Source organism: Saccharothrix ecbatanensis, assembly GCF_014205015.1.
Lineage (GTDB): Bacteria > Actinomycetota > Actinomycetes > Mycobacteriales > Pseudonocardiaceae > Actinosynnema > Actinosynnema ecbatanense.
Map to the genome: position 1 here is coordinate 6,199,063 of NZ_JACHMO010000001.1, position 115,343 is coordinate 6,314,405.

General features: G+C 70.2%; 85 protein-coding genes, 1 tRNA gene and 3 pseudogenes (2 of these 89 only partly in view). 22 read left to right on the forward strand and 67 right to left on the reverse strand.

All coding sequences use genetic code 11. The annotated features are described in order from the left end of the window. The 3 genes from F4560_RS26450 to F4560_RS26460 all read right to left on the reverse strand — a co-directional run. A protein-coding gene (locus tag F4560_RS26450; protein WP_184924239.1) for a glycosyltransferase family 4 protein crosses the window boundary here: on the reverse strand, window positions 1-679 show its 5' portion. It extends 482 nt beyond the left edge of the window; 679 of the gene's 1,161 nt are visible here — the first part of the coding sequence; the start codon lies at window positions 677-679; its stop codon lies off the left edge, out of view. Between the two features lie 124 nt (window positions 680-803). Continuing rightward, a complete protein-coding gene (locus F4560_RS26455; RefSeq protein ID WP_184924241.1) occupies window positions 804-1,454 on the reverse strand; it encodes an L-threonylcarbamoyladenylate synthase in 651 nt (216 codons plus the stop codon). 55 nt (window positions 1,455-1,509) lie between these two features. Next, the gene (locus F4560_RS26460; protein WP_184924243.1) at window positions 1,510-2,163 is read right to left on the reverse strand and encodes a hypothetical protein; all 654 of its coding nucleotides are present in this window, start codon (window positions 2,161-2,163) and stop codon (window positions 1,510-1,512) included. A 74-nt stretch (window positions 2,164-2,237) separates the two neighbouring features. On the opposite strand from F4560_RS26460, the gene F4560_RS26465 reads away from it, so the two are divergent. Next, on the forward strand, window positions 2,238-2,912 hold the full coding sequence (locus tag F4560_RS26465; protein ID WP_184924245.1) for a hypothetical protein: 675 nt from the start codon (window positions 2,238-2,240) through the stop codon (window positions 2,910-2,912). 55 nt (window positions 2,913-2,967) lie between these two features. Here the strand turns inward: F4560_RS26465 and F4560_RS26470 are convergent. From F4560_RS26470 to rpmE, 8 genes and pseudogenes are all read right to left on the reverse strand, one after another. Beyond that, a pseudogene (locus tag F4560_RS26470) lies at window positions 2,968-3,165 on the reverse strand (peptide chain release factor N(5)-glutamine methyltransferase); the annotation flags it as partial. 6 nt (window positions 3,166-3,171) lie between these two features. Continuing rightward, on the reverse strand, window positions 3,172-3,597 hold the full coding sequence (locus tag F4560_RS26475) for a type II toxin-antitoxin system VapC family toxin (RefSeq protein WP_184924247.1): 426 nt from the start codon (window positions 3,595-3,597) through the stop codon (window positions 3,172-3,174). Next, window positions 3,594-3,854, reverse strand: a complete 261-nt coding sequence (locus F4560_RS26480) for a ribbon-helix-helix domain-containing protein (protein ID WP_184924250.1) — start codon at window positions 3,852-3,854, stop codon at window positions 3,594-3,596. The genes F4560_RS26475 and F4560_RS26480 overlap by 4 nt, the downstream gene beginning before the upstream one ends. Before the next feature lie 89 nt (window positions 3,855-3,943). Further along, the gene (prmC, locus tag F4560_RS26485; RefSeq protein WP_184924252.1) at window positions 3,944-4,807 is read right to left on the reverse strand and encodes a peptide chain release factor N(5)-glutamine methyltransferase; all 864 of its coding nucleotides are present in this window, start codon (window positions 4,805-4,807) and stop codon (window positions 3,944-3,946) included. Window positions 4,808-4,827: 20 nt separating this feature from the next. Beyond that, complete coding sequence (gene lpdA, locus F4560_RS26490; protein WP_184924254.1) at window positions 4,828-6,213, reverse strand: dihydrolipoyl dehydrogenase; 1,386 nt, start codon at window positions 6,211-6,213, stop codon at window positions 4,828-4,830. A 10-nt stretch (window positions 6,214-6,223) separates the two neighbouring features. Further along, a complete protein-coding gene (locus F4560_RS26495; RefSeq protein ID WP_184924256.1) occupies window positions 6,224-7,432 on the reverse strand; it encodes an acyl-CoA thioesterase/bile acid-CoA:amino acid N-acyltransferase family protein in 1,209 nt (402 codons plus the stop codon). A 20-nt stretch (window positions 7,433-7,452) separates the two neighbouring features. Further along, window positions 7,453-8,508 carry a peptide chain release factor 1 gene (prfA, locus tag F4560_RS26500; RefSeq protein WP_184929406.1) on the reverse strand — a complete coding sequence of 352 codons (1,056 nt, stop codon included), beginning with the start codon at window positions 8,506-8,508 and terminating at the stop codon, window positions 7,453-7,455. A gap of 127 nt (window positions 8,509-8,635) precedes the next feature. Beyond that, window positions 8,636-8,851 carry a 50S ribosomal protein L31 gene (gene rpmE, locus F4560_RS26505; protein ID WP_184924258.1) on the reverse strand — a complete coding sequence of 72 codons (216 nt, stop codon included), beginning with the start codon at window positions 8,849-8,851 and terminating at the stop codon, window positions 8,636-8,638. A 246-nt stretch (window positions 8,852-9,097) separates the two neighbouring features. On the opposite strand from rpmE, the gene F4560_RS26510 reads away from it, so the two are divergent. Continuing rightward, a complete protein-coding gene (locus tag F4560_RS26510; protein ID WP_184924260.1) occupies window positions 9,098-9,505 on the forward strand; it encodes a hypothetical protein in 408 nt (135 codons plus the stop codon). Window positions 9,506-9,764: 259 nt separating this feature from the next. On the opposite strand, the gene rho is transcribed toward F4560_RS26510, so the two are convergent. The 6 genes from rho to argS form a co-directional block, all read right to left on the reverse strand. Next, window positions 9,765-11,951, reverse strand: a complete 2,187-nt coding sequence (rho, locus tag F4560_RS26515; protein WP_184924262.1) for a transcription termination factor Rho — start codon at window positions 11,949-11,951, stop codon at window positions 9,765-9,767. Window positions 11,952-12,294: 343 nt separating this feature from the next. Next, window positions 12,295-13,170 carry a homoserine kinase gene (gene thrB, locus F4560_RS26520; RefSeq protein ID WP_312869489.1) on the reverse strand — a complete coding sequence of 292 codons (876 nt, stop codon included), beginning with the start codon at window positions 13,168-13,170 and terminating at the stop codon, window positions 12,295-12,297. Then, window positions 13,167-14,273 (reverse strand): threonine synthase, encoded by a 1,107-nt coding sequence (thrC, locus tag F4560_RS26525; protein ID WP_246477885.1) that lies wholly within the window; start codon window positions 14,271-14,273, stop codon window positions 13,167-13,169. Before thrC ends, thrB begins: the two co-directional genes overlap by 4 nt. Then, window positions 14,270-15,604, reverse strand: a complete 1,335-nt coding sequence (locus tag F4560_RS26530) for a homoserine dehydrogenase (RefSeq protein WP_184924264.1) — start codon at window positions 15,602-15,604, stop codon at window positions 14,270-14,272. Before F4560_RS26530 ends, thrC begins: the two co-directional genes overlap by 4 nt. Then, window positions 15,605-17,029 (reverse strand): diaminopimelate decarboxylase, encoded by a 1,425-nt coding sequence (lysA, locus tag F4560_RS26535; RefSeq protein WP_184924266.1) that lies wholly within the window; start codon window positions 17,027-17,029, stop codon window positions 15,605-15,607. After that, on the reverse strand, window positions 17,029-18,672 hold the full coding sequence (gene argS / locus F4560_RS26540; RefSeq protein ID WP_184924268.1) for an arginine--tRNA ligase: 1,644 nt from the start codon (window positions 18,670-18,672) through the stop codon (window positions 17,029-17,031). The genes lysA and argS overlap by 1 nt, the downstream gene beginning before the upstream one ends. 170 nt (window positions 18,673-18,842) lie before the next feature. Between argS and F4560_RS26545 the strand changes: the two genes are divergently transcribed. The 3 genes and pseudogenes from F4560_RS26545 (at window position 18,843) to F4560_RS26555 (ending at window position 21,241) form a co-directional block, all read left to right on the forward strand. Beyond that, a complete protein-coding gene (locus F4560_RS26545) occupies window positions 18,843-19,649 on the forward strand; it encodes a thioredoxin-like domain-containing protein (protein ID WP_184924270.1) in 807 nt (268 codons plus the stop codon). 5 nt (window positions 19,650-19,654) lie between these two features. Then, on the forward strand, window positions 19,655-20,344 hold the full coding sequence (locus tag F4560_RS26550; protein ID WP_184924272.1) for a DUF305 domain-containing protein: 690 nt from the start codon (window positions 19,655-19,657) through the stop codon (window positions 20,342-20,344). A gap of 67 nt (window positions 20,345-20,411) precedes the next feature. Beyond that, window positions 20,412-21,241 (forward strand): annotated as a pseudogene (locus F4560_RS26555) (IS5 family transposase). A 9-nt stretch (window positions 21,242-21,250) separates the two neighbouring features. On the opposite strand, the gene F4560_RS26560 reads toward F4560_RS26555, so the two are convergent. Then, window positions 21,251-21,616, reverse strand: a complete 366-nt coding sequence (locus F4560_RS26560) for a hypothetical protein (protein WP_184924276.1) — start codon at window positions 21,614-21,616, stop codon at window positions 21,251-21,253. A 415-nt stretch (window positions 21,617-22,031) separates the two neighbouring features. Between F4560_RS26560 and F4560_RS26565 the strand changes: the two genes are divergently transcribed. The 3 genes from F4560_RS26565 (at window position 22,032) to F4560_RS26575 (ending at window position 29,087) form a co-directional block, all read left to right on the forward strand. Next, window positions 22,032-22,400, forward strand: a complete 369-nt coding sequence (locus F4560_RS26565; RefSeq protein WP_184924278.1) for a hypothetical protein — start codon at window positions 22,032-22,034, stop codon at window positions 22,398-22,400. A 138-nt stretch (window positions 22,401-22,538) separates the two neighbouring features. Beyond that, a complete protein-coding gene (locus tag F4560_RS26570) occupies window positions 22,539-24,428 on the forward strand; it encodes an acyl-CoA dehydrogenase family protein (RefSeq protein WP_184924279.1) in 1,890 nt (629 codons plus the stop codon). Between the two features lie 399 nt (window positions 24,429-24,827). After that, window positions 24,828-29,087, forward strand: coding sequence for a GH92 family glycosyl hydrolase (locus F4560_RS26575; protein WP_184924282.1), 4,260 nt, complete (start codon window positions 24,828-24,830; stop codon window positions 29,085-29,087). Between the two features lie 8 nt (window positions 29,088-29,095). Here F4560_RS26575 and F4560_RS26580 read toward each other — a convergent pair whose 3' ends face one another. Beyond that, entirely contained in the window at window positions 29,096-30,016 is a 921-nt protein-coding gene (locus F4560_RS26580; protein WP_184924284.1) for a cation diffusion facilitator family transporter, read from the reverse strand. 65 nt (window positions 30,017-30,081) lie between these two features. Continuing rightward, complete coding sequence (locus tag F4560_RS26585; protein WP_184924286.1) at window positions 30,082-31,674, reverse strand: SDR family oxidoreductase; 1,593 nt, start codon at window positions 31,672-31,674, stop codon at window positions 30,082-30,084. Window positions 31,675-31,733: 59 nt separating this feature from the next. Here F4560_RS26585 and F4560_RS26590 point away from each other — a divergent pair. Next, window positions 31,734-31,808 (forward strand) — tRNA-Arg (locus tag F4560_RS26590). 78 nt (window positions 31,809-31,886) lie between these two features. On the opposite strand, the gene F4560_RS26595 is transcribed toward F4560_RS26590, so the two are convergent. The 11 genes from F4560_RS26595 to F4560_RS26645 form a co-directional block, all read right to left on the reverse strand. Further along, window positions 31,887-32,504, reverse strand: a complete 618-nt coding sequence (locus F4560_RS26595) for a hypothetical protein (protein ID WP_184924288.1) — start codon at window positions 32,502-32,504, stop codon at window positions 31,887-31,889. A gap of 17 nt (window positions 32,505-32,521) precedes the next feature. Next, window positions 32,522-34,513, reverse strand: a complete 1,992-nt coding sequence (locus F4560_RS26600) for a hypothetical protein (protein ID WP_184924290.1) — start codon at window positions 34,511-34,513, stop codon at window positions 32,522-32,524. Further along, window positions 34,510-35,373: a 5'-methylthioadenosine/S-adenosylhomocysteine nucleosidase gene (locus F4560_RS26605; protein WP_221483653.1), complete on the reverse strand. Its 864-nt coding sequence runs from the start codon at window positions 35,371-35,373 to the stop codon at window positions 34,510-34,512. Before F4560_RS26605 ends, F4560_RS26600 begins: the two co-directional genes overlap by 4 nt. Before the next feature lie 201 nt (window positions 35,374-35,574). Further along, entirely contained in the window at window positions 35,575-36,273 is a 699-nt protein-coding gene (locus tag F4560_RS26610) for an NUDIX hydrolase (RefSeq protein WP_184924294.1), read from the reverse strand. A gap of 77 nt (window positions 36,274-36,350) precedes the next feature. Further along, a complete protein-coding gene (locus tag F4560_RS26615; protein WP_184924296.1) occupies window positions 36,351-37,349 on the reverse strand; it encodes an ABC transporter ATP-binding protein in 999 nt (332 codons plus the stop codon). Continuing rightward, window positions 37,346-38,320: an ABC transporter ATP-binding protein gene (locus tag F4560_RS26620; protein WP_184924298.1), complete on the reverse strand. Its 975-nt coding sequence runs from the start codon at window positions 38,318-38,320 to the stop codon at window positions 37,346-37,348. Before F4560_RS26620 ends, F4560_RS26615 begins: the two co-directional genes overlap by 4 nt. Next, on the reverse strand, window positions 38,317-39,192 hold the full coding sequence (locus F4560_RS26625) for an ABC transporter permease (protein ID WP_184924300.1): 876 nt from the start codon (window positions 39,190-39,192) through the stop codon (window positions 38,317-38,319). Before F4560_RS26625 ends, F4560_RS26620 begins: the two co-directional genes overlap by 4 nt. Continuing rightward, the gene (locus tag F4560_RS26630; protein WP_184924302.1) at window positions 39,189-40,121 is read right to left on the reverse strand and encodes an ABC transporter permease; all 933 of its coding nucleotides are present in this window, start codon (window positions 40,119-40,121) and stop codon (window positions 39,189-39,191) included. The genes F4560_RS26625 and F4560_RS26630 overlap by 4 nt, the downstream gene beginning before the upstream one ends. 5 nt (window positions 40,122-40,126) lie before the next feature. After that, the gene (locus tag F4560_RS26635; RefSeq protein ID WP_184924304.1) at window positions 40,127-41,653 is read right to left on the reverse strand and encodes an ABC transporter substrate-binding protein; all 1,527 of its coding nucleotides are present in this window, start codon (window positions 41,651-41,653) and stop codon (window positions 40,127-40,129) included. Between the two features lie 250 nt (window positions 41,654-41,903). Further along, window positions 41,904-42,794 carry a 3-hydroxybutyryl-CoA dehydrogenase gene (locus tag F4560_RS26640; RefSeq protein WP_281391958.1) on the reverse strand — a complete coding sequence of 297 codons (891 nt, stop codon included), beginning with the start codon at window positions 42,792-42,794 and terminating at the stop codon, window positions 41,904-41,906. A 35-nt stretch (window positions 42,795-42,829) separates the two neighbouring features. Next, complete coding sequence (locus F4560_RS26645) at window positions 42,830-43,816, reverse strand: 3-oxoacyl-ACP synthase III family protein (protein WP_184924306.1); 987 nt, start codon at window positions 43,814-43,816, stop codon at window positions 42,830-42,832. 709 nt (window positions 43,817-44,525) lie between these two features. On the opposite strand from F4560_RS26645, the gene F4560_RS26650 reads away from it, so the two are divergent. Then, the gene (locus tag F4560_RS26650; protein ID WP_221483654.1) at window positions 44,526-45,623 is read left to right on the forward strand and encodes an NAD(P)-dependent alcohol dehydrogenase; all 1,098 of its coding nucleotides are present in this window, start codon (window positions 44,526-44,528) and stop codon (window positions 45,621-45,623) included. 160 nt (window positions 45,624-45,783) lie between these two features. Then, window positions 45,784-47,013, forward strand: a complete 1,230-nt coding sequence (gene ccrA / locus F4560_RS26655; protein WP_184924308.1) for a crotonyl-CoA carboxylase/reductase — start codon at window positions 45,784-45,786, stop codon at window positions 47,011-47,013. Between the two features lie 109 nt (window positions 47,014-47,122). Here the strand turns inward: ccrA and F4560_RS26660 are convergent, their stop codons facing one another. From F4560_RS26660 to F4560_RS26805, 23 genes and pseudogenes are all read right to left on the reverse strand, one after another. Beyond that, window positions 47,123-48,679, reverse strand: coding sequence for an aspartate aminotransferase family protein (locus tag F4560_RS26660; RefSeq protein WP_184924310.1), 1,557 nt, complete (start codon window positions 48,677-48,679; stop codon window positions 47,123-47,125). Window positions 48,680-48,726: 47 nt separating this feature from the next. Beyond that, window positions 48,727-49,764 (reverse strand): methyltransferase, encoded by a 1,038-nt coding sequence (locus F4560_RS26665; RefSeq protein ID WP_184924312.1) that lies wholly within the window; start codon window positions 49,762-49,764, stop codon window positions 48,727-48,729. Between the two features lie 127 nt (window positions 49,765-49,891). Then, entirely contained in the window at window positions 49,892-50,542 is a 651-nt protein-coding gene (locus F4560_RS26670) for a DUF2867 domain-containing protein (RefSeq protein ID WP_221483655.1), read from the reverse strand. A 63-nt stretch (window positions 50,543-50,605) separates the two neighbouring features. Next, window positions 50,606-51,823 carry a cytochrome P450 family protein gene (locus F4560_RS26675; protein ID WP_312869490.1) on the reverse strand — a complete coding sequence of 406 codons (1,218 nt, stop codon included), beginning with the start codon at window positions 51,821-51,823 and terminating at the stop codon, window positions 50,606-50,608. Window positions 51,824-51,889: 66 nt separating this feature from the next. Continuing rightward, entirely contained in the window at window positions 51,890-52,540 is a 651-nt protein-coding gene (locus tag F4560_RS26680; RefSeq protein ID WP_221483656.1) for a DUF2867 domain-containing protein, read from the reverse strand. A gap of 36 nt (window positions 52,541-52,576) precedes the next feature. Further along, on the reverse strand, window positions 52,577-53,800 hold the full coding sequence (locus tag F4560_RS46290; RefSeq protein WP_312869491.1) for a cytochrome P450 family protein: 1,224 nt from the start codon (window positions 53,798-53,800) through the stop codon (window positions 52,577-52,579). A gap of 35 nt (window positions 53,801-53,835) precedes the next feature. Continuing rightward, window positions 53,836-54,438 carry a carboxymuconolactone decarboxylase family protein gene (locus F4560_RS26690; RefSeq protein WP_184924313.1) on the reverse strand — a complete coding sequence of 201 codons (603 nt, stop codon included), beginning with the start codon at window positions 54,436-54,438 and terminating at the stop codon, window positions 53,836-53,838. Further along, on the reverse strand, window positions 54,435-55,379 hold the full coding sequence (locus tag F4560_RS26695) for an MBL fold metallo-hydrolase (RefSeq protein WP_184924315.1): 945 nt from the start codon (window positions 55,377-55,379) through the stop codon (window positions 54,435-54,437). The genes F4560_RS26690 and F4560_RS26695 overlap by 4 nt, the downstream gene beginning before the upstream one ends. A gap of 32 nt (window positions 55,380-55,411) precedes the next feature. Further along, on the reverse strand, window positions 55,412-56,845 hold the full coding sequence (locus F4560_RS26700) for a cytochrome P450 (RefSeq protein ID WP_184924317.1): 1,434 nt from the start codon (window positions 56,843-56,845) through the stop codon (window positions 55,412-55,414). Beyond that, a complete protein-coding gene (locus F4560_RS43765; RefSeq protein ID WP_221483657.1) occupies window positions 56,842-65,916 on the reverse strand; it encodes a type I polyketide synthase in 9,075 nt (3,024 codons plus the stop codon). The genes F4560_RS26700 and F4560_RS43765 overlap by 4 nt, the downstream gene beginning before the upstream one ends. A gap of 53 nt (window positions 65,917-65,969) precedes the next feature. Beyond that, window positions 65,970-71,354: pseudogene (locus tag F4560_RS26745) on the reverse strand (type I polyketide synthase); the annotation flags it as partial. Between the two features lie 860 nt (window positions 71,355-72,214). Then, complete coding sequence (locus F4560_RS26750) at window positions 72,215-73,012, reverse strand: phosphate ABC transporter ATP-binding protein (protein WP_184924321.1); 798 nt, start codon at window positions 73,010-73,012, stop codon at window positions 72,215-72,217. Between the two features lie 16 nt (window positions 73,013-73,028). Further along, window positions 73,029-73,994: a sortase gene (locus tag F4560_RS26755; protein ID WP_312869492.1), complete on the reverse strand. Its 966-nt coding sequence runs from the start codon at window positions 73,992-73,994 to the stop codon at window positions 73,029-73,031. After that, on the reverse strand, window positions 73,991-75,523 hold the full coding sequence (locus F4560_RS26760; RefSeq protein ID WP_184924323.1) for a hypothetical protein: 1,533 nt from the start codon (window positions 75,521-75,523) through the stop codon (window positions 73,991-73,993). Before F4560_RS26760 ends, F4560_RS26755 begins: the two co-directional genes overlap by 4 nt. A gap of 61 nt (window positions 75,524-75,584) precedes the next feature. Further along, on the reverse strand, window positions 75,585-76,274 hold the full coding sequence (locus F4560_RS26765) for a hypothetical protein (RefSeq protein WP_184924325.1): 690 nt from the start codon (window positions 76,272-76,274) through the stop codon (window positions 75,585-75,587). A 7-nt stretch (window positions 76,275-76,281) separates the two neighbouring features. Next, window positions 76,282-77,289 carry a WxL protein peptidoglycan domain-containing protein gene (locus tag F4560_RS26770; protein ID WP_184924327.1) on the reverse strand — a complete coding sequence of 336 codons (1,008 nt, stop codon included), beginning with the start codon at window positions 77,287-77,289 and terminating at the stop codon, window positions 76,282-76,284. Window positions 77,290-77,346: 57 nt separating this feature from the next. Continuing rightward, entirely contained in the window at window positions 77,347-78,921 is a 1,575-nt protein-coding gene (locus F4560_RS26775; RefSeq protein WP_312869493.1) for an Ig-like domain repeat protein, read from the reverse strand. 38 nt (window positions 78,922-78,959) lie between these two features. Further along, window positions 78,960-79,940 carry a hypothetical protein gene (locus tag F4560_RS26780; RefSeq protein WP_312869494.1) on the reverse strand — a complete coding sequence of 327 codons (981 nt, stop codon included), beginning with the start codon at window positions 79,938-79,940 and terminating at the stop codon, window positions 78,960-78,962. Window positions 79,941-80,148: 208 nt separating this feature from the next. Then, a complete protein-coding gene (locus F4560_RS26785) occupies window positions 80,149-82,533 on the reverse strand; it encodes a hypothetical protein (RefSeq protein WP_184924329.1) in 2,385 nt (794 codons plus the stop codon). Next, window positions 82,530-84,086, reverse strand: a complete 1,557-nt coding sequence (pstS, locus tag F4560_RS26790; protein ID WP_184924339.1) for a phosphate ABC transporter substrate-binding protein PstS — start codon at window positions 84,084-84,086, stop codon at window positions 82,530-82,532. Before pstS ends, F4560_RS26785 begins: the two co-directional genes overlap by 4 nt. Window positions 84,087-84,094: 8 nt before the next feature. Next, complete coding sequence (pstA, locus tag F4560_RS26795; protein WP_184924341.1) at window positions 84,095-85,153, reverse strand: phosphate ABC transporter permease PstA; 1,059 nt, start codon at window positions 85,151-85,153, stop codon at window positions 84,095-84,097. 1 nt (window position 85,154) lies between these two features. After that, window positions 85,155-86,165 carry a phosphate ABC transporter permease subunit PstC gene (gene pstC, locus F4560_RS26800; RefSeq protein WP_184924343.1) on the reverse strand — a complete coding sequence of 337 codons (1,011 nt, stop codon included), beginning with the start codon at window positions 86,163-86,165 and terminating at the stop codon, window positions 85,155-85,157. 184 nt (window positions 86,166-86,349) lie between these two features. Further along, window positions 86,350-86,697 (reverse strand): YegP family protein, encoded by a 348-nt coding sequence (locus F4560_RS26805; RefSeq protein ID WP_184924345.1) that lies wholly within the window; start codon window positions 86,695-86,697, stop codon window positions 86,350-86,352. Window positions 86,698-86,973: 276 nt separating this feature from the next. Between F4560_RS26805 and F4560_RS26810 the strand changes: the two genes are divergently transcribed. The 3 genes from F4560_RS26810 (at window position 86,974) to F4560_RS26820 (ending at window position 89,497) form a co-directional block, all read left to right on the forward strand. Continuing rightward, entirely contained in the window at window positions 86,974-88,107 is a 1,134-nt protein-coding gene (locus tag F4560_RS26810) for a sensor histidine kinase (protein ID WP_184924347.1), read from the forward strand. Further along, window positions 88,104-88,763 (forward strand): response regulator transcription factor, encoded by a 660-nt coding sequence (locus tag F4560_RS26815; protein WP_184924349.1) that lies wholly within the window; start codon window positions 88,104-88,106, stop codon window positions 88,761-88,763. The genes F4560_RS26810 and F4560_RS26815 overlap by 4 nt, the downstream gene beginning before the upstream one ends. Window positions 88,764-88,870: 107 nt before the next feature. Beyond that, a complete protein-coding gene (locus F4560_RS26820) occupies window positions 88,871-89,497 on the forward strand; it encodes a DUF2306 domain-containing protein (RefSeq protein ID WP_184924352.1) in 627 nt (208 codons plus the stop codon). 118 nt (window positions 89,498-89,615) lie between these two features. Here F4560_RS26820 and F4560_RS26825 read toward each other — a convergent pair whose 3' ends face one another. Beyond that, window positions 89,616-90,647 (reverse strand): flavin-containing monooxygenase, encoded by a 1,032-nt coding sequence (locus F4560_RS26825; protein WP_221484710.1) that lies wholly within the window; start codon window positions 90,645-90,647, stop codon window positions 89,616-89,618. 61 nt (window positions 90,648-90,708) lie between these two features. Between F4560_RS26825 and F4560_RS26830 the strand changes: the two genes are divergently transcribed. Continuing rightward, on the forward strand, window positions 90,709-91,008 hold the full coding sequence (locus F4560_RS26830) for an ArsR/SmtB family transcription factor (protein ID WP_184924357.1): 300 nt from the start codon (window positions 90,709-90,711) through the stop codon (window positions 91,006-91,008). Window positions 91,009-91,059: 51 nt separating this feature from the next. Here F4560_RS26830 and rhaS read toward each other — a convergent pair whose 3' ends face one another. The 5 genes from rhaS to F4560_RS26855 form a co-directional block, all read right to left on the reverse strand. Continuing rightward, window positions 91,060-92,127: a rhamnose ABC transporter substrate-binding protein gene (gene rhaS, locus F4560_RS26835; protein ID WP_184924359.1), complete on the reverse strand. Its 1,068-nt coding sequence runs from the start codon at window positions 92,125-92,127 to the stop codon at window positions 91,060-91,062. A gap of 29 nt (window positions 92,128-92,156) precedes the next feature. Beyond that, the gene (locus F4560_RS26840; RefSeq protein WP_184924361.1) at window positions 92,157-93,140 is read right to left on the reverse strand and encodes an ABC transporter permease; all 984 of its coding nucleotides are present in this window, start codon (window positions 93,138-93,140) and stop codon (window positions 92,157-92,159) included. Continuing rightward, entirely contained in the window at window positions 93,130-94,140 is a 1,011-nt protein-coding gene (locus tag F4560_RS26845) for an ABC transporter permease (protein WP_184924364.1), read from the reverse strand. Before F4560_RS26845 ends, F4560_RS26840 begins: the two co-directional genes overlap by 11 nt. After that, the gene (locus F4560_RS26850) at window positions 94,137-95,645 is read right to left on the reverse strand and encodes a sugar ABC transporter ATP-binding protein (RefSeq protein WP_184924366.1); all 1,509 of its coding nucleotides are present in this window, start codon (window positions 95,643-95,645) and stop codon (window positions 94,137-94,139) included. Before F4560_RS26850 ends, F4560_RS26845 begins: the two co-directional genes overlap by 4 nt. Window positions 95,646-95,805: 160 nt before the next feature. After that, window positions 95,806-96,816 (reverse strand): LacI family DNA-binding transcriptional regulator, encoded by a 1,011-nt coding sequence (locus tag F4560_RS26855; RefSeq protein WP_184929419.1) that lies wholly within the window; start codon window positions 96,814-96,816, stop codon window positions 95,806-95,808. A 211-nt stretch (window positions 96,817-97,027) separates the two neighbouring features. On the opposite strand from F4560_RS26855, the gene rhaI reads away from it, so the two are divergent. From rhaI to F4560_RS26870, 3 genes are read left to right on the forward strand one after another with little or no spacing between them, the layout of a single operon-like run. After that, complete coding sequence (rhaI, locus tag F4560_RS26860; protein ID WP_184924368.1) at window positions 97,028-98,188, forward strand: L-rhamnose isomerase; 1,161 nt, start codon at window positions 97,028-97,030, stop codon at window positions 98,186-98,188. Window positions 98,189-98,228: 40 nt separating this feature from the next. Continuing rightward, window positions 98,229-100,268, forward strand: a complete 2,040-nt coding sequence (locus tag F4560_RS26865; RefSeq protein ID WP_184924370.1) for a bifunctional aldolase/short-chain dehydrogenase — start codon at window positions 98,229-98,231, stop codon at window positions 100,266-100,268. Then, the gene (locus tag F4560_RS26870; RefSeq protein WP_184924373.1) at window positions 100,268-101,713 is read left to right on the forward strand and encodes a rhamnulokinase; all 1,446 of its coding nucleotides are present in this window, start codon (window positions 100,268-100,270) and stop codon (window positions 101,711-101,713) included. The genes F4560_RS26865 and F4560_RS26870 overlap by 1 nt, the downstream gene beginning before the upstream one ends. Before the next feature lie 51 nt (window positions 101,714-101,764). Here the strand turns inward: F4560_RS26870 and F4560_RS26875 are convergent, their stop codons facing one another. From F4560_RS26875 to F4560_RS26900, 6 genes are all read right to left on the reverse strand, one after another. Next, window positions 101,765-104,935 carry a glycoside hydrolase gene (locus F4560_RS26875; protein WP_184924375.1) on the reverse strand — a complete coding sequence of 1,057 codons (3,171 nt, stop codon included), beginning with the start codon at window positions 104,933-104,935 and terminating at the stop codon, window positions 101,765-101,767. 103 nt (window positions 104,936-105,038) lie between these two features. After that, window positions 105,039-105,710 (reverse strand): YesL family protein, encoded by a 672-nt coding sequence (locus F4560_RS26880; protein ID WP_184924377.1) that lies wholly within the window; start codon window positions 105,708-105,710, stop codon window positions 105,039-105,041. 5 nt (window positions 105,711-105,715) lie between these two features. Next, complete coding sequence (locus F4560_RS26885) at window positions 105,716-106,612, reverse strand: carbohydrate ABC transporter permease (protein WP_184924380.1); 897 nt, start codon at window positions 106,610-106,612, stop codon at window positions 105,716-105,718. Continuing rightward, window positions 106,612-107,535, reverse strand: coding sequence for a carbohydrate ABC transporter permease (locus tag F4560_RS26890; protein WP_184929420.1), 924 nt, complete (start codon window positions 107,533-107,535; stop codon window positions 106,612-106,614). The genes F4560_RS26885 and F4560_RS26890 overlap by 1 nt, the downstream gene beginning before the upstream one ends. Window positions 107,536-107,592: 57 nt before the next feature. Beyond that, window positions 107,593-108,879, reverse strand: a complete 1,287-nt coding sequence (locus F4560_RS26895; RefSeq protein ID WP_246477887.1) for an ABC transporter substrate-binding protein — start codon at window positions 108,877-108,879, stop codon at window positions 107,593-107,595. Between the two features lie 65 nt (window positions 108,880-108,944). Continuing rightward, the gene (locus tag F4560_RS26900; protein ID WP_312869496.1) at window positions 108,945-109,964 is read right to left on the reverse strand and encodes a hydroxyacid dehydrogenase; all 1,020 of its coding nucleotides are present in this window, start codon (window positions 109,962-109,964) and stop codon (window positions 108,945-108,947) included. A gap of 130 nt (window positions 109,965-110,094) precedes the next feature. On the opposite strand from F4560_RS26900, the gene F4560_RS26905 reads away from it, so the two are divergent. The 3 genes from F4560_RS26905 to F4560_RS26915 are packed head-to-tail and all read left to right on the forward strand — an operon-like array spanning window position 110,095 to window position 113,434. Beyond that, window positions 110,095-112,002: a heparinase II/III domain-containing protein gene (locus tag F4560_RS26905; protein ID WP_184924382.1), complete on the forward strand. Its 1,908-nt coding sequence runs from the start codon at window positions 110,095-110,097 to the stop codon at window positions 112,000-112,002. Further along, complete coding sequence (locus F4560_RS26910; RefSeq protein ID WP_246477888.1) at window positions 111,999-113,156, forward strand: substrate-binding domain-containing protein; 1,158 nt, start codon at window positions 111,999-112,001, stop codon at window positions 113,154-113,156. Before F4560_RS26905 ends, F4560_RS26910 begins: the two co-directional genes overlap by 4 nt. A 17-nt stretch (window positions 113,157-113,173) precedes the next feature. Continuing rightward, complete coding sequence (locus F4560_RS26915) at window positions 113,174-113,434, forward strand: hypothetical protein (protein ID WP_184924384.1); 261 nt, start codon at window positions 113,174-113,176, stop codon at window positions 113,432-113,434. Between the two features lie 203 nt (window positions 113,435-113,637). Here the strand turns inward: F4560_RS26915 and F4560_RS26920 are convergent, their stop codons facing one another. Then, entirely contained in the window at window positions 113,638-114,096 is a 459-nt protein-coding gene (locus F4560_RS26920) for an SRPBCC family protein (RefSeq protein WP_184924386.1), read from the reverse strand. Window positions 114,097-114,767: 671 nt separating this feature from the next. On the opposite strand from F4560_RS26920, the gene F4560_RS26925 reads away from it, so the two are divergent. Continuing rightward, a protein-coding gene (locus F4560_RS26925) for a TetR/AcrR family transcriptional regulator (RefSeq protein ID WP_184924388.1) crosses the window boundary here: on the forward strand, window positions 114,768-115,343 show its 5' portion. It continues 60 nt past the right edge of the window; the window shows 576 of its 636 coding nt (coding positions 1-576); its start codon is at window positions 114,768-114,770; its stop codon lies off the right edge, out of view.

Genomic DNA, 115,343 nt, shown 5'->3' on the forward strand with positions numbered 1-115,343 from the left:
CGGCCAGCGTGGCGGCGATCAGCGCGGGCGGGTACGCGCCAACGTCACCGCCGTTGTTGGACAGCAGGCCGATGGAGAACACGCAGGTGGCGGTGGCGGCGATGAGGCCGATGCCCGCGGCGAGGCCGTCCAGTCCGTCCACGAAGTTCATCGCGTTGATCATGGTCACGGCCAGCAGCACGCTCAGGATCGCGCCCTGGTTCTGGTCGAGCACCAGCAGCGAGCCGGTGCCCGCGCCGTCGTCACCCCACGGCACCCAGAAGTACAGCCACTGCAAGCCGAACAGCACCAGGATGCCCGCCGCGGTGACCTGGCCGGCGAGTTTCGTCAGGGAGTCCAGCTCGAACCGGTCGTCCAGCACGCCCACCAGGACGATCACGCCACCGCCCACGATCACCGCGTACGGGTCGTAGGAGAAGTCGAACGCCGAGCGCAGCACCGGGAGCTGGTGCGCGAGCAACATGCCGCCCAGCACGCCGCCGTACATGGCGAGCCCGCCCATCCGGGGCATCGGCTTGACGTGCACGTCGCGTTGACGCGGGTACGCGACCGCGCCGATGCGGAACGCCAGCTTGCGCACCAGACCGACGAGCAGGAACGTCACGACCGCGGCGGTCAGCGCGACGAGCAGGTACTCCCGGACGGGGAGGACGTTGGACACGGCAGGCAACTGGCCCACGGAGGCTAGCCCCTCGGAGATGGGGTGTCGGGTGGGTCTTGCTGGACGGGATCGCGCTGTAGTGGATCCCGTCGGGGTGGTTCGGGCGACGGGACCACCACGCTACTCCGATCGGCAAGATCCACTAGCGCGCGACCTCGACTTCGACGCCCAACGCCTTGGACACCTCGGCGAGCGGCACCGCGCCCTCGCGCAGCACCACCGGGTCGGGGCCGGTCAGGTCGACGATGGTGGAGGCGATGTTCTCCGCCGCCGAGCCGCCGTCCAGGTAGACGCCGACCTCCTCGCCCAGTTGGTCCCACGCTTCCTGCGCGGTGCCCGCGGGCGGGAAACCGGACTTGTTGGCGCTGGACACGGCCATCGGGCCGACGTCGCGGAGCAGTTCGAGGGCGACCGGGTGCAGCGGCATCCGGAGCATCACCGTGCCGCGGGTGTGACCGAGGTCCCACGCCAGCGACGGCGCGTGCGGCAGGACGAGGGACAGCCCGCCGGGCCAGAACGCCTCGATCAGCGCGCGGGCCTGCCTGGGGACGCTGAGGACCAGACCGTCGATGGTGGTCCACGAGCCGACCAGCACCGGTACCGGCATGTCCGGACCGCGACCCTTGGCTTCCAGCAGGCCGCGGACGGCGGACGCGTCGAACGCGTCGCAGCCGATGCCGTAGACCGTGTCGGTGGGGAGGACCACGAGGCGCCCGGAGCGCACCGCGCTCGCGGCGGCGGAGAGGCCTGCCGCCCGGTCAGCCTGGACGCTGCAATCGTAGACCGTGCTCACCTTGCTGATCCAAGCACAGCGCGGTGGGGCGCAGCGGCGGAGGGCGCGGTGTAGGTCACGAACCGGGGCGGCGGAAGGCGGTTCCCGCGGCTGACCGCTCGTCCACGGCCCATTGCCGCTTGCGGTGCGCCATCACGAAGCCGAACACCAGTCCCCCGCCGACCAGCACGCCACCGGCGGTGACGGCCGCGCTGCCCACCACGCTGCCGACGAACGGCAGGACGAGGACCGCGAGGCCCACGATCGCGGCCGTCCACACGTCCGGTTCGACCCAGCGCCACCGTTGCGCGCGGTCCAGTCGGTGGTGCAGGTCGGTGGCGAACGCGATCAGCTGCGGGTCCGGGCTCAGTGCGAGTATCTCGGTGGCGAGGGCGCGGCATTCGGCTGCTTGACGGCGGTTCGTCACGGCGAGGGCGCCGTCCGGCGTGATGTCGCGGATCTCGGTGGTGCGGGCGGCGAGTGCGATGGCGAGGTGGGTGCGCAGGAGGTCGTCGGCTCGCGGGCTGCCGCCGTGGTCGAGTTCGCCGCGCACCACTCCGGCGGCGATGTGCGCTCCGTGGCCGTCGGAGAGGGCCGCGCTGATCGCGGCGAGTGAGCGGGTGAGGCGGCCGCGGTCGAGTTCGGCGAAACCGGCGAGCTCCACCGGTGCGATGCGGGTGGCGAGCCACTCGCGGTGGTCGGCCCACTCGTTCGGCCCATTGACACGCATTGCCGACTCTCCGATTTACTCATCGGGCTGGAAATCGCCTCCAGGTTATCCCGTCACCCGGGGGAAAGGACGAGATGGCGAATCCGCGGAAACCCGGCCGAAGGCAGGTCGCGGCCCTTCCCCTGGCGTTGTCGATCACCGCGGTCTACCTGGTGGTCGGCGGCGCGGCGGGCACGCTGGCGCTGCAGGCGAAGTCCTCCGCACCCGTGCCGATCCCGTCCACCTCGTCGTCCCCGCTCCCTCGGATCACCACCACCACGCCCCCGGCCCCACCTGCCGCCGTGCCCACGTCCAGCACGCCCCCGGCGCTACCGGCGGGATTTCGCCTGGTAGAGGCTCCAGGAGGGCTGACGACCGCAGTGCCCGAGGGCTGGACGATCAACACCGGCACCGTGGCCACGACCCTCGTGGCGACCGATCCGACGAACCCCCGCCGTGAGATCCGCCTGGGCGGCGCGCCCGTCACCGACCCGTCGACGACCCTGCTCGCCCGCATCACGGCGGCGGCCGTCGAACGCGAACAGGAGCCCGGCCACACCAGGCTGGCGCTGGCGGAGACCCGGATCCGCGAATTCCCCGCCGTGCGATGGGATTTCGAGGAGATCGTGGACGGCGTCGCCGAACGGGTGGCCGTCGCGTACTGGGAAACGGGCGGAATCGAGTACGTGGTCTACGCCGCCCGACCGGCCGAAGAGTGGCCGAAAACCCAATCCGACCTGAAAGTGCTCACCGACAACGCCCGCCCCTGATCGGGTCTCACGTACGGCGGGCGGTGGCGAAGCGTGGTCGGCCGGCCAGGTCCTGATGGTCGGCCACCTCCGGCGGGACCTCGGTCGCGTCCGGCACGTACGGCGGGTTGCACAGCACCAGGTCCACCCGACCGTCCAGATCGGACAGCACGTCCGGCGCGGTCACGTCACCGGAGTGCAGCGTGATCGGAGTGTCGCCGGCGGCGCTGCGGGCTTCGGCGTTGCGACGCGCCCACGCCAGCGCCACCGGGTCGCGGGCTCAGAGCGGGTTGACCCACTTCAGTTTGGGGAATCTCGCGAAATCCGTGTCGTTGGAGTGCATCTCACCGTCGTGCTCGATGGCGTACGCGGCCAACTGGACGTCGGTGGTGAGGTTTCCGGCGGTGCCGATGTCCAAGAGGAGCCCGAGTGCGATGTCGAGGTGATCAGTGCCCGGAGTCAGGAGGTCGACGTTGGGCTGGGCGAGCCAGTCGTGCACGTAGTCGATGGCGGCGTCGACCGGCAGGGGTGAATCGAAGAGTCGTGCGTTGGTGGAAATCCGCAGGAAGCCGAACAGCGCGGGTGGGGCCAAGCCCACCCGCACGTCGCTGTTGATAGTCCGTTCCCACCACGCGTGGGCGCGGCCGTGCTGTGGGAAGCCTGAGATCACCGCGTAGAGCAGCAAGTTGACGTCGGGAATGATCACTGGGTGCGCTGCGCCTTGCCGATGACCGCTTCGTCCTCCAACTCGTCGGCCAGCCGGTTGAAGCCGGCGGGGTCGAATCCCGGCCGCACGGCGGATTGATGCGGCACAAGGCGGTATGACTCGTGCCGTGTGACGCGTGGTGCCAGAGCCTGGCGCAGGGCGTCATTGACGACCTGCTTCATCGGGCGGCGCTCGCGGTGGACGGCCTCGTCCAGCAAACGTGCGACGTCATCGTCGAGTGTCAAAGTCGTCCGCATGAAGACATCATGATGCTTCACAATGAAGGCGTCAAGATGCCTAACGGGTGCGACTGGCCCGACCTCGCCGGTGTTCGACGGGAGCCCGATCACGTACGGCGGGCGGTGGCGAAGCGTGGTCGGCCGGCCAGGTCCTGGTGGTCGGCCACGTCGGTCAGGACGCGGCGGGAGGCCAGCAGGGCGGGGACCGACTCGCCCTGGGTGTCGTCGTGCTCGATCGCCACATGGCCACCCGGCTTGAGCAGGCGCGCGGCCAGGGTCACCACGTGCCGGATCACGTCCAGGCCGTCCGGGCCGCCGAAGACCGCCTGACGGGGGTCGTGGTCGGCCACCTCCGGCGGGACCTCGGTCGCGTCCGGCACGTACGGCGGGTTGCACAGCACCAGGTCCACCCGACCGTCCAGATCGGACAGCACGTCCGGCGCGGTCACGTCACCGGAGTGCAGCGTGATCGGGGTGTCGCCGGCGGCGCTGCGGGCTTCGGCGTTGCGACGCGCCCACGCCAGCGCCGCCGGGTCGCGTTCGACCGCGTGCACGGTCGCGCGGGGCAGTCGATGTGCCGCGGCGAGTGCCAAGGCGCCGGAACCCGTGCAGAGGTCCACGACAGACAAATCGGCCTTGTTGTCCACTGTGGACAGTGCCCATTCGAGCATCAGCTCGGTCTCCGGGCGTGGGATGAACACGCCCGGACCGACTTCGAGGTCCACTCCGCCCAGGTGCGACGTGCCGGTGATGTGCTGCAACGGGATGCGGCTAGTGCGCTGCAACACGACCTTGTGCAGCGCCTCCACCACCGGCGGGTCGACCAACGGGATCAGCGGCAGGCGCGAGCGCTCGACGCCGAGCACGTGAGCCGCCAGGAACTCGGCGTCCACCCGCGGACTGTCCACACCCGCCGCGGCCAGCATGCGTTCCGCTTCGAGAATGGCCAGCCGCAGCGGGTGTCGGGTCATGGGCAGAGGATAGACACAGCTCAGAAGTTGATCATGTGCCCGGCCAGGCCGTGCACCGCTTCCTTGACCGCCTCGCCCAACGTCGGGTGCGCGTGGACGTTCCGCGCCACCTCGTGCACGGTCAGGTCCCACTGCTGCGCCAACGTCAGCTCCGGCAGCAGCTCGGTCACGTCCGGCCCGATCAGGTGACCGCCGAGCAGCTCGCCGTACTTCGCGTCGCTGATCAGCTTCACGAAGCCGGCCGAGTCGCCGATGCCGTGCGCCTTGCCGTTCGCGGTGAACGGGAACTTCGCCACCTTGACGTCGAAGCCCTTCTCACGGGCCTGCGCCTCGGTCCACCCGAACGACGCGATCTGCGGCTGGCAGTACGTCGCCCGCGGGATCATCACGTAGTCCAGCTCCATGGTCTCCGCGTCCGCGATGGTCTCGGCGGCGATGACGCCCATGGACTCGGCGGCGTGCGCGAGCATCAGCTTCGCGGTCACGTCGCCGATGGCGAAGATGTTCGGCACGTTCGTGCGGCAGCGGCCGTCGACGGCGATCGCACCGCGTTCCGTGAGCTGCACGCCGGTGTTCTCCAGCCCGTAGCCCTCGACCCGCGGCTGGAAGCCGATGGCCTGCATGACCTTGTCCGCCTCCAGCACCTCCTGCGCGCCGTCCTTGGACACCGTGACGCGCACGCGGGGGCCGGAGTCGTCGATGGACTCGACCCGCGTGGACGTCCGCACGTCGATCCCGAGGCGCTTGTACCGCTTGGCCAGCTCGGCCGACACCTCGGCGTCCTCCAGCGGCACCACCCGGTCCAGGAACTCGACCATGGTGACCTTGACGCCGTAGTTGTGCAGCACGTACGCGAACTCGACGCCGATGGCGCCCGCACCCGCGATGACGATGCTCTCCGGCAGGTCCTCCGACATGATCTGCTCTTCGTACGTCACCACCCGGTCGGACAGCTTCGTCCCGGGGAGGAGTCGCGTCGTCGCGCCGGCCGCGATGATCGCGGAACCGAACGTGATGGTCTCGTCACCCACCTGGAGGGTGTTGGCGTCGACGAACGACCCCCGGCCGTTGTACTCCGTGATGCCGTTCTTCTTCATCAGGAAGTGCACGCCCTTGACGCGCCCGTCCGCGACCTTCCGGCTGCGCTGGAACGCGACGCCGTAGTCGAACTTCACCGTGCCGTCGACCTGGATGCCGTAGGTCTTCTGCTCGTGCGTGAAGAGGTGCGCAAGCTCCGCGTTGCGCAGGAGCGCCTTCGACGGGATGCAGCCCACGTTCAGGCAGACCCCGCCCCAGTAACGCTCCTCGATGATCGCCGTCTTCAGGCCCAGCTGGGCCGAGCGGATCGCGGCGACGTACCCGCCTGGCCCCGCACCGAGGACCACGACGTCAAAGTGTGCGCTCATAAGCGACACATTAGGTGCCCAGTTGGTCCGACAAGAACTCAACGGTGCGACGCCACGCGTCGGCCCTCGCGGCGGCCGTGGCGGCAGGCGTGCCGCCCATCGAGAACCGCACGCCGGGACCCGGGAGGACCACGTCCGTGGTCGGCCGGTGCGGCGGGCCCGCGATCAGGTGTCCTGCCTCGGGGTACACGACGTGCTCGTGCCGGTGCGGGTGCCCGTGCTCCTTCAGCCGGCGGAACGCGACCTCGCTCAGCTCCGCGCACGGCCACGACTCGTCCTGGCCGGATGAGAGCAGCAACACACCCCCGTTGATCCGCTCGACCGGGATCTCGGTGTCCTCGGGGATGCCGTCGGTGAGGTCGAACGCCAGCCGCAGCGGCACCGGGTCGCCGTCCACGACCCGGCGGCGCAGCTCGTGCGGGATCGAGTACGGCAGGTACGGCAGCGGCCTGCCCTCCCAGGTCCACGACGCGGCCTCGTGCTCCAGCTTCTGCAACAGCCGGCCGCCCGGTCCGATGCACTGCGTCACCACGCCGCTGCCGACCACGCTCACCACGGCCTTGACCTGGGGGAACGTCGCGCCGACCAGCAGCGCCAGCTCACCGCCGCGCGACCCGCCCGTGACGCCGAGCTGCCCGGCCCGCGCGCCGAGCCAGTCCAGCGCGGTCCCGAGGTACTCCAGCGGGATCTCGATCAGGTCGTCGGGCACGCCGGGAGCGCCGAAGTGGGCGAGCGTGAGCGCGGTGAAGCCGTGGCCGGCGAGCAGTGCGGCGTCGAGCTCGTGCACACCGCCCTCGGAGCCGCTGAGCACCATGACGCCGGGATGGATCTCGTCGTCGTCCGGCTCGAACAGCACGCCTACCAGGCCGTTCTCGGTGACCTCGGTCCGCCGGACGCCTTCGGGCACGGTGCGGCGGTCCACTTCGACCCGACCGACGCCGACCGCCTCGACGACCGTGTGCGGATGCGGCTTGCCCGGCGTCCGGTGCATCGACCAGAACAACCCCATCGGGTCAACGCCCGTGTAGGTGCCCTCGATCGGGGCGTGTCGCGTCAGGTCCACGACGCCACGCTCGTCCGCCAGGAACACCACCCACGAGCCGTGGTCACCGGTCGACGCGCGCAACCCCACCCGCTGCCCCGGTGGCAGGTCGACCACCCGGACGTCCAGGGCGCTGTCGAGCGGGGCACTGCGCGGTGTCACCAGGATTTCGGCCATCGCGCGCCCCTCTCGTCGACTTACCCCTCGGCGAGCCGATCCGCGCGGTCCGCCGCCGCCAACGCGTCGAGCACCGCGTCCAGATCGCCGTCGAGCACTTGATCCAGGTTATGCGCTTTGTACCCGACACGGTGATCGGAGATGCGTGACTCGGGGAAGTTGTACGTGCGTACCCGCTCGGACCGGTCGACCGTGCGGATCTGGACGCGCCGGGCGTCCGACGCCTCCTGCTGCTGCTTCTCGTCGGCCAACGCGGTCAGCCGGGCCTTGAGCACCTGCATCGCGCGCGCCTTGTTCTGGAGCTGGCTGCGCTCGTTCTGGCAGGACACCACGATGTTGGTGGGCAGGTGCGTGATGCGGACCGCCGAGTCGGTCGTGTTGACGCTCTGGCCGCCCTTGCCGGACGAGCGGAACACGTCCACGCGCAGGTCGTTCTCGTCGATCTCGACCTCGACGTCCTCGGTCTCCGGGAACACCAGGACGCCGGCGGCGGACGTGTGGATGCGGCCCTGCGACTCCGTCACGGGGACGCGCTGCACGCGGTGCACGCCGCCCTCGTACTTCAGCCGGGACCACACGCCGTCCGGGGTGTCGACGCGGCTCTTGATGGCCACCGTGACGTCCTTGTAACCGCCCAGGTCGGAATCCGTGCCGTCGAGGACTTCGGCCTTCCAGCCGTGGCGTTCGGCGTACCGCAGGTACATGCGCAGCAGGTCGCCCGCGAACAGGGCGGACTCCTCGCCGCCCTCACCGGACTTGATCTCCAGCACGACGTCCGCGTGGTCGTGCGGGTCGCGCGGGAGGAGGAGTTCGGTGAGCTTGGACTCCAGCGCCGGGACCGTCTTGGCCAGCTGCTCGGCCTCTTCGGCGAACACCGCGTCCTCGGCGGCCAGCTCACGGGCCGTCTCCAGGTCGGACTTCGCCTGCTCCAGCTCACGCGCCGTCTTCACGATCGGGGTCAGCTCGGCGTAGCGCTTGCCGAGTTTCCGCGCGCCCGCCTGGTCGGCGTGCACCGAGGGGTCGGCGAGCTTGGCTTCCAGCTCGGCGTGCTCGGCCAGCAGGGCGTCCAACGTCACGGTCTTGCTCCGGTCCTGGGTCCTGGGTCTGCGGTCGCTTCGGTCGCTGCGGTCGCTGCGGTCGTAGAGGAGTGCGGAGACGACAACGGCGTCCACCCGCGAATCGGGGTGGACGCCGTTCTGGCAGCTACTTGGCGGCGCGCTTGCCGTAGCGGGCCTCGAAGCGCGCGACCCGACCACCGGTGTCGAGGATCTTCTGCTTGCCCGTGTAGAACGGGTGGCAGTTGGCGCAGATCTCGACGTGGATCGAGCCCGAAGTCTTGGTGCTGCGGGTGGCGAAGGTGTTGCCACAACCGCAGGTGACCTCGGTCGTCACGTACTCGGGGTGAATGCCGGTCTTCAACGTCTCGTCCCTTTCCTCGTTGGCCGCCGGGTCCTCGTTGCTGTTCTTCGAGGTGAACCGGAGCCGGACTCGACCCGACAGTGTGCCAGATCGGCTGTCTACCCCTGCAACGCGAGGTCACGGATCGTTGTTCCCCGTGGCCGGTGTCACAACCACTCACCGATCGTGGTCGACCATTTGGCGCTCCAGGTAACCGCTGGGCTACGGAGAGCAGTACCGGCGTTGCTTGGACGCCACACTTGGCGCGTGTTGTGCGCTGTCGGACGCCCGCTCCGGTTGACCGCGTGGCTGGCTGTGCCGTTCTTGTTCAGCAGTGCCGTGCTCGGTCTGACCGGGTTGGGCGGGTTGCTGCTGGGGGTTCCGGGGTCCATGGCCCTGTCGGGCCCCGTCTTCGGCGCGGGTGTCGCCGTGGGCATCGCGTTGTCGAACACGGTCGTGTGGACCGCCCGTTGGCAGCGCGTGTGGCTCCGGTGGCCTTACTTGGCGTCCGTGTTCGTGGGCGGTTTGCTGCTGGACGGCGTGCGTGTGCCCGTGGTGGCCGTCGTGTGCCTGGGCGTGCCGGTCACCGCCCTGCTGATCGCCGAGTACTTCCTGGAGCGCCGCCGCACCGCCGCCCTCTCCAAAGCCGGCCTAACCCCCACCTCCCACTGCTGACCCCCCGCGGTCACCCCCCGCGTGTCGAACACTCAGACCCCGTGAGTCCTACGTTCGCGACCCGTGAGTCCTACGTTCGCGTACCCCGAATTCAACGCTCAGAACAAGATCGTTTGTTCTGAGCGTTGAATTCGGGGGTCCTGAACGTAGGACACGGTGGTCCTGAAGGTACGACTCGCGCGTTCTGAACGTAGGACTCACGGGATGGGGAAGGCCCGCCCGGCGGTGCCGGACGGGCCTTCGAGTGGTGCTGAGCGGGTCAGTCGTTGTCGCCGCTCGGGGTGTTCTTCGCGACCTGCATCAGGAACTCGATGTTCGTCCGGCTCTTGCGGAGCCGGTCGAGCAGCAGGTCGATCGCCTGCTGGCTGTCCAGGGCGTGCAGCACCCTGCGCAGCTTGTGCATGACGGCCAGCTCGTCCGGAGACAGCAGCAGGTCTTCCTTGCGGGTGCCGGACGCGTCAACGTCCACCGCCGGGAAGGTCCGCTTGTCCGCGATCTTCCGGTCCAGCTTGAGCTCGGCGTTACCCGTGCCCTTGAACTCCTCGAAGATCACGCTGTCGCCCGCGGACCCGGTCTCGACCAGGGCCGTCGCGATGACGGTCAACGAGCCGCCGCCCTCGATGTTCCGGGCCGCACCCAGGAACCTCTTCGGCGGGTACAGCGCGGTCGAGTCGACACCACCGGACAGGATCCGGCCGCTCGCGGGGGCCGCGAGGTTGTAGGCACGACCCAGCCGGGTGATCGAGTCCAGCAGCACGACCACGTCGTGACCCATCTCGACCAGGCGCTTCGCCCGCTCGATGGCCAGTTCCGAGATCGTGGTGTGGTCCGACGGCGGACGGTCGAAGGTGGAGGCGATGACCTCGCCCTTCACCGACCGCTGCATGTCGGTGACCTCTTCAGGCCGCTCGTCCACCAGCACCACCATCAGGTGGCACTCGGGGTTGTTCTTGGTGATCGCGTTCGCGATCGCCTGGAGCACCGAGGTCTTGCCCGCCTTCGGCGGCGACACGACGAGGGCTCGCTGGCCCTTGCCGATCGGCATCACCAGGTCGATGACGCGCGTGGTGAGGATGTGCGGTTCCGTCTCGAGCCGCAGGCGCTCGTTCGGGTACAGCGGCGTCAGCTTGGTGAAGTCCGGCCGGTTGCGGGACTCCTCCGGGTCGAGGCCGTTGATCTTGTCCACCCGCACCAGGGGGTTGAACTTCTGGCGCTGCTGCTCGCCGTCACGCGGCTGCCGCACGGCGCCGATGAGGGCGTCACCGCGACGGAGGCCGTACTTGCGGACGAGCGACAGCGACACGTACACGTCGTTCGGCCCGGCCAGGTAGCCCGAGGTGCGGACGAACGCGTAGTTCTCCAGCACGTCGAGGATGCCCGCCACGGGCAGCAGGACGTCGTCGTCGCGCACCTCGGTGTCGGTGGCGGGACCGGCTTCGTCGCCACGGCCACCACGGCGGCGGCGGTCGCGGAAGCGGCGACCACGACGGCCACCGTCCTCGTCGCCGTCGTCACTCGGGCCGCTCTGCTGGCGGTTGCGGCTCTGATCGCGGTCACGGTCGCGGTCGCGGTCACGGCCGCCACGGTCGCCGCGGTCGTCACGACCACCACGGTCTCCACGGTCGCCGCGGTCGCCCCGCTCCTGCCGGTCGCCGCGGTTGCCGCGGTCGCCCCGGTCCTGGCGCTGTTCGCGCTGTTCGGAGCGGTCCTGACGGTCGCCGCGGTCGGGCCGCTCGGCGCGCTCGCCCTGCTGACGGTCGGACTGGGTCCGGTCGCCCTGCTGGCGGTCGGCCTGCTGGCGATCACCCTGGGCGCGGTCGGACTGGACCCGGTCGGTCTGGGCGCGGTCGGACGGCGCCCGGTCGGCCTGGGGCCGCTCGGCCTGGCGCTCCGCCTGGGCGGGACGCTCGACCTGCGGCTGGGCCTGCTGGGCCTCCGCGGCCGGAGCCTCGGGGCTGCCCGCGGGGCGGTTGGCGGAACGACGGCGACGGTTGCCGCGACGTCCACCCTCCTCCTCGGCGGGTCGGTCGGTCACGTCCAGCTGCTGCTGGGTCGGCTTCTCCACCGGGGCCTGGGCCTCGGCGGCCCGCTCCTTCACGGGCGCCTTGACGGCGGCCGCCTTGGGCGCGTCGGCCTTCTTCTCGGCCTTGGGCGGCTCGGTCTTGGACGGCGTCGCGGCACTGCCCCGACCGGAGGTGCCGCCCTGCCGCTCCTTGATGGCCGCGATCAGGTCGCCCTTGCGAAGGCCGGCCGTGCCGGTGATGCCCAGCTGACCTGCGAGTTCACGGAGTTCGGCCAGCACCATTCCAGAGAGGCCCGCGCGCTTGCGGGGCGTGGCGCTGCCGTTCGAAGGGGTGGTCAGAACGTTCTCCTCGGCTCCGGAACTGCTGGCAGCGGGATTGGGAGCAGCAGGAGCTTGGCTGCTCAGTACATCGGTGTTGGTCACACATGTCCTTCCTGACCGGATCGCGCCTCCTACGCGAGCCAGCGGACCTGCCGTCCGACGGAATGCGGTGCGGCAGTTTCGTCCCGGTTCAGGCGGACCTCGGACGGCGCGGAACGCGCACGAAAGCGGAGTCCTCCGGTACGGGACTTCGGTCACACGGCGAGCGGGTGCCTTCCAGCGTCGGCCCCGTCCATACGGCACAGAGCCAGATCACTGGAGGAATGCGACCCGGAACGAACGTCCGGGCACTACACCGGCGCCCGTGCGCGCGGTGACTGATGGCCCCGAGGGTAGACGCCGGTACGGTCCGGTGCAACAACCGGGGTGCGGCGCGTCGTTTCACTCAGTCGAGTGGCGCAACGCGGACCCCGCCCAGGTCGACCGGCACGCGACGGGCGGCGAACCCGGTCAGGTCCACCCCCGGCGGCAGGTCGCCGTCCACGGGCAGGGCCAGGACCGTCGGTCCCGCCCCCGACACCGCAGCCGCCACGCCGGCCTCCCGCAACGCCCGCACCAGGCGGGTCGTCGCAGGCCAGGCCGGTTCCCGGTACGGCTCGTGCAGCCGATCGTCCAGCGCGGCGAGGAGCAACGCCGGCTCCGCCGTGAGAGCGCGTACAGCGAGCGCCGCCCGCCCCACGGCGAACGCCGCGTCCTCGTGCGGCACCTTCGACGGGAGCAGGCCGCGGGTCGTCTTGGTGGACGATTCCGCTTCGGGCACCAGCACGACCGGAGTCAGCCGGGGATCCGGGTCCACACGCACGGCGTGGTAGTGGTCACCCTGCGTCCACGCGATCACGACGCCGCCGAACATGCTGGCCGCGGCGTTGTCCGCGTGGCCCTCGAACTCCGCGGCGAGTTGCAACGCGCTTGTGTCCAACTCGCGACCGGCCAGGGCGTATCCGGCCGCCACACCGGCCACGATCGCCGCCGCCGAGGACCCGAGACCGCGCGAGTGCGGAATCGTGTTGCGGCACGTCAGCCGCAGCCCCGGCACGTCCGCGCCGACCAGGTCGCACGCCGCCCGGAACGCCCGGACGACCAGGTGACCCTCGTCGGTCGGCACGTCCGAGGCGCCCTCACCCGAGACCTGGACGACCAGCCCGGCGGGCACGACCTCGAACTCCAGCTCGTCGTGCACGCCCAACGCCATGCCGAGCGCGTCGAACCCCGAGCCGAGGTTCGCCGTGGAACCCGGCACGGTCACGCGGACGCCCGTCACGCCAGCTCCAGCGCCGTGGCGACGGCGGCCGGGTCCACCGGCACCGGCTCGACCTCGGCCATGCCCAGCAGCGCGGTGTCCGGGTCCTTCAGGCCGTGGCCGGTGACCGTGCAGACGACCGTGGAGCCCTTCGGCAGCCGTCCGTCGGCGACGGTGGCCAGCAGGCCCGCCACGCTGGTCGCGGACGCGGGCTCGACGAAGATGCCCTCGGTCGAGGACAGCAGCCGGTAGGCCTCCAGGATCTTCTCGTCCGTCACGGCCTCGAACAGCCCGCCGGACTCCTCCTTGGCGGTCACCGCGCCGGTCCACGACGCCGGGCTGCCCACCCGGATGGCGGTCGCGATGGTCTCCGGGTTCGCCACCGGCACGCCCAGCACCAGCGGCGCGGACCCCGCGGCCTGGAAGCCGAACATGCGTGGCGTCGCGGTGATCACGCCGTCGTTGTAGTAGTCCGAGTACCCGCGCCAGTACGCGGTGATGTTGCCCGCGTTGCCCACCGGCAGGCAGTGGATGTCGGGCGCGCGGCCGAGCACGTCGCAGATCTCCCACGCGGCGGTCTTCTGGCCGATCAGCCGCACCGGGTTGACCGAGTTGACCAGCGTGATCGGGTACTCGATCGACGTCTTGGAGGCCAGCTCCAGGCAGTCGTCGAAGTTGCCGTCGATCTGGAGGATCTTGGCGCCGTGCGCGACGGCCTGGGCCAGCTTGCCCAGCGCGATCTTGCCCCGCGGCACGAGCACCGCGGCGGCCATCCCGGCCTTGGCCGCGTACGCCGCCGCGCTCGCCGACGTGTTGCCGGTCGACGCGCAGATCACCCCGCGGACGCCGCTGGCCAGGGCGTGCGTCATGGCCACGGTCATGCCGCGGTCCTTGAACGAGCCGGTCGGGTTGGCGCCCTCGACCTTGATGTAGACCTGGCAGCCGGTCAGCTCCGACAGGTGCTCGGCGAACACCAGCGGCGTGCCGCCCTCATGCAGGGTGATGACCCTGGCGCCCTCGGGGAGCGGGATCCGGTCCGCGTAGGCGCGGATGATGCCCGGCCACCCCGGCCGCGCGGCAACCGGATTGCCGGCTCCGCCCATGGTCGCCTGTGCCGTCGTCATAGCTCTTCGCCTTCCACCCGCATCACGCTGACCACTTCACGAACCACGGGCAGCCCGCCGATTTTGTCCACGGTCGACCGCAATGCCGCATCGGTCGCGGCGTGGGTGACGATCACCAGGCTGGCGTCGTCGACCCGGCCCTCCTGCCGGACCGCCGCGATGCTCACGTCGTGCTCCGCGAACACCGCCGCGACCTGCGACAACACGCCCGCCCGGTCGGCGACGTCGAGGCTGATGTGATAGCGCGTGGGCGTCTGGCCCATCGGCCGCACGGGCAGTGCCGCGTACGCCGACTCGCGCGGGCCGCGACCGCTGTGCACCCGGTTGCGGGCCACCGCCACGAGGTCGCCGAGCACCGCGCTGGCGGTCGGGGCGCCACCCGCGCCCTGGCCGTAGAACATCATCTCGCCCGCCGCGTCGGCCTCCACGAACACCGCGTTGAACGCGCCGTTGACGCCCGCCAGCGGGTGGGACTTGGGGATCATCGCCGGGTGCACGCGCACCGAGATGCTCTCGGTGATCGGGGTGCCGTCCGCGGCCGTCTGGTCGTCGTCCCCGCCGACGGAAACCCGCTCGCAGATCGCGAGGAGCTTCACCGTGCGGCCCAGGGCCTTGGCGGCGGCGATGTCGGCGGCGCTGACCGACGCGATGCCCTCTCGGTACACGTCGGCGGCCGTCACCCGGCTGTGGAAGGCGAGTGACGCCAGGATCGCGGCCTTCGACGCGGCGTCGAAGCCGTCCACGTCGGCGGTCGGGTCCGCTTCCGCGTACCCGAGCCGGGTCGCCTCGTCCAGGGTCTCGCCGTAGCTCGCCCCGGTGGAGTCCATGCCCGAGAGGATGAAGTTCGTGGTGCCGTTGACGATCCCCATCACGCGCGTGATGCGGTCACCCGCCAGCGACTCGCGCAGCGGGCGCAGCAACGGGATCGCGCCCGCCACCGCCGCCTCGAAGTACAGGTCCGCGCCGGACGCGTCGGACGCCTCGAACAGGTCCGCCGAGTGCTCGGCGAGCAGCGCCTTGTTCGCGGTCACCACCGACTTGCCCGACCGCAACGCGGCGAGCAGCAGCGAACGGGCGGGCTCGATGCCGCCGATGACCTCGACGATGACGTCGACGTCCGACGCGATGAGCGCCTCGGCGTCCGTCGTCAGCAGTTCCGCGGGCACGTCACGGTGCTTGTGGGGCCTGCGCACGGCGATACCGGTCAGCACGACCGGCGCGCCGACGCGAGCGGTGAGGTCGGCCGCCTGGTCGGTGAGCAGCCGGACCACCTCGGTGCCGACCGTGCCGCAGCCGAGCAACGCGACCTTGATCGGTTTGTGGCTAGACACTCATACCTCCAGGCGGAACAGGTCTTCCTCGGTCTCCCGGCGCAAGAGCAACCGGGCCTGGCCGTCCACGACCGCGGCGAGCGCGGGCCGGGGAAGTCGGTTGTAGCCGCTGGCCATCGAGTAGCAGTACGCGCCGGTCGCGGCCACCGCGATCAGGTCGCCGGGAGCGAGGTCGTCGGGCAGCCAGCAGTCGCGCACGACCACGTCACCGGACTCGCAGTGCTTGCCGACGACGCGGCACAGCACGGGGTTCGCGCCCTCCGACGCGGCACGCGACACCAGCTTGCAGTCGTACACGGCGTCGTAGAGCGCGGTGCGGATGTTGTCGCTCATGCCGCCGTCCACGCTCACGTACCGGCGCACGACGCCCGCGTCGAGCTGGACGTCCTTGATGGTGCCCACCTCGTACAGCGTCACCGTGCCGGGGCCGACGATGGCCCGGCCCGGCTCGACCGCGATCTTGGGCATCGGCAGCTCGGCGTGCTCGCACTCCTTGGCCACGATGTCGCGCAACTGCCTGGCCAGCTCGGCAGGCGGCGGCGGGTCGTCGTCCGGGGTGTAGGCGATGCCGAGGCCGCCGCCCAGGTCGACCGTCGTGACGTGGTCGAGGATGCCGGCGCCGTGCTCGTCGCGGAGTTCCGCGAGCAGGCCGATGACCCGGCGCGCGGCGACCTCGAAGCCGCTGGCGTCGAAGATCTGCGAGCCGATGTGGCTGTGCAGGCCGGTCAGCCGCAGCCCTTCGGACTTGAGCACCCGGCGGGCCGCCTCGGCCGCGTCACCCGAGGACAGCGAGAAGCCGAACTTCTGGTCCTCGTGCGCGGTGGCGATGAACTCGTGGGTGTGCGCCTCGACGCCGACCGTCACCCGGATCATCACCGGCTGCACGCGGCCCCGTTCACGGGCGATCTGGTCCAGCCGGGCGATCTCGTAGTGCGAGTCGAGCACGACCGCGCCGACACCGGCCTCGACCGCCGTGGTCAGCTCGGCGACGGACTTGTTGTTGCCGTGCAGCGCGATCCGCTCCGCCGGGAACTCCGCGCGCAGCGCCACGGCCAGCTCGCCGCCGCTGGCCACGTCGATGCTCAGGCCCTCCTCGGCGACCCAGCGGGCCACCGCGACGGACAGGAACGCCTTGGACGCGTAGTGGACGCGGGTCGGGTCGCCGAACGCCTCGGCGTGCTCGCGGCAGCGGGCCCGGAAGTCGGCCTCGTCCATCACGAACAGCGGCGTGCCGTGCTCCTGGGCGAGCTGCCGCACGTCGACGCCGCCCAGGCGGACCGCGCCGTCGTCGCCGCGTTCGGCGTTGCGCGGCCACACCTGGGGGTGCAGCGAGCCCAGCTCATCGGCCGAAGAGGGCCGGTTGCCCGCCGTGTTCGACGGGATCATGACGTCGGCGTGCCGGGGACCGGCCGGGTGGGCGCGCATCACATGCGCTCCGGCGCGGTCACGCCGAGCAGCGCGAGGCCGTTGGCGAACACCTGGCGGGTCGCCGCGCACAGCTGGAGCCGGGCGCGGTGCAGCTCGGTGGTCTCCTCGTCGCCGCGCGGCAGCACCCGGCACGCCTCGTAGAACCGGTGGTAGGTGCCCGCCAGCTCTTCCAGGTACCGGGCGACGCGGTGCGGTTCGCGCAGCTCACCGGCGGTGCCGATGACGCGCGGGAACTCTCCGACGGTGCGGATCAGGTCGCCCTCGCGGTCGTGCGTGAGCAGGTCGAGCGCGTCGCCGGGCGTGACGCCCAGGTCGGCGGCGTTGCGCAGCAGCGAGGCCAGCCGGGAGTGCGCGTACTGGACGTAGAAGACGGGGTTGTCGTTGCTGTGCTTGCGCAGCAGGTCGAGGTCCAGGTCCAGGGACGAGTCGACCGAGGAGCGGGACATCGCGTACCGGGCGGCGTCCACGCCGACCGCGTCCACCAGGTCCTCCATGGTGATCACCGTGCCCGCGCGCTTGCTCATCCGCACCGGCTTGCCGTCGCTGACCAGGTTCACCATCTGGCCGATCAGCACCTCGACCGAGTCCGGGTCGTCGCCCAGCGCGGCGGCGGCGGCCTTGAGCCGGCCGATGTAGCCGTGGTGGTCCGCGCCGAGCATGTAGATGCACAGGTCGAAGCCGCGCGACCGCTTGTCCACGAGGTACGCGATGTCGCCCGCGATGTAAGCCGGCTCACCGTCGCTCTTGATGACCACGCGGTCCTTGTCGTCGCCGAACTCGGTCGACCGGAGCCACCAGGCGCCGTTCTCGAAGTACAGCGAGTCGGAGCCCTTGAGCTGCTCGACGGCCTTCGCGACCGCGCCCGACTTGTGCAGCGAGTCCTCGTGGAAGAAGACGTCGAAGTCCGTGCCGAAGTCGTGCAGGGCCTTCTTGATCTCCTCGAACATCAGGCCGACGCCGATCCGGCGGAACACCTCGTGCGAGTCGTCCGAGGTCAGCGCGCTGGGCTCCTGCCGCAGCACCTCGGCCGCGATGTCGCCGATGTAGCCGCCCGCGTAGCCGTCCTCCGGCGCGGGCTCGCCCTTCGCGGCGGCGATCAGGGACCGGACGAACCGGTCGATCTGCGCGCCCGCGTCGTTGAAGTAGTACTCGCGGGTGACCTCGGCGCCGTTGGCCTCCAGGATCCGGCCCAGCGCGTCGCCGACCGCGGCCCAGCGGGTGCCGCCCAGGTGGATGGGGCCGGTCGGGTTCGCCGAGACGAACTCCAGGTTGACCCGGGTGCCGGCAAGCACGTCGCCGCGGCCGTACGCCTCGCCGTCCTTCAGCACGTCGCGCACGATCTCGCCCTGCGCGTCCGCGGCGAGCCGCAGGTTCAGGAAGCCGGGGCCCGCGACCTCGACCGAGGAGATGGCATCGGTGCCGGTCAGCGCGTCGGCCAGCCAGCCGGCCAGGTCGCGGGACGTCACGCCGACCTTCTTGGCGGTCTGGAGGGCCACGTTGGTGGCGTAGTCGCCGTGCTCGGGGTTGCGGGGGCGCTCGATCGTGACCGCTGTGGGCAGGGCAGTGGGATCGAGGCCGCGGGTGGACAACACGTCCACGGCCGTCGCACGGACCAGTTCAGCGAGCGCAGCGGGAGTCACCCGGCAAGTCTAGGGAAGCGTTCCCGCTGGTCTCGACCGGGATGGGCGTCCCGCGAAGTGGGAATCGCCACTGGCCGCGGCCACCCGCTGTGACGGGCAGTTGACGGTGATCAGACACAGTATCCCTACACTGACCTGCGGCATGGGCGTATGACGAGACTGAGGCGGACATGACCAGCGGCAAGAAGACGAAGGCCGCGCGCGGAAGCGTTGCGGCGGCGCGCTCCTCGGTGGTGGCGAAAAAACCGAAGCCCTGGGGCACCATCCTGGCGGTGGTAGCCGTGCTGGCCCTGGCCGGCACCGTGTTCGGTTATGCGTTCGCGCAGATCTCCGAGCAGAACGCCAAGGAAGCGGCGCTCGCGAAGTGGGTCCCGTCGGAGGAGAACAAGGACCCCTCCGACCAGATCACCGGGGTCGTCAAGCGCGACTACAAGCCGGGCAAGCACATCGACGCGCCGCAGCGCGTGGCGTACGACTTCTCGCCGCCGTTCGGCGGACCGCACGACAACGCGTGGGCGGACTGCAACGGTGTGGTGTACCCGACCGCCGTCCGCACCGAGAACGTGGTGCACGCGCTGGAGCACGGCTCTGTCTGGGTTGCCTACAACCCCGACCAGGTGACCGGTGAGGCCCTGGACAAGCTGAAGGCCAGGGTCGACGGCCAGCCGTTCACGATCATGTCGCCGTACCCCGGCCTGGACAAGCCGATCGCCCTTCAGTCGTGGGGCCACCAGCTGAAGCTGGAGAGCGTCGACGACGAGCGCATCGACCAGTTCGTCAAGGCGCTCCGGCGCAACCAGTACACGTACCCCGAGGTCGGCGCGCCCTGCGACAACCCGACGTTCGCGTCGAGCCCGGCCCCGTTCGCGCCCGAGCCGCCCGGTGCGGACGCCGAGCCGATGGGTGACGAGGCGGAGAGCGCTCGCGGCGCCGCGAGCACCGCTCCGAGCAGCGCCGCCACGCCCTCCGGCAGCTGAACGAAGTGACTGAAGGTTCTGCCGGGACCACCCCCGGGCGAGGCAACCTCGTCCGGGCGGTGGTCCTCGGTGCCGCCGTGGTCGCCACGCTGCTGCTGGGCGCCGCGGTCGGCCTGCTGATCCAGCTGCCGAACTCGGACGACGCGTCCGTGCCCGCGGCGGACTCGGTGGACGTCGGCTTCTGCCAGGACATGGCCATGCACCACATCCAGGCCGTGCAGATGGCCAACATCGCGCGCGAGCGGTCCACCGACGAGGACATCCGGCTGTTCGCGTTCGACATCTCCGGCACGCAGCTGGAGCAGGTCGGCCGGATGAAGGGCTGGCTGATGCTCTGGGGCCGGCCGGAACAGCCGGAAGCGGGTCGGCACATGGCGTGGATGAACACCGCCTCCGCTCACGGGCACACCGCCGGTGGCGACGCGCCGAACGGCGCCCCGATGCCCGGCATGGCCACCTCGGAGGACCTGGCCAAGCTCCGCTCGCTGTCGGGCGTGGAGTTCGACGTGTACTTCCTCCAGCTCATGCTGCGGCACCACCAGGGTGGCGCGCCGATGGCGGAGTACGGGTCGCAGCACGCCGGTCAGCACGCCGTGCGGACGCTCGCGGGGAGCATGCTGAAGTCGCAGACCAGCGAGAGCGAGTACATGGAGAAGCTCCTCGCCGACCGGGGCGCCGCTCCCCTGCCCGCCTAGAGCGTGTCTCTTTGGTGGGTTGGTCAGTTGATCGGATGTGTCTGTCCGGTTGGTGATCACTGATTTGATGTGGGCCCGGATCGAGCCGTTGATGCCGGCCGATCCGGTCCGTGGGCGACGGTGGGCCGACCACCGTCGAACCCTTGAGGCCATCGCGTGGAAGTACCGAACCTGCTCGCCCTGGCGGGACCTGCCTGCCGAACTCGGCTCGTTCCAGACTGCACACAAGCGCCTGATCAGGTGGGCCGTTGACGGCACCTGGGTACGGATCCTCACGGCCGTCCTGACCGCTGCGGACGCTGGCGACGAGTTGGGCTGGACGGTGTCCGTGGACTCAACAGTCCGTCGGGCTCACCAGCACGCCGCCGGAGCCAGGAAAAACGGGATCCCGATCGGGCCGAACCCGACGATCATGCACTCGGACGCTCACGTGGTGGCTTGAGCACGAAAGTTCACCTTGCCAGTGACGGCCAGGCGCGACCGTTGGGCTTCCATGTCACCGCGAGCCAGGCCGGAGACGCACCGGCCTTCGAGGCGGTCATGGCGAGGATCCGAGTGCCCCGGAGCACAGTGGGGAGACCGAGGACTCGACCAGAGACTGTCCTCGCGGATCGCGCGTACTCTTCCCGCGCGATCCGCAGGCACCTCCGTCGTCGCGGCATCCGTGCCGTCATTCCGCAGCCCGCCGACCAGGTAAGACACCGCCTACGGCGAGGCAGCGCAGGAGGACGCCCGCCTGATTTCGATGCTGAGACATACAAGCAGCGCAATGCTGTCGAGCGATGCATCAACCGGCTGAAGCAGTGGCGCGGCCTGGCGATGCGAACGGACAAGCGCGCCATTGCCTATCAGGCCGCACTCCACTTTGCCGCCATCCTCATCTGGATCCGGCAGTAGCTGGCTCGATCAACGGTCGACCGCCCAGCGCGCGTCTGCGGGCCAAGTCCCCCTGCTGACGATGTGGTCGACGATCCTGAACGCTTCTTCAAGCGGCACGGTGTCCACGTCCGGGTATTCGTCGTACTGCCCATTGGACAGAACGAAACCGCCGCTCGATCCCTCAGCTCCAGGGTCGACGGCGTGCTCGCCAGCATCATCCTCACCATCCATCAACACCACCAGCGCGCGCTCGGCGTTCGTCACGAAGGCCAACTTGCGGCCGGATGAACTGGCCAGCCAGGTCTCAAGCTGCCCCTCGCCGATTTTCGCCCGGAGGGTCTCCAGCACCACCTGCACATCGCTGCCGTCATCGACGACCCACGACTCGATCATGAGCACGACGATCCCACAGACGGATCTGAGAGACAGTCCCTAGGCCGCGCTCGGGTACCGCGCCCAAGGTCAAGCCTTCCGCGCGTTTACGTCACCCGGTTGGGGCTACCCGCCAGTAGTAGCGTGGGAGGCCCCGTCCGCGAGGTCGCGTCGATCGTTCGCAGCGAGAGCGCGTACATGAAGGACCTCCTCACCGAACGCAATGCCGCTCCCCTGCCGAGTTGATTCGTCTGATCGGGTCAGGGCCCCCGCGGTCACCTGCTGAAATCGGTACTTCAACGTTGAAGTTCGTTTTTTGACTTGCGCCGGATTCGGTTTCGTCACTAACTTGCGATATCGGCACGGCATCGCCGCGCCCCTGACTGCGAAGTCGGGCCGGGGGGCCTTTGGGGCTCCAGTCCCATGAGGAGAAACAGTGATCAAGCGACTTTTGTCGGCGTTATTCGCCGTCGTGGCCGCAGCCGGTCTGCTGTTCGCGGCGGCACCGACTGCCCTCGCCAGCAACGCGAGCACGAACGGCTGCACGACCCTTTGGGTCGAGTACACCACGAGCGGAGGCCTGCGCAGCATCCACTGGGCGGAAGCGCGCAACATCTGTGGGACGTATTGGGGTTTCCACAACGTCGGTGGCGTGACCGGTCCGACGCACAATCAGGGCAGCTTCCGGGTCAATTACGGCGGCGTGGGCGTCGCTCCTGGTAATTACATCTGCGCGGAGAGCTGGCAGCACGTCAGCGGCACCCACTTCAACCGGGTGGGCGCTCCCTGCACGCTGATCGCGTAGGGGCGAGCTGACGTCCGCCTTCTGTGTCCCGCGCGCGGGACACAGAAGGCGGACGGTCCGGCCGTTCGCCGGCTTCGCGTCACCCAGATGGGGCTACCAGCCGGCAGTAACGTGGAGGCCCCGTCCTGGAGGTCAGCGATGACCGCAGTGGATCCCGACAAGCACATCGACGAGCGCACCGCCCGCAAGGTCGCCGAACAGGCACGGGAGACGCGGTGGCGGCATCCGAGCTTCGGCCGGGAGCTCTTCCTCGGCCACTTCCGGCTCGACCTGATCCACCCGCACCCCAGCGGCTCGGCCGAGGACCGGCAACGGGGTGAGGCGTTCCTGACCGCCCTCCGCGAGTTCTGCGAGAACACCGTGGACGGCGCGCTCATCGAGCGTGACGCCCTCATCCCCGACCACGTGCTGACCGGCCTGAAGCAGCTCGGCGCGTTCGGCATGAAGATCAAAAGCGAGTACGGCGGCCTCGGCCTGTCCCAGGTCTACTACAACCGGGCGTTGATGATGATCGGCTCGGTCAGCCCCGCCCTCGGCGCGCTGCTCTCCGCGCACCAGTCCATCGGCGTCCCGCAGCCGCTCGCCCTGTTCGGCACGGACGAGCAGAAGCGCGCGTACCTGCCCCGCTGCGCGAACGGCGCGATCAGCGCGTTCCTGCTCACCGAGCCGGACGTGGGCAGCGACCCGGCCCGCCTCGGCACCACCGCCACCCCCACCGACGACGGCTACGTCCTCGACGGCGTCAAGCTGTGGACGACGAACGGCGTGGTGGCCGAACTGCTCGTGGTGATGGCCCAGGTGCCCGGCCGGGGCATCAGCGCGTTCGTGGTGGAGGCCGACTCACCCGGCATCACGGTGGAGAACCGGAACGAGTTCATGGGCCTGCGCGGTCTGGAGAACGGCGTCACCCGGTTCCACCAGGTCCGCGTGCCGAAGGCCAACCTGATCGGCAAGGAGGGCGCGGGCCTCAAGATCGCGCTCACCACGCTCAACACCGGCCGGCTGTCGCTGCCCGCGATGTGCGCGGGCGCGGCGAAGTGGTGCCTGAAGATCGCCCGCGAGTGGTCCGCCGAACGCGTGCAGTGGGGTCGCCCGATCGGCCGGCACGAGGCGATCGCGGGCAAGGTCGCGTTCATCGCGGCCACCGCCTACGCGCTGGAGGCCGTGCTCGACCTGTCCAGTGAGCTGGCGGACGCGGGCGGGCACGACATCCGCATCGAGGCCGCGCTGGCCAAGCTCTACGGCTCCGAGATGGCCTGGCTGGTCGCGGACGAGCTGGTCCAGCTGCGCGGCGGTCGTGGCTACGAGACGGCGGCGTCGCTGGCGGCCCGCGGCGAGCGCGGCGTGCCGGCCGAGCAGATGCTGCGGGACCTGCGGATCAACCGGATCTTCGAGGGCTCGACCGAGATCATGCACCTGCTGATCGCGCGGGAGGCGGTGGACGCGCACCTGTCCGTCTCCGGGGACATCATCGACCCGGAGGCGGACGCCAAGCGCAAGGCGCGGGCGTTCGCCAAGGCGGGCGGGTTCTACGCCAAGTGGCTGCCGACGCTCGTGGTCGGCAAGGGCCAGGTGCCACGCGCATACGGAGAGTTTGGCCCGTTGGCCGGTCACCTGCGGTTCGTGGAACGCGCGAGTCGCCGGCTGGCCAGGCAGACGTTCTACGCGATGTCCCGCTGGCAGGGGCGGATGGAGCGCAAGCAGCGGTTCCTGGCCCGGATCGTGGACATCGGCGCGGAGCTGTTCGCGATCAGCGCGGCGTGTGTGAAGGCGGCGGCGGACGGCGACCGGGCGGTGGCGCTGGCGGACGCGTTCGCCGTGCAGTCCAGGGTGCGGGTGGACGAGCTGTTCGACCGGTTGTGGCGCAACTCGGACGACTCCGACCTGGCGTTGGCGCGGCACGTCACGGACGGGCGGTTCACCTGGGTGGAAGAGGGGGTGCTGGACCCGTCCAGCCCCGGCCCGTGGATCGCGGACTCGACGCACCGGGCTTCGACAATGCGCAACGTGCACCGGAAGACGCCTTAGCGCTCCGATTCCGTTGTCCACACGGGGCAGGTGTTTGCGGGCGCGGCACCTGCCCCGTGTGACGGTCGAAAGGGGACCACGTCCCCCGTACTCCCCTTTCGACTCCCCTAGCAACAACAGAAGGACACACACACCCTCCAGGAGGAGGTACGGTCACGCTACGTCCTTACCGGCCAGTTCATACCTACGACGTTTGAGTGAATCACCAGGTAGGGGCCTCTTGACTACTCTCAGAGAGTGATGCCGCCTCGGCGACCAACCGCCGTGCGCACGCCCCGTGATCGCGGCCGGTGGTAAGACAGGCTTCCGGACAAGTTCCGCGACTGATCTTGACAACGATGTCAGGTAAGCCCTTTGCTTCGCTAAAGATCAGCTGTCGGATGGCGGAAGGCGTGCGCAATGGGGCTCATGCGGAGTAGAAGATCGCTTGCGGTCATAACGACTGCTGCACTGGCGTTGGGAAGCGTGGGAGGCTGGTCGTCTTCGATCGCCGCACCGGGGGAGCCAACCGTGAGCGAGACGCTCTTCGCCACGTCGTTCGAGGACGGGCAGCCGCAGCCGAAGTGGTCGAGCACGGTGGAGACGGGGCCGGACGGCACGCCGCGCACGTCGGGCGTCAACGGCTCGGACTCCACCGGCATCCCCGGCAACGTCACCGACCGCGTGGTCGACGTGGCGGCGAACTCCGAGTACGTGGAATCCGGTGAGGTCAAGGAGAACCTGGTCGACGGCAACGTGTCGTCCAAGTGGCTGACCTTCACCCCCACCGGCTGGGTCCGGTTCACGTTCGCCGAGCCGGTCGCGGTCCAGCGGTACGCGATGTCGTCGGCCAACGACGCGCCGGAGCGCGACCCGAAGAACTGGACGCTGCGCGCCTCCAACGACGGCGCCGCGTGGACCACGATCGACACCCGGGCCGGCGAGGTGTTCGCCGAGCGGTTCCAGACCAAGACCTACGACACCGCGAACACCGAGGCGTTCCGGTTCTACCAGCTGGACATCTCCGCGAACGCGGGCGGCGTGAACATCGTCCAGCTCGCCGAGGTGCAGTTCTCCGACGGCTCCACCACCCCGCCGGCGCAGAACATGCGCACCACCGTGGGCAAGGGCGCGAACGGCGGCTACAACGCCAAGGCGGGCGCCGGGTTCACCGGCGTGAAGGCGTTGCGGTACCAGGGGACGCACGTCGCCGAAGGGCGCGGCTACTCGTACAACAAGGTCTTCGAGGTGGACATCCCGGTCACGTCGACGACCGAGCTGTCGTACCTGGTCTTCCCGTCGTTCATCACCGACGACCTGAACTACCCGGCGACGTTCGTGTCGCTGGACCTGGCGTTCTCGGACGGCACCTACCTCAGCGACCTGGGCGCCCGCGACCAGCACGGGTTCGAGCTGTCACCGCGCGGCCAGGGCGCGGCGAAGTCGTTGTACACCAACCAGTGGAACCGGATCGCGTCGGTGGTCGGCGCGGTGGCGGCGGGTAAGACGATCAAGCGGATCCTGGTCGCCTACGACAACCCCAAGGGCCCGGCCGGGTTCAACGGGTGGATCGACGACATCGCGGTGAAGTCCGCGCCCGTGGTGGTGGAGCGGCCACGCCCGTCGGACTGGGTGCTGACGAACCGCGGCACGAACTCCAGCGGCTCGTTCTCGCGGGGCAACAACTTCCCGGCCACCGCCGTGCCGCACGGCTTCAACTTCTGGTCGCCCATGACGAACGCGGGCTCGATCAGCTGGCTGTACGAGTACGCGAAGAACAACAACCGGGACAACCTGCCGACGTTGCAGGCCTTCACCGCGAGCCACGAGCCGAGCCCGTGGATGGGCGACCGGCAGACGTTCCAGGTGATGCCGTCCATCGGCACGCCGACCGCCGACCGTGCGGTGCGCGCGCTGCCGTTCCGGCACGAGAACGAGGTCGCGCGGGCGCACTACTACGGCGTGACGTTCGAGAACGGGATGCGCACCGAGATCGCGCCGACCGACCACGCCGCGCTGTTCCGCTTCACGTTCACCGGCGACTCGTCGAACCTCGTGTTCGACAACGTGAACAACAGCGGTGGCTTGACGCTGGACCCGGCGTCGGGCGTGGTGACGGGCTTCTCCGACGTCAAGAGCGGGCTGTCGACCGGCGCGACCAGGCTGTTCGTGTACGGCGTGGTGGACAAGCCGGTGAAGTCGAGCGGGCGGCTGACCGGCGCGGGCCGGGACAACGTGGCGGGCTTCTTCCAGTTCGACACGTCGGCCGACAAGACCGTCACGATGAAGATCGCCACCTCGCTGCTGGGCGTGGACCAGGCGCGACGGAACCTGGAGCTGGAAGTGTCCACTTCGGACACGTTCGACTCGGTGCGTGACCGGGCGCAGGAGGCGTGGGACCGCGTGCTGCGCATGGTCGAGGTCGAAGGCGCGTCCGAGGACCAGCTCACCACGCTGTACTCGAACCTCTACCGGCTCTACCTGTACCCGAACTCGGGCTTCGAGAACACCGGCACGGCCGACGCGCCCAAGCACCAGTACGCGTCACCCGTGCAGGCGGCCGGGCCGTCCACGCCGACGCGGACGGGCGCCAAGGTGGTGGACGGCAAGATCTACGTCAACAACGGGTTCTGGGACACCTACCGGACCACGTGGCCCGCGTACAGCCTGTTGACGCCCACGAAGGCCGGTGAGCTGGCGGACGGGTTCGTGCAGCAGTACCGGGACGGCGGGTGGGTCTCGCGCTGGTCGTCGCCCGGCTACGCGAACCTGATGACCGGCACCAGCTCCGACGTGGCGTTCGCGGACGCGTACGTCAAGGGCGTGCGGTCGTTCGACGTCAAGGCGGCCTACGACGCGGCGGTGAAGAACGCGACGGTCGCGCCGCCGAACGCGGGCGTCGGTCGGAAGGGCCTGGACACGTCGATCTTCACCGGCTACACGTCCACCGCCACCGGCGAGGGCATGTCGTGGGCGATCGAGGGCTACGTCAACGACTACGGCATCGCCAACATGGCGCGTCAGCTGTACGAGGAGACCGGCGACGCGCAGTACCAGGCGTCGTACGAGTACTTCTCGAACCGAGCCCAGAACTACGTGCACATGTTCGACCCGGCCACCGGGTTCTTCCAGGGCCGCAAGCCGGACGGCACGCGGCGCGCGTCGCCCGACGAGTACGACCCGCGCGAGTGGGGGCACGACTACACCGAGACCGACGGCTGGAACATGGCGTTCTCGGTGCCGCACGACGGCCAGGGCCTGGCCAACCTGTACGGCGGGAAGGAAGGGCTGGGGTCGAAGCTGGACGAGTTCTTCGCGACCCCGGAGACGGCGAAGTTCCCCGGCTCGTACGGCGGCGTGATCCACGAGATGACCGAGGCGCGGGACGTGCGGATGGGGCAGCTGGGGCACTCCAACCAGGTGTCGCACCACATCGCGTACATGTACGACTACGCCGGTCAGCCGTGGAAGACGCAGGAGAAGGTCCGGGAGATCATGTCCCGGCTGTACCTGGGCAGCGAGATCGGCCAGGGCTACCCCGGTGACGAGGACAACGGCGAGCAGTCGGCGTGGTGGCTGTTCAGCGCGATGGGCTTCTACCCGTTGCAGATGGGCAACGCGTCGTACGCGATCGGGTCGCCGCTGTTCAAGAAGATGACCGTGCACCTGGAGAACGGGCGTTCGCTCGTGATCAACGCGCCTTCGAACAGTGCGCGGAACATTTACGTGCAGTCGTTGAAGGTGAACGGGAAGAAGTGGGACAAGTCGTACCTGCCGCACGCGGAGATCGCGTCGGGTGGGGTGCTGGACTTCGAGATGGGGTCCGCGCCTTCTTCGTGGGCCACCGGTCCGGACGCCGCGCCGCCGTCGTTGACCACGGGTTCGGAAGCTCCTGCGCCGCTGCGTGACGTGACGTCGTCGGGCAAGGTGACCGGGGCGCCTTCTTCGGTGGTGGACAACACCTCGCAGACGTCGGGCGCGTTGTCGTGGTTGCAGGTGGACCTGCCGTCGAAGAAGGAGAACGCGTCGTTCTACACGCTCACGTCCGGCAAGGGCGGCGGTGATCCGGCGTCCTGGGCGCTGAAGGGCTCGTACGACGGGCAGACGTGGTCCACTGTGGATGGACGGTCCGGTGAGGCGTTCCCGTGGCGGCAGCAGACGCGGGCGTTCAAGATCGCCCGGCCGGGTCACTACCAGCACTACCGGCTGGAGTTCCCCGGTCAGGCGACCGTGGCCGAGTTCGAGCTGTTGGCCAAGCCGTTCGTGACCTGCGGGACCGTGGTCACCGGTGAGCACGTCGGGGAGTTGAAGGTCTCGGGCGTGACGTGCGTGGACGGCGCTTCCGTGACCGGCCCGGTGACCGTGGCGCCGGGCGCGTCGCTGTACGTGTTCGGCGGCTCGGTGGGTTCGGTGACGGCGGCAGGCGCGGCGGCGGTCGTGCTGGTGGAGACGTCCGTCGGCGGTCCGGTGAACATCAACGGCACGTCCGGCGAGGTGTCACTGGAACGAGTGACCACGAACGGGCCGGTGACGATTGTGGGCAACAAGGGCGGGACGTCGGTCGCCGGGAACACCGTCGGTGGACCGCTGACGTGCCAGAACAACGAGCCCGCGCCGGTGAATAACGGTTGGGCGAACGAGGTGAGCGGGCCTAAGAACGGTCAGTGCTCTTCGCTGTAGGTCGTGGTTCACCAGGAGATTTCGCGGCACCTCTGCGCGGAATCTCCTGGTTCGACCTGGAGCGTGGCGTGCTCGATGTGGTAGCGCTGGGCCAGCAGGGTCTGGGCGGCGTGCAGGACTTCGGCCGGGTCGACGTGGTCGCGGGTGGTGAGGTGCGCGGAGGCGACCTCCATGCCCGAGGTGAGCGTCCAGACGTGCAGGTCGTGCGCTTCGGCGACGCCGGGGAGGCGGTTCAGGTCGGCCTGCATCTCGGCGACGTCGAGGCGTGCCGGGGCGTGTTGGAAGAGGATGCGCAGCGCGCTCGCGGCGAGCTTGTACGTGCGCGGTAGGACCCACAGGCCGATCGCGACACCCATGACGGGGTCGGCGTAGCGCCAGCCGAAGATCAACGTCACGGCGCCGCTGATGAGCACGCCGACGGAGCCGATGAGGTCGGCCAGGACCTCCAGGTACGCGCCGCGGATGTTGATGCTGTCCTTCGCGCCTTCCTTGAGCATGAAGAACGCGATGACGTTGGCGACGAGGCCCGCGGTGGCGGCCAGGACAACGGGGAGGCCGGGCACTTCGGGTGGGTTGCCGAAGCGGCCCACGGCCTCGTAGACGACGTAACCGGCGACGCCGAACAGCAGCACGGCGTTCGCCAGGGCGGCGAGCACTTCGGCGCGGTAGAGGCCGTACGTGCGGCTGCCGCCCCGGTTCTGGTGCGCGCGGCGGGCGAGCATGATGGCGGCGAGGGCCATGCCGACGCCCAGGACGTCGGTGAGCATGTGGGCGGCGTCGGAGATCAGGGCCAGCGAGCCGGTGGCGATGCCGACGACGAACTCGACGGCCATGAAGGCCGCCCCGATGCCGAAGGCGATCCAGAGCCGGCCGAGGTGCTTGGCGCTTCCGCTCAGCGGCGACCCACCGTGGCCGTGTCCGTGACCCATGTCAGCGAACATATAGTCACATGCGCATGAGTGCAACCGGTTGGGTTCGGTTGGTCAGAACTCGGTCAGAGGCGCCACAGCCGGCCGACCGCGCGGACCAGCGCCGGCGCGATCCGGTTGCCCAGGTACGCCGCTTTCGCCTCTGCCGTGACGGGTACCACGAGCTTGTCGTCGTGCACCGCTTTGAGGACTTCGGCTGCGACTTTCTCCGGGCCGAAGCCGCGGAGCCGGTAGGCCCTGGTCGCGGACTGGCGCTGTTCCGCCTGCTCGGCCGGGGTCTTGCCGGCGAACGTGAACGTGTTGGTGATGTTGGTGTGCACGATGCCGGGGCAGATCGCGCTGACGCCGATGCCGTGCTCGCGCAGCTCGGCGTGCAGGCACTGGGCGAGCATGAGGACGGCGGCTTTCGTGGTGGAGTAGGCGGGCAGGGCGGCGGTCGGGAAGTAGCCCGCGGCCGAGGCCGTGACGACCAGGTGGCCGCCTTCGGCGCGGTCCACCAGCTGCGGCGCGAAGGCCCTGAGCGTGTGGACGACGCCCCAGAGGTTGACGTCGACGACTCGCCGCCAGTCCTCCTCGGACGTGTGCAGGAACGGTCCCGCCACGCCGATGCCGGCGTTCGCCATGACCACGTCGGGGACGCCGTGCCGGGCCTTGATCTCGTCCGCGACCTTCTCCGTGGCCGCACGGTCGGTGACGTCCAGCTGGTAGGCGTGGCCACCAGTCCGTGCGGCCGTTTCCCGGGCCGACTCCTCGTCGATGTCCAGCGCGATCACTTCTGCGCCTTGTTCGGCGAACGCGTGCGCGGTGGCCCGCCCGATCCCGCTGCCGGCGCCCGTGATGACCACCAGGCGCTTCCTCCGGCGGTTGTCGATCGCGTCCTCGATGTGCCGGGCGACCTGGTCCGGGTGCGTCCGCTGGGCCCAGTGGCCGGCGTGGAGCACGCTACGACTGAGGTCGGCGACCCAAGGCTCAGCGGCCTCCAGGTGCGCGTGCGCCACGTACAGGTCATTCGTCAACTCGATCTGGTGAACCCTGGTGGACACCCGCGACGGCCGCCACCGACGCCCGAAGTTGGCCCGGTACAGGCCCAACCCGTTGACCCACTCCCGCCGCCCCGCGCGCAACCGTTTGCGCACTACGGGCCAGACCAACTCCGGCACCACCGGCACCTTGAACCCGGCGATGTACCAGGACCGCCGCAGCAGCCCGAACACCTTCAACGGCTGCCACCGATTCCGGCGCACCCAGTCGGAGACGTGCCCCAGATCCGGCCCCGACATGCTCGTGAAGGACAGGAACAGATCGGGATGCGCAGCCACCGCCGCCCAACCCTGGATCGACCCCCAGTCGTGGCCGACAAGGTGGACAGGCCGCCCCACCACCTCCCGCACCACGGTCGCCAGGTCCTCGACCAACCTCTCCATCGAGTACCCGTCGCGCCCACCCGGAGCCCCAGATCCCCCCGTGCCGCGCACGTCGTACCGAATCACGTGGAACCGCTCGGCAAGCCTCCGGGCGACTGCCCCCCAGACGTCGGAGCTGTCCGGGAACCCGTGCGCCAACACCACCGGAGTCCCCCCGACCACCCCCTCCTCCAACACCCGAAGCCGCAGGTCACCGACCTGAACGAAACGCTCACGCACCGGTTCCACAACCATGGAGGGTAGGGGGTGAAAACCGCTCCGCCCAGTACGCTAAGCTTTCACCCGTAGCTACGGCCCCCGTAGCTCAGGGGATAGAGCACCGCCCTCCGGAGGCGGGAGCGCAGGTTCGAATCCTGCCGGGGGCACCATCTCTCACCACCACGAAAAGGCCCTTGACCAGCGCGAACGCGGTCAAGGGCCTTACTCGTGCGTCCGGCCGTGTCCGGTCATATCCGGTGCTCTACGGCTGGTTGTGCGCTGAGGAGTGGCGATGCCACCCCTTCCCGGTCCTTGGTCGACAGGTCAGCGGCGACGACGACGCGGACCGCGAAGCCAAGGGTGACCACCGCCTCGGCGATCGACACGGCCAGCAGGTCGGCGCGCACGTCGACCGCCCAGTAGAGCGCGGTGGCCAACAGCGACGGCACCACGAAGATCAGCAGGTCCACCATCAGCTGCAAGAACTTGTCGAGCCGCCGAAGCCGGTCGCGCCGGTGGACGGACTCCCACACGAACACCTCACCCACGCGGCCGTCGATGGCTGCCAGCGCGGGGGCCAGGTGTCGTCGCAAGTACCTACCGATCGCCGAGATCTTCTGGTCGTTGGCGAGGTAGGTCCAACCCAGGACGACGCACACCAGCGGCAGCAGCAGAAGCAGGTGCGGCCGACCGGCCGGCTGGAGCACCAGTGCCAGCGTCGCGGTAAGCGCGGCGAGCGCGGTGTACATCAGCCGGTCCCGTAACGCGATGCGCGATTTCTGCTCGGCTTTGAGGGCGTCGTACTCCGCGAGCAGGACTTCCCTGACCAAGTCTTCGGGAGTGGTCCCACCAATTCGGGTCTTCATCGTCTGTCATCGCTCCTTCAGTCCGACCAGGTACGTGACCACAGGCTTCGGCGGCTGTGCTCCAGGGCGATCCAGGCGGGGCCCTGGTGGGCGACGGCCTCCAGGACCGGGAGGGCCGCGTCCATCCCGGTGGTGGCAGCGGCGAGTCGCTCCAGTTCCACTTCGTCGTCGACCTCGGTGTCGTTCTCGATGCCGAGGCGCTCGTTGACCTTGATGATCTCCGCGCCGTCCAGCAGGCGGAGGCTGAACTCGCGATAGCGCACTTTGCCCGGAGGCTGACCTGGAACCTTCCTGGCCGATCTCTCCACCACGCGCAGTGAAGCGGACGCAATGCGGTCATACCCGAAGACGTCCCAGTTCTCGTTCTTGGACTCACCGGAGTTGAAGTCCAAGAACAGGCGCGATGCTCGGACACCGTGCCGGGTCAGCAGGATGACGGTGACCCGGTACTTGGTGTAGCGCGGCGGTCCGTGACGCACTCGCCCCAGTCGGGCGCCCGGCGCCAGTTGGGTGATGACCACGTGGGAGACGAGGTCCTGCTCGGCGATGTTGCCCGCGCGCAACGCCTCGGCCCTGAAGTGCGCCTTGTCGAGGGCCAGCCACCGGGCCATATCGCTGTCGGACGGGCGGTCCTCCAACTCCTTCCGCCACCGGTGGTACTCCGCCATCTCCTCGTCGAACAACTCGTTCGCCTCTTTGATCGGGAGTACGGCGGCGCGGCGGGCGGCGACGACCTCCACCAGAGCCGGCAGGCCGAACCAACCGCCCACCGCGATGGGCAAGACCTGCCAGCGCTCTGCCACGAGCAGCAGCACGAGCAGACCTGCCACCGTGATCACGGCGACGGCGGCCTGCCAGAGGCGGGCGCCGCCGGGAGCCGGGGGTTCCAGCCGGCCGTGCGGATCGTGGTGCGGCCACCGCTGGGCGACCCGCCGCGCATGCCAGTCGAACAGCCACTTCAGCTGTTTGACGTCCTGGTCGTCGGACCGGAACTGGGCGTTGAACCGCTGCTTGAGGCGTGTGCGGTACCCGATGGCGTAGTTCGACCAGTCCTTGGCGTACTCGGGGCGCGCATCACAGAAGCAACGTTCGACGAGCTTGTCGACGTCCGTCGGTCCGGCCTGCCCTTCCTCGGGATCCGCGGTGTCACGCCGGAGAGTGACGTTCAGCAGGTGCACGGTGTGCTCGATGCCGTAACGGGCCATGACGGCACAGCCCACGACCAGCAGCAGCACCCCGCCCCAAAGGGAGAACGTCATAGGACCGAAGAACAGGCTGAGGAACGCCAGCACCGCGAACGCGGTTCCGATGATCGCGCGCTTGTGGTCTTTGGTGCCTTTGAGGAGCATCCGGGGCTGGTACCGGGTGGGTGGTAGAGGGTCGGGCTCGAAGAACTTCCACGCTCGTCCGGGGCGATCGCCCGAAACCCGCTCGGCGCCGACCTTGTGCTTGCGCCTGGCATTCAACTGATGCTCGACCAGGCCGTCCATCAGCATCGAGAGATGTCTGCTGATCTCGTCCTGCCGCTCGGCGGACAACCTGCCGAAGGCGGTCACCGCCGTGAATGACTGGTCGGCGTTGTTCGACCGGATGTGGTCGAGGAGTTCCCGGACGACGCGATGGGCCCGCTTCCAACTGTCCTCCGGTAACGACTCGCAGAGCTTCCAGGCGTCGTGGATGCCGGTGACCAGTTCCGTCGTCAGATCCCCGAAGCCACGATCGCTGAGCACCGAGAGCACGTAGTAGTAGGCGCTTTCGGTCGACGGGTGGCCGTTGAAGACCAGCTCACGGAACAGACCCTCGGCGCTGCGCGGGACACCACCCGTCAGATAGGCCAGCGCGACCTTGTGCCTGCGCTCGGGCTTGTCCTCCTTGCTCACGCGGTAAATGGTCGCGTTGTGGTAGACGCTCTCCACCACGTACTGCACGCCGATCTGCTGGTCGACGTGGGCGTTGCCGGAGGCGACGTTCTGGTTCTCGATGTCGACGTCGACCGCGTCCTCGATCACCGGAAGCCCCGCGTGGAGCCGAAGTTGACGCCGATCTGCTGCCCGACGCGGGCGTTGTCCCGCGCGGTGTTCGTGTTGTGGATCACCGGGCTCGCGGATCGCGGCCTCTCACCGCCGGGACCGTCCTCGTCCGGCTCGAGCCCGGCGATCAGGGCGATGGCGAACGCCGCGGCGTTGCGGGCCGCGAGCCGCTGTCCACCCGCCCGGTCCGCCGCGGCCTTGCCACCGTCGGCGTGATCGCTGATACCGCGCACCGCCACAGCGTGCACCTGGTTGCCCAGATGGGCCGCGTGCGCGAAACCGGAGCCCTCCATATCGACGGCCACCGCGTCGTTGTAGGAGACCCGCAGCCTGCGGGCCAGGTCCGAAGTGCGGGAGTTGAGCACGACGTCGCCGACGGCGATGGGCTCGAAGTATGCGACCGGCGCGTCCTCGTCGGCACGGTCCGGCAGGAATGAGTGCCAGGCGTTGCCGCGCAACAGCCTTCTGGCCTCCTGGTCGAGGCGGTGCGAGATCGACCAGGCGGAAGGACGCACCAGGAATTCGTCTTCCTCGCTGCGCCCGCCCTGGTAGGAATAGATCTTGGTGGCGACGACGACATCGCCGATCGCCAGCCAGTCGCGCAGACCGCCCGCTACGCCGACGAACACCATGGCGGCGGGAGCGAATTCGGCGTTGGCCCGCTCGGTGAGGGTGGCCGCCGCGGTGGTGCCCGCCCCGGTCAACGCCACCGCGACCCCGTGCCCCGGATGGCCCGCCACCGTGCCAACGTCGAACACGGTGCCGGACGGGTGCCGATGCGGACGTACATCGACCAGGTGCTCCAGCACGGCCGCACGTTCCACGTCCAAGGCGGTCATGATCACAATCACGGGTTCTCACTCCAACGTGGTCGAGGACGACTCGGGGAACGCACGCCACAAGGCGTACGACGAGATCGAGCACGACGTGACAGCGGTACAGGGCCGAGCCGGGCGTCGCACTTATTGTCATGCTGACAGGAACCGGCGATGGACACAAGCGCCCATACGAAGCCAATGGTCAAAGTGACAAGAACTCGCTTATGTCCCCAACCGGGGCCGCGTCATCGGCGGGACCAGTTCCGTGGCCCCACCCGCGCGGTACAGGGCGGCGGGCCTGCCGCTGGGCGACGGCCGCTTGCCACCGGTGGGCACGACGAAGCCGTCGGCGTCGGTGACCTTGCGGTGGAAGTTCGGCTTGTCCAGCCCGACCCCCCACACGGCCTCGTAGACCTCACGCAGGTCACCGATGGTGAACTCCGGGCCGCAGAAGGCCGTCGCGATCGTGCTGAACTGAAGGAGCGTGCGTGCCAGTTCCACCGCGTCCGCCAGGATGAGGTCGTGGTCGAACGCCAACCCGGCGGTCGCGGCCTCCGCGACCGGTACCCACCGGGCGGCGCGCGCGTCCGAACCCGCGACCGGCACCGGCAGGTCAGGGGCGATGGCGAGGTAGGCGCAGGTCACCACGCGGGGACGCCGAGGGTCCCGGTCGGGTGCCGAGTAGACGCCCACCTGCCGCAGCCGCAACGCCCCGGCGTCGAGGCCGGTCTCCTCTGCCAGCTCCCGCGCCGCGGTCCGCTCCAGTGACTCGTCGCCGCGCAGGAAGCCGCCGGGCAACGCCAACCGGCCCTGGAACGGCTCGTTCTCGCGCTCGACGAGCAGCACGCTCAACACGCCGTCACGAATGGTCAGGATGACCAGGTCGGCGGTGAGGGTGACCGTCTGACGTGCGCGGCTCATGCACGGAGATTACCTACCGGGGGCCTCCCCCGTTCGATCACCGATGGACTAGCGAGTCCTGTAGTCGGCCGGTGTTCTCACGGCGTGACGTCGAGCGCGGGCTGTGGGATGAGGGGGTGGTGGCAGGCCGCTGTGTGGTGGGGGGATAGCGCTACTTGGGGCGGCTCGGTGGTGCGGCAGATGGCGGTTGCCAGTGGGCAGCGGGGGTGGAACGGGCAGCCTGGGGGGATCGACAGGGCGCTGGGGACTTCGCCTTGCACGGGTGGTCGGGGGCGGGATTGTTGGACTACCGGGTCCGGGATGGGGGCTGCTGCGATCAAGGCTTTGGTGTACGGGTGGGCCGGGGTGGCGTAGACCTGTGCGGTCGGGCCGGTTTCCACGATTCGGCCCAGGTACATGACCGCTGTGTCGTGGCTGACCACTCGGACCAGTGCCAGGTCGTGGGAGATGAACAGGTAGGCGACGCCCAGTCGGTCCTGCAAGTCCTGCAAAAGTCCGATGATGCCTGCCCTGGTGGACACGTCCAGTGCGGCGACTGCTTCGTCCAGCACGACGAGGTCCGGGTCGCACGCCAGCGCTCGTGCCAGCGCGATTCGCTGCCGTTGGCCGCCGGACAGTTCGTGCGGATAGCGCCTGCCGAACGCCGATGTCAGGCCTACCAGTTCGAGCAGCTCGTCGGCCCTCGCGGCCAAGACAGTGCGATCTCGTTGTCCTACAAGGCGAAGTGGCTCGGTGACGATGTCACGCACCACCCATGTCGGGTCCAGAGACGAGTACGGGTCCTGGAACACCATGGGCATTCGGCGACGAAGGGTGTGCAGGCGGGCGCCTCGGGCCGCCAGCACGTCGGCGCCGTCCAGGTGCACGGCGCCGGAGTCCGGGCGTAGCAGTCCCAGCAGCAGTCGCGCGGTGGTCGACTTACCCGAACCCGACTCGCCGACCATGCCCAGCGTCCGTCCGCGCTCGATCGTGAACGACACGTCCCGGACCGCGTGGATCCGCGGCCGACGGCGGAAGAGGCCGGAATGGTTGGTGGGGAACGATTTCGTCAGCCCCTGCACCTGCAACAAGGTCATGACGGGGTCTCCATCAGCTCGGCGAGCCGGACGCACCGGGCCTGGTGTGCCTGGTCCACGACCTCCAGTGCGACAGGGCCGGCCACGCACGACGGCGTGGTGTGTGCGCAGCGGGGAGCGAATCGGCAACCCGGCGGCAAGGCGTCGAAACCCGGTACGGTGCCAGGGATTGTCGCCAGACGACCGACCTCCGCACCTGGCACGCAGCGCAGCAACGCGTCGGTGTACGGGTGGCGCGGGGTGGCGAACAGCTCGCGCACCGGAGCGGTCTCGACCACCTGACCCGCGTACATCACGGCCACCCGGTCGCAGATGTCGGCGATCACCCCGAAGTCGTGCGAGATGAACAGCAGTGCCAGCCCTGACTCGTCACGCAGCTCGGCCAGCAGCGTGAGGATCTGCTCCTGGACCGTCACATCCAGGGCGGTGGTGGGCTCATCGGCGAGCAGCACCACCGGTTCGCACGACAACGCCATCGCGATCACCACTCGCTGCCGCATACCGCCGGAGAAGTGGTGGGGGTAGTCCCGCGCACGCCGTTCCGCCGACGGGATGCCGACCCGGTCCAGCAGCGCCACCGCCCGCGCCCACGCGTCCTTGCGTGACAACTTCAGGTGCCGGCGCACAGTCTCGGCCACCTGTTCCCCGACGGTGTAAGCCGGGTCGAGGGCCGTCATCGGCTCCTGGAACACCATCCCGATCCGACCACCGCGCACCCCGCGCATGCGCCGCTCGTCCAACTTGGTCAGGTCGACGCCCTCAAGCAGCACCTGCCCGCCGGAGATCCGAGCCGACGACCCGAGCAGCCGCATCACCGCGAGCGCCGTGAGCGTCTTGCCCGAACCCGACTCGCCGACGAGCCCGAGCGTCTCGCCCGCGTCGACCGACAGGCTCACCCCGTCCACGACGACGAGCGGCCCGTCCGCGGCGGCGACCTCGACCACGAGGTCCCGGACCTCCAGCACGCTCATCCGAGCCTCCGGTTCTCGCGGCCGACCGAGTCGCGCAGGGCGTCGCCGACGGTGTTGAACGCCAGCACCGTGAGCAGGATCGCCAGGCCCGGCAGCAGCACCAGCCACGGCGCGTCGGCCGCGAACTGGGTGGAGCGCTGCAACATCGAGCCCCACGACGCGTCCGGGGCCTGCACGCCGAGCCCGAGGAACGACAGGCTGGCCTCGATCAGGATCGCGAAGCCCATCGTCATCGAGACCTGCACGATCAACGGCGAGAGCATGTTGGGCAGCACGTGGGTCCGCATGATCCGCGGGGTCGGGCAGCCGATGGAGCGTGCCGCCTCGATGAACGTCTCTTCGCGGATCGCCAGCGCCACGCCGCGGGACACGCGGTAGAACTGCGGCGCCATCGTCACGCCGACGGCGATCATCGCGTTGGTGACGCCACGGCCGAGCACGGCCAGGATCGCCAGCGCGAACAACAGCGGCGGGATCGCCATCAACGCGTCGGCCACCCGGCTCAGCACGGCGTCGACCCAGCCACGCAGGTAGCCGGCGAGCAGCCCGAACGGCAGCCCGATCGCGAGGCTGACGGCCGTGGCCAGCGCGCCCGCGTAGAGAGTCACCCTGGTGGCGACGATCAGCCTCGACGCGACGTCACGGCCGAGGTCGTCGGCACCGAGCCAGTGCTCCGCGCCGGGCGGGGAGAGCCGGTCGAGCAACGTCTGGGCGTTGGGGTCCTGCGGGGTGAGCCACGGGCCGAAGACCGCGATCACCGCCATCACCGCCAGCACCACGGCCATGCCGACCGCGATGCGCTTGCGCGCGAACCGGCGCCGGAACGCCCGGAACGCGGACTCCGGCCGGTCCTTCTCCGCATCCACGGTCATGCCGCCGTTTTCGGGTTGAGCCAGCGATAGGACAGGTCGACCAGCAGGTTCACCACGACGACCACCAGCGTGGTCACCAGGACGGTCCCCTGCACCATGGGGATGTCACGTTCGAACACCGCGCTCACCATCAGCGAGCCGATGCCGGGCAGCCCGAACACCGCCTCCACCAGCACCGACAGCCCGAACAACCGGCTGACCTGGAGCCCGATCACGGTCACCACCGGGATCATCGCCGTCCGCAGGGCGTGCTTGCCGATCACGCTGATCGGGGAGAGCCCTTTGGCGTTCAGCGTGCGCACGAAGTCCAGCTGCAACGTGTCGGCCACGCTCGCCCGTGTCTGCCGCGCGATCTCCGCCGCACCCCCGGCCGCGAGCGTCAGCACGGGCAGGACCAGGTGCGCCGCCCACAGCCCGGGATCCTCACCGAGGTCGACGTAGCCGCTGGTCGGGAACAGCTCCAACTCGGCGCCGAGGAACGTCACCAGCACCAGGCCGAGCCAGAAGTTCGGCATCGCGATGCCCACCGAGGAGGTCATCAGCGCGATCCGGTCGAACAGGCCGCCCGGCCGGACCGCCGCGAACACCCCGATCAGCAGGCCGACCACCACGGAGACGACGAGCGACAGCACCACCAGCGAGACGGTGACGCCGATCCGGTCCGAGATCGCCTGCGTGACCTCGTAGCTGGTGAGCATCGACGTGCCCAGGTCACCGCGCAGCGCCCCGCCGAGCCAGTCGCCGTAGCGGACGAGCACCGGGTCGTCCAGGCCGAGGCTCGCGCGCAGCGTCGCAACCTGCTGGGGAGTCGCCTGGTCGCCCAGGAGCGTGCTGGTCGGGTCGCCCGGGATGAGCAGTGCCAAGGAGAACACCGCGACCGAGACGACCCACGCCAGCAGCACCAGCGCGGCCAGGCGACCCATCACCATCCGGATCAGGAAGCACTCCCGGCGAGCTGAACGGCACGCAGGTCGATCGCCCCGGCGACGGTGGTGGTCAGACCCCGCACCTTGGTCGAAGCCATCAGCACCAGCGGCGCGCTGCACACCGGCAGGTGGCTGGTCAGCGCCACGGCCCTGGCCGCGATCTTCTGGTAGACCTTCTCCCGCGCCTCGCCGTTCGGCGTGGCCTGGCCTTCACGCGCCAGGCGGGTGATCTCCTCGTCCGGCACGCCGCCCGGGTTGAGCGGGCCGCCGGGGAGGTAGAGCGACGCGACGGTCTGCGCCGGGTCGACCGCGCCGGGCCACAGCGACACGTACGAGTCGACGGTCTTCTGCCCGACGAACCCGGCCATCACCTGCGCCGGCTCGGCGATCTTCAGCTCGACGGTCACGCCGATCTCGCGCAACTGGGCCGCGATGGCCTCGGTCACCGTCGAGTACGGCGCCACGTTGACCGACGCCATCGACATGGTGAAGCCGTCCGGGAAGCCGGCCTCGGCGAGCTTCTTCTTGGCGGCGGCCACGTCGAACTTCGCCGCGTCCGGCCCGAGGTCCGGCGCCGCGGCCCAGTAGTCCTTCGGGAAGATCTGCGCCGACGGCGTGCACTGCCCACCGAGAAGGGCCTTCGAGATGCCGTCGCGGTCGAGTGCCATGGACAGCGCGGCCCGCACCTCGGGCTTGGCCAGCGCCGGGTTCTTGCTCATGTTCAGGTAGACCTGGAACGCGCCGGCGCCCTGCTGCGAGAGCACCTGCAACTTGGTGTCGGACGCGGCCTTGAACTGGTCGAGGTTGATCATCGTCGCGTCGAACTCGTCCGCGCCGGTCGACCGCAGCCGCGTCTCCGGGTTGAGCTGGATGCTCAGCTCGATGCGCTTGACCGCTTGCGCCGTGGCCGAGGCGTTCCAGTACTTGTCGAAGCGCTCGTAGACCACCAGCACGCCGGGCTGGCCACCCTCCACCACCCGGTACGGGCCGGTGCCGACGGGCGCGAGGGCCAGGTCGGGCTTGGCGAAGGCCTGCGGCGAGACCATCATGCCCGCGCGGTCGGCGAGCTGGGCCGGCAGCGACGCCGTCGGCGCGGACAGCTTCAGCGCGACCGTGCGCGGGTCGACCACGTCGACCGCGGTGACGACGGCGAGCTCGGGCTTCAGCGTGGAGCGTTCGGCGGTCTTGGCCCGCTCGATGTTCGCCTTCACCGCGGTCGCGTCGAACGGCGTGCCGTCGTGGAAGACGACGCCCTCGCGCAACGTCAGGGTCAGCGTCAGGCCGTCATCGGAGAGTGCCGTCTTCTCCGCGAGCATGGGCACGACCTTGCCCTTGGAATCCATGTCCAAGAGGCGGTCGTAGGCGGGCAGCAGGAACGTGTTGACGAACGGGTTCGCCGCGGTCACCGGGTCGTAGTTCTTGCTCGCGTCGGTCGCGAAGCTGAAGCGCAGCGTGGCGTTCGGGTCGGCCGGCCCCGCGGACGCATCGGACGACGCGGGTGACTTGCCCCCGCCACTACAACCCGAGAGGATCACGCTCAGCACCGCGACTGCGGCGAAAGCGCTTCTCCTCCAACGGAACCTTCCGGTCGACTGGAACATCCTGCTCCCTCATTCTCACCGCTGCGACAGCCGATCGCACCATTGCGACAGGTCTGTACGCACCGGCAGACGACACACTGCCGTGGTCCGAATAGTGAAAAATCCACGCGTAAATGGGCACTTCGCACAAAGGCCCGCTGAGCAGCCCAAGCCGCCCAGTGGGCCTTTGCCTTGCTCGCCTGGGTCAGACGCGCTTGCCGGAACCCGTCGCGTACTCGTAGAAGCCGCGCCCGCTCTTGCGGCCGAGGAAACCGCCCTCGATCATCCGGAGCAGCAACGGCGCCGGCGCGTGCAGCGGTTCCTTGGTCTCCTCGTACATCGCCTCCCCGACGGCGACGACGGTGTCGAGGCCGATCAGGTCGATGAGCGCGAGCGGTCCCATGGGGTGGCCGCAGCCTCCGGTCATGCCGCGGTCGATGTCCTCGGCGGTGGCCACGCCCGCGTCCAGCATCCGCACCGCGGACATCAGGTACGGCACGAACAAGGTGTTGACCATGAACCCGGTCTGGTCCTTGGCGCGCACCACCTTCTTGCCCAGCGTGTCCCCGATGAACGAGACGGTCCGGGCGAGCGTGGCCTCCGACGTGCGCAGCGAACCGATCACCTCGGCCAAAGGCATCACCTGGACCGGGTTGAACAGGTGCACGCCGACGACCCGACTCGGGTCGTACGTGGCGGCGGCGATCTTCATGATCGGAATGGACGAGGTGGTCGACGCGAGCACGGCCGTCGGGTCCTCGATCGCCGCGTCGAGCGTGGCGAACACGGCGGTCTTGTCCGCCAGGTTCTCCCCGATCGCCTCCAGCACGAAGTCGCGGTCCCGGAGGTCCTTCAGCTCGATCGTGAACGACACCCGGCTGAGCACGGCGTCGCGCTCGGCGGTGTCGATCTTCTCCTTCTTCACCAAGCGGTCGAGCGAGCCCTGAAGCCGCTCCCGACCACGCGCGACCGAGGCCTCGCTCGACGCGAAGACGAGGACGTCCAGGCCCTGGCGCGCGCAGATCTCGGTGAACCCGGCGCCCATCTGCCCGCAGCCCACCACGCCGACCCGCCGCACGTCGTTCCCAACGACCAACGGATCAGCGTTCCCAACGACCACTGGATCAGCGTTCACGACGACCACCGGATCAGGCCGGAACCGACCGACATGCCGCCACCGAAACCGGCCAGCAGCACCAGGTCGTTGTCCTTGATCCGTCCGGACTGGACGGCGTCGTCCAACGCGACGGGAACCGAGGCGCTGCCGACGTTGCCGTACTTCTCGACGACGAGGTGGGTGTGCGCGCGGCCCAGGTTGCAGCGCTCGACCAGCTCGCGCAGCAGCACGCCGTTCGCCTGGTGCGGCACGAAGCAGTCCACGTCGTCGGTCGTCAGGCCGACCCGCGAGAGCTGCTTCTCCAGGATCGGGGGCAGGTTGTCCATGACGAAGTCGCGGACACCGCGGCCCTGCATGGTGAAGAGGTGCCCGCCGTTCGCCACGGTCTCGGCGGTCGCCGGGTTCCGGCTGCCACCCGCCTCCACCTTGATGAGGTCCTGGGCGTCCCCGTAGCTGCTGAGGTCGAAGTCGATGAACCCGCGACCGTCGGGCACCTCGCCGATCACGGCCGCGCCGGCGCCGTCACCGAGCAGCACGGACGTGCGGCGGTCGTCGAAGTTGAGGATCCGCGAGTACAGGTCGGCGCCGATCACCAGCGCGTGCGAGCCGGGCCTGGCCCCGACCAGCGCGCGGGCGAGCTCCAGGCCGTACACGAAACCGGCGCAGACGACGTTGATGTCGAGGCACGCCGCGCCCGTCGCACCGATGAGGTGCTGCACGAGGGTCGCGGTCGGCGGCTGCGGGAAGTCGCCGGTCGACGTGGAGACGATCAGGTGGTCGATCCGCTCGACCGGGAGCCCCGCGTGCTCCAGCGCCCGCCGCGCCGCGTGCGCCGCGAGGTCGGACGTCGCCTCGTCCTCGGCGGCCCAGCGGCGCGTCTCGATCCCGGTCTTGCGCAGGATCCACTCGGGTGCCGCGTCCGGTACCAACGCGACGATGTCGTCGTTCGTCACAACCCGCTCTGGCACGTAAGACCCAGTGCCTAAGATGCCAATAGCCACGGCGCTTCTCTATCCCCCAGAGTCCGGTAAGTCGTGCCTCGTAGCGGATTTCGCCGGTTCGCGCCAATCCGCGCCAGCGGGCAGGGGTCGGTCGGTGACACCCAACCCCGGAGCCCGCACCTTACTACAGCCGTCGTTCGCCCGGCCCGAGTCGTCGCCGGGGTCACCATCGAGCCCCGGACTCCTTGCGATTGACCACGATGCCGCGACCTGGGTCCGCTTGACCCGACGGGCGGCACGTACTCCATTGTCCTCAAAGGAACCGGCCAAGTGGGCGGATGTGACATCCCCGCATCGGAAAGCCGAAGGGACTCGCGCCACCGCGGAAGGGCCGTCGACAGGCGTTCACGGTTACCGCGCGGCACTGACGACGAGTCCACGTCACGTGGACCGCGATGCCGTTCCCCCTACCTGCCGACAACGGCTTCCGCGGCGGCCGCAGCCCTTTGATCAGCGCGGGTCCACGACGTCGCGCCGTCGGCGTCGGGTCGACAACTTGGCTTTGTAGATCGAGTTCCGCGCCGTGCGGGCACGAAAGTGGTGACTGTCCGACGTGACGGCCTCACCAGCGGTATTCGGCGGAACGTGGTGGACTTCGCGGTTTCCCAAGCAGTGTTCTCCGACGCACCCCACCGACCACGTCGGGGCCAGTAATGTGCCTGGCGTCCGTGACCCTTGTCACCACTCACATTCTGAAGAGGAACAACCGATGATCAGTGCTTCCGCCGCGGTGCTCAGGGCCGGTGACCGGCCTTACACAATCGAGGAAGTGACCCTCGATCAACCCGGTGAGGATCAGATCGTCGTGCGGGTCGCCGCGACCGGCTTCTGCCACAGCGACGCGGTTGCCCGAAACCCGAAGTTGGCGGAGAAGTTACCCATGATCACCGGACACGAGGCCGCCGGTGTGGTTGAGTGGATCGGTTCCGACGTGTCCGGGATCGAGGTCGGCGACCACGTCGTGCTGACCTTCGCCTACTGCGGCACTTGTTCACAGTGCACGGAAAACCACCCCTCGTACTGCGAGACCTTCCTCCCGCGCAACATCCTGGGGATGCTCGGCAGCGGCGGCGCCACCGCCACGGACGGCGACGGCAAGCCGGTCATGGCCCGCTGGTTCGGCCAGTCGACGTTCGCCACCAGGACCGTCGTCGACGCGCGCAGCGCCGTGGTGGTCGACCGCGAGCTGCCGCTGGACGTGGTGGCGCCGCTGGGTTGCGGGATCATCACCGGCGCCGGGACCGTGCTCAACGTGCTCGACGTGCAGCCCGGTTCGTCGGTCGCCATCTTCGGTGTCGGCTCGGTGGGCTTGGCAGCGCTGCTCGCCGCGAAGGCAGCCGGCGCGGCGTCGATCATCGCCGTCGACCTCCACCCGTCGCGGCTCGAACTGGCGGCCGAACTCGGTGCCACCACGACGATCCTGGGCGGCGACAACGAGGCCGTCGTGGCCGAGATCCGGAAGCTCACCGACCAGGGCACGCACTACTGCATCGACACGACCGGGGTGCCCGCCGTCATCGTGTCCGCCATCCAGAGCATGCGGTCCCGGGGCGTCTGCGCGTCCGTCGGGATCCAGGCCGGCGACCTCGTGCTCGACGGGCAGACGCTGAACGGCAAGCAGCTCGTCTCGGTGGTCGAAGGCGACGCGGACCCGCAGACCTTCATCCCGCAGCTGATCCAGCTCTGGCGCGACGGGCGCTTCCCCTTCGACCGCATGCTGGAGAAGTTCCCGTTCGACCAGATCAACGAAGCCGAGCAGGCATCATTGGAAGGCCGGGTCGTCAAGCCCGTACTCGTGATGGACTAAGCAGTACCGACGGCCACTTGTGGCCGTGCACAGCCCCATGTCCTGTGTGGACGATGAATCGGGGTCTCCAGCCGAAGAGCTTCGCGCGGATCTTCCGATCGCGGCCGGGGGCGATCGCGGTGGACAGAATCGGGAACATGCCCATCTCAAGGAGATTCACATGACTTCAGACCACTTCGAGCTCGGCGAGCGACCGCCGCTCGGCGAAGTCCCGGCCCGGATGTACGCGTCGGTCATCCGGGCGGAGCGGTACGGCCCGCCGGAGAAGGCCTTCGAGACCGAGCTGGTCGACGTGCCGCAGGTCGGCCACGGCCAAGTCCTCGTGTACATGATGGCGGCCGGCATCAACTACAACAACGTGTGGGCCGCGCTCGGGTACCCGGTCGACGTCGTGGCGTCGCGGCAGAAGGAAGGGGCCGCGGAGGACTTCCACATCGGCGGTTCCGAGGGATCGGGCGTCGTCTGGGCCGTCGGTCCGGGAGTCTCCTCGGTGTCCGTGGGTGACGAGGTCGTGCTGTCCTCCGGCGTCTGGGACGAGGGCGCCGACGACGTCCGGATGGGCTTCGACGGCAACGCCTCGACGACCATGCGGGCGTGGGGCTACGAGACCAACTTCGGTTCCTTCGCCCAGTTCGCGCTCGTGAAGGACTTGCAGTGCCACCCCAAGCCGAAGGGGTTGTCGTGGGAGGAGTCGGCCAGCTTCCTGCTCACCGGCCCGACCGCCTACAACCAGCTGGTCGGGTGGCACCCCAACACCGTCGAGCCCGGTGACCCGGTGCTGATCTGGGGTGGCGCGGGCGGACTCGGCTCGATGGCCATCCAGATCGCGCGGCACCGCGGCGGCATCCCGATCGCCGTCGTGTCCGACGACGACCGCGGCAAGCGGTGCATCGACCTCGGCGCGAAGGGCTACATCAACCGCAAGGAGTTCGACCACTGGGGACGGCTGCCCGACATCCGTGACGCCAAGGCGATGGCCGACTGGACGCGTGGCGCCCGTGCGTTCGGCAAGAAGTTCTGGGAGGTGCTCGGCGAGCGCCGCGCGCCGCGGATCGTGCTGGAGCACACCGGCCAGGACACCATCCCGACGTCGATGTACCTGTGCGACACGGCCGGCATGGTCGTGATCTGCGGCGGCACCAGCGGGTACAACGCGGATGTCGACCTGCGGTACCTGTGGATGCGGCAGAAGCGCCTTCAGGGTTCGCACTACGCCAACCTGCGGCAGTGCCGCCAGGTGATCCAGCTCGCCGCCGACGGCGTGCTCGACCCGTGCCTGTCGTGGACCGGCGAGTTCACCGACATCGGCTTGGCGCACCAGATGCTGTACGAGAACAAGCACCCGTACGGGAACATGGCGGTGCGGATCAACACGCCCGCGGAGCAGTGAACCACCGCTCGTAGCCCGTGAAGGGCCGCGTCTCGTGCCAAAAGCGCGGGACTCCTGGGAAGTGGATCCGTGAGGACCACTTCCAAACAGGAGTCCCGCGCTTTTCACATCACACGAAGCGGCTGACGTCCTCGCTGCGCAGGATCTCGCAGACGTCCCGGAACGCCGCGTCGACCGTGGCGATCTCCTCGTCGGTCAGGAAGATCGACGGCTCGAAGCGCATGGTCCACGGGCCGCTCGCGGTGCGGGCGATGCGGAAGTCGTGCTTGCGCATCAGGTGCCCGAGGATCCGCAGCGGCAGCACGGAGGTCTCGTTCGCCTCACGGATCTTCGCCGACGCCGACCCGGCCTGGTCGTGGAACTCGAAGCCCAGCATCAGGCCCTGGCCGCGGATCTCCTTGACGATCTCCGGGTAGTCGGCCTTGATCGCTTCCATGGTCGCCTTGGCCTTGGCGCCCCGCTCGGCGGCGAGCTTGTACGCCTTGCCGTCCTCGGCCTCCAGCATCTCCAGCACCTTCAGGGCGATGCGGGTGGAGAAGCCGTCCTTGGCGAAGGTCGAGCTGTGGATGAACTCGAACGGCTTGTGGTAGATGTGCTCGTTGATCAGCACCACGCCGAGCTTGGCGATACCGCCGCCGAGCGCCTTGGCGAGCACGATGTAGTCGGGCTTGAGGCCGATCTGCGTCCCCGCGAGGAACGTGCCGGAGCGGCCCATGCCGGACTGGACCTCGTCGGCGATCAGCGGCACGCCGTACGTGTCGCACGCTTCGCGCAGCGCGACGGCGTGCTCGGCGGTCAGCGGGTAGATGCCGGCCTCGCCCATGATCGGCTCGACCAGGAACGCCGTGAACACCGGGAAGTCCCGCTCCACGACGTCGACGACGCCGTCCTGCACCACGAGGTCCAGCAGGGCGGCGCGGTCCTGCTCCATGACCTTCGCGATCATGTCGGGCTGGTCGCGCGGGACGAACGTGGCCTGCGCGGCGAGGGCCCTGAACGGCCCGCGCAGGCCCGGGTTGTAGGTGAGCTGGACGCTGGCGATGAGCTTGCCGTGGAAACCGCCCTCCAGCGCCAGGAACTGCGCCGGACGGGCCTCGGTCTCGGCGTTGCGCCGGGTCACCTCGGCGACGAGGCGGTCCATGTCCTGGCCGCCCGCGATCGCCGCGGCGGCCTCGGAGATCGTGGCGCCCTCGGACACGGCGGCGCGCGCCTGCGCGATGTTCGCCTCGATCCCGCCCTTCAACCCGGCGATGCGGATGCCGCGGTCGAGTTCGGCGTGCTTGATCGCGATCTCGACGGCCTCGGCGCCGGTGTTGCCGAACTGGGCGAAGAACTTGTCCTCGGTCTGGAGCTCACGTCGGACGATCTTGTTCAGCTCGGTGGCGAGGTTCAGCGCGTACGAGTAGCCGCCCATCTGCGCGTGCACCGGGGTCTGCTGGTCCAGCACCCACTTGGCGTGCTCGACGATCTCCGGGTTGTTGTGCCCGAACATCAGCGAGCCGAACCCGCTGACACCGTCCAGGACTCCGACCTCGGTGCCGTCATCGGCGACGTAGTACAGCTTGTTGCCCTCCGCGCGCTGGAAGCGCACCGCGAGGCCGTACTCGTTCAGCCTTTCGACCATGAACGAGTCCGCGAATTCCGGCGAACCGATGGTGGAGTCCATGTTTTATCTCCGGTTACGAGGTTAGGACGGTTTTCTGGATTGCCGTGTCAGCTGTCGCTGTCGCCGGGGACCGCCTCGATCAGCGAGAAGGCCATCGGCGCGGGCAGCAGGGCGAACTTGGTGACGGTGAAGCCGGCCCGGACGCAGAGGCCCGCGAACTCGGCCTGGGTGCGCCCCTTGCCGCCGCCGATGACCCGCATGTGGAGATCGCTGAGGTACATCGTGTCCGGGAGGGAGCCGTCGACGGTTTCCGGCAGTGCCGGGTCGACGATCAGCAGTCGGCCGTGCGCCGGGATCACCCGCCTGATGTTGCCGAGCACGGTGACGGCGCGGTCGTTGTCGCCGTGGTGCAGGACGTTCTTGATCAGGTAGAGGTCGGCGCCGGCGGGAACTTCGGCTACGACATCGCCGGAGACCACGGTGCAGCGGTCGGCCACTCCGGCCGCCTTCAGGGTCGCGTCGGCCTGGGCGACCGCCGGGGCGGAGTCGAACAGGATGCCGCGCAGGCCGGGGTTCGCGGCCAGCACGGAGGCGAGCACCGCGCCGCTGCCGCCACCGATGTCGGCCACCGTGTCGAAAGCGGAGAAGTCGTAGCTGTCCGGCAGCGCTTCCGCGGTCTGCGCGGCGCTTTGCCGCAGGGCCACGGGGAAGTTCGCCGACAGGTTCGGGTCGCCCGCGACGTACTCGAAGAACGACTTGCCGTGGACGGTCGGGAAGGAGCTGTTGCCGGTGCGCACGACGTCGTCCAGCTCACCCCACGCCGAGCTGATGGCCGGGTCGGTGAACACCCGCGCGAACGAGTGGAACGAGTCGGCCCGGTCGGTGCGCAGCAGGGCGCCGGTCTCGGTGAGCCGGAAGTGCCCGGACTCCGCCTGGGTCAGGATCCCCAGCGTGGCGAGCGCACGGCACAACTGGGTCGTCGCCGAGGCGTCGGTGCCGATCGCGGCGGCGAGTTCCTCGCCCGTCCGCGCGTCGTCGCCGAGCGAGTCGGCCACCCCGAGGCGTGCCGCGGTGGCCACCGTCTGCGCGGCCATGTGCCCGAACACCAAGTCGAACAGCTGTTGCTTGTGCTTCGTCTCAGTCATGAATCTTCCCGTCTTGCATGATCACGCGATGACTGTGCGGGGCGTCGCCGGCGGCGTGCGGACCGGCGATCGCGGACGGCTTCCCGTTCATCCGCGATCGCCGCATCAGGCGCCTGTCAGCGTGCCCTCATGTGCCTTCCGACTCCGCGGACTCGGTGCGCGGCTGCCGCCAGTCCCGCAGGACGTCCGGCCACACCCGCCGCATCACCCGGAACTGGAACGGGTACACCACCAGGTACCGCAGCGGTTTGATCGCCATCATGTACAGCTTCCCGAACACCCCGTACGGCTTCACCAGGGACGTCATCTGGGAGTAGTACTGGCCGTCCTCGCCCTTGACCCACCCGTGGTGCATCACGATGTGGCCCATGGACGCGGAGAACTCCGCCGTCCACTCGTCGTGCGTCAGGAACACCGACTTGAACGGCGCCAGCTCCATGTCCGGCCCGCGCTCGCCGTGCAGCAGGTCCTCCGGCATGTTGTCGCGCAGCGACGCAACCCGCTTGCCGACCTGCTGCTCGTCCTTGTCCCAGCCGAGCAGCTTGCCGAGCTTCCACCGCAAAGAGAACAACCAGCGGACCGCGGGACTGGTTTGCAGCGTCGCGTTCTCGGCGGAGGCGGCGTAGTACACCAAGGTCGACAGGTCGTCCGGACCACCGGGCGTCGGACATCCCCACACGTCCTCGACCCTGAACCCGGCGTCGAGGAGTTCGTGGATCCGCCACGGCCGGTCCACGAACTCCGAGTTCGGGACGCGCAAGGCGAAGAAGCGCTTCACCGATGCGATGACACCGATTCCCATCTCAGTCCTGCCCTTTCGATCCCTGAACCGGAGCGCGACTCAACGCAGTCGCACCGGCAGGGACGTGAAACCGCGCATGAAGCTCATCCGCCACACGGGGACGAACTCCGGGTCCACCAACCGCATCCCGCCGAACCGCTCCAGCAGCTGCGTGAACGCGACGTTCGCCTCCATCCTGCCCAGCGGCGCGCCGAGGCAGAAGTGGACGCCGTGCCCGAACGCCAGGTGCTTGGGGTTGTCCTCGACGAGGTGCAGCCGGGTCGTCTCGGGGTTGACCGCGGGGTCGAGGTTGGCGGCGTCGAGCGAGACGCACACCAGTTCGCCCTCGGGGATGGTGACGCCACCGATCTCGACGTCCTCGCCGGTGTACCGGGTCGTCGCCCAGCCGACCGGGCCGAACTGGCGCAGCACCTCTTCGGTCGCGGCCGGGATCTTGTCCGGGTCCGCCCGCAGCGCGTCGAGCGCCTCCTGGTCCTTCAGCATCATGTAGACGCCGTTGCCGATCAGGTGCAGCGCCGTCTCGTGCCCGGCCACCAGCAGCAGGAACGTCATCGAGATCAGCTCGGGCATGGTGAGCCGGTCGCCGTCCTCGCCGTCGGCGAGCAACCCGGACAGCAGGTCATCACCGGGCTCGGCGCGCTTGGCCGCCAGCAGGGCGGCCAGGTACTCGCTCATCTGCTTGGACACCGCGGCCATGTCGACGCTCGGGTCGGCGTCGAGCAGCAGCTTCGACCACTTCTGGAACTGCGCGCGGTCCTCGAACGGAACGCCGAGCAGCTCGCAGATCACCATGACGGGCAGCGGCGCGGCCAGGTCGTCGATCAGGTCGACCTCGTCCTTGCCCTCCATCTCGTCGAGGAGGTTCTTGGTGATCTCCTCGATGCGCGGGCGCAGGCCGGCGACACGCCGACCGGTGAACTCACGGCTCACGAGCTTGCGCAGCCGGGTGTGCTCCGGCGGGTCGCTGTTGAGCATGTGGCCCGCGAGCGCCTCCGAGGCGCCGACACTGCCTTCCGGCGCGACCCGGCGCAGGATCTCGTAGAGACCGGTGACGTTCTTGCGCATCCGCGGGTCCGCGAGGGCCGCACGGGCCTCGTCGTAACCGATGATCAGCCAGTGCGTCAGGCCGTTGGGCCTGCGGACCCGGATGACCGAGCCCTTCTCGCGCCAGGCGTTGTAGTACTTGTGCGGGTCGGCGAAGAAGTCCGCGCCGACGTCCTCGACGCCGACTTCGGTGGCCTGAGTAATCGTCCTCACCCTTTCGTTCGTTCTCACAGTTCCGGCGCGGTGTGCACCGGGGCGACGGCGTGCTCGGATCCCGGGTCACCCCCGGCTCGTCGACCACTCCCGCAAAACCTTCGGCCAGACCTCGCGGATCGACCGGAACTGCATCGGGTACAGCACCAGGTAGCGGATCGGCTTGATGGAGGCCATGTACAGCTCCCCGAACACCCCGTACGTCTTCACCAGGGACGTCATCTGGGAGTAGTGCTTGCCGTCCTCGCCCTGGACCCACCCGTGGTGCATGACGATGTGGCCCATGGACGCGGAGAACTCGGCCGTCCACTCGTCGTGCGTCTGGAACACCGACTTGAACGGCGTCAGCGCCATGTCCGGCCCGCGCTCGCCGTCCAGCAGGTCCTCCGGCAGGTTGTCGCGCAGCGACGCCACCCGCTTGCCGACCTGCTGCTTCTCCTCGTCCCACCCCAGCAGCTCGCCCAGCTTCCACCGCAGGGCGAACAGCTCGCGGACGGCCACGTTGGAGGTCAACGTCTCGTTGTCCGCCGACGCGGCGTACCGCACCAGCGTGTCGAGGTCGTCCGGGCCACCGGGCGTGGGCAGCGCCCAGACGTCCTCGACGCGGAACCCGTCGTCGAGCAGCTCGTGGATGCGCCACGGCCGGGACGTGAACTCCTCCTTGGGAATGCGCAGAGAGAAGAAGTCCTCCACCGCACCGGTGATCCGGCTCAACATCGAATGCCCCTTCGGTTCAGCTGCTCGACCGCGGACTCACTTCAAGCGGACCGGCAGGGAGGTGAAGCCGCGCATGAAGCCGAGCCGCCACTCGGGGAAGAACTCCGGGTCCGCCAGCCGCATCCCGCCGAACCGCTGCAGCAGCTGGGTGAACGCGACGTTCGCCTCCAGCCTGCCCAGCGGCGCGCCGAGGCAGAAGTGCATGCCGTGCCCGAACGCCAGGTGCTTGGGGTTCTCGTCCACCTGGTGCAGCCGGGGCGCCTCGGGCGTGATCTTCGGGTCGTGGTTGGCGGCGTCGAGGGAGATCGCCACGAGCTGTCCGGCCGGGATGGTGACGGCGCCGATCTTGACGTCCTCGTCGGTGAACCGCATCGTCGCCCAGCCCACCGGGCCGAACTGGCGCAGCACCTCCTCGGTCGCGGCGGGGATCCGGTCCGGGTTCGCCCGCAGCGACTCCAGCGCGTCCCGGTCCTTCAGCATCATGTAGATGCCGTTGCCGATCAGGTGCAGCGCGGTCTCGTGCCCGGCGACCAGGAGCAGGAACGCCATGGCGACCAGCTCTTTGGTGTTGAGCCGGTCGGCTTCTTCGCCGTTGACGCACAAGCTCGACAGCAGGTCGTCACCGGGCTCGGCCCGCTTGGCCACCATCAGGCCTTCGAGGAAGTCGCTCATCTTCTGCGAGATCGCGGCCGTGTCCACGTTCGGATCGGCGTCCAGCAGGATCTTGGACCACTTCTGGAAGTCGTCCCGGTCCTCGTACGGGACGCCGAGCAGCTCGCAGATCACCATGACCGGCAGCGGACCGGCCAGGTCCTCGATCACGTCGACCTCGTCCTTGCCCTCCATCTCGTCGAGGAGGTTCTTGGTGATCTCCTCGATGCGCGGGCGAAGGGCGGCGATGCGCCGACCGGTGAACTCACGGCTGACCAGCTTGCGCAGCCGCGTGTGCTCCGGCGGGTCGCTGTTCAGCATGTGCGACGACAGGTCTTCGGACGCGCCGGCGCCCTTGCCGTCCGGGGAGACGCTGCGCAGGATCTCGTAGAGCTCGGTGACGTCCTTGCGCATCCGCGGATCGGCGAGGAGGTTGCGCGCCTCGTCGTAGCCGATGACCATCCAGTGCGGCAGGCCGTTGGGCCGGACGACCCGGAAGACGGGACCGTTCTTGCGCCAGCGGCGGTAGTACTTGTGCGGGTCGTCGAAGAAGTCCGACCCGATGACTTCTTCCTTCACGACTCTGGTGGCCTGAGTAATCGTTCTCACCTTCCTTGGCTGTACCGACGATTGTCACGCACGGGCTACGGCAGGTCTGCCGGTTCGGGCAACCAGTCGTCGATCGCGACATCGCAGGACTTCAGGATGTAGGCGAGCATCGAATACGCGCCGACGGTCACCAGCACCTCCAGCATCTGCTCCTGGTCGAAGGTGGCCGAGAGCCGCTGCCACGTCGAGTCGGACAGCCGGGCCTCCGGACCGCGCAACTCGTCCACCGCGCGCAGCAGGGCGGCGTCGTGCTCGGACCAGCCGGGCGCGTCCGGACCGGCCGGGATCCGGGCGATCTCGTCCTCGGTGATGCCGGACCACTTGCCGATGACCAGGTGGTTCGCCCACTCGTAGCGTGAACGCAGCACGTAGGCGACCCGCAGGACCACCAACTCGCTGTCGCGCAGCGGGAGCTTGCCCTCGCCGAGCGCCGTGAGCATCGGCAGCACGCCGCTCAACAGCGCCGGGTGGTTGCCCAGGACGCCGAGGATGTTGATCACCGCGTTGGCCGGCTTGGTCGGCATGGGGCCGTCCGGGTTCACGTCGGCCGGCGTGTCGGCGGGCATCCCGATCAGCGGACGGACCTGCTCCGCCGGAGCGGGCGCCATCCGCGGCGCGGTGGTCTGCTGAACGGTCACGCGGTCACCTTCGCCTTCAACGTCTCCTCCAGGTCAACCATGTCGTGCAGCATCGCGCCCGGTCCGGGGGTGCCGTCGCCGTTCAGCTCGCGGTACACCGCGCCGATGTTGAGGATCACCCGCTCGCCGTACTCGAGGTCGGCGAACTCGGCGAAGTCGAACTCGCGGGCCGCCTCGATCGGGGTCTTGCCCTGCTGGTGGGCGGCGGTGGCGTGGGCCTGCACCCGCTCCAGGTAGTCGCGGACCTGGACGACCTCGGCCTTGCCGCCAACCGGGCCGTGACCGGGGACGACTGTGTCGACGTCGAGTCCGAGGATCGTGTCGCACGCCTTGATGAAGTTGGCGATCGGTCCACTGTGGACGACGCCGTGGCTGCCGAAGACCTGGATGTCGCCCGCGTACACCACGCGCTCGTCCGGAACGTGCACGATCACGTCGCCGACGCTGTGCGCCGGACCGACCTCGAGCACCCGCACGGTCCGCTTGCCCACGGTCAGCTCCAGCTCGCCGCTGAAGGTGACCGTCGGGTACGTCGGCTTGATGCCGGCGAAGTCGAACGGCTCCAGGATCGCGCGCAGCCGCGGGTCGGTCTCCGGGGACAGGTACGGGACCACGGTCTCCGGACCGGCCTTGCGCATGGTCTGCGCCGCCGAGGTGGAGGACACGATCACCGCGTCGGCCACGAGCTGGTTGCCCCACCAGTGGTCGCCGTCGTGGTGCGTGTTCACCACCCAGCAGATGTCCGACCCGGGCGCCGACGCGGCGATGGCGCCCAGCATGTCCCGCGTCTGGTCGAGGGTGTACAGCGTGTCCACCAGCAACGCCTCGTCACCGCTGACCACCAGGCCCGCGTTGCTGTAGCCGGTGGCGCAGGTGCCCTGAAGGTAGGCGTAGGTGTCGTTGGCGAGCCGGTGCACGCCGGTGGTGTAGGGAATGGTCACGGAAGAACCTCCTTGTCGCTGAATGTCCACGGTCAGTTCGCCGCCGCCATTGCGGCGCGGGGGCGCAACGCGATCCGCGGACCGCCCTGGGGCACCACGACCGGGCCGCGCGGCACCGGCTTGGCCGGATCGGTTTCGCCGCGCTCGAAGTCGAAGCCGGTCACCAGCTCGCGCACCATGGTCTTGATCTCGTGGATGGCGATCCGGTCGCCCATGCAGCGGGTGTGCCCGCCGCCGAACGGAATCCACGTGTACTGCCCCGGCTGCACGCCGATGAACCGCTCCGGGAGGAACTTCTCCGGCTCGGGGTAGCGCTCCGGGTCGTTGTTCATCAGCTCGGCGCTCGGCACCAGCAACTGGCCGGGCTCGTACCGCACACCACCGACCACGATCGGCGTGACCACCTGGCGGGCGAGGTTGTTCGGCAGCGGCGGGTGCAGCCGCAGCACCTCGTGCACCGCGGCGGTGAGGTACTCGTCGGTCTCACCCGCGGCGATCTCGTCGCGCAGCCTGGCCAGCCGCTCCGGGTCGCGGGAGAAGTGCTCGATCGACCAGCAGACCGCGGACACGGTCGTCACGGTGCCGGCGACGAACATGGTCATGATCTCGTCGCGCAGGTCCATCACCGACAGCTGCGAGCCGTCCGCGCGGGTGACGCCGAACAGCACCGACAGCATGTCGTCGCCGAACTCGCCGACCTCCAGCCGCTCGGCGATCGACTTGGCGATCAGGCCGTCGACCCGCCGCCGGTCGCCCCAGAACGCCTTGAGCCCCGTGCTGGGCCGCTTCTTCATGAGCCGCTTCTTCGCCGACGACCACCGGTCGATCTGCAGCATCGCGGTGGGGTAGCGGTTCAGCTCGACCATGTCCATCAGCGCGTCGAGCAGCTCGGGCCAGCAGCTCGGGACCACCTTGCCGTAGACCACTTCGCGGATAACGTTCATCGCCCAGCGGTGCACCAGCGGGTGCATGTCCACGACCTCGTCGCGCGGCCAGCCCGCGACCGAGTCCGTGGTGATCTCTTCCACCGCCGTGACGATCCGGTTGAAGGCCGCGCCCTTGAAGCTGCGGGTGAGCGACTTGCGGCGGGCCAGGTGCTCGCCCTCGTCGAGGAACGCGATACCGGTGCTGCCGAAGTACTTCTCCAGCGCGCCGTTGGAGTTGCCGCAGTGCAGGCTCGTGCGCGGCGCGGTGAAGATGGCGCGCACGTCGCCCGGGTCGGTGATCACGAAGAAGTCGATCCCCGGCAGCAGACCCAGCTTGAACCGGCGGCCGTACTGGTCCTTGCACTCGTTCAGGAACTGGGTGCGCTGAGTCGTGTACCGGATCAGCTGCTCGCGCTGGCCCAGTGTCGGACCCGGCACGGCCGAGGACGGGATCACCGTTTCCTCCGCCTGCGCGGTGTCGATCGGGCCGCTGTCGGCACCGTCCTCGACGGCGGTCCCGTTCACGTCGGGATGGGTCATGACATCTCCTTGTCCTGCGAACCTGACTCAGCAAGGAATCCGCGCCGGATCCACGTTTCGACAGCCGCGGCGCACCCAGGGTCGTTGATGATGCCGAAGTGGTCGGCGGGCACGTCGACCAGGTCGCCGCCGAGGTCCCAGCCGGGCCACGAGTGCTTTTCGTCGGCCCGGACGTACAGCCGCGGGATCTCCACGTCGGTGTCGACGCGTTCGGGCAGCAGGCGCAGGTAGGCGCCCATCGCCAACCAGCCGGCGGCGTCGAACGCCATGTCGAAGTCGCCGTTGAGCATCGTGGTCATGCTCGACTCGAACGCGCCGCCGCCGTTCTCGACGACGAACTGCGGTGACGGCGAGTCGAGCAGGACCAGGCCCGCCACGTCCCGGCCGCTGCGCCGGAGTTCGACCGCCAGCGAATGCGCGACCGCACCGCCGATGGAGTACCCGACGAGGACCACTTCGTCGGCGTCGCCGACGGCCTGCCGGATCTCGTCCGCGACCACTTCCATGGCCGCGTTCCAGGCTCCGGGCAGCGGCTCGCCGTCACGGAAGCCGGGCAGCGCGCAGGCGTACACGTTGTGGCCGGACAACCCCTGGGCCAGCGCCAGGAACAGGTGCGGGCCCGAACCGACGGCGAACGAGGGGACGCAGACGACCGCCACCTTCGAATCGCCCCTGGCGAGCCGCACCACGTGCCCGCCGGTCTCCGGCAACTCCGCCGGCGAGGTGAACGCCGGGCGGAACCGGGAGGCGTCCATCAGCCATTGCAGACCCCGGTCGAGGTCGCCCTCGTTGAGCGCGTGCTTGACCAACGACGTGAACATGCCGCCGCTGTCCGGTGCGAGACCGTTGGCGGCGAGGCCGGAACCGTCCGAAGTGGACTCTTCCGTCTCCGCCACGCTGCCGTTGGGGTCGGCCGCCGCCACGTCGCCCGCCACGTGCCGCACGAGCCAGCGGGACAGGCCGACGACGTCGGGGTGCTCGAAGACCGCGGTCGACGGCACCGACACACCGGTCACCCGGTTCAGGCGGTTGCACAGCCGGACCACGCCGACCGAGTTGAAGCCCAGCTCCCAGAAGCCCTGATCCGCTTCGATCGCGTCGCCTGACGGGTACCCGAGCACGGCCGCGACCTGCTTGCGGATCACTTCCTGCACCAGGGACTCGCGTTCGGCGGCGGGAACGGCGGCCAGCTGACGCACCAGGGCGCCGCCCTCGTCGTCGTTCTGCTCGTCCTGCGACTCCAGGCTCGGCTGACCGGCGCCCGATCCGTAGGCGGCCGGCGCGAGCCAGTACCGCTTCCGCTGAAACGCGTAGGTCGGCAGGACCACCCGCGTCGCACCGGTGGTGGCGTAGAAGCCGTCCCAGTCCACGTCGACACCGACCGTGTGCGCTTCGGCCAGCGACAGGGCGAACCGGTCCAGGCCGCCTTCGTCACGCCGGAGCGTGCCGACCGTGGCCACCGTCTCGCCCCGGCCCTCCATGTCGTGCGCCATCGCGGTCTGCTCGATCGCGGTCGACAGCACGGGGTGCGGCGACACCTCGACGAAGCGGGTCGCGCCGTCGTCGATCAGCCCGCAGATCGCGGCTTCGAAGCCGACCCGGTTGCGGAGGTTGCGGTACCAGTAGTTCGCGTCCAGGCCGGCGGTGTCGACGTACTCGCCGAGCGCCGTGGAGAAGAACGGCACCCGGCTCGACCGCGGCGCCACCGGTGCCAACTGCTCCAGCAGCTCGGACTTGAGCACCTCGACCGCGACCGTGTGCGAGGCGAAGGCCGTGCCGAGCGGGCGGGTGCGCACCCCGTCGCGCTCGCACTCGGCCTGCACCTCCAGGAGGATGTCGGCGTCGCCGGTGAGCACCACGGACACCGGGCTGTTCACCACGGAGACCGAGACCCGTCCGTCGTACTTGCGGACCCGCCGGTCGACGTCGTCGTCCGGTGCGCCGATCCACAGCAGACCGGCGTCGTTGGGCATCATGTCGTGCGCCAACCGGTTGCGGACCACGACGATCCGGGCGGCGTCCTCGAGGGACAGCGCGCCGGCGACGTAGGCCGCGGCGACCTCACCCTGCGAGTGGCCGACGACCGCGTCCGGCTCCACACCGTTGGCCCGCCACAGCGCCGCCAGCGAGACCATCACCGAGAACACCGCGGGCTGCAACACGTTCACCGGGATGACCCCGTCGACCACGTCCAGCGACGGCGCACCCGGCGCGGCGCGCAGCACGTCCTCCAGGTTCCAGTCCGCGTACGGCTCGAACGCCTTCGCGCAGGCCGCGATCTCGGCCGCGAACGCCGGCGCGGTGTCCAGCAGCTTCACCGCCATCTCGGTCCACTGCGAACCGTGGCCGGGGAAGACGAACACCGTCTTGCCGTCCATCACCTTGCCGTCGACCGTGTGGTCGGCGGGCTTGTCGGAGGCCAGTGCCGCCAGCCCGTCGAGCAGCTCGTCCCGGTCCCTGGCCGCGACCGCCGCCCGCCGCGACAGCGCCGCACGGGACGTCGCCGTCGAGAAGCCGACGTCGAGCAGGTCGAGCTCGGGGTGGTCGACCAAGTGGGCGTGCAGCCGCTCGGCCTGCGACCGCAACGCGGCCCGCGTGCGCGCCGACAGCAGCACCGGCACGCCGGGCGGCTGCTGACGCGTGGGCAGCGGAGCCAAGTCCGAGGCCGGGGCCTCTTCCACGATCACGTGCGCGTTGGTGCCGCTCATGCCGAACGCCGAGACACCGGCCCGACGCGGGTGGCCGTTGGGCTTCCAGGGCTGGTTCTCGAGCAGCAGCTCGACGTCGCCCATGTCCCAGTCGATGTGCGGGGACGGCTCGTCCACGTGCAGGGTGCGCGGCAGCACCTCGTTCCGCATGGCCTGCACCATCTTGATGACACCGGCGACACCGGCGGCCGGACCGGCGTGGCCGATGTTCGACTTGATCGAGCCCAGCCGCAGGGGGCCGTTCTCCCGCTCCTGGCCGTAGGTCGCCATCAGCGCGTGCGCTTCGATCGGGTCGCCGAGGCCGGTGCCGGTGCCGTGCGCCTCCACCACGTCCACCTGGTCGGGACGCAGCCTGGACGCTTCCAGCGCCGCCCGGATGACCCGCTCCTGCGAGGGGCCGTTCGGCGCGGTGAGCCCGTTGGTTGCGCCGTCCTGGTTGACCGCGCTGCCACGCAGCACCGCGAGCACCGTGTGGCCGTTGCGGCGTGCGTCGGAAAGCCGCTCCAGCACGAGCAGGCCCATGCCGTCGGCGAACGACGTGCCGTCCGCAGCGGCCGAGAACGCCTTGCACCGGCCGTCCGGGGACAGGCCCTGGAGGCGTGCGGTGTCGGTCAGGGCCACCGGGGTGGACATCACCGTCACACCACCGGCCAGCGCGAGCGAGCACTCGCCCGCCCGCAGCGCCTGCATCGCCAGGTGCACCGCAACCAGTGACGCGGAGCAGGCCGTGTCGACGGTGATCGCCGGACCCTCCAGCCCCAGGGTGTAGGCGACCCGGCCGGACAGCACGCTCGACATGACACCGGTCATGTGGAACTCTTCCAGCTCCGGCGGGACCACCGTGCCGTAGTCGGTGTTGGTCGCACCGCAGTAGACGCCGGTGTCACTGCCCCGCAACGAGTCCGGGTCGATGCCCGCGTGCTCCAGCGCCTCCCAGGCGCCCTCCAGCAACCAGCGCTGCTGGGGGTCCATCGCCTTGGCCTCGTTCGGGCCGATGGCGAAGAAGCCGGCGTCGAAGCCGCCCGCGCCCTCGATGAACCCGCCCATTTTCGCGTACGTGGTGCCGGACTGCTCGAAGTCCTCGTTGAACAGCTCTTCGAGGTTCCAGTCGCGGTCGGTGGGGAACTCCACGATCCCGTCGCCACCCGCGGCCACGAACTCCCACAACTTCTCGGGCGAGTCCACCCCGCCCGGGTAGCGGCAGCTCATCCCGACGATCGCCAACGGCTCGTCGACGACCTTGCGGCGCGACCGCGACGTGGTCTTGGCCGGTTCGGCGACCTCGGCGAACTCGCCCACGATCCGGTGCGCGATCGCCGCCGGGGTCGGGTAGTCGAAGACCATGGTCGCCGGCAGCCGCAGCCCGGTGACGCGGGTCAGCCGGTTGCGCAGCTCCACCGCGCCCATGGAGTCGAGCCCCATGTCCTTGAACGGGCGTTCGGCGTCGATCGCGGTGTGGGTGTCGTGCCCGAGGACCGAGGCGACCTGCGTGCGAACCAGGTCGAGCACGACCCGCACCCGGTCCGCCTCGGCGGTCTCGGCGAGCATCCGCGCCAGTGATCCTCCGGCGCGGCCACGGCGGGCGGGCATCCGGACCAGTCCGCGCAGCAGCGGGGCCAGCGTGCCCTGCCGTGCCTGGGCCCGCAGTTCGGCCAGGTCCGGCCGCAGCGGCGCGAGCAGCGCGGGCGTGGCCGTGACCATGCGCTCGGCCAGCTGCCGCACCAGCTCGGGCTCGGTGCTCCACACCAGCGCGGTCGCGGGCACGCCGTCTGCGCGCAGCCGGTGGCCGAGCGCGTCCAGGGCCGCGTCGCCGGCGGCGTTGGCGACCCGTCCGCCCGCGCCGGACAGCCCGGCGTCGGAGCAGACCAGCACGAACGCCGCCAGGTCGTGGCCGGCGGTCAGCTCACGCAGCCGCAGCGCGATGTCGAGCTTGGCGGCGATCGCCTGGTCGAGCTGGTCGGCGGTGTGCGTGTCGAGGGTGCCGTCGTCCAGCACTCCCGGCGCGTGGACCACCGCAGTCAGCCTGTCCACCGAGGTCAACACCTCGGCGAGCTGGTCGGCGGTGTCACCGGCCGCGGCGCGAGCGCCGAGATCGGCGGCCACCGCGTCGACGGCCTCGTCCGGGCCGCCGACGGTCACCAGCAGCAGCCGTGCGGCGTCGTGCCGCTCGGCCAGCTGCCGGGCGAGCACCGGACCGGCGCCACCGGGACCACAGGTGATCAGGATCGTGCCCTCGGGGTCCAGTTCCGGACCGGCTTCGGCCGTGGGCGCCGGTGCGAGGCGTGGCGCGAACAGCGCGCCTTCGCGGACGGCCAACTCGGGCTCGTCCAGGTCGCCGAGCACCGTCCACTCAGGACCGTTCCGGTCGTCCAGGTCGACCAGCACCACGGTGTCCGGGTGTTCGGCCTGGACGACGCGCACAGCGCCCCAGACCGCCGCCAGGGCCGGATCGGGCACGAGCCCACCGGCCGCGACGGCGCCGCGGGTCACCAGCACGAGCCGCGCGTCGGCCGTCAACGGGTTGGCGACCCAGCGGCGCACGGTGTCGATCGCCTGGGCGCACGCCACCCGCGCGTCCGCGTCGGATGCCGTGATCGGAGCGAGCACGAGCGTGGGAGCGGTCGCCCCCTCCGCAACGGCCGACGCCAGGGCGTCGAGATCGGCGAACCGATCCCCCGCCGCCTCCAGGTCGCCGAGGACCGCGACCCGCGCGGCCTGTGACGGCTCCGCGTCCACGGCCGCCCAGGTCAGGGTGAACAGCGAATCGGTGTCGGGGAGCAGCGCGCTGTCGAGCTGCGGCGCGGCCGGGCGGTAGGCGATCCGGCCGACCGACACCACGGGCTCGCCGTCGAGGTCCACGGCGTCCACGCGCAGCACCGAGTCGGACGTTGTGACGCGCACCCGAAGGCGTGCCGCCGTGGTCTGTCCGAACGAGACGTTCGCCCAGGAGACCGGCAGGCCCAGCCCTGCGTCGGGGTCGATGTCGAGCAAGCCGCCCTGGAGCACCGCTTCGAACAGACCGGGGTGGACCCCGTACCCGACGCCGTCGGTGTCGTCGGGCAGCGCGACCTCGGTGAAGATCTCGTCACCGCGCCGCCAAGCCGACTGCACGCCCTGGAACAGCGCGCCGTAGTCGGCCCCGGCCTCGGCGAGGTGGGTGTAGAGGTCGTCGACGGCCACGGGCTCGGCGTCGGCGGGCGGCCACTCGGTGTCGAAAGCCGCCGGGAGCGCGATGCCCGCGCCCAGCCGTCCCTTGGCGTGGCAGACCGCTTCCGAGCCGCCCGCGATGCCGCGCGAGTAGATCGCGATCTCACGGCGGCCGTCCGGGTCGGCCGGGCCGACGGTCACCTGGACCTGCCGGGCGTCGTCCGCCAGGACCAGCTGCGCGCTGATCTCCAGCTCCTCCAGCACCGGGCAGTCGACCGCCGAACCGGCCGCCATGGCCAGGTCGACCAGCGCGACGCCGGGCACCACCAGGGCGCCGAGGACGACGTGGTCGGCGATCCACGGCTGCGCGTCGGCCGCGATGCGTCCGGTGAACACCCATTCGTCGCGGTCGGCCACCGACACGGCGGCGGTGAGGATCGCGTGGTCGAGCCCGATCTGGCCCGCCGCGGCGACGTCCGCCCCGCCGGAGCCCGGCGCCAGCCAGAACCGCTCCCGCTGGAACGCGTACGTGGGCAGTTCGACCTGGGCCGCCTCGGTTCCGGCGTAGTACGCCGTCCAGTCGATGGTGACCCCCGCGGCCCGCGCCTCACCGAGGAAGCGGGCGAACGTCCCGACCTCGTCGTGCTTCGCACGCAGCGCCGGGACCAGCACCACGTCGTCGGTGTCCAGGGTCTGCCGCGCCATCGCGGTCAGCACCGCGTCCGGGCCGAGCTCCAGGAACCTCCTGGCGCCCAACCTGTACAACGTCCGCATGCCGTCGGCGAACCGCACGGCGCGTCGGACGTGCTTCACCCAGTACATCGGGTCGGTGACCTCGTCGGTCACCCGCTCGCCGGTCACGTTCGACACGATCGGGATCTTGGGCTTGGCGAACCGCAGCCCCCGCGCGACCTTGGCGAACTCCAGCAGCATCGGCTCCATCCGCGGCGAGTGGAACGCGTGGGACACCTTGAGCCGGTTGGTCTTCCGGTCCGCGAACTTCGGCAACCACTCCTCGGCGGCGTCGGCGTCACCGGACACCACCACCGCGCGCGGACCGTTCACCGCCGCGATCTCCAGCCGGCCCTCGAAGCCGGTCAGGGACGCGGCGACCTCCTCCTCGGTCGCCTGCACGGCCACCATCGCGCCGCCCTCGGGCAGCGCGCCCATCAGCCGGCCACGTGCCACCACCAGCGCGGCGGCGTCCTCCAGCGACAACACCCCGGCCACGTGCGCCGCGGCGATCTCGCCCACCGAGTGCCCGATCAGGTAGTCCGGCTTCACGCCGAACGACTCGACCAGCCGGAACAGCGCCACCTCGACGGCGAACAACGCCACCTGCGTGTACTCGGTGGAGTTCAGCAGCTCCGCCTCGGCGGACCCGGCCTCGGCGCTCATCAGCTCGCGCACCGACCGGCCCACCAGCGGATCCGCCGCCGCGCACACCTCGTCCAGCGCGTCCGAGAAACGGGGGTACGCCGCCGCGAGGTCCGCGCCCATCCGGGCCCGCTGCGAACCCTGGCCGGTGAACAGCACCGCCGTCTTGCCGGTGACCGCCCGGCCGTCGGCCGATCCCGGTTCCCCGGTCGTCAGGGCCGTCAACGCGGCCATCAGCTCGTCGCGGTCGGAGGCCGTGACCACCGCACGCCGCTCCAGCAGCGCACGCGTGGTCGCCACCGAGTAGCCGATGTCGGCCGGCGTCAGCTCGGGCCGCGCCGCCAGGTGGTCGCGCAACTGCGTGGCCTGCGCCCGCACGGCCGCCTCGCTGCGCCCGGACACCAGCACCGGGACCACACCGGACGGCCGTCGCGGCGCATCCGGTTCCGCGGTCTCGGCGGGCGCGGAAGGGGCTTCCTCCAGGATGACGTGCACGTTGGTGCCGCTCACGCCGAACGACGAGATCCCCGCCCGGCGCAGCCTGCCCTCCGACCGCCACGGCCGCGGCTCCGACAGCAGCGCGACCGCGCCGCGATCCCACTCCACGTTCGGGGACGGTGTGTCCGCGAACAGGGTGGCGGGCAGCGTCTCGTGCCGCATCGCCAGCACCATCTTGATCAGGCCCGCGACGCCCGCGGCGGCCGACGTGTGGCCGATGTTGGACTTGATCGACCCCAGCCACACCGGGCCGTTCGCCCGGTCCTGGCCGTAGGTGGCCAGCAGGGCGTGCGCCTCGATCGGGTCGCCGAGCTCCGTTCCGGTGCCGTGGCCCTCCACGGCGTCGACGTCCGCGGCCGACAGGCCCGAGTTGGCCAGCGCCGCCCGGATCACCCGCTCCTGCGCGGGGCCGCTCGGCGCGGTCAGGCCGTTGCTGGCGCCGTCCTGGTTCACCGCGCTGCCGCGCACCACGGCCAGCACGGTGTGCCCGTTCTTGCGCGCGTCCGACAGCTTCTCCAGCACGATGACGCCGCAGCCGTCGGCGAACGCGGTGCCGTCGGCGTCGGCCGAGTACGCCTTGCAGCGGCCGTCCGGCGCCAGCCCGCGCTGCCGGCTGAACTCGACCAGCAGCGTCGGGCTCGACATCACGGTCACTCCGCCGACCAGCGCCAGCGAGCACTCACCGGCCCGCAACGCCTGCGAGGCCTGGTGCAGCGCCACCAACGACGACGAGCACGCGGTGTCCACCGTGACCGCCGGGCCTTCCAACCCGAGCAGGTACGAGATCCGACCGGCCAGGACGCTGGTCAGGATGCCCAGCCGGTAGCCGCCCAGCTCCGGCGGCATGGTGGCGCCGTACTCGGAGCTGATCGCGCCGCAGAAGACACCGGTGTCGGTGCCGCGCAACGAAGTCGGGTCGATGCCCGCGTGCTCGAACGCCTCCCACGCGCCTTCCAGGATCAGGCGCTGCTGCGGGTCCATCGCCAGCGCCTCGCGCGGGCCGATGCCGAAGAAGTCGGCGTCGAACTCGGCGACGTCGTCGACGAACCCGCCGGTCCGGCAGTACGTGGTGCCGGGGTGGGCCGGATCCGGGTGGTACAGCCGCTCGACGTCCCAGCCGCGGTCGGCGGGCAGCGGCACCATCGCGTCACGGCCCTCGGACAGCAGCTCCCACAGCCGATCCGGCGACGACGCCCCGCCCGGGAACCGGCAGCTCATGCCGACGATCGCCAGCGGCTCGGCCGACTGCGCCCGCAGCTGCGAGTTGTGCTTGCGCAGCCGTTCGTTCTCCTTGAGCGATTGCCGCAGCGCGTCGATCAGATCGTTCTTGTCGGCGGTCACGCCCGGTCCTTCCTGTCCATGCGGTGGTCTGCACGTGTGTCGTCGTTACGCACTTACAGGTCCCCTCGGGCCATGCGGATCAGCGCTTCGGCGTCGAGGTCGTCGATCGCGCCTTCGTCGTCGTCCTCGGTCTGCTCCTCCGGCGCGTCGCCGCGCGCCAGGTCGAGCAACGCGTCCAGCAACTGCGCGCGGCGCAGGCGTTCGATCGGGATCGACGCGAGGACCGCGCGGATCCGGGCGGTGTCGTCCTCCGCCGCGCCGCCGGTCGTGACCTCCGGTTCGACGGATTCGAGCAGGTACGCGGCCACCGCCGCCGTGGTCGGGTGGTCGAAGACCAGGGTGGCGGGCAACCGCAGCGCGGTGATCTTGCCGAGCCGGTTCCGCAGGCCGACGCTGGCGAGCGAGTCGAAGCCCATGTCCTTGAACGCCCGGTCGGGGTCGATCGCCGCCCCCGACTCGTGTCCCAGCACGGCCGCGACCTGTGCCTGCACCAGTTCCAGGACCACCGACTCGCGCTCGTCCTCGGGGACGCCGGCCAGCCGCTGGGCGAGCGAACCGCCCGCGGGCTCCGCCGCCTGTGCCGGGACCTTCACGAGTCCGCGCAGCAACGCGGGCAGCGATCCGGCCCGTGCCTGCGCCCGCAGCGCCGGCATGTCCAGCTGCACCGGAGCCAGCAGCGCGTCGTCCAGGCCCAGCGAGTAGTCGAAGAGGTCCAGGCCCCGGTCGACCGCCAGCAGGGCCACACCGGCACTTTCGATGCGGGCCACGTTGGTGTTGTCGAGCCGGCCCGCCATGCCGACGCCGTCGGCCCACACGCCCCAGGCCAGGGACGTGGCAGGCACTCCGGCGGCGCGCAGGCGCTGGGCCATCGCGTCGAGACCGCCGTTCGCGGCGGCGTAGCAGGACTGCCCCTGGTTGCCGAACAGCGAGGCGCCCGAGGAGAACAGCACGAACGCCGACAGGTCCAGGTCCGCGGTGAGCTCGTGCAGCTGCCAGGCGGCGTCGACCTTGGGCCGCATGACCCGTGCGAGCTGGTCCGGGGTGACCGATTCGATCACGCCGTCGGCGAGCACGCCGGCCGTGTGCACGACCGCCGTGAGCGGGACGTCCAGCGAATCCAGCAGGGCGGCGACCTGATCGCGGTCGGCGATGTCGCAGGCCTCGATCCGCACGTTCGCGCCGAGTCCGGTCAGCTCGGCCGCCAGCTCGGACGCGCCTTCTGCCGCGGGACCGCGACGGCTGACCAGCACGAGGTTCCGGACACCGTGCCGCGAGGCCAAGTGCCGGGCGAAGACCACACCCAGGCCGCCGGTGCCACCGGTGACCAGCACGGTGCCGTCCGGGTCGATCGAACGCATCGCGTCCGCGGCGACCGCGGGCACGCGTGCCAGTCGCGGCGCCGAGACCTGACCCGCCCGCACCGCCAGCTGCGGTTCGTCGGCGGCCAGCAGGGCGTTCCACGGAACTTCGGCGCTGTCGTCGTCCAGGTCCACGAGCACGATCCGGCCCGGGTGCTCGGACTGGACGCTGCGCGCGAGACCCCACGCCGCGGCCTGGGCGATGTCGGGGGTTTCGCCCTCCAACGCCACCGCGCCGCGGGTGACCGCCACCAACCGGGTCTCGGTCAGGCGTTCGGCGGCCAGCCAGCGCTGGATCGTGGCGAGCATCTGCTCGGCGGCTTCGAGGGCCATCGCGGCCGGCGTGCCCGCGGTGACGTTCGCGGCGATCCGGGCCACGATCGCGGCCGGGGCCGCGCCGTCCTCGGCGACCGCCTGCTCCAACGCGTCCAGACCTTCTGCGCCCAAACCTTCGACGTCCCAGCCGATGCGGGCCAGCCGGGCGGGTTCCGCCTGTCCGAGCTGCACCGGCACCCACTCGACCCCGTACAGCGAGTCGGGTCCACCGCCGCGCACGCGTTCGAGCTGTGCCGGGTCCACCGTCCGGTAGACCAGGCCGCTGATGCTCATCACCGGCGCGCCGGCGTCGTCGGCCATGTCGACGTGCAGGCCGGTGTCGGCGGAGCTGACGATCCGCACGCGGGCCGACTTCACCCGTCGTCCCGGGCGCACCCCGGACCACGTGAACGGCATCTCGAACGGCGCGTTCGGGTCCTTGCCGATCAGCGCGCCTTGGAGCGCGGCGTCGAACAGGGCCGGGTGCAGCACGAAACCGTCGTCGTCGGCGTCGTCGGGCAGGGCCACCTCGGTGTAGAGCTCGGCGCCCACGCGCCACGCGGCCCGGATGCCCTTGAACAGCGGCCCGTAGTCCAGGCCCGCCAACTCCATGCGCGCGTAGAGGCCGTCCACGGCGATCGGCTCGGCGCCCGCCGGCGGCCACTGCACCGGCATCCTTGCCACGGCAGCGGATTCGGCGACCAGCCAGCCTCGGGCGTGGCAGATCGCTTCGGGCTGCTCGTCGTCCGGACCGGCGTTCGGGGTCGAGTACACCGCGACCTCGCGGCGACCGTCCTGCGGTACGCCGACCGTCACCTGGACCCGGCAGCCCAGCTCGTCGTCGAGGACGAGCGGAGCCTCCAGCACCAGCTCGTCCAGGATGCCGAAGCCGACGCCCGCGCCCGCGCTCAGCGCGAGTTCCACCAGCGCGGTCCCCGGTGCGATGGGAATGCCGAAGACGACGTGATCACCGGTCCACGGCTGCGTTTCCGGCGAGATCCGGCCGGTGTACACCCACTCGTCCCGGTCACCGATGCGCACGGCCGCGGCGAGGATCGGGTGATCCACCTTGTGCAGCCCGGCCGCCTCGGCGTCGCCGCCGCCGGTGCCCGGCACCAGCCAGAACCGCTCGCGCTGGAAGGCGTAGGTCGGCAGGGGCACCGCACGCGCCCCACTGCCCGCGTAGACGACCGACCAGTCCACCGCCACACCGGTGACGTGGGCCTCGGCCAGCGACAGCGCGAACCGCTCGAAACCACCCTCGTCACGCCGCAACGACCCGACGACGCCGACCTGGGACGCGGCGCCGTGATCGGCGACCGTGCCCTCCACGGCCATGGTCAACACCGGGTGCGGCGACACCTCCACGAAGCACTCGGCGCCGTCGTCGATCAACGCCCGGATGGCCGGCTCGAAACCGACCCGCCCGCGCAGGTTCCGGTACCAGTACCCGGCGTCGAGCGTGGCCGTGTCGACGAACGCGCCAACGGCCGTCGAGTAGAACGGGATCGAGCCGGACTTCGGCGTGACCGGGCCCAGCACCTGTGCCAGCTCGGCCTGGATGATCTCCACCTGCGCCGAGTGCGACGCGTAGTCCACCGCGATCTTCCGAGCCCGGACGCCGTCCCGCTCGCACGCCGCGATCAACTCGTCCAGCGCGCCCGGCTCACCGGACACCACCACGGCCGCCGGACCGTTCACGGCGGCGACGGACACCCGTCCGTCGTACTGCGCGATCAGCTCCTCGACCGTCCCGACGGGCGCGGGGACCGACACCATGCCGCCCAGCCCGGCGAGCCGTTCCGCGATGGCCCGCGACCGCAGCGCCGCCACCCGCGCGCCGTCCGCCAGCGACAGACCACCGGCCACCACCGCGGCGGCGATCTCGCCCTGCGAGTGGCCCACGACCGCGACCGGCTCCACGCCGTAGGACCGCCACAACGCGGCAAGGCCCACCATCACCCCGAACAACGCGGGCTGCACCACGTCCACGCGCTCCAACGACGGCGCGCCCTCCACGCCGCGCAGCACGTCCTCGAGCCGCCAGTCCACGAACTCGCCCAGCGCGTCACCACAGGCCGCGATCTCCCGGGCGAACACGTCGGACGAAGCCAGCAGCTCGACCGCCATGCCCTGCCACTGCGCGCCCTGGCCCGGGAACACGAACACGGGACGCGCGCCGGTGGCGAGCACCTGGCCTTCGACCACGGTGTCCGACGGCTCGGCCGCGCTCAGCGTGGACAGCCCCGCCAGCAGCGACTCACGATCGGACGCCACCACCACGGCCCGCTGGTCCAGCTGGTCCCGGGTCGTCACCGAGGAGAACCCCAGGTCGACCACGGTCAGCTCCGGACGCGCCAGCACACTGGCCCGCAACCGCTCGGCCTGGGCGCGCAACGCCGCCGCTCCACGACCGGACAACAGGACCGGGACCGCCGGGGGAACCGCCACCGGGGTCGTCCCGACCGTCTCGGGAAGCACGTCGAACGGCGCTTCCTCCAGGATCACGTGCGAGTTGGTGCCGCTGACCCCGAACGAGGACACGCCCGCCCGGCGCGGGTGGCCGTTCGTCTTCCACGGCCGTGCCTCGGTCAGCAGCCGGACCTCGCCGGACTCCCAGTCCACGTGCGGCGACGGCGCGTCCACGTGGAGGGTCGCGGGCAGGGTCTCGTTGCGCAGCGCCTGCACCATCTTGATCACGCTGGCGACACCGGCCGCCGTGGAGCTGTGCCCGATGTTCGACTTGACCGAACCCAGCCACAGCGGACCGTGCTTGCGTTCCTGGCCGTAGGTGGCGAGCAGGGCCTGGACCTCGATCGGGTCACCCAGCTTGGTGCCCGTGCCGTGACCCTCGACGACGTCCACGTCCGCCGCCGTCAGGCCGGCGTTGGCCAGGGCCTGTCGGATCACCCGCTCCTGCGACGGGCCGTTCGGCGCCGTCAGGCCGTTGCTGGCTCCGTCCTGGTTGACCGCGCTGCCGCGGACCACCGCGAGCACCCGGTGCCCGTTACGGCGGGCGTCCGAAAGGCGCTCCAGCACGATCAGGCCCGCGCCGTCGGAGAAACCGGTGCCGTCGGCGGCGGCGGCGTAGGACTTGCACCGGCCGTCCGCGGACAGTCCGCGCTGCCGGCTGAAGTCGATGAAGAGGGTCGGGCCCGCCAGCACCGTCACACCGCCGACCAGGGCCAGGGAGCATTCACCGGTGCGCAGTGACTGCGCGGCCATGTGCAGGGCCACCAACGACGCCGAGCACGCCGTGTCCACCGACACCGAGGGGCCTTCGAGCCCGAACGTGTAGGAGATCCGGCCCGACACCACGCTGGTCGTGCCGCCGGTCAGGCGCAGTCCCTCGATCTGCGGCGCTCCACCGGCCGGGATGGGCGCGTAGTCCGACGGGCCGACACCGCAGTACACGCCGGTGTCACTGCCGCGTAACGAGGTCGGCGTGATGCCCGCGTCCTCCAACGCCTCCCATGCCAGCTCCAGCAGCAGCCGCTGCTGGGGGTCCATGGACAGCGCCTCGCGCGGGCTGATCCCGAAGAAGTCCGCGTCGAACGTCGTTGCGCCGGCAACGAACCCGCCGGCACGCGTGTAAGTCGTGCCGAGCCTGTCCGGGTCCGGGTCGTAGAGCCGTTCCAGGTCCCAACCGCGGTCGGTGGGTAAGCCGGAAATCGCGTCACGGCCCTCGGCGACCAGGTCCCACAGTTCGTCCGGTGAGTTCGCGCCGGCGTAGCGGCAGCTCATGCCGACCACCGCGAGCGGCTCGGTGACGCGTTCGTCGATCTCCCGCAGGCGGGTCTGGGCGGCGTTGAGTTCGGCTGCGGTCTGCTTGAGGTAACGGACGAGCTTGTCCTGCTGATCGGTGGTAAGTGCCGTCATATCCTTTTCCTCACACCTCGCCGAACTCGCTTCGTGATCCCGAAGACGTGTCCGCGGTCGCTGTGGCCCGAACTGCTCTTCACCTCGTCGGTGCCGACGGAAGTGACGCCCCCAGCGCCTTCCCCCGGCTCATCGTGCGCGTACGGCCACCGGCCCCGGCGGTACCGCGATCCCCCTGCTCCGACCACCGCCGCCCGCCACCGAACAGGTAGTCCGACAACGGCGATGCGGGCAGAACACGCACGTCCGCGTACGACTCAGGACGTCGACTGAATCGGGGCGCGCGGTGGTGAAACGGTACGACGGAGCGGCCGACAACGTATGGCACATGGCCATATTCGCACGAGGCCCATCAGGAAACGGGCGTCACTTGACAGGAAGTGGACGGGCGTCGAGGTGCGATCTACCGCCGGTGACGAGGGTGAATTCCCAGGTGAGCCCGGATCAAAACGGCGGAAGTGCGGTTATAGGGAAAAAGTATGAGGGGATCCGTCCACATGCGCCTGCACGGTGACGGCTGTCACCATCGACCCGTCGGGCGCACGTGCCGGACCACGGTGTGCGACTGGTTCCGTTGCACAGCACCATTCACCGCGAGTTCACCCGCGCAGCGCCGGTACCTGGCGCCACGTTCCGATCGCACCGTTATGGACGATGGCGCACGTAGCGGTCAACCGTATCTTCACTCGGGTTTACCGTATTCACGAATCCGATCCGGGCCACCGGAAAACCTATCACCGCAGGTTCTAGCCGAAACGCCCGTGCACGTAGTCGGAGGTGCGGGAGTCGGTCGGCGAGTCGAAGATTGTCGTTGTCGGACCCGCTTCCACGATCAAGCCCGGGGTGCCCTGCTCCGCCAGGAAGAAGGCGCACTGCTGCGACACCCGTGCCGCCTGCTGCATGTTGTGCGTGACGATCACGATCGTCACCTCGTGCGCCAACTCGGCGATGGTCTCCTCGATCCGCCGGGTCGACGTCGGGTCGAGGGCGGAGCACGGCTCGTCCATCAGCAGGACCTTCGGGCGCACCGCCAACGAGCGCGCGATGCACAGCCGCTGCTGCTGACCACCCGACAGGGCGCCGCCGGGCTGGCGCAGCCGGTCCTTGACCTCCGGCCACAGGCCCGCCTTGGTCAGGCACTCCCGGACCAGGTCGTCCTTCTCCGACCGCCTCGCCCGCACGCCGGTCAGCTTCAGGCCCGCCACCACGTTGTCGTAGATCGACATCGCCGGGAACGGGTTCGGCTTCTGGAACACCATGCCGATCTGCTTGCGCGCGTCGGTGAGCTTGCGCCCCGGGTCGTACACGTCCTGCCCGGACAGCAGCACCTCGCCCGCCAGCGACGCGCCGGGCACGAGTTCGTGCATCCGGTTGAGGATTCGCAGGAACGTCGACTTGCCGCAGCCCGAGGGACCGATCAGCGCGGTGACGGTGCCGGCCGGCATGACCAGTGAGACCCGGTCCAGGACTTTGCGGGCGCCGAACCAGGCCGAGATCGACCGGGCGTCCAAGCTTGCCAACGTCGGGGGCATGGTGAGCGTCATCGGGTTCTCCGTCGGATCAGATCAGGTTGGGCAGCAGGGCGGCGGTCTGGTCGGCGAGAGTCACGCCGAGCGCTCCCAGCAGCGGCACGCCGGTCACCCACGCGTGCCAGCGGCCGATCCGCTGGTGCAGGTACACCACGCCGAACGCGGCCACGGCGAGGATCAGCGCCCACAGCGCCACCGGCACCAGCGCGCCCGCGTCGCCGGCCATGACCCGCTCCTGGTCCGGCACCGCGAACTCGGGCAGCACACCCGACGTCGGCCGCACGTCGGACGTCAACTTCGCGTCCACGCGCAGGACGTCGGATGGCAGGAAGAACGGACCGTCGGCGGTGACGAGGGTCAGCCCGCCCTTGCCGGCGGCGGGGGTGTGGCGTTGCGGGTCGCCCGCCCGGCGCACACCCTGCACCTGGTAAAGGTGCTCGCCCTGGCCGGTCGTGACGGTGATCCGGTCACCGGGCACCAAGCGGTCGACGCGCGCGAACGGCCCGCCGTAGCCCGCACGCCGGCCGAGGATCACCGACGCGCCCGCCTGGCCCGGCATCGGCGAGTCGCGCAGGTGGCCGGGACCTGATCTCAGCGCGCCCGACGACGTGCCCTCCCCCACCACCTCGCGCACGCCGAGTCGCGGGATCTCCAGGATCGCGATGGGCGTGCCGGTCGGGACCAGCCGGCCGCCGTCGTCCACCGCCGCCACGGGAGCGGTGGCGTTGGCCAGGAGGCCGCGCAGCTCGTCGTAGGCGCGGGCTTGGTCGCGGTTGTGCTTGAGCGCGCCGATCACGGCGAACTGGAACACGAAGCACAGCAGCAGCGCGCCGAAGATCGCCAGCATCTGGCCCGCGGGACGCAGCACCGACCGTGCGGGCGCCACCTGCACCACCGGCGCCTCCGGCACTGCCTGCACTACCTGCGCCACCGACGCCTCCGGTGCGGACTCCGTGTGCGCCTGAGGGGACGCCGGAGGCGCCGGTGGGGCGGTCACCGCCGAACCCGCCGCTTGCGCGCCACGAACAGCGCCAGACCGCCGAACAGCACCAGCAGACCGCCCAGGAACAACGGGAGGCCGGTCGACGCGCCCGTGCTCGCCAGACCGGGGTTCTGCGGGTTCTGCCCGCCGGCGACCGGGGTGGTGGTGTCGGTCGTCGTGTCGGTCGTCGTGTCGGTCGTCGTGCCGGTGGTGGTGTCGGTGGTGGTGTCCGTCGTGGTGATCGGGTCCGTCGTCGTGGTGGAGCTGTCGGTGGTGGAGGCCGTGGTGGTCGTGGTCGGGATGACGCCGCCGATCACTTCCCACGCGGTCGGGCTGGTGAACCGGAGGCCGGTGACGAAGGACCGCAGCTTCTGCTGGAACGCGTCCACGCAGTGCGCCTCGACGCGGTAGTCGCCCGCCAGGACCTCGCCCTCGGCGTCCTTCGCGATGTCCTTGAACGTCAGGTACTGCAACAAGGCGATGGGCTCGGACGCGGAGAAGTTCAGGTCGGTCGGCGGCAGGGCGGTCTGGCCATCGGCGAACACACCCGGACCGACGATCATCATCTGGACCTCGGTGGACCCGTTGTCGCCGCAGCCCGTCGACGTGGTGTAGGTCGGGGCGCTCTCGTCGGAGCCGGAGGTCGGGTCGACGGTGAGCGTGAACTGGTTCCCGGGCGCCGTGGTCGTGGTCGTCGGCTCGACCGTCGTCGTGGTGGTCGTCGGCTCAACGGACGTCGTCGTGGTGGTCGTGGTGGTCGTGGGCTCGACCGTCGTGGTCGTGGTGGGGTCGACCGTGGTGGTCGTGGTGGGGTCGGCGGTCGTGGTCGTCGTCGGGTCCGTGGTGGTGGACTCCGTCGTGGTCGTGGTCGTGGTCGGCTCGGTCGTCGTGGTGGTCGACTCCGTCGTGGTGGTCGTCGGCTCGGTCGTGGTCGTCGTCGGGTCCGTGGTCGTCGTGACCGGATCCGTCGTGGTGGTCGTGGGATCAGTGGTCGTAGTGGTGGGTTCGGTCGTGGTGGTGGTCGGGTCCGTCGTCGTGGTGGTCGTGGTTGTGGTGGTGGTGGTGGTCGCGTTCGGGTCGGTGGACCGGTAGTGCGTGGAGTCGGTGAAGTACAGCTTGCGGGTGAACGTGCCCTTGCTCTCGGTGGTGAACATGTCCACGCAATTCACCACGACGGTGTACTCACCCGGCGCGACGGCGGTGCTGTTGTCGACCGCGATGTCCTTGAACGACAGGCCTTGCAGCACCGGGAACCCGGCTGCGGTGGAGAATCCGACGTCGGTCGGCGTGGTCCCGATGAGGCCGTTCTCGAAGCCGCCGGGACCGTAGACGAACAGGTTGTACCCGTCCGAGTCGGTCGGGCAGCCGGCGGACGTGGTGTACAGCGGCGCGGAGATGTCGCGGCCGGTCTCCGGGTCGACGCCGAGGCTGCCCAGCGTCGCGATCGGCGGCTCGGCCTGTCCGGTCGCCGCGGTGACGATCACCACGGCGCTGACCGCGGCCAGCACGGCCGCGGCTGCCGCCACCAGTTGGCGCTTGCGCATGAGCAGTTCCTCCGTTGTATGTGGGTAGGTCAGGCGGTGCGGTGGTCAGCGGGTTCGGTGGTCAGCGGGTTCGGCGACGGTTGAGGTAGGACCACGCCCCGACCAGCGCGAGCGCGCCGACGACGCCGATGGCGACGTGCAAAAAGGGTTGCCCGCCACCGGAACCGGTGGGCGCGGCCTCGGCGGCGGCCTCAGCGGCAGCGTCGGTGGCGGGCTGGTCTGTGGGTTGGCCCGGTTGGCCCGGTTGGCCGGGCACGTCCGATGACGGCGCGGCATCAGGCTCCGGCATGGGAGCGGGCACGATCAGTGGCGCGGTCGGCTGCTGCGGCCCCTTCGCCGCCCCCACGGCCACGTACCGGGCCGGCTCGACGAAGTCCACCGTCCCGGTGAACTCGCCGTACACCTCCTGCGTGAACGCGTCGATGCAGTGCAGCCGCAGCTCGTACGGCCCGCTGAACGTGACGTTGTGGTCCGCGGCCAAGTCCTGGAACGTCAACGCCACCGGCACCTCGAACGGCCGGTCGTGCGTCAACCCGACATCGCCGTTGGCCACGATCACCAGCCCCTCGGCCGGCAGCCCGCCACCGTGCATCGTCGCCGCGTACCCCGTCGCCTCGGCGGGACAGCCCGCCGACGTGGCCAGCCGGACCGGCGCCGCGTCACGGCTCTCCCCCGGCGTCACGACCAGGCCGCCAATCGGCGCGGCGTGCGCGGTCCCGGGCATGAACAGGAACAGCGATGCGAGAAGCATGAAAGTCTTACGCGGAAACATGTTCGACCTCCGGCAGCGGTTCGGAACGCACCCGGCCACGGGACCGGCGGACGCGTCGGAACACCACGTACGCGAGCACCAGCAGCAGCACGATCACCAGCAGCCACGGCACGGCGGCGACCGTCACGCTCGCGGCGACGGCGGCGGGCGGCTCGGTGCCCGGCGGCGCGACCGGCTCGACCTGCACCAACGCGTCCAGCCAGCCGGCGGGCAACAGTCCCGGAACGGTCGCGGTGACGCGGAAGGTGTTACCCGGCAACAACTCCGGCAAGTCCGCCAAGCCGGGAGCATCGACCCCGGCGGCCCAGGGTGTCTCGACGCGCACCTTCTGCTTGCCGCCCAGCCGCACGTTGCCGGTGTTGCGGACGACGTAGGTGACGGTCGTGTCACCGCGCCCGAACAACGCACCCGCGTAGTCCGCGGTCAGGTCTTCCACGATCAGCTCGGGCCGGAGGTCGCCGGACACGCGCAGGTAGATCCGGGCGCCCACGCGCTGCTCCACGGCGACGCGCTGGCCGTCGGCCCCCGCGGCCTCGGTGGTCAGCGACGCGACGATGCCGCCGGTGTGGTCGCCGGGCGTGGCGTTGCCGGGGATGGTCAGCGTGAACGGCACGATCGCCGTGGAGCGGGCCGGGATCTGCACCTCGCCGCGCTCCAGCACGGACCACTTGCCCACGTCGACCGGCTCACGTCCGGCGGCGAGGAGGTCGAAACCGCCGTCCGGCGTGTTGAAAGCGTCACTGGCGTACACGCGCAGCGTCACCGGCTCGGTGGCCACGTTCGACACCGCGACGTGATCGCGCACCACGGCTCCCGGCGTGGCGCTGTACGTGAACGCGCTGCGGTTGTCCGGCGCCTGCGCGGTGGCGGGCCGCACGCCGAACGTCGCCGGAGCGGCCACAGCCTGCGGCGCGGCCGAAACCACGAGGGCCAACGCCGAGAGCACAAGGGCGAACAGGCCGGAAAGCGCGACACGACACCAGGTCCGCGTCATGGCAAAGTCCTTAGTGGAGGGTGGGGCGGGCCGTGGGTAACCGGCCCGCCCCGTCGATCAGATGGCGGTGAGGGTGAGCGTCGCGGTGTAGGTGCCCGCGAGCGTCGACGTCGGCACCTTCAGCGCCAGGTCGGCGCCGAGGTTCGCGGTGCCGTTGCCGCCGAGCGCGGCGGCCGTGGCCAGGGTGCGCGCGGTGGACAGGCCGAGGCCCGCACCCGCACCCGGGACGACGGCGTCGGCCGGCTCGACCACGGGGCCGGCGGTGATGTTCTGCACCGGCGACTTGTCCACGATCTTCGGCGACCAGCCGAGGTTTGCGCCGTTGATGCTGTTGGCGCCGCCGGCGAAGTCCGTCACCTGGCCGGAGACGTTCCAGCCCGGGTTGCCCGCGCGGGTGTCGGTGACCGTGATCGGGTTGAGCGCGCCGGCAGTGGTCAGCAGCGAGCCGTCGGCGGACATGACCGGCGAGGGCAGCACCACGTTCTGGTTCGCCACGCTGATCAGCAGCTCACCGGCCAGCACCTCGGTGGTGATGGTCTCGGAGGCCGAGACGCCCGCGAACGGCGTGATGTCCAGCGTCACACCGGCCGAGACGGAGGTCTCGAACGCGCCGGCGTTGGCCGGCACGAAGCGCGCGGTGAAGCTGTGCGCGCCCACGGCCAGCGTGGCGGTGGTCAGGGTGGCGTTGCCGCCGGAGACCGCCACCGGGTTGCCCAGGTTGCCGGCGCCGTCGAGGAACTGCACGGTGCCCGCCGCGGTGGCCGGGGCCACGGTGGCGCTGAGCGTCACGGAGGAGTACTGCGCCGCCGTGCCGCTCGGGGTGACCGCGAGGGCGGTCGTGGTCGGCGTCGCGACCGGGGCGTTGACCTGGTAGGACACCGCCGCCGACGTGGACGTGGAGATGTTGGCGGCGGCGCCGGTGAACACCGCGGTCAGCGAGCGGGCGCCCGCCGCGAGGTCCGAGGTGGTCAGCGTGGCGACGCCGTTGTTCACCGCGACGGCCGCGCCGAGGTTGGCCGCGCCGTCCTTGAACTGCACGGTGCCGGCGGCCGAGGCCGGGGTCACGGTGGCGGTCAGCGTCACGGGCGTGCCCGCAATGACGGGGGCGTTCGGGGACACGGCCAGCGCGGTGCTGGTGGTCACCGGGGCGTTCGGGTCCGTGGCGGACCAGGCCGTGGCGCTGGTGAAGTACAGCTCACGGGTGAACGTGCCCTTGGTCTCGCCCGTGAACAGGTCCACGCAGTTCACCGCGACGGTGTACGTGCCGGGCACGATCGTGGTGCTGTTGTCGACCGCGATGTCCTTGAAGGACAGACCCTGCAACACCGTGATCGGGCCGGAGGTCGAGAAGCCGACGTCGGTCGGCGTGGTGCCGATGAGGCCGTTCTCGAAGCCGCCCGGACCGTAGACGAACAGGTTGTAGCCGTCCGAGTCGGCGGTGCAGCCGGCCGACGTGGTGTAGGACGGCGCCTCGACGTTGACGCCGGTCTGCTTGCTGACGGTGAGCGTGCCCAGGTTGCCCGCGGGCGGGGCGGCCATGGCGACGCCGGCCGTGCCCAGGGTGGCCGCGGCGAGGGCCGCGAGCGCGATGGCGCCGCCTGCGAGGCGACGGATGACGGTGGTTCCGCGCACTGTTGACCTTCCAGAAAGTGTGGTTGCGCCGGGTCGGACTAGGACGCGGGGGTGACGAGCTGGGTGTTGCCGCAGTTCGGGCTGATGCCGAAGCCGTACTGCGTGATCACGTCGGTCTTGGTGCAGATCACCGAGTCCGCGCCGGTGAAGACCTGGTCGTAGGTCGGGTCCGTGAGCTTCGGCGTGGGCACCACGTTGTAGACGTCGCGCTTGAAGGTCGACGCCGTGTTGAGGATCGTCGGCGAGACGCCGTTGAACGTGGCCAGCACGGCCTTGCCCTGCGCGGCGGGGGCCGCGCCGTAGATCTGCGAGGCGTACACGGCGATCGAGTACGGCAGGATGTGCTTGGTGTCGGTCAGGTAGGTGCCGACGTGCTCCTGGATCGGCTGCCCGTTGACGTCCGTGTCGACCACGCACGGGTACGTCGTGGTGAAGGCGGCCGTGTTCGGCAGACCGAGCTGCTTCAGGAAGAAGTCGCGGCTGCCCGAGCCGAACTGCGGCAGCAGCGGCTTGAAGTTGGTGCCGACGCCCGGCGCGGTGCAGTTGAAGATCGACTTGAGCTGCGCCGTGGTCAGCTTCTTGCTGACCGTGCTGTCGCTGCGGACCGCGTAGGTCATGGCGTCGACGGCGAACGGGATGTAGGTCAGGTTCTTGCCCGCGTAGTTCGCGCGGTTGTCCGACGACGAGCGCGCGACCTGCACGCAGTTGTTGCCCGCCTCGACGGACGTCACCAGCGCGGTCACGCCGGCGCCGGACGAACCCGGCCGCGGGATGGTGCAGCCGGCGGCCTTGGTGGTGATGTTGTCCGAGCCGCGGGCGTCGTAGGAGCCCATGACCTTCACGCCGCCGACGAGGACCGCGTCGGACAGGCCGTTCATCACCGTCTGGGTGGTGTCCGAGCCGACGACGACGATGTCGCGGTAGGTGGGCGTGCCGACCGGGTCGGCCTGGGCCGGGGACGCCACGAGGGCGACGGCGGCGACGGCGGCAGCCGCCGCGCCGAGCATGCGCTTGCTCACTGCGGTTATCCTTTTCTGCGCAGAGGTCGAGCGGACTTCGTGTCCACTCGCTGTCCGGCGCGGTCACGCGCACCGGTGTTCGTTTTCGTGGTCTGTCCGGTTCGTGTCGGAGCGCCAACTCCGGCACGGCCGGGCAGTCTCGGCCTCACCTCCCTCTTCTGGGCTGTACGCCTTTCTTCACGGACAGCCCTTCTTCGTGGACGTCACGTCACGACCCGCCCCGGCCGAACCGCTGCAACAGCGGCCCCGCGCCGGTGGCCAGGCCGCCGACGACGAGCAGGCCCGCGAGCAGGTTCCGCAGCCACCAGCCGACCGGGCCGGCGGGCGTGTTCTCGATCTGCGCGACCGGTGTGGCCGACGGCGGCGGTTCGGCCGCCGCGACCGGCGGCGGAGCGGGCGCGGCAGGAGCGGCGGGCGCGGCCGTGCGGGTCGTGGCACGCGGACGGGTCGTCACCGGTGCGGCGGCTGCTTCCTCCTGCGTCGGCGACACGATCGCCTTGCCCGCGTCACGCTCGATCACACCTGCCGCGTCGATGGCCGGCTTGCGCAGCACGTCCGGCAGCGGCAGGTAGCCCAGCGGCAACTGGCCCTCGCCCTCACCGCGGGTCTGGCCCGATCCCGCCGCGAACCGCAGGAACTTCGCGTACTCCGCGCCCGCCGCCGCGGTCATCGCCGACGGAACGGCCGCCGCGTAGGTGACGGCGGGCAGCGGGTAGGCGTCGGCCGCCTTCGTGGTCGGGTTCGCCCGGCCGACGCCCGGCACGTCGGTGGCGCGCAACTGGCCGACCGCCGCACGCAGGCCCGCGTCGTCCGGCGCCACGAAGTTGCCGGCGCTGTTGCGCAGCTTGGCGGTGTGCAGGCCGTAACGGGCGGCTGTCGCCGTGTCCACCAACGCCAGCAGGCTGCGTTCACCCGCGGGCTGGCGCGGCACCTTGCCGTAGCCCGGCTTGGTCGGGTCGGCCGGGTCCGGCAGGCCGGTCGGCGAGCGGCCCAGCGTGTCGCCGCGGCTGATCGCCCGGCCGCCCTCGTGCATGTCGGCGGCCAGCGGCCGGGCCGTCAACGCGCAGTCCGGCCCCAGCGGGAACGGCAGTTCCTGGCAGCTGAGGTCCTGCTTGGGGAAGTTCTGCACCGGCAGCGACAGCCCCCGGTAGTTCTGGTTGACCACCATGCCCGCCGGGTCCGGCGTCCCGTTCAGGAACGCGCGGGCGTCCGGGTCGGCGTCGATCCAGGTCCACAGGGTCGCGGTCATGTCCAGGTCGACCGACGGCACGAGGACGTCCAGCGTGTTCATCAACGCGCCGTAGGTCTTGAAGTCCGGGTTCAGGTCGAGGAACTCCGGGTCCTCGTTGAGCCGCCGGTGGTTCTTCGCCAGGTACGGCTGCTTGCCCGGCACCGCGTCCCGGTACGACTGGGTGAGCAGCTTGGCGACGAGCCTCGGCGTCAGCTTCAACTCGGTGATCAGCTGCCCGTCGCGCTGCCACACCGCCGGGTCCGTCTCCACCGCCGGCCCGCGCGACTGCCGTTCCATGACGAACGCGATCGCCAGCCCGGACACCGCGACGGGCGCGTGCACCACCGGGCGTTCCGGCGTGCCCGGCTGGGGCTCGGTCATGAACACCATCCCCGGCGCCGCCGACGCGAGCCGTTCGCGGCTGATCCGGTCGGGCACCCTGGTGAAGCCGAACACCGTGCCGCCGTTCGCGCACAGCGCGGGCTGCCAGCGGCCGACCGCGTCGGCGACGAACTCGTGCCCGGCGAGCGTCCGCTCGGCCGCGCCGATCGGACAGGCCACCCCCACCGGCCGGAAGTCCAGCTTGATCGGAACGGCCTGCTCCCAGTTGGTCCGGCTCAGCGGCGAGGAGTCCAGGTTGTTGCTGGTGTGGTCGACACCGGGCTTCCTGCCGTTGACCTCGGTGTCACCGCGCGGCACGACGACCAGCCAGCAGTGCCGCGGCTTGCCCTGGTCCGGGCCGGACGCGCGGACCTCGCCGCAGCCGAGGCCGAACGCCTCCAGCGCGGTCTGCACCTCGAAGTCGACTTCACCCGTGCCGTCGGCGCGGGTCTTGGCGAACGGCACCTCGTTGGTGGTGCCCGCGTCGAAGAACGTGCCGAACGACGTGGTCTTCTGGCCCTTCACGGAGTGGAACTCGGCGTAGGCGGCGCCGTTCGCGGGAACCGGTGTGGTCTCGGCCGGGTCCTTCGGGTCGCTGTAGGCGATCTGCCTGCTCTTGGTGAAGTTGCCCAGGCCCAGACCGGCCTGCCCCTCCAACCCGCCGAACTGGCACTGCTCGCGGGTCGGGCCCTTCGGGTCGTCACCCCAGCACTGCATGATCTGGAGGTAGTCGGTGGCGAACCGGCCGACCGGACCGGTCTCCCGGCCGCCGGTCCAGCTGACCCGCACGGTCTGGTTGATCAGGTCCCGCGTGTGCGACACCGTGACGCGCAGGTCCGGGAACTTGTCCCGGCCGGGCACCGTGACTTCGGACGTCGAGGGTTGGGACGTCGAGGGTTGGGCGCCGACCGGAGCCGCCGGCACCAGGGCGATCCCGGCGGTCACGAGGAGTGCCGCCAGCGTCAACCGGATGAGCTTCATCTGCCCTCTCCCCGTCCGCGCAGCCGCCGGGCCACCAGCGGCGGTCCCACCACGAGCGCGACGAGCAGCACACCCGCCACCGCGACCAGCAATGCCGTGTTGTCCTCACGCAGATCCACCGAGACCGGGGTCGCGTAGGCCTCTTCGCGGGCACGCCGTGCGACCTTGGCGGTGCTCTCCCCGGCCGCCACGTCCTCGACCACGGCCGCCTCTTCCCCGGCCGCCGCCTGCTCCTCGACCACGGCGGCCTCTTCCTGTTCCGCCGCCGCCGCCTCACCGCCGCCGGTCCGGGTGGCCTCCTTCGCGCCGCCGGTGCCGTCCTCGCACTGGATCGGCCCCTGCTTGTCGCAGTCCTTCGGCTGCGGCGCGGTCACCGCGAGGGTGTTCGTCCCGTCCGCCGAGAAGGTCGGGTTGTTGCACTTGCTGATGTCCTTGTTCTGCCTGGTCGTGCCGGGGATCTTGGCGACCTGGTCCATCCCGGCCCGGACCAGGTTGATCGGCAGCGGCGAGTACCCGAGCAGGTCGGCCTGCTGCTGCCCCTCGCACAGGAAGTAGTAGGCGAAGTCGGACAGGGTCCGGCCCTTGTCCTTGGTGAACTTCGCCGTCTCCTTGGTGGGCAGGACCATGTAGCTGTAGCTGGCCATCGGGTAGCTGCGCGCGTCCTGGTTGCCGTAGACCTGGCTGAGGTCCTGGGTCAGGTCGGTCTCGTTCACCTTCGCCGCGAGCAGCGCGACCGCGACCGCCGACGACTTCGGCTCGACGTAGTACCCCTTGGCGTTGAGCAGCTTCACCACCGGGAACGCCGCGGCGCGGGCGTAGGAGTACTCGACGTAGGTGATCGAGCCCTCGGTGCCCTCCTGCCGCACGTAGTTGGCGACGCCGATGGACAGGTCCTGGCCCACCATCGGCGGGATCTTGGGGTAGTTGGACGTGAACCCGCACGGCGTGGCGCGCTTGGCCCGTCGGCAGAAGTCGTCCCACAGCCCCGGGTGCTGGCTGGCCATCCAGGAGGTGAACTGCGCGGTGCTGCCCGAGCCGTCCGACCGCACCACCGGCACGACCTTGCGGTCCGGCAGCTTCAGCCCGGGGTTGTCCCGGGCGATCGCCGGGTCCGCCCACGTGGTGATCACGCCGGTGAAGATCTTGGTGACGACCTCGCCGGACAACCGCAGGTTGGTGACCCGCTTGCCGCCGATCTTCAGGTTGTACATCAGCGACGTGCCGCCCGCGACGATCGGCATGTAGGCGTACGTGCCCTCCGCCGGCGGCACGTCACGCACACCGCCGTCGGTCAGGCCGTACGGGATCTCCGACACCGCGAAGTCGACCTGGCCGGCCTTGAACTGGTTGCGGCCGGTGCTGGACCCGCTGCCGGTGAAGCTGATCCGCATCCCGTACTGCGCGACGTTCGTGCGCCACTGGTCGATCGCGTTGCTGCTCCACGTGGAGCCGCTGCCGCTGATCGGCGTGTAGCTCTGCGCCGACGCGGCCGGTGCGGCGACGGTCAGCACCAGGCCGACGACGGCCAGCAGGCTCAAGGGCCGGGTGATCATCTCTCTCCTCACTTCGACCGCCCGCCCCGGCCGCGGCCACCGACCACTCGGGCGAGCACGAACAGGACCAGCACCAGGCCCATCAGCACTGCGGCGGCGCCGAAACCGCGTTGCTTCATCGTTTCCTCCGACGACGTGACCATCTGGAAGGTCGCCAGCGGCAGCGACACCTGGGAGTCGACGAACGGGTTCCAGTTCAGGAACGGGGTGAAGCCGGCCGTGATCAGCACCGGCGACGTCTCACCGACACCGCGTGCGGTGGCCAGCAGCACGCTCGTGGTCAGGCCGGACCGCGCCGTCGGCAGCACCACGTGCCACACCGTGCGCAGTTGACCGGCGCCCAGTGCCAGCGAGGCTTCCTTCAGCGAGCTGGGCACCATCCGGAGCACCACGTCCGCCGCACGGATCATGATCGGCAGCATCATCACGCTGATCGCGCAGCCCGCGGCGAAGCCGGAGCGCTCGAAGCCCAGCCCGAGGATCAGCGCCGCGTAGACGAACAGACCAGCCACGATGGACGGCAGGGCGGTCATCGCCTCCACCACCGTGCGCACCACCCGGGTGAAGAAACCCCAGGTCTCGTTGAGGAACACGGCACAGGCCAGTCCCAAGGGGACGGTGATGACCAGGGCGATGGTGATCTGCATCAGCGTGCCGACGGCGGCGTGCATCACCCCGCCGAGCTCCAACGGGTCCAGCGTGCCCGCGTGCGCCATGTCGTCGGTGAAGAAGTTGAGGTGCGCCAACGCTTCCGCGCCCATGACGATCGGGTAGGCCACGATGAACACCAGCGCGCCGAGCGCCACCAGCGCGAAGCTGTGCACGACCGCGGAAGCGAGCCGGTCGCGCACGGCCAGCGCGTCGTCGTGCAGCGAGATCAGCAGCGCGTACAGGCCGAGGAACAGGGCGTAGGCGATCGCGATGAACGCCATCGCACCGCTGAACGGCGCGATCTGGTCGAACAGCAGGCCCGTCGACGCGATCGCGGCCGCCGCCGCGCCCAGTGCCGCCCCGAGGTCCGACCGCCGCGCGGCGCCCGTCACCCGGCGCACTTCCGGTGTCGTCATGTCAGTCACTCCCCTGGCCGGACCGGCTGCGCGCGATGACGGCGGAGGCCACGAAGTTGACCACCAGCGTGAGCACGAACAACGCCAGACCGGCCGCCATCAGCGCGGACAGGCCGAACGGGCTCGCCGCGCCCCACTGCTGCGCGATGAGGGCGGACACGGAGTTGCCGCCGCTGCCCAGGATCTGGGTCTGGATGGCGAAGACCGGCGCGATGATCATGGCCACCGCGATGGTCTCGCCGAGCGCCCGGCCGAGGCCGAGCATCGTGCCGCCGATCATGCCGCTGCGCCCGAACGGCAGCACCACGCTGCGGATGACGCCCCACCGGGTGGCGCCGAGCGCGTACGCGCCCTCGCGTTCCCCTTGCGGCGCCTGGGTGAACGACTCGCGCATCACCGAGCAGATGAACGGCATCACCATGAACCCGACGACCAGCCCGGCCCAGAACGTCGAGGTGACGTAGGCCGAGTCGGTGGACAGGGGGTTGTCCGGGTCGGCGCCCTCGACGTCCAGGAACGGGATCCAGCCGAACTGGATCGACAGCCACCGCGGCACGTCCACGCCCTGCCACTGGAGGAACGTCGAGCCGAACAGCCCGTAGACGACGCTGGGCACCGCGGCCATCAGGTCGACCAGGCTCGTCAGTGCCTGCCTGATCCGCGGCGGGGCGTACTCGGAGATGTAGAGCGCCACGCCCAGCGCCAGCGGGAACGCGATCACCAGCGCCACGGACGCGATCAGCACCGTGCCGACCAGCACCGCCGCGATGCCGAAGTCCAGCGAGTCCGGCTCCCACGTCTGGGTGGTGAAGAAGTCGAAGCCGGCCTCGGAGATCGCGTCCGCGCCGCGGGTGGCGAGGAAGAGTCCGACAGTGGCCATCACCACCAGCACCGCGAGCCCCGCCACCCGCAGGACCGACCGGAACACGCGGTCGATCCCGCCGGAAGGCCCCACGCGGCGACGTGGGCCGTCGGCGCGTTCCGTGGGCGGTGGACTGAGGGTCACGGTCATCTTCGGGAACTCCCGAGTCGGCGGGCCGGGGTCGGTGGCTTCGTCGTGCTGCGCTGGTTCGGCGCAAGCAGAACCCGCCGAGTTTTCGCGGTCCGGATGCGGCCGTGAACAACGGACGAACGCGGGAAAGGGATTGGGGTCCGATACGCCGATCGGCAGCGCGGTGAATACCCGGATTCCCGCATCAGAATTGCTCCACCGGCGCACGGCCGACGGTCGGCGCGAGCTCCACGAGTTCGAGAAAACTGCGGCACGCGTACTGGGCCTGGATCCGCCGGTGATAACTGCGGCTGGACACGGCGAGGACGCACCCCTCCAGCCGCAGCCGCCAGGACCACAACTTCGCGTCACGGGACATCGTCGTGGTGCTGTCGATCAGGCGTTCACGCAGCTCATCGACCGAATGGACGCAGGCTTCGACGGTCGGGAAGACGATCGCGGACTGACCGAGACTACGGTTGTTGGCCGACAGGAAGCGCCACGTGACACCGGAGTCGGCGGGTCTGTAGAGCTGGAAACGGGCAGCGGCCATCGGGTTTTCCCCCACTCATTCGTGCGCCCCCGACGCCATGTCGAATGCTCGGTTTCACGGGTTGACGCGGGGTCAACAACCGGCGTCCGGCAGGTGACGGTCATCCTCACGGCGAACGGCCAACCACCCGGCCGTCACGGACGGAAATTGGTCCGTCACGAATACTCGCGTAGTCCGTCACGGACAATAATCGGACGACTCCGAAAATGGACGAAGCCGTCGGTGGTAGCACTTTCGGCCGATACGGAGCGGTTCGCCGGCTCGTACCATGGCCCGGTGCGCGAACTGCTTCGCTCGGTGTGGCGGGAGCCCCGGCCGGTCCCTCCGTCGCCCCGGGCGTGGTGGGACTGGGCGCTGGTGGCCGTGCTGGTGCCGCTTGCCGTGGCCGAGGGGGTGCTCCGGGCCGACCTCTCCGACCGGGTGTTCTCCGTCGTCGTGGACATCGGTCTCATGTCGACGCTGTTGTGGCGCCGGTCCAGGCCGTTGGCGGCGGTGGCGGTCGCGTTCGGTGGCGTCGCGGTGTGCTCGGTCGTGATGGGGCGTGAGTTCCCCGACCAGGACGTGATGGTCTACCTGCTGCTGTTGCCGTTCGCGTTGTTCCGCTGGGGTTCCGGGCGGGAGATGGTGCTCGGGGCGGCGATCATGCTGGGCAAGGTGGGGTTGTCCGCGGCCTTGGGCCACCTGCTCCCATCGGACGCGCTCGCCGGGGTCATCGTGCTGTTCTCCGCGATGACGTTGGGCGCCGCCGTGCGCTACCGGTCCCGGGCTCGTGCGCGCGAGCTGGACCAGGTGAAGCTGGTGGAGCGGGAACGGCTGGCGCGCGACCTGCACGACACCGTCGCCCACCACATCACCGCGATGGCCATCCGGGCACAGGCCGGGATCGCGACCGCCAGCACCGACCCGTCGGCCGCGGTGGACGCGCTGCGCGTGATCGACGCCGAGGCCGGCCGGGCGCTGGACGAGATGCGGAGCATCGTCCGCATCCTGCGCACCGAAGGCCCGGTGGACCCGGTGGACCTGGCACCCAACCCCGGCGTCGCGGACCTCGGGCGGCTTGTGTCGTTGTCGCGCGGCGGGCCGGCCGTCGCGGTGGAGGTGGACGGCGAGCTGGACGACCTGCCGTCACCGGTCGCCGCGGCCGTCTACCGGTTGGCGCAGGAGGCGGTCACCAACGCGCGGCGGCACGCCCGGCACGCGACCCGCATCGACGTGCGCGTGGTGGCCGACGACACCGAGGTGCGGCTGCGGGTGAGTGACGACGGCGAGCCGCGTGCGTCCGGTGCGCCGGGCTACGGGCTCATCGGCATGAGCGAGCGCGCGAACCTGCTCGGCGGCACCTGCGCGGCCGGACCGAACGCCGACCGGGGCTGGACCGTGACGGCCGTGCTGCCGAGGTCGTCCCGGTGAGCATCCGGGTGCTGGTCGCCGACGACCAGGAGATCGTCCGGACCGGGCTCGCCATGATCCTCAACGCCCAGCCGGGCATCGACGTCGTGGGTGAGGCGGCGGACGGGCGCGAGGCCGTCGACCTGGCCCGCCGGCTGCGCCCTGACGTGTGCCTCTTCGACATCCGGATGCCGGTGCTCGACGGCATCGAAGCCACCCGCCGCCTCGCCGGACCGACCGTCGACCAGCCGCTCGCGGTCGTCGTCATCACGACGTTCGACCTGGACGAGTACGTCTACGCCGCGTTGCGTGCGGGCGCACGCGGTTTCCTGCTCAAGAACGCGGGAGCGGACATGCTCACGCGTGCGGTTCACGCGGCAGCGGCCGGGGACGCGTTGATCGCGCCGAGCATCACCGCCCGGTTGCTGGCGGCGTTCGCCGAGAACGAGCCCGCGACGCCACCGCCCCAGCCGATCGATCCCCTGACCGGCCGGGAGGAGCAGATCCTCGTCGCGGTGGCGAGCGGGCGGACCAACAACGAGATCGCCGGCGAATTCCACATCACGCTCAGCACGGTCAAGTCCCACATCGCCAGCCTGATGACCAAGCTGGGCGCGCGGAACCGCGTCGAGATCGCGATGTGGGCCTACGAGACCAATCGCGTGCGGTCCAGGTAACGCCGAAAGTACGACGCCAGTACGACGCCGCGGTCGCACCATCGGCCACCGGAACCCCGGCCCAACGCCCGATGATCCAGGCCCGTCCGGTCGGCACGATCAAGGCCATGACAACGAGAACCCAGGTCAAGCCGCAGTGGCGCATACCCGCCGCGCTGATCCTGCTAAGCGCGATCCCGGTCGTGGCAGGCATGTTTCGGACGGTCCAGCTGGTCGCGGGGGCGGAGGTCACGCCGGACAACGCCCGGTTCTTCGCCTCACCCGTGCCGGTCTTGCTGCACATCGTTTCCGTGACCGTGTACTGCGTCGTGGGCGCGTTCCAGTTCGTCCCCGGCCTGCGCGGTCGCCGGTCCGGGTGGCACCGCCTGGCGGGTCGGTTCCTCGTCCCCTGTGGGCTGGTCGCGGCGGCGTCCGGCCTCTGGATGACGTTGTTCTACCCTCACGGCCCGGCGGTGGGCGACCTCCTCACCGTCATCCGCGTCGGGTTCGGCACGTTCATGTTCGTCGCCCTGATCCTCGGCCTGATCGCAATCCGCAAACGCTCCTTCACCACCCACCGCGCGTGGATGATCCGTGCCTACGCGATCGCTCTGGGGGCGGGTTCGCAGGCCGTGATCATCGGCACCTGGATGCTCGCCGTCGGCCCGCCGGACGAGTTCGCCAACGCCCTGCTGATGGCGGCGGCCTGGACACTGAACCTCGCCGTGGCCGAACGCGTCATCCGCCGACGTTGACGGTCGGCTGCGTCGTTGACGGTGGCCGGCGTCCGAATGACCTCAACTGCTTGTCGGACAACGGCCGTCCAGGGCTCCTCACGGACCTCCACGGTCGATCATCATGCCAACAGCCGGCTCAGCCGCGCAGGCGGCGGACGACGTACCTGGCGTCACGGCCGACGCCGCGCAAAGTGGCCGACGACAAGGTGCGCTGCCACTCCAGACCCACATAGCCCAGACCCCGGTGGGTTGTCGAGATGCCCGCACGGTGTTGTGGATAGCCGTCGGGGTCCAGTGCGGCCGTCGACTCCAGGTACGAGAGACCCGGCCGGTAGCCGGTGGCGAGGATGATCGCGTCCAAGGGTTCCCGGGTGCCATCCGACCAGGTCACGGTCGTGGCGTCCAGGTTGGTGAACATGGCCCTGCGGTCGGGGTGGCCCGATTCGAACGCGGACCGGTAGACGCCGGTGTCCAGCACCGGTGTGGAGAACTGCTCGGGGAGCCACCGGCCGATCGGCGCGGCGTCCACGCCGGTGACCTTCAACCACCAGTGCAGGTCACGGCCCGCCGGCCGTTGCGACGCGAAACGGACCGGCTTCCGACTCGCCAACGTCACCCTGGCCACTCGCGCCAACTCGACCGCGATCTGCACCGCGGAGTTGCCCGCGCCCACCACCACGATCCGCTTGTCCCGGTACGGAACCGGATCGCGGTACTCGGCCGCGTGCACCACCGAGCCGGTGAACGTGTCCAGTCCGGGCAGCGCGGGACGGTAGGGAGCGCCGAAGCCGCCGGTGGCCGCGATCACCCGACGCGCCGTCAGCGTCCGGTCGGCCAGCGTCGCCTCGAACCCACCGTCGGCGGCCACGACCTTCTCCACCCGGTGACCAGTGCGGATGTCGACGTCGAGGTGGTCCGCGTACCCGGCCAGGTAGTCCACCACCTCGTCCCGCGTCGGGTACCGGTCCGGGTCACCGCCGAACGCCAACCCCGGCAGCGAGCAGTACCTGGCCGGGGAGAACAACGTGAGGCTGTCGTAGTAACCCGCCCACGACCCGGTCGGACGTTCGCCCGCCTCCAGCACCACCGGCCGACCACCCACCGCCTTCACCGCGTGCGCGGCGGCCAGACCCGACTGGCCACCGCCGATCACGATCCACTCTTCCATCGACATGAGTCGATAGTATCGGCTTTTCCCGTAATGACGATAGATCTGGGATGCTGGTCCCATGGCGGAACTGGGCGAGCACTCACGCCGCTTCCTCAAAGCGCTGGCCGGCGAGACCAGGCAGCAGCTGATGGAGGCGTTCAGCGGCAACGCCGAGCTGACCGTCGGCCAGGTCGCCGAACGGGCCGGCATCGCGCAGTCCACCGCGTCCGAGCACCTGGCCATGCTCCGCGAAGGCGGCCTGCTCACCGCCCGCCGTGACGGCAAGACCGTCTACTACCGCGCCAACCCAGCCGGGATCGCCGCGGCGCTCACCGAACTCCAGGGCTACCTGGCCGTCTGCTGCCCACCGACAGAGTGAACGGGCGCGCGAAACAGTCCGCGCGCCCTCACGTAAATCAAGCCCACAGGATCAGAAGTCGAACTTGTCGATGTTGCCCTGGTCGAACACGGTGGGCGGCCCGAGCACGACGATGCCGTCGGCGCCGATGGTGTACTCGCCGAGCTTGCCCGCCTTGAACTTCTCGCCCGACGCGCCCGTGATCTGGCCGGACGCCAGCGCCGCGCCCGCGTACGCCGCCAGGTAGCCGAGGTCGGCCGGGCTCCACAGCGCGAACGACTTCACCGTGCCGTCCTTGACGAACTCACGCATCTGGTTCGGCGTGCCGAGCCCGGTCAGCGCCACCTTGCCCTTGTACTCCGAACCCGACAGGTAACGCGCCGCAGCCGCGACGCCGACCGTGGTGGGCGAGACGATGCCCTTCAAGTCCGGGTACGAGCGCAGCAGGCCCTGGGTCTCCTGGAACGACTTCTGGTCCTCGTCGTTGCCGTAGGCGACCGTGACGAGCTCGATCTTGGCGTACTCGGGCTTCTTCAGCTCTCCACGCATCAGCTCGATCCACGCGTTCTGGTTCGTCGCGTTGGGCGTCGCGGACAGGACCGCGATCTTGCCCTCGCCGCCGATCTGCTCCGAGATCAGCTTGACCTGGTTCTCCGCGATGCCCTCGGCCGTCACCTGGTTCACGAACACGTCCCGGCACTCCGGCTTGGTGTCCGAGTCGAACGTGACGACCTTGGCGCCCGCCTGCCGTGCGCTGTTGAGCGCGCCGCAGATCGCGTTCGGGTCGTTCGCGGACGTCACGATCACGTCGGTCTGCTGCTGCGACAACGTGTTGATGTAGCTGACCTGCGACGACGCGCTGGCCTCGGAGGGCCCGACCTCCTTGTACTTGCCCTTGAACTCCTCGGTCGCGGTCTTGCCACCCCCGTCGGCCACGGTGAAGTACGGGTTGTTGACCTGCTTCGGCAGGAACGCCACGTCGAGCCCCTCGACCAGCGCCGCGTCGGGGTTGGCCTGGCCGGTGGCCTGGTTGGCCGTGGGGCTGTCGTCGGAGCCGCGGGTGGTGCCACCGCACGCGGTGACGAGCAACGCCAGAACCGCGATCAGGCCGACGCGCACGGTGCGTTGGTGCTGTGACATGGAGCTTCCTCTCTCGGCAGGGACAAACGTCAGGCGGTGCGTTGTCGTCGTCGCCACCGGGTCCGCGCCATGCCGACCACGTTGGGCACCACGACCGAGGCGATGAGCAGCCCGCCGGTGACGACGTTGAGCGTGTCCGCGGCGACGTCGGCGAGTTGGAGGGCGTTGCGAACGGCGCCGAGCAGCAGCACGCCGGCCAGCACCCCGAGCAGGGTGCCGCGACCGCCGAAGATCGAGACACCGCCCAGCAGCACGGCGGCGACGACCGCGAGCTCCAGACCGGCGGCGTTGTCGGCCCGCGCGCTGGCGAACCGCAGCGTCCAGTACACGCCCGCCAGACCCGACACCGCGCCGGACACGACGAACAGCCAGAACTTCGCCCGCGCGACCCGGATACCGGAGAACGTCGCCGCCTCGGCGTTGTTGCCCATCGCGTACAGGGACCGGCCGAACGGGGTCGCGTGCAGCACCACGCCGAACACGACCGCCAGCACCAGCGTCACGACCGCCGCCCACGGCACGGACCCGCCGCCGACGGTGCTGCTCGCCGCGGTCGTCCAGCTGAACGGGAAGTCGGCCACGGCCTGGTCGCCCAGCACCACGAACGCCAGACCGCGGTACGCCGCCAGGGTGCCGATCGTGACCGCCAGCGACGGCAGCGCGAACCGCGTCACGAACACCGCGTTCACCGCGCCCAGCACCGCGCCGAGACCCACCACCAGGACCACGACCAGCTCCAGCGACAGGCCCGCCACCCACAGCTGCCCCATCACCGCGCTGCACAGGCCGAGCGTGCTGGCCACCGACAGGTCGATCTCCCCGGTGATGACGATCAGCGTCAACGGCAGGGCGATCAACGCGATCGCGACCACGTCCAGCAGCAGGAACTGGAAGTTCCGGCCACTGGCGAAGCCCTCGACCAGCACCCCGGCGACGACCACGACGGCGGCGAGCACCACCAGGAGCACGGTGTCCCAGCGGGCCAGCGTGGAACGCACGACGTCACGCGCCATGGGACGACCTCCCTCGCAAGCGGTTCGCCGCACGGACGGCCAGCAGCCGGTCCAGACCGATGGCGGCGAGGATCAGACCGCCGACGACGGCCTGCTGCCAGAACGGGTTGATCCGCAGCACCGCCAGCGAGCTGCCGATCGTGGTCAACAGCAACGCGCCGAGCGCGGCCCCGTACACGCTGCCGCTGCCACCGAAGATCGCCACGCCCCCGACCACGGCCGCCGCCACGACCTGGAGTTCGATCCCGGTGCCCACGGTGGCGTCGATCGTGCCGAAACGTGCCGCGTACAGGACACCGGCCAGCCCCGCCAGCGCGCCGCAGACGACGAACGAGGTGAACACCCGCCGCCCCACCGGGATGCCGGACAGGCGCGCGGCGGCCGGCTCGGAACCGATCGCGTACAGCTCACGGCCGCTGCGGTAATTGCGCAGGTAGAACCCGACCGCCAGCATCACGGCCAGCGCGATGAGCGCCAGCACCGGGACACCGAGCACGGTCCACGTGCCCAGGCCGAGGAACGAGCGCGGCATGTCCGAGGCGTTGATCTGCTCGCCACGCGCCCACGAGTGGTCGATGCCGCGGAACGCGTAGAGCGTGCCGAGCGTGATCACCAACGCGGGCACCCGTGCGGCGGCCACCAGCACGCCGTTGACCACACCGCACACCGCGCCCAAGCCGACACCCACCAGGACGGCCACCACGGTCGGCGTTCCCGGCGCGGAGCTGAGCAGCTTGCCGGTGGCGAACGCGACCAGCCCCAGCACCGCGCCGACCGACAGGTCGATGTTGCGGGAGATGATCACCACCGTCTGCCCGACCGCGAGGACCACCAGGATCGCCGCGCCGAGCATCAAGTCCCGCAGGCTCTGCGGGGACAGGAAGTTAGGACTGTCCACAGTGGTCACAAGCACCAGCAGCCCCAGCGCGACCACGATGCCGAACTCACGTGCCAGCCACAGTTTGTGGACGAACCGCGACCCGTTCTCCCGGGCGCTCACGCCGACACCCGGCCCGTGGCGGCGAACATGACCGACTCCTCCGTCGCCTCGTCACGGGTCAACGACGCGGTGATCCGTCCTTCGTGCATGACCAGCACCCGGTCGGCCATCCCGAGCACTTCGGGCAGCTCGGACGACACCATCAGCACCGCGACCCCGTCGGCGGCCAACCTGGACAGCAACCGGTGCACCTCGGCCTTCGTGCCCACGTCGATGCCCCGCGTCGGCTCGTCCACGATCAGCACCTTGGGATCGGTGGCCAGCCACTTGGCCAGCACGACCTTCTGCTGGTTGCCACCGGACAGTGTGCCGACCGCGTCCGACAGCCGCCCGTACTTGACCTGCAACCTCTTCGTCCACTCCCGCGCCGAACGGCGTTCGCGCCCGCCGCCGAGCAAACCCAAGCGGGACAACGGCTTCAGTCGGGTTAGCGTCGCATTGCGCTCGATCGACAGCTCCATGACCAGCCCCTGCTGGCGACGGTCCTCCGGCACCAGCGCGATCCCGGACGCCACCGCCGCGGCCGGTGAGCCGACCGGAAGCCGTTTCCCGGCCACCCGCGCCTCGCCCTCGTCGTAGCGGTCGATCCCGAACACCGCCCGCACCACTTCACTGCGTCCGGCGCCGACCAAACCTGCCAACGCGACGATCTCGCCCGCCCGCACCGAGAACCCGATGTCGGAGAACACCCCGTGCCGGGTCAACCCGTGGACCTCCAGCACCACGTCACCAGGCTCGACATCCTCCTTGGGGAACAACGTGGACACGTCACGCCCGACCATCCGCCGCACCACCTGGTCGACGGTCAGGTCGGCGACCGGGTCGGTCGACACCCACGTGCCGTCCCGCATCACCGTGAGCCGTTGGCACAACGAGAACACCTCGTCGAAGCGGTGGGAGATGAACAGCACGGCCGCACCCTGCTCACACAGGGCACGGGCCACCGCGAACAGCCGCTCCACCTCCACCCCGGACAACGCGGCGGTCGGTTCGTCCATCACCAGCACGCGCGCATCCAGCGACAACGCCTTGGCGATCTCGATCAACTGCTGGTCCGCGATGGACAGACCACGCGCGGGACGGTCCGGGTCGATGCGCACACCGAGCCGGTCGAACAGCCGCACCGCGTCCGCCTTCATCGCCGCCCGGTCGATACAGCCGAACCGACCCAACGGCTGCCGGCCCATGAAGATGTTCTCCGCCACCGAAAGGTCCGGGAACAGCGTCGGCTCCTGGTAGATGACCGCGATCCCGGCCGCCTGAGCCGCCGCGGGCCCGGTCAGCCGCAACTCCCGGCCGTCGAGCACGATCACGCCCGTGTCCGGCTCGTGCACACCGGCCAGCATCTTCACGATCGTCGACTTGCCCGCGCCGTTCTCCCCGACCAACGCGTGCGCCTCACCGCCGTGCAGCGGGAACGACACCTCGCGGACGGCCGCCACAGCGCCGAACGACTTGGAGACACCCCGCACCTCCAGCAGTGGAGCCGCGCGTTCCCCGCCCATTCGGCACCCCCATGACTGAAATGTTTCAAGTCAATGCTGACCTTGGAGGCTAGGCCTGGCAGGGAGGAGCGTCAACGGTTCGGCCGCGACTCCACCTGTATGCGGCACGTTTCAACCCGACTGTCGCATAAGGCCCGACATCGTCCACATCGGACGGGGGTTACGCGACCCCACCGAGTGGACGCAGGCGGGTGGAGTCCCGCACGACCAGCTCCGGCTCGAACACCCGCTGCTCGTGCACGTGGCCCACGGAATGCCGCGCCTCGGCCAGCATCAACTCCGCCGCCGTGCGACCGAGGAGTTGGCGGGGCTGGGCGACCGACGTCAGCGGCACGGCGGCGGCGGCGGCGAACTCGATGTCGTCGTAGCCGACGATCGCGAGGTCTTCGGGTACCCGAAGACCGAGCCGCACCGCCTGCTGGAGCAGGCCGAGCGCGAGCATGTCGTTGGCGCAGAACGCCGCCGTCGGACGCCTGGACACTGGCAGCCCGGCCAGTCGCTCCCCCGCCCGCCTGCCCTCGGCGACGTCGAGACGCGTCGTCTCCAGCAGGGTGAGCGGCTCGGCGTCGGCGCGGGCCAAGGCCTGCTGCGCGCCCGTGATGCGGTCCTCGACCTGGCCGATCGAGCGCGGTCCGCCGACGAACGCGATCCGGCGGTGCCCGGCGTCGAGCAGGTGGGACACGGCGAGGTCGCCGCCCAGCACGTCGTCCACCGACACCGAGCAGCGGTCCGGGCCCGCGCCGCGGTCGACGACCACGACGGGCGTGCCCCGGCCGGCCAGCGCGGCGATCCGCGGGTCGTCCGCGTCGACGGGCGTGATCAGGATGCCCTCGACCCGTTGCTGCTCCAGCAGGTCGAGGTACATGGCCTGGCGGACGCGGTCCTCGCCGCCGTCGCACAGGAACAGCGCGAGCCCGGCCGCGTCGGCCACCTGCTGCGCGCCCGCCGCGACGTCGGTGAAGAAGGGGTTGCGCGCGTCGAGGACCACGTAGGCGAGGGTGCGGCTGGTGCCGCCGCGGAGCTGCCGGGCCGACTCGTTGCGCACGAAGCCCAGCTCGGCGATCGCGTCCACCACGCGCTTGCGGGTGCGCTCGGCGACCATGTCCGGCCGGTTGAGCACGTTCGACACGGTCCCCAGGGACACCCCGGCGCGTGCGGCGACGTCCTTCATGCTCGGCGCGGCCACTCCGGCACCCCTCCTCCGTGCTCGACGCGGACGTGGGATGAAACGTCCAAGCACTGGCTTCGCGGCGAGTTTAGCAGCAGGATCGACAGTCCGACCGGTACCGGATCCGCCCTGTACAGGACCGTTGTGAAACGTTCCAAAGTGGGCTAACGTCGGTGCTGCCGGTTGACCCAGCTGTCGAGAGGAACGACGTGTGATGTCCCCACAGGAGGTGCTGTCGGGTCTCGACGGGTTCACCATCGAGGTGCCGAGCTGGGCGTACGGGAATTCCGGCACCCGGTTCAAGGTGTTCAGCACGCCGGGCACCCCGCGGGACCCGTTCGAGAAGATCGCGGACGCCGCGCGCGTGCACGCGCTGACCGGGTTGGCGCCGCGCGTGTCCCTCCACATCCCGTGGGACCGGGTCGAGGACTACGGGGCGCTGGCAGCGCACGCCGAGGAGCACGGCGTCCGGATCGGGGCGATCAACTCGAACCTGTTCCAGGACGACGACTACAAGTTCGGCTCCCTGACGCACACCGATCCGAAAGTGCGCGCCAAGGCCGTCGAGCACCACCTCGAGTGCGTCGACATCATGGCGAAGACCGGGTCGACGGACCTGAAGCTGTGGCTGCCGGACGGCACGAACTACGCGGGGCAGGCGTCGTTGCGGGCCCGGCAGGACCGACTGGCCGACTCGCTCACGCAGATCTACGCGGCGCTGGAGCCGCACCACCGGCTGCTGGTCGAGTACAAGTTCTTCGAGCCGTACTTCTACGCCATGGACATCCCGGACTGGGGCACCGCGCTGCTGCACTGCCAAGCGCTGGGCGACCGGGCGCAGGTCGTGCTGGACACCGGTCACCACGCGCCGGGCACCAACATCGAGTTCATCGTCATGCAGCTGCTGCGGGCGGGCCGGCTGGGCGCGTTCGACTTCAACTCCCGCTACTACGCCGACGACGACCTGATCGTCGGCTCCGCGGACCCGTTCCAGCTGTTCCGGATCATGGCGGAGATCGCCTCGGTGGGCGGGCACCTGCCGGAGTCCGGGGTGAACTTCATGCTCGACCAGTGCCACAACATCGAGGACAAGATCGCGGGCCAGATCCGATCGGTCCTCAACGTCGAGCAGGCACTGGCCAAGGCTCTGCTCGTGGACACGGACGCGCTGACCTCGGCGGAGGAAGCCGGCGACGTGATCGGCGCGCACGACGTGCTGATGGACGCCTTCCACACCGACGTCCGCGGCGCGCTCGCCGACCGCCGCGAGGCCCGCGGGCTGCCGCGTGACCCGATGGCCGCCTACCGCGCCTCCGGCTACGCCGCCGAGATCGCCGCCGGGCGCATCGGCGGCACGCAGGCCGCCTGGACCTGATCCCCCTCGCCACCGCTCGTCCCCGAGGAGCTTCTCCAACATGACCGACAACCCGACCGTGGCGTCGCTGGTCGCCCGCTCGAACCGGCTGGGCGCCGACCCGCGCAACACCAACTACGCCGGCGGCAACACGTCCGCCAAGGGCGACGGGACCGACCCGGTCACCGGCGACCAGGTCGAGCTGATGTGGGTGAAGGGCTCGGGCGGCGACCTCGGCACGCTCACCCCCGCCGGCCTGGCCGTGCTGCGGCTGGACCGGCTGCGCGCGCTGGTGGACGTCTACCCCGGCGTCGACCGCGAGGACGAGATGGTCGCCGCGTTCGACTACTGCCTGCACGGCAAGGGCGGCGCGGCGCCGTCGATCGACACCGCGATGCACGGCCTGGTCGACGCGCCGCACGTGGACCACCTGCACCCCGACTCGGGCATCGCGCTGGCCACCGCCGCCGACGGCGAGAAGCTGACCGGTCAGTGCTTCGGCGACCGGGTGGCGTGGGTGGACTGGCGTCGCCCCGGCTTCCAGCTCGGCCTGGACATCGCGGCGATCAAGGCGGCGAACCCGCAGGCCATCGGCTGTGTGCTGGGCGGGCACGGGATCACCGCGTGGGGCGACACGTCCGAGGAGTGCGAGGCGCACTCGTTGGAGATCATCCGGACGGCCGAGGAGTTCCTGGCCGAACACGGTGTCGCGGAGCCGTTCGGCGCGATCGTTCCCGGGAACGAGCCGCTGCCCGAGGACGAGCGCCGGGCCAAGGCGGCGGCGATCTTCCCGACCGTGCGAGGGCTTGCGTCGACCGACCACCCGCAGGTCGGGCACTACACCGACGCCGACGTCGTGCTGGACTTCCTGGCCCGGGAGAAGCTGTCCCCGCTGGCCGAGCTGGGCACCTCGTGCCCCGACCACTTCCTGCGCACCAAGGTCAAGCCGCTCGTGGTCGACCTGCCCGCCACCGCGAGCGTCGAGGAGATCACCGCCCGGCTCAAGGAGCTGCACGCGGCCTATCGGGACGACTACCGCGCGTACTACGAGCGGCACGCCACCCCGGACTCCCCGGCGATGCGCGGCGCGGACCCGGCGATCGTGCTCGTGCCCGGCGTGGGCATGTTCTCCTTCGGCCGCAACAAGCAGACCGCGCGGGTGGCGGGCGAGTTCTACGTCAACGCCATCAACGTCATGCGCGGCGCGGAGTCCGTGTCGACGTACCGGCCGATCGCCGAGTCGGAGAAGTTCCGGATCGAGTACTGGGCGCTCGAAGAGGCCAAGCTGGCCCGGATGCCCAAGCCCAAGCCGTTGGCGACCCGCGTCGCCCTGGTCACCGGCGCGGCGTCCGGCATCGGCAAGGCCATCGCCGAACGGCTGGCCGCCGAGGGCGCGTGCGTGGTCGTCGCCGACCTCGACGGGGAGAAGGCCTCCGCCGTCGCCGCCGGGATCGGCAGCGCCGACACCGCGATCGGCGTGGCCGCGGACGTGTCGGATGAAGCAGCCGTCGAGCGGGCGTTCGCGGAGGCGGTGCTCGCGTTCGGCGGGGTCGACCTGATCGTGAACAACGCCGGGCTGTCGATCTCCAAGCCGCTGCTGGAGACCACCGTGCGCGACTGGGACCTCCAGCACGACGTGATGGCGCGCGGGTCGTTCCTGGTGTCACGGGCCGCCGCACGCGTGATGGTCGAGCAGGGCATCGGCGGCGACATCATCTACATCTCGTCGAAGAACGGCGTGTTCGCCGGACCCAACAACGTCGCCTACGGCGCGACCAAGGCAGACCAGGCCCACCAGGTGCGGCTGCTGGCCGCCGAACTCGGGCCGCAGGGCATCCGGGTCAACGGCGTCAACCCCGACGGCGTGGTGCGTGGTTCGGGCATCTTCGCCGGCGGGTGGGGCGCCCAGCGCGCCGCCGTGTACGGGGTCAAGGAGGAGGACTTGGGCGCCTACTACGCCAAGCGCACGCTACTCGGCCGCGAGGTGCTGCCCGAGCACGTCGCCGCCGCCGTCTTCGCGCTCGCCGGCGGTGATCTCTCCCAGACCACCGGGCTGCACATCCCGGTCGACTCCGGCGTCGCCGCCGCCTTCCTGCGCTGATGGGCGTGCGGATCGCGGCCGTCGACCTGGGCGCGTCCAGCGGGCGCGTGATGGCGTTCGACATCGCGGCCGACCGGGTGGACTTCGCCGAGGCGCACCGGTTCCCCAACGGGCCGGTGCGGCTCGGCGACACCCTGCACTGGGACGTGCTCGCGCTCTACCAAGGCGTGCTCGACGGTCTGCGGGCCGCCGGACCGCGACTGGACTCGGTCGGCATCGACTCCTGGGCCGTCGACTACGGCCTGTTGGACGCCACCGGGGCGTTGCTCGGCAACCCCGTGCACTACCGGGACGCGCGCACCGACGGAGTCCCCGACGCCGTCCACGCCCGCGTCCCGGCGGCCGACCTGTACGGCGTCACCGGGCTGCAAGTGTTGCCGTTCAACACCATCTACCAACTCGCCGCCGCGCAGGGCACACCGCAACTGGCGGCGGCACGGCAGCTGTTGTTGATCCCCGACCTGCTCGGGCACTGGCTCACCGGGGCACGCGTCACGGAGGTCACCAACGCCTCCACCACGGGTCTGCTCGACGCCCGCACCCGCACGTGGTCCACGGAGTTGATGTCCGGCCTGGGTATCGCCGAAGGGCTGTTCGCGCCCTTGGTCGAGCCCGGCACGGTGATCGGCGAACTCCTGCCGCACGTGGGGGCCGGTTCCGTCCCGGTGGTGGCGGTCGGGTCGCACGACACCGCGTCCGCCGTCGTCGGAGTACCGGCGACCACGCGGAACTTCGCCTACGTCGCCACCGGCACGTGGTCGCTGGTCGGGGTCGAGCTGGACGCCCCGGTGCTCACCGAAGCCGGTCGCCAGGCCAACTTCTCCAACGAGCTCGGCGTCGACGGCACGGTGCGCTACCTGCGCAACGTGATGGGCCTGTGGCTGTTGCAGGAGTGCCTGCGCGAGTGGGGCGATCCCGACCTGACGGGCCTGCTGGACGCCGCCGCGGGAGAACCGGGCTTGACGGCCGTGGTGGACGCGGGCGATCCGGCGTTCATCCCGCCCGGCGACATGCCGGCCCGGATCGCCGCTGCTTGCACCCGGACCGGTCAACCCGCACCGGGCACGCCCGCCGCGCTGGTGCGGTGTGTGCTGGACAGCCTGGCCCTGGCCCACCGCCGTGCGGTCCGCCAGGCCTCCGACCTGTCTGGCCAGCACGTGGATGTCGTGCACGTCGTGGGCGGCGGTGCGCGCAATCGCTTGCTGTGTCAGCTCACCGCGGACGCGTGCGGGCTGCCGGTGATCGCCGGACCGGTCGAGGCCGCGGCGTACGGCAACGCGCTGGTCCAGGCACGAGCGCTGGGCGTGGTCACCGGCGGTCTGCCCGAGCTGCGGGCGCTGGTGCGTGAGTCGACCGAACTGGTCCGGTACGAGCCGAACGGCGACCCGTCGGCCTGGCGGGCGGCGGAAGAGCGCCTGACCGCACGCGAGTCCGGAGCGGCCTGAACGACGGGGTGGTGCGGCCGTGGAACCGTCCGGCCGCACCACCTCGATCCATCAGCCCTTGAAGCGGACCGTGTACTCCCGTTGCGCGGTCCCGTCCTCGCTGGTCACGGTGACCTTCGCGGTCGGGTCGGAGTGGTCGGCCTGGTCGACCGCCACCTTCGCGTACGGGTCGGCCGCGACCGCGGTCACCTCACCCCGCCGTGCGTCGACCTGGTACGCCGTGGTGCCCGGGTCGAAGCCCGCGACCGGCGTGCCGTCCACCGCGAGCTGAGCCGCCGACGCTTCCGCCGACTGCCCGGGAGCCTTGGTGAACACCTCGATCTCGCTGATCGTCATGTACAGCGACGGCCGTGCGGTGAACACGACCCGGACCGCGTCGGTGGCCGATGCCCGCAGAGGCACCTCCACCACGGGCGCGGGCGCGCCGTCGCCGACGACCGGCACCACGTCACTCGCGTCGACCCACGTGCCGCCGGCGTCCCGCACCTGCACCCGGAGCGACTGCGCGTAGCTCGCGGTCGACCCGTCGCGGTAGAAGTGCACGACGACGCGGTTGACATCCCGTGCGCCCGGCAGTTGGTAGGTCAGCGTGTCGGACGGGTTCTTCGTGCCCGACCTCCAGTTGGACCACGCCTTGTCGTTCGTGACGCCGTTGCGCAGCCGGTCCGGGGAGTAGCCGGACTCGGTGTAGGTGGACGAGGCCCGCACGCCGTCTTCCAGCGCCGCGTTGGTCTCGACCGGCCGGGTGACCTGCACCCGTGCCGTCGCGGGCACCGTGGAACCGTCGACCACACTTGCCGTGCCTTGGACGGTCACCACGCCCGGCTCGGTGGTCGTCGGCATCGCCTGCCACGTCACCCGCAGCTCGGTGGTTCCGCCGTTCGTACCCACACCGATCACGGTGGCAGGCAAGGAAGGCGTGCCGCCGACGTACGCCTTCGCCCGTGCGGGCTGCGTCGACGCGATGGTGTCCACCGTGACGACCGCCGTAGTGTGGAAGGTCCGCCCGAGCGGATCGGTCGCGGTGCCCGGCACCCGCACGGTCCCCGGTCGGGACCACCGCGACACCGGCATCGGCTCCCACTGGACGGGCAGCGCGCCACCCGCGCCGTCACGGAGCTTCGCGGGCACGGTGGACGGCAGTTCGGGCGTCCGACCCGGCACGGTGAAGACCGCCGCGTCCTGCGCGCCCAGCACGGTCCGGTCCACCACGGTCCACCGCTGGTTCGCGCCGGAGGACGGCGTGAAGAGGCCCACCGGTGAACCGTCCGCGGTGGCTTGGCCGGTCACGTCGGGCAGTCGTCCGGTGGCGGCGTTGACGAACGTGTAGGTGCCGTCACCGGTCGTGGACATGATCCACTGCGCGGCCGGGTCGGCTTCCCCCGCCGGTTCGAGCACGAGACCGCTCCCGCGATCCGCCAACCGTTGCCCGCTCACCGCGTGCGACACCGTGTAGCGCTCACGGTTGCCGACGCCCTCGGTGACCTTCTCGACCCGCCACAACGCGCCCGCGTCGGACTGGTCGGCCGTCCGGATCACGGTCGAGCCGCCGTCGGCCGCCGGTGCCAGGGCCTTGCCGCTGTGCACGCCGGTCAGGCCGTAGACGTGGCCTTCCTGCACCAGCGCCGCGTCCTTCGACACGCCCTTGACCCCGTCGACCACGAACGTCGTCACCGACTTGGAGGGCACGGTCAGCGTGGCCGAACGGTCGTCGCCGACCCGCACCGGCGTGCCGCGCACCAGAGCACCGTTGACGTCGGACACCACAGGCGTCACGGTCGCGTGCGGCAGCACCACACCGAACCGCGACAGGTCCAGCTTCACAGCGCGCTGCCGGTCCGTGCTGTTGACGTGCACGACCGTTGCGGCGTCACCGGAGGCGGACACAGCGGCCATGCTGGACGTGTCGTCCACCTTGACCACGCGGTCACCGGGGCGGACGAAGTGGGTGAAGTTCCGGATCGTGTTGAACTTCGTGTTCGTGCCGACCGGGCACGTCTCCAGCGTGGCGTCGGGCGCGCAGTCGAACGGGACCTGGACGGCGCCCCAGTTCTTGCCCGCCGCGAACTGCGGGTTGTAGTCCTCGATGGCCTGCCACAGCAGCCACGCGGACGGCTCCAGCTCGCGCATGTCGGCCACGATCCGCTCGGCGATGCCGAGCCCCGGGTCCATGTCGGTGAAGCTGTGGCGGTTGCCCCAGGTGCCGTCCACCTCGCTCATCCACAGCGGCTTGTCGGCGCCCTTGGCGATGTCCCGCGACGACGTCCGGTCACCGGTGCCGTACGTGTGCACGTTGAGCTGGTCGATCGCCGCGCGCGTGTCGGCGTTGTAGCCGTTCCAGTTGGTCCGGAACCGGCCGGAGTCGGTCTCGTCCATCGCGGACAGGCGCGCGCCGAGCTGGGACTGGCTCAACGCCCGCTGGAGCGCGAGGACCACGCTCTGCTGGAGGGCCGGACCGGCGTGCGCGCCTTCCTGACGACCGCCGGTGGGCTGGCCGTCCGGACCGAGCTGCGTGCCCCAGTACGGGGTGTTCGGCTCGTTCAGCGGCTCGACGAGGTCGAACTCGATGCCGTGCTCGCGCTCGATGTGCTCGGACACCCGGACCAGGTACGTGGCGAACTCGTCCACCTTGTCCGGGCGGATCTGGTCGGCACTGGCGTTGAACCCGCCGGACACGTACCCGCTGACCGTCTGGAACCACGGCGGCGAGTTGCTGAACGCCTCCCAGGTGTCGACCTTGTCCTTGATCCGGTCGACCCACCACCGCTGGTTGGCGTCGGCGTCCCAGTCCCAGTGCTCCGGGTTGTCCGGGTCCCACCAGTCCATGTCCTCGCGCGTGGTGCCCTCCGGCGCGTTCCAGAAGCCCTCCATCGTCGCGCCGGCCTTCATGTAGTCCTTGCGGACGTCCGGCGCGTTGCCGCCGCCGATGTTGTAGCGGGCGATGTTGAGCCGCAGCCCGTCCTCGCCGAACAGCAGGTCCGCCAGCCGGTTGCGGACCTCGTCGGGGTAGCCGCCGGTGGCGTTGGCGAACCAGACCAGGCTCGTGCCCCAGCCCTCGAACGCGGCCTGCTGGTAGGACGGGTCGGGCCGGACCGTGACCGACTGCACCTCCCCTGCCTGGGCAATCGCAGCCGGAGGCCCGGCGGCGGCCAAGGCGCCACCCGCCAGCACGGCGGCCAGACCCAGGCGGGCGAGCCTGACGGGTGTTCTGCGAAGTCTCATCGTCGTTGATCTCCTCTTCAGAACGGACGGCCCTGCGGGGACGTCGTGGAAAGCGCTTTCCCGCTACGGAAAAGCGCTCCCCACGACTGCTTACATCACGGACCTACTGAACGGACAGGCGCGCGGTGATCGCACGCGTGTTGCCGTACACCACGTAAAGCAGCGGCGCGCACGCCACCAGCAGACCCACCAGCGGCTGGGCCAGCACGATCGCCACGGCGAGCCCGAGCACGACCACGTTCGCCAGACCGAGGTACCAGCGTCGTGCCACCAGCCACAGGCACGGCCAAAGAAGTGCGCGCACCCGCGCTGTGTCCGAAGTGGCAAGCACCAGGACAACCGCGATCACCGTGGCCACGACCAGCACGGACGCCGTCACGAAGAACGGCACCAGCGCCGGTCCCCACGAGGTGCGGGCCACCACGACGGCGTCGAAACCCAACACCGCCACCACCGCGGCACCGCCGAACCACACCGCCACGGCACGCCCGGCAGCACGCCGGTAGGCCGTGACGAACGGTCGCCACACCGTCGGCGGACCGTCGCCCAGAGCCGCGAAACAACCGAACACCCCGGCCAACGCGGGTGCGCAGAACCCCGACAGCACGACGAAGAACGGCCACGACGCGAGCGGATCCCGTACGACGGCCAGCGCCAGCAGCAACGGCGAACAGCCCACCGCCAGCAGCACGTTGGCCATCAGCCCGACGTACACCATCCCGAAGACCTTGTCGTAGGTCTCCTGGGCGGCGGGACGCAGCAGTCGCACGGCCACCGCGCTCACCCCTTGAGCCCGGTCGTCGCGATACCGCGGATGAAGTACCGCTGCCCCAACAAGAAGAGCAGCAGGATCGGCAGCACCGACAACACCGCACCGGTCATGATCATGGCGTACTCGGCGTCGTACTGGCCGACGAACGAGCGCAGACCAAGCTGCACGGTCCACAGTTCGTTGCTGGTCAGGTAGATGAACGGACCCATGTAGTCGTTCCAGGTGGTGACGAACGTGAGCAGCGCCAGGCTGGCGAGCGCCGGTTTCGACAGCGGCAGGATGATCCGCCAGTAGATCCCGTACTCGTTCAACCCGTCGATGCGCGCGGCCTCGCACAACTCGTCCGGGATCGACATGTAGTACTGCCGCATCAGGAACACGCCGAACGCGCCGAACGCCTGCAACAGGATGATCGACCAGTACGTGTTCGTCAGTTCCATCTTCTGCATCATGATGTACTGCGGCACCATGTACGCCTGCCACGGCACGGCGATCGTGGCGATGTACATCAGGAACAACGCGTTCCGGCCGGGGAACCGCACCTTGGCGAACCCGTACGCGGCGAAGCTGCCGGTGAGCACCTGCAACAGCGTGATCGTCACCGAGAGGAACAGCGAGTTGCCGAGGTAGGCGGCCAGCGGGATGCGGTCCCAGATGTCCACGAAGTTCGACCAGCGGAGTTCGTCCGGGATCCACTGGATCGGGACCGTGAACACCTCGTTGTTGCGCTTGAGCGACGAGGAGAGCATCCACGCGAACGGGACGAGCACGAGCAGTGCCACCACGACCATGGCGGTGTAGGTGAGCACCGGTCGGGTGATCCGCCACGCGAGGTTGCGGGTCTTGGCCGGAGGTGGCGGGTCGAGTGGCGGCGAGGTCGGCGGCACTTGGTGCAACGTGGTCATCAGCCGTTCCTCCGCTCGTTGAGGCGGAACTGGAGGACGGTCACGCCGAGCACGATGACGAACAGCACCAACGCTATCGCCGACGAGTAGCCGAAGTGGCCTTCGGTGATGCCCTCGCGGTACACGAGCTGGGAGAGCACCAGCGTGCTCCGCCCGGGTCCGCCGTCGGTCATGACGACGATGAGGTCCAGCACCTTGAAGCTCTGGACCGTCAGCATGACCAGCACGAAGAACGTGGTCGGCCGCAGCGACGGCAGGGTGATGTGCCAGAACCGGTGCCACGCGTTCGCGCCGTCCACCCGTGCCGCCTCGTAGTACTCCTCCGGGATCGACTGGAGGCCGGCCAGGTAGAGCACCATGTAGTACCCCATGTCCCGCCACACGCTGGTGATGATCACCGCGGGCATCGCCCAGTCGGTGCTCGCCACCCAGCCCGGCGGGTCGCTGACGCCGATCGCGCCGAGGAACTGGTTCACCGGGCCCATGGTGGGGTTGAACAGCATGTTCCACACCACGGCCACGGCGACCAACGACGTGACGTAGGGGAAGAAGGCCGCGGTGCGGAAGAAGGCCACACCGCGAATCTTCCGGTTGAGCACGATCGCCAGCCCGAGCGCGGCGAGCATGGTCAGCGGGATGTGCCCCGCCGCGTAGTACAGCGTGTTGCCCAGCGCGACCCGGAAGTTCTCGTCCTCCAGCATCTCGGCGAAGTTGTCGAGGCCGATCCACTCCGGCGCGCGGTAGGAGTCCCACTCCATGAACGCCAGGACGAACGCCGCGATCACCGGCACAAGGGTGAACAGGGCGAACCCGAGGAAGTTCGGGAAGATGAAACTCCAGCCGATGAGGGTGTTGCGCCGGGTCCGGCGGCGTTGTTCCGGACCTCGTGGCGGCGGCGCGGGCGGCGCTTTCGTCTTGGTCATTGCAGTGGCCATGCTCGTCCTCGTGCTGGTGTCGGCGGGCGTCGAGGTCGGGCCCGGCTAGTCGATGACCTTCTTGACCCGGTCGCGCATGGACTGGATGCCGTCCTCGACCGACTTCTCACCGACCATGATCAGTTCGTGCTCTTCCTTGAGGATCGTGTCCACGTCGGCGGTGTGCTCGCTGACCGGCATCTCCAGCATGGTCTTGTCCGGGGCGAGGGCCTTGGTGGTCTGCTCGCCGCTCGGCATGCCCTCCAGCGACGCGTACAGCTTGGTGATCTCGTCGGTCTGCAACGCGGGCAGGACGCCGATCTTCGCGATCGCCTTCGCGCCTTCGACGCCCGACGCGAACTCCACGAACTTCCGCGCGGTCTCGGTGTGCTTGGCGTTCTTGTTCACCGCGAACGCGGTCGGCGAGCCGAACGTGGTGACGCCGGACGCGCCCGGGCGCTGCGGCATGGGCGCGATGCCCCACTCGACCGCGGTGTCGCCCTTCTTCTTGGCGGCCAGGATGCCCGCCGTGTACCAGGTGCCCATCGGCAGCATCGCCGCCGCGCCGGTCTCGAACATGGTCCGGTAGTTGGCCTGCTGGGACTTCGCGCTGCCGAAGTCGAGCGCGGCGCCGGACTTCTGGAGGTCGAGCGCCATCCTGTACTGGTCGGCGAAGAACTCGAAGTCGCCCGTGATCTGGTCGCCGTCGTTCTGCGCCGCCGAGGTGGCCTGCACGACCGACCGCCAGACGTGGTGGTACGTGCCGTAGACCTTCTTGCCGTCCGCTTCCTTGGTGAGCTTCTTGGCGGTCTCGGCGTACTGGTCCCAGGTCATGTTCTCCGGGTAGGCGACGCCAGCCTCGTCGAACATCTTCTTGTTGTAGTAGAGCAGCCAGAAGTCCTGGCGGTAGGGCAGCGCGAAGTACTTGCCCTCCTGGTCGAAGGCGTCGAGCCCAGCCAGGTCGTCCTTGTTCTTCACCAGGTCGCTGACGTCGGCCAACTGACCGCGGCCCGCGTACCGGGCGTAGTCGATGACGTTCTTCATGGTGATCACGTCAGTGGTGTCACCGCCCGCGAGCATGGTGGTGACCTTGGTGGGGTAGTCCGGGGCCAGGATGTCGACCGGCTGGATCGTCACCTCGGGGTTGGCCGCCTCGAAGGCATCGAACATGGCCTTGAACTCAGGCGTGGTGTCCAGGTTCCACACCGCCACGCTCAACGTGACCGGGCCGCTCTCGTCGGCCGGGTCACCCGAACCACAGCCCGCCGTCACGAGCGACAACGCCGTGAGCGCGACCAGCGCCCCGCGGACGCGGCCCCGCCGACCTGCGCGTGGCTTGTTCGGAGTCATCATCGATCCCGTCCCTTTCCCAACATCATTCCGTGGTGGTGCGGCAGGTGCGCCGCGGTCGAGCCAATTCACGCGCTCTTCCCGAACGTGTCCGGGGTGACTGCGGCGCGAGGCGGGCGGCCGGACAGGTAGCGCTCCAGCTCGTCGATCGCGCTGTCGCTCATCCGCCTGGTTTCCGAACCCAGCGAGCCCGCGATGTGCGGGGTGATCATCACGTTGGGCAGGTCGTAGAGGACCGAATCGGCCGGCAGCGGCTCCGGGTCGGTCACGTCCAGGATCGCGTCGAGCCGGCCGGTGGCGCACTCCCGCTCCAGCGCCGCCGTGTCCAGCACGGAACCGCGCGCGGTGTTCACCACCGTCGCGCCGTCACGCAGCATCGCCAGCTCGGCGGCCCCGATCAGGTGGCGGGTGGAGCCCAGCTCCGGCACGTGCAGCGACAGCACGTCACTGGCCCGCAGCAGCTCCGGCAGCCCGACCAGCCGGCCACCCGCCGCCGTCACCTCGACCGGGTCCACGTACGGGTCGTACACCAGCACCGTCACGTCCATCTCGCGGAGCCGGTCCACCACCCGGCGGCCGACCCGGGAGAACCCGGCCACGCCGATCGTGCGATCGCGGTTGGTCAACTCGCCGCGTTTCGCCAGGTAGGACCAGTCGTCACGGTGCTTGCGCGCGTCCTGGGCGAGGAACGGCGCCTTCTTACCCGCGAACACGATGGCGGCCACGGTGAACTCGGCCACCGGGATGGCGTTCTCGTCGGCCGCCGTGGTGACCAGGATGCCGCGCCGCCACACCTCGTCGGTCACGAACGACCGCACGCTGCCCGCGCCGTGGAAGATGGCGCGCAGGTCAGGGGCCGCGGCCAGCCGCTCCGTGGTGAGCGGCGGGCAGCCCCACGACGTCAGCAGCACCTCCACCTCGTGCAGTCTGCGCCGCACCGCCGGTGAGTCCAACTCTGCCGTCGACACCGGGTCGGCGAGGCTGACCAGCCGGTCCAGCCGGTCCAGCTGCGCGGGGCCGAACTGCACTTGGAAGTGCTCCGGCTCCATCACCAGCAGCGCCTGTGGTCGTCGTGGTCCGTGGGTCACGCGGAGTCCTTTACGGCCGGAACGCTCGAAAGAGTGGCCCGATCATGTGTGATCGTGTTTTTCAAGTCAAGACTTGTTTCGTTCAGTTACGATCAGTTTCATCCAGGTGCACGAGCGAAGGTGAGCCGAGATGATCAACGCGGAGTCGAGCGCCGAACGGACCGTCGCGGGTCCGCTGCGGGCTGCCTGGGGTTCGCGAGCGGAGGCGTCGGCGCTGGCGGACGTGCTGCTGCCGCCGTCGACCGCGCTGCCCGGGTTCGCCGACCCGGAGCGGTGGCCGCCGAACGCCCTGACCAGGTTGGCGTCCGTCCTCGACCTGGCCCGCTCCGAACGCGGCACGCCGTGGCCGCAGCCGACCGCGTCCCAGTACGCGCGCTTCTTCCGCGACGGCGACGGCGACCGGACCGATTACGAGACACCGGTTTTCGACCTGGACCACCGCCTCACCCGCGCCGTCCTCGCCGCCCTCGTCAGCCGGGACGACGACCTGCTGGACGAGGTGGCCGACGGCGTCCTGCTGCTGTGCGAGCGCAGCACCTGGTGCTGGCCCGCGCACGAGGAGCACCACCGCTTGCGCGGCGCGGTCGTGCCCGACCCGGACCTCCCGTACCTGGACCTCGGCGCCGGGGTCGTCGCCGCGCAACTGGCCTGGCTCGACCACGTTCTCGGTGATCGCCTGGACGTCCGGTGGCCTGGCCTGCGCGCCCGCGTGCGCCGCGAAGTCCGGGTCCGCGTGCTCGACCCGTTCACGTCCCGACATGACTGGCACTGGCTCGGGCTCGACGGCGACGTGCACAACTGGTGCCCGTGGATCTGCGGGAACGTCCTGGTAGCGGCCCTGCGCCTGGTGGACGACCCGGCCGACCGCGCCCGGATCGTGGCCGACACCGTGCGCGCGATCGACCGCTACCTGGCCGCCCTCCCGCCGGACGGGTCGGTGGACGAGGGCTTCGAGTACTGGTGGAACGGCGCGTGCCGCGCGCTGGAGGCGCTCGACCTCCTGGAGCACGCCACCGGCGGCCGGTTGACCGCCGCCGACGTGCCGGTGGTGCGCGAAACCGTCCGCTTCCCGCGCCTGATGCACCTCGGCGGCCCCTGGTACGTCAACCTCGCCGACGCCCGCGCCCTGCCTTCCGGCGGTCAGCCGTGGCACGTGCCGCAGGAGTGGGCCCGCCGCGTCGGGGACCGGGACGTCGCCCTCCACGCGGCGGCCCAGCGGTCCACCGCGATCCCCGACACCGCCGAGCTGGGGCGCGCGCTGCGTGATCTCGCCACGCCGCTGCCCGACCACCCCGCCGAACCGCTGGTCGGCAGCGTCTGGCTGCCGGGCACCCAGGTCGGCCTCGCCCGCGCCACCGCCGGGTCGACCGCCGGACCGACCCTCGTGATCAAGGGCGGCCACAACGACGAGAACCACAACCACAACGACGTAGGCAGCGTGATCGTGGCGATCGACGGCGTGCCCGTGCTGGTCGACGCCGGCCGCCCCACCTACACCAAGCAGACGTTCAGCGCCGACCGCTACGACATCTGGACCATGCAGAGCAGTTGGCACAACGTCCCCGAAGTGCGCGGCACACCGCAGGGAACCGGACGCGACCACCGCGCCCGGGACGTCACCGTCGAGGACACCGCCGACCGGTTCCAGGTCCGGCTGGACCTCGCCCCCGCGTACCGCGTGCCCGCGCTGCGATCGTGGTGGCGCACCGCGACCCTGCACCGCGACCGGCAACGGGTGACGATCGAGGACTCCTGGGACTTCGCCGACCACGGCGACTCCCGGTCGACGCTGCACTACCTGCTCGCCGGCGACGTCGTGCGGGACGGGCCGGGGCGACTGGTCGTCCATCCGGTGTCGGGGGCGCGCGCTACGCTGGTCGCTTGGAATCCGAGCCTGGCGTCGGCCGCGCTCACCGTGCGCGAACTCGACGACCCGCTGCTCAGGACTGTGTGGGGAGAGAAGCTGACCCGGCTGGAACTGCGCCTGCCCGACCCGGCGCGGGGTAGCCTCATGATCATGGTGGAGGTGTGCGCATGACGATGTCGGAGCCGTCCGCCATGCTGCCCTCGGAACGACGCGCCAAGGTCATCGAGCTGCTGCGCCGGCGCGGCACCGTCCGGGTGCACGACCTCGCGGACGAGCTCGAGGTCTCCGCGATCACCGTGCGCCGGGACATCACCCTGCTCGCCGAACAGGGCCTGGTCCGCCGGGTCCGCGGCGGCGCCACCGTCACCGCGGCCGTCACGGACGACGCTCCGACCTACTCGGCGCCCCACGGCCATCCCGCGGAGCCGAACGGCAGCGCCGCGTCCGTCGCCGAACGCAGGCAGCCCGCCGAACGCCCGGGTCAGCTCACCGTCGGCATGGTCGTCCCGTCGCTGGACTACTACTGGCCGGACGTGATCAAGGGCGTGCGCGAGGCCGCCGCCGAAGCCGACGTGCGGATCGTGCTGCGCGGCGCCACCTACGAGGCCGTCGACGAACGCCGACAGCTCACCAGGCTGATCGAGACCGTCGGCGTCGACGGCCTGCTGGTCGCCCCGACCACCACCGGCGACGAGGGCGAGGCCCTGATGCGGTGGCTGCGCTCGGTCGACGTGCCGGTCGTGCTGATCGAGCGCAGCCCGACCGACAGCTACCACGGCGCGGTCGAGTCCGTGGTCAGCGACCACGCCCGCGGCGCCGCGATGGCCGTGCGCCACCTCGCCGAACTCGGCCACCGGCGCATCGGCCTGAGCACCACGGCCCTGAGCCCGACGTCCCCGCACGTCCGACGCGGCTGGCGGGAAGCGTGCGAAGAACTCGGCCTCCCGCTCGACGGCACCCCGGACCTGCACACCGTGAACCGGCCCGCCGCGGAGTGGCCCGCCGCTCTCGACGCCCTGCTGGACTCCTGCGTCGACTCCGGCACGACGGCGCTGGTCGTCCACTCGGACCCGGAGGCGATCTCGCTGGTCGAGCGGTGCCAGGAGCGCGGCATCAGGGTGCCGGAGGACCTGGCGCTGGTCACCTACGACGACGAGGTCGCCGAGCTGTCCGACCCCCCGTTGACCGCGATACGGCCGCCGAAGGCCGCCGTCGGCCGGGCGGCCGTGACGCTGCTGGTGGACCGGCTGAGCGACCCCGATCCCCATCGGCCCGCGCACCGGATCGTGATCGAACCACGGCTGATCGTCCGCTCGTCGTCCTGAGAGAATCGAGTGGTGAGATGCGGCGATTCCCGGCCAAGGACCGACCTGGCAGGGACGCCTGGCTGGGGCCGCTCTCGCTGTGCCTCGGGCTGCTCAGCTGGCCGGTGCCGGCGGGTGGCGTGGTCCTGGCGTTCGGCGCGGTGGCCTGCGGAACGCTGTCCATGGCCACCAAGACGGAGTACCGGCTCGACTGGACAGCCGTCGCCGGCACCACTGTCGCGGTGCTCCAGCTGCTGCTGTCGTTGATGCTGTTCGCCATGGCCGCCGGCGGTCACTGACCGGGTCGGGTCAGCGCTACCCCGCCGGCGTCGGCTTCACCCTCGATCCGCTGCGTGACCGACCCACTACCGGATCGCCACATCCTCCACAATGGACGCTGCGGTGTGACGAGGCGAACACGTAGCGCGATCGGCGTCCGACCCGGCAGGTCGTAGGGCGACACAGTTCGCGCGCTGCGGGATCCCGTAGCAATCACGAAGCCTCACAACGGGTTCGACCGTTGCTCCAAATGGGCCTTGAGCCGGGCCAGTTCGGCCGGGATGTCCTCCGCCAGCCAGCGCTCGACCCTGGCGTCGAGGAGCCAACTCATCGGCGGCGCGAAGCAGAACTCCAGCCGCCGCCGGACCCTCGTGCCGTCACCGTCCGGGGTGCACTCCAGGAGGCCCCGGAAGCCGGCCATCCGATTCATCGGATGCGGGGCCTGAACGATGTCCACGCGTTTCCCAGGCGTCAACACGACTCGCTGGGTGCTCAGCGGCGCCGGCATGCCGGCCAGTTCGGGCCGGAACCGGAACACCGTTTCGTTCTCCGTCCGGCGCACCCACTTGATCGTCCGCAACCGCGGGTCGACCGCCTTGTACGCCTCGACGTCCATGATGAACGCCAGGATGTCCTCGGCCGGACACGCGATGACCGTCGTCGCCTCTCCCACTGCCGCCATGCGACTCCCCCCGAAAGTTTCTCGACCGAACCGTCCCCCGCGCTGACCATACTGGCCCCGAACGAGCGCACCGAGGGGAACAACTGCCGATGATCGACGTGATCCTGCCCGGCGCGGTCGCCTGTGCCGAGCCGTCCACGACCCGGAGGACGCGGCGCGGTTCCCCGATGAGGAGACGGTGGTCGCGGCAGTGTCACCCAAGCGCCGCAAGGAGTTCACGTCGGCGTGGTTGGGTGCCCGACATGCTCCGCACGCACCCGGGTCGCCGGACGCGCCCATCGTGCCCGCGCGCCGCGGTGGGCCGGTCCGTCGACTTGGTGTCGAAAAGCATCGACACCGAGCCTGCGGGCCCGCGTCCCGGCGGCGTCCCGGGCGCGATCGCACTTCCCGGCGAACGGCGGGAACTCGGCGGGCTTTCCGCGCGTCTACCCGACGTTCCGTGGAGCCGGGCTCCCTTCAGCCCCGGAGAGTCCATCCAAGACGCATGTTCTCCGCTGACCGGGAGGTGGTCGGGATTCGACGAGACGATCGTCCACATGGCATCGGACCCGGGCCGGCCCACCACTTCACGGCCGGCGGCAGGCCCGTTCGAGCCGGGCCGACAGCTCAAGTTAACGCTCGTCAGGTTGTACTTGACAGGCGTTAAGTTCCGGCCCTAGCGTAGTTGACCAATGTCGAGGAAACGTCCGGACCAGCCAAAAGGCCGGCTGTCGTTCAGCGAACGGCGAGCCGTCATCCTGGCCGCGGCAAGCGAGGTGCTCGCCGCGAACGGGTACGAGCAGGCGTCGATGCGGGAGATCGCCAAGGCCTCCAAGGTGACCACTCCCGTGCTCTACGACCACTTCCGCTCCAAGATCGACCTCTACCTGGCGGTCGTCCAGCACCACGCCGAGAAGCTCATCGTGAGCTGGTCGGCCCGGCCGCCGACAGCCGACACCTCCGAACTCTTCAAGCAGAGCAGCAAGGCGTTCTTCTCGTGGATCCGCCAGAACGAGGAAAGCTGGCGAATCCTCTTCCTGGACAACCCCCGTGATCCGGCCGCGGTCCAAGCGCACCAACAGGTTCGCGGCCTGGCCACCGAGGCGGTGGCGAGACTTCTCGAAACGCTTCCGCCGACCAGGATTCCCGGTAGCGTCGATGCCGCCGACGCAAACCTGGCGATCGCGGCGCACCTCACCGGGTCGGGCAACGCGCTCGCCAGCTGGTGGTGGGACAACCGGGACATTTCGACCGAAACGATCGTCGAA

Bases quoted from the DNA above. Each gene is read 5' to 3' on its own strand.
- F4560_RS26495 (WP_184924256.1), bottom strand. From the start codon at position 7,432: ATGGCCGAAATCCTGGTGACACCGCGCAGTGCCCCGCTCGACAGCGCC.
- F4560_RS26650 (WP_221483654.1), top strand. From the start codon at position 44,526: ATGATCAGTGCTTCCGCCGCGGTGCTCAGGGCCGGTGACCGGCCTTAC.
- lysA (WP_184924266.1), bottom strand. From the start codon at position 17,029: ATGCGCGCCCACCCGGCCGGTCCCCGGCACGCCGACGTCATGATCCCG.
- pstS (WP_184924339.1), bottom strand. From the start codon at position 84,086: ATGATCACCCGGCCCTTGAGCCTGCTGGCCGTCGTCGGCCTGGTGCTG.
- F4560_RS26895 (WP_246477887.1), bottom strand. From the start codon at position 108,879: ATGATGACTCCGAACAAGCCACGCGCAGGTCGGCGGGGCCGCGTCCGC.
- F4560_RS26830 (WP_184924357.1), top strand. From the start codon at position 90,709: ATGGCGGAACTGGGCGAGCACTCACGCCGCTTCCTCAAAGCGCTGGCC.
- F4560_RS26870 (WP_184924373.1), top strand. From the start codon at position 100,268: ATGGGCGTGCGGATCGCGGCCGTCGACCTGGGCGCGTCCAGCGGGCGC.
- F4560_RS26915 (WP_184924384.1), top strand. From the start codon at position 113,174: ATGCGGCGATTCCCGGCCAAGGACCGACCTGGCAGGGACGCCTGGCTG.
- F4560_RS26575 (WP_184924282.1), top strand. From the start codon at position 24,828: ATGGGGCTCATGCGGAGTAGAAGATCGCTTGCGGTCATAACGACTGCT.
- F4560_RS26460 (WP_184924243.1), bottom strand. From the start codon at position 2,163: ATGCGTGTCAATGGGCCGAACGAGTGGGCCGACCACCGCGAGTGGCTC.
- lpdA (WP_184924254.1), bottom strand. From the start codon at position 6,213: ATGAGCGCACACTTTGACGTCGTGGTCCTCGGTGCGGGGCCAGGCGGG.
- F4560_RS26825 (WP_221484710.1), bottom strand. From the start codon at position 90,647: ATGGAAGAGTGGATCGTGATCGGCGGTGGCCAGTCGGGTCTGGCCGCC.
- F4560_RS26855 (WP_184929419.1), bottom strand. From the start codon at position 96,816: ATGAAGGACGTCGCCGCACGCGCCGGGGTGTCCCTGGGGACCGTGTCG.
- F4560_RS26890 (WP_184929420.1), bottom strand. From the start codon at position 107,535: ATGACCAAGACGAAAGCGCCGCCCGCGCCGCCGCCACGAGGTCCGGAA.
- thrC (WP_246477885.1), bottom strand. From the start codon at position 14,273: ATGACGACGGCACAGGCGACCATGGGCGGAGCCGGCAATCCGGTTGCC.
- F4560_RS26610 (WP_184924294.1), bottom strand. From the start codon at position 36,273: ATGAGCCGCGCACGTCAGACGGTCACCCTCACCGCCGACCTGGTCATC.
- F4560_RS26660 (WP_184924310.1), bottom strand. From the start codon at position 48,679: ATGGACTCCACCATCGGTTCGCCGGAATTCGCGGACTCGTTCATGGTC.
- F4560_RS26680 (WP_221483656.1), bottom strand. From the start codon at position 52,540: ATGTTGAGCCGGATCACCGGTGCGGTGGAGGACTTCTTCTCTCTGCGC.
- F4560_RS26545 (WP_184924270.1), top strand. From the start codon at position 18,843: ATGACCAGCGGCAAGAAGACGAAGGCCGCGCGCGGAAGCGTTGCGGCG.
- F4560_RS26625 (WP_184924300.1), bottom strand. From the start codon at position 39,192: ATGACCGTGGATGCGGAGAAGGACCGGCCGGAGTCCGCGTTCCGGGCG.
- F4560_RS26760 (WP_184924323.1), bottom strand. From the start codon at position 75,523: ATGCGCAAGCGCCAACTGGTGGCGGCAGCCGCGGCCGTGCTGGCCGCG.
- rhaS (WP_184924359.1), bottom strand. From the start codon at position 92,127: ATGTCACAGCACCAACGCACCGTGCGCGTCGGCCTGATCGCGGTTCTG.
- F4560_RS26700 (WP_184924317.1), bottom strand. From the start codon at position 56,845: ATGACCCATCCCGACGTGAACGGGACCGCCGTCGAGGACGGTGCCGAC.
- F4560_RS26840 (WP_184924361.1), bottom strand. From the start codon at position 93,140: ATGGCGCGTGACGTCGTGCGTTCCACGCTGGCCCGCTGGGACACCGTG.
- F4560_RS26480 (WP_184924250.1), bottom strand. From the start codon at position 3,854: ATGCGGACGACTTTGACACTCGACGATGACGTCGCACGTTTGCTGGAC.
- pstC (WP_184924343.1), bottom strand. From the start codon at position 86,165: ATGACCGTGACCCTCAGTCCACCGCCCACGGAACGCGCCGACGGCCCA.
- F4560_RS26770 (WP_184924327.1), bottom strand. From the start codon at position 77,289: ATGACGCGGACCTGGTGTCGTGTCGCGCTTTCCGGCCTGTTCGCCCTT.
- F4560_RS26750 (WP_184924321.1), bottom strand. From the start codon at position 73,012: ATGACGCTCACCATGCCCCCGACGTTGGCAAGCTTGGACGCCCGGTCG.
- ccrA (WP_184924308.1), top strand. From the start codon at position 45,784: ATGACTTCAGACCACTTCGAGCTCGGCGAGCGACCGCCGCTCGGCGAA.
- F4560_RS26595 (WP_184924288.1), bottom strand. From the start codon at position 32,504: ATGAAGACCCGAATTGGTGGGACCACTCCCGAAGACTTGGTCAGGGAA.
- rhaI (WP_184924368.1), top strand. From the start codon at position 97,028: ATGTCCCCACAGGAGGTGCTGTCGGGTCTCGACGGGTTCACCATCGAG.
- F4560_RS26820 (WP_184924352.1), top strand. From the start codon at position 88,871: ATGACAACGAGAACCCAGGTCAAGCCGCAGTGGCGCATACCCGCCGCG.
- F4560_RS26570 (WP_184924279.1), top strand. From the start codon at position 22,539: ATGACCGCAGTGGATCCCGACAAGCACATCGACGAGCGCACCGCCCGC.
- F4560_RS26465 (WP_184924245.1), top strand. From the start codon at position 2,238: ATGGCGAATCCGCGGAAACCCGGCCGAAGGCAGGTCGCGGCCCTTCCC.
- F4560_RS26885 (WP_184924380.1), bottom strand. From the start codon at position 106,612: ATGACCACGTTGCACCAAGTGCCGCCGACCTCGCCGCCACTCGACCCG.
- F4560_RS26585 (WP_184924286.1), bottom strand. From the start codon at position 31,674: ATGGTTGTGGAACCGGTGCGTGAGCGTTTCGTTCAGGTCGGTGACCTG.
- F4560_RS26620 (WP_184924298.1), bottom strand. From the start codon at position 38,320: ATGAGCGTGCTGGAGGTCCGGGACCTCGTGGTCGAGGTCGCCGCCGCG.
- pstA (WP_184924341.1), bottom strand. From the start codon at position 85,153: ATGACGACACCGGAAGTGCGCCGGGTGACGGGCGCCGCGCGGCGGTCG.
- F4560_RS26665 (WP_184924312.1), bottom strand. From the start codon at position 49,764: ATGACTGAGACGAAGCACAAGCAACAGCTGTTCGACTTGGTGTTCGGG.
- F4560_RS26615 (WP_184924296.1), bottom strand. From the start codon at position 37,349: ATGACCTTGTTGCAGGTGCAGGGGCTGACGAAATCGTTCCCCACCAAC.
- F4560_RS26910 (WP_246477888.1), top strand. From the start codon at position 111,999: ATGACGATGTCGGAGCCGTCCGCCATGCTGCCCTCGGAACGACGCGCC.
- F4560_RS26875 (WP_184924375.1), bottom strand. From the start codon at position 104,935: ATGAGACTTCGCAGAACACCCGTCAGGCTCGCCCGCCTGGGTCTGGCC.
- F4560_RS26850 (WP_184924366.1), bottom strand. From the start codon at position 95,645: ATGGGCGGGGAACGCGCGGCTCCACTGCTGGAGGTGCGGGGTGTCTCC.
- F4560_RS26805 (WP_184924345.1), bottom strand. From the start codon at position 86,697: ATGGCCGCTGCCCGTTTCCAGCTCTACAGACCCGCCGACTCCGGTGTC.
- prmC (WP_184924252.1), bottom strand. From the start codon at position 4,807: ATGACCCGACACCCGCTGCGGCTGGCCATTCTCGAAGCGGAACGCATG.
- F4560_RS26785 (WP_184924329.1), bottom strand. From the start codon at position 82,533: ATGAAGCTCATCCGGTTGACGCTGGCGGCACTCCTCGTGACCGCCGGG.
- F4560_RS26765 (WP_184924325.1), bottom strand. From the start codon at position 76,274: ATGCTTCTCGCATCGCTGTTCCTGTTCATGCCCGGGACCGCGCACGCC.
- F4560_RS26630 (WP_184924302.1), bottom strand. From the start codon at position 40,121: ATGGTGATGGGTCGCCTGGCCGCGCTGGTGCTGCTGGCGTGGGTCGTC.
- F4560_RS26920 (WP_184924386.1), bottom strand. From the start codon at position 114,096: ATGGCGGCAGTGGGAGAGGCGACGACGGTCATCGCGTGTCCGGCCGAG.
- F4560_RS26560 (WP_184924276.1), bottom strand. From the start codon at position 21,616: ATGATCGAGTCGTGGGTCGTCGATGACGGCAGCGATGTGCAGGTGGTG.
- F4560_RS26865 (WP_184924370.1), top strand. From the start codon at position 98,229: ATGACCGACAACCCGACCGTGGCGTCGCTGGTCGCCCGCTCGAACCGG.
- F4560_RS26580 (WP_184924284.1), bottom strand. From the start codon at position 30,016: ATGGGTCACGGACACGGCCACGGTGGGTCGCCGCTGAGCGGAAGCGCC.
- F4560_RS26905 (WP_184924382.1), top strand. From the start codon at position 110,095: ATGATCAACGCGGAGTCGAGCGCCGAACGGACCGTCGCGGGTCCGCTG.
- F4560_RS26605 (WP_221483653.1), bottom strand. From the start codon at position 35,373: ATGACCGCCTTGGACGTGGAACGTGCGGCCGTGCTGGAGCACCTGGTC.